We start from the raw sequence: 111,390 nt of genomic DNA on the forward strand, positions 1-111,390 counted from the left end.
CCGAGCATCGCGGTCAGGATCGAGCGTTTCAGCGGGCCTTCCAGCAGATGGCGCGGCACCGCGATCGCCACGCTCCAGCCGGTCGCCGCCGAGCGGCTGTAGAACACCAGTGCCGGCACGCCTTCCAGCGTGGTCAGTTCACTCATGCCCTGCGGCGCGCGCGCCATCGCCTCGATCAGCTGCTCGGGTGGCTTGTGGCCGACGAATTCCTGCTGGCCCAGGCTGCGGGCGACGATGGCCAGTTCGGGATCGAGTATGCCGGCGATCCATTGCGGCGGCAGGTTCTGCGATGCCAGCAGGTCGAGGAAGCGTTCCGGCAGGATGCCGATCGCCAGCACGTAGGCCACCTTGCCCTCGAGCTTCACCGGCACGTAGACGCTCACGACGTGCTTCTTCAGCAAGGGCCCCATGAACAGCCCGGACACCGCCGGCTTGCCAGTGGCGAACACCTGCCGCACCTCCGGCGTCAACTGCCATCCCGGCAGCGGCGCATCGAATTCGATGGCGGTATTGAGCAACTGCTGTCCGCTGCTGTCGCGCAGAACGGCATTGGTGCCCAGTCCGGCCAGCGCCACGGCCTCGCGGGCCTGGCGATGAAAGGTTGCCAGGTCCTTGCGCGCCAGCGCGTTCGAGGTCGACAGCACCTGGGCCACGGCCAGCGCCTGCAGCAGGTGGCTGTCGACCGCCTTCCCCAGCGCCCGCGCGGTCTGGATGGTGGACTTGCGCAGTTCCTCGCGCTGCTGGCGATACTCTGCAACCAGCAGTCCCGCCGCCCCGATGACGCCTGGCAGCAGGCAGGCTACCACCAAACAGTTGAGCAGAGAACGCACCGGCCAGCGGGCAACGCGCTCTGCGAGGCGGTTTTCGGTGGCATCGTCTGGCTTGCCTGTCAGGCTCATCGGTGTGCGCTCATGCTCGCCGCTGCGCATGCGCAGCAGTGAATTGGTGGACTTTTCCCGCCAGGCTTGCCGGGGCAGGAGAGCTTGCGCGCCGTGGCCATGTTGCTTACTTCCGGTTACTGCGGCGCAGTCAGCATTTGACCTGTCCGCGCCTTGTCTGTCCACCGAAAAATGGACTATCGCGCCATCTAGCGCACCAGCCGTCGCAATGCCGCGATTACCTGGCAGGTAATCGACGCGCGGCCGGCATGTACACAGAATGGGCCATCACCACATCGACAAGGAGATCGGCCATGAAAACCATCCATCCCTCGCGCATGCTCAAGGCTGCCCTGCTGACCGATGCGGCGGCCAGCGGCGCGCTGGCGCTGCTGCAGCTGCTGGCCAACCGCATGCTCACGCAATGGCTGGCGCTCGACAGCCGCCTGCTGCTCTACACCGGCATCTTCCTGCTGGGCTATGCCAACCTGCTGCTGGTGCTGGCCTATACCGACCGCATCTGGCCGTGGCTGCTGCGCTTCATCATCGCCGGCAATGGCGCGTGGGCGGTGGCCTGCCTGGCGCTGATGGCGCTGCCCGGCCCGGCGCCGCTGGCGGCGGCCTATTTGGGCCTGCAGGCAGCCTCTGTGCTGGCCTTCGCCGCCTGGCAGCATGCGGGACTGATGGCGTCATCGGGCATGCGGCGCGGGCCGGCCCGCGCCAGCCTCTGAGCCCGGCTGCCGAACGCATTGCCGCATCGATCGTCAACCGAAAGGAAACGTCATGAACAACATTGCCTATGTCGCGCTTGCCTGCGGCATCATCATCGGCCTGGGCGCGGTGGGCGCCTGCATCGGCATCGCGCTGATGGGCGGCCGCTACCTCGAAGCCTCGGCGCGCCAGCCGGAGCTGATCAACACATTGCAGGTGAAGATGTTCCTGCTGGCCGGGCTGATCGATGCGAACTTCCTGATCGGCGTCGGGGTGGCGATGCTGTTCGCCTTCGCCAATCCCTTCGCCTAGGAGCCTGCGCGGCAGAAGGCTTTGCTGCGAAACGTGCGAAAAACGAGGACAGTTTGGTAGTACCAACAAGCCCAGGGTGAACCCCTGGGCGCAGGTGGTGATACCGGACTGGACCGTTTTCTCGCGCGTTGCAGCCGCCGACCGTTCTGCCGCGCAGGCTCCTAGATTGGTTATGCTGCAGCTTCGGGCGACGGCCAACATGGCAGGGCTGCATCTTTGAAGAGGAGCATGAACATGGCAGGATGGCAGGCAGCGCACATGGCGCAGGACACGGGACGGCCCGCCGCCGAAAGCCTGTTCCGCGACTTCGCGCAGTCGCTGCGCTACTGGCGCGCCAGGCGCGGCTACAGCCAGTTGCGGCTGTCGGCCGAAAGCGGCATTTCGCAGCGCCATATCAGCTTCCTGGAGAGCGGCCGCTCCCAGCCGAGCCGCGAACTGATCGTCCGGCTCGGCAACGCGCTCGACATTCCGCTGCGCCAGCGCAATGCGATGCTGCTGTCGGCCGGCTTCGCCCCGGCCTACCGGGAGCGCTCGCTGACGGACCCGGAGCTGGCCGCGGTCAGGCAGGCGCTGGACTTCATGCTGACCCAGCAGGCGCCCTATCCGGCGCTGGTGGTGGACCGCCTGTGGAACCTGGTGATGCTCAACCAGCCGGCGCGGCGGCTGATGGGCTGGCTGCTGGGCCTGGCGCCGGGCCAGCCGCTGCCGGTCGATGGCGTCAATGTGGTCAGGCTGATGCTGGACCCGCACGGCATCCGGCCCTGCCTGGCGAACTGGCAGGAAGTCTGCGCCGACCTGCTGCACTGGGTGCAGCGCGAAGCCATGGCCGACGGTCCCGGCAGCGAGGCGACCCGGCTGCTCGAATCGCTCTTGACCCTGCCCGGCGTGCGCGAGGCGGCGCGCGCCGTCAATCCCGACAGCCACGCCCTGCCCTTCATGACGGTCGCGCTGCGCAAGGGCGATACCGAGCTGCGCCTGTTCACCACCATCGCCACCATGGGCACGCCGCGCGATGTCACGGTGCATGAGCTGCGCATCGAATCCTTCTTCCCGGCCGATGCCGCCACCGCCGCCTGGTTCCACGCGCATGCCCATGCGGACGGCGCAAGCGCCTGACGCAAGCCGCGGCGGGCGCTACCATCGCGCGTTTTCCGGTGAGACAATCGGCCTGACATTTTCGGGAGAACAGGCATGAAGACCATCCGACTGATCATGGCCGGCATCGCCGGCGCCGCGCTGCTGTGCATCGCCGGCCAGGCAGGCGCGCAGCAGTGGCCGGCAAGGCCGCTGCGGGTAATCGTCGCCTTCGGACCCGGCTCGACGCCGGACATCGTGGCCCGCATCGTGTCGGACCGGCTCTCGCATAGCCTGGGCAAGCCGGTGGTGGTGGAAAACAAGCCGGGTGCGGCCGGCAATATCGGCACCGATGCGGTGGCCAAGGCGGCGCCGGACGGCTATACGCTGGGCGTCACCATTTCCGGTCCGCTGGCGGCCAACACGGTGCTGTTCGGGAAGCTGCCCTACGACCCGCAGACCGATATCGCGACTATCAGCATTGCCGCCACCCAGCCCAGCGTGCTGGTGGTGTCGCGCGATACCGGCGCGGCCGACATGCCGGCGCTGCTGGCGCGGCTGCGCGGCAATCCGGGCAAGTTCAACTATGCGTCCATGGGCACCGGCAGCATTTCGCACCTGGCCATGGCGGCGCTGGCGGCGCGCAGCGGCACCGAGATCGTGCATGTGCCCTACCCCGGCTCGGGCCAGGCCGTGGCCTCGATCCTGGCCGGCGATACCCAGATGGCGGTGCTGCCGGCAGCGGCCGTGATGCCGCATGTGCGGGCCGGCAAGCTCACTGCGCTGGCGGTCGCCACCGCCCGCCGTTCCGCGGTGCTGCCCGGGCTGCCGACGCTGGGCGAGGCCGGCCTGCCGGATATCCAGGGCGACGCCTGGATGGGCTTCATCGCACCGGCCGGCACGCCGGCGGCCATCATCGACCGCCTGCAGAAGGAGATTGCGCGCATCCTGCATGAGGATGAAGTGAAAAGCAGGCTGCAGGCCCAGCTGATGGAGCCTGTGGGCGGCACGCCGGCCGAGTTTCGCGCCACGCTGCAGTCCGACCTGGCGCGCTGGCAGCCGGTGATCCGCAAGAACCAGATCAGGCTGGACTGACCGCCTGGCGCCGGAGGCGGTGCGCAGATGGCCGGCCTTGCTAACACTGGCAGCCCCGGAGCGCCGTCCGGGGCCGGAGCGGGGCTCCTATCGGTTGAACGCCGCCTGCAGGTCGGCCTGGCTGCTGATGCCGCTTTGCAGCAGCAGCATCAGCAGGATGCGCGCCTTGGCCGGCTTCAGGTCGTCGGCCAGCACGGCGCCGGCGTCGGCGGTGGTCTTGCCGCCGCCGACGAAGCCGTAGTTGGGCAGCACCCGGCCGTTGTGCACCCGGGTCGACACCACTACCGGCACGTTCTTCGACAACGCGTATTTCACCGCCTCGAACATCGCCATGTTCATGTTGCCCATGCCCAGCGCCTGCACCACGATGCCGCGCACGCCACGGTCCACCGCCTGGCGCAGCGCCATGCCGTCGGCGCCGCCGTACATCGCCACGATCTCTACCTCGGGCATCTTGTCCGCGCGGATCGGGATGTGCTGCCGGCGCACCGGCGCGTTGGCATACATCACGCGGTCGGGATAGACCTCGCCCAGGAAGCCGAACTCGCCGGAATTGAAGGTTTCCACGTTCGCGGTGTGGGTCTTGGTGACGTAGCGGGCCGAGTTGATCTGGTTGTTCATGGCCAGCATCACGCCCTTCTGCTGCGACTGCTGGTCGACCGCGATGCGCACCGCGTTGAGCAGGTTGCGCGGGCCGTCGAAGTCGGAGGACGAGGCATTGCGCTGGGCGCCGATCAGCACCACCGGCTTGGCCGATTTCACCGTCAGGTCGAGCCAGAACGCGGTTTCCTCCAGCGTGTCGGTGCCATGCGAGACGATCACGCCGGCCACTCCGGGCTTGTCGAGCGCGGCCTGCACGGCGCGCGTCAGCTCGATCCAGCGCGCCGGGTCCATGTAGTCGGACGGCACGTTGGACAGGTTGTTGACCTGGATCGACGCATACTTGGCGACGTCGGGCACGGTGGCCAGCAGGTCGTCGCCGGAAATGGCCGGCACCGGCGCATTCTTGACCGGATCGATCTTCATCGCAATGGTGCCGCCGGTGGCGATGAACTGCACCTGCGGCAGGTTTTGCGCGGCCGCGGCGGAAGCGGCGGCCAGCAGGCTGATGCCGAATAATGCTTTTTTGAATGTCACTGTGTTCCTCTTCTTATCGTCGTTATGCACTGAGCCTGGTATAGGCAAGCCGCCTCGCGGCGGCGGCGTCATTGTAGTGGCACGGCTGCGATGCCGTGGACGGTTCCGCCTGCGGTTTGGCCTGGCGCATGCCGGCGGCTGCCGGCGGCATTTCCTATAATGGGGCCCGGAATCGTGAAGAGAGGATCAAACAGTGCAGGGAATCAAACGCAAGGTGGTGTACGTGAGCGTGTTCGAGGCGATTGCGATCGTGGTGTGCAGCCTGGGCTTTGCCGCGCTGTCGGACCGCAGCCTGGGCCATGCGGGCGTGCTGTCGGTGGCGACGTCGGCGGTGGCGGTGCTGTGGAATTTTTTCTTTACGATGATGTTCGAGGCGTGGGAAGCGCGCCAGCAGGTGCGCGGCCGCAGCGTGGCGCGCCGGATCGCGCATGCGGCGATCTTCGAGGCCGGTCTGGTGCTGCTGCTGGTGCCGCTGATTGCCTGGTGGCTGGAAGTGAGCCTGTGGCGCGCGCTGGTGATGGACCTCGGGCTGGCTGCCTTCTTCCTCGCCTACACCTTTGTCTTCAACTGGTGTTTCGACCGCATCTTCGGCCTGCCGGCCTCGGCAGGCCCGGCGCCGTCGCGGCCCTGAAGCAGGGCCGCGACGCGCTCCCGGCTGGCAGTGATCAGCTCTTGGCCTGCAGGCCCAGGCTGTGGATGGTTTCCCGCTCCGCCTCGTAGGTTTCGCGCGCGAATTTCGTATAGGCGGCGCTGTCGAGATAGATCACCGACTGGTCATACTTTTCCAGCACCGACAGCAGGGCCGGATCTTCCAGCGACTTCTTGAAGGCGTCATGCAGCTTCTTGACGATGGCCGGGTCCATGCCGGCCGGGCCGGCCACGCCGAACGGCGAATCCGACACGGTCTGGTAGCCCAGTTCGAGCAGGGTCGGCACATCCGGCCAGCGCTTGGCGCGCTTGCTGCCATACACCGCCAGCAGGCGGCAGCGGCCCGCATCGACGAACGGGCCCCAGCCGGTGGCGTCGCTGTGGGCCATCACATGGTTGCCCAGCAGCGCCTGCATGCCGTCGGCATTGCCCTTGTAGGGAATGTGCTGCAGCTTGATGCCGGCGCGCTTGGCGAACTGTTCCATCACCAGGTGCGGCGTGGTGCCGGCGCCGGTGGAGCCATAGGTGAAGGTGTCGGGATTGGCCTTGGCATACTCGACCAGGTCCTTCATCGACTTGATCGGCGAATCGGCGCGCACCACCAGGCCGAAGGTATAGCCGGTCAGGCAGGCGATATAGCTCAGGTCCTTCAGCGGGTCGAACTGCACTTTCTGCATGTGCGGCACGCGGAACACGCCCAGCGGCGTCTGGGTGATGGTGTAGCCGTCCGGCTTGGCCTTGACCATCTCCACCGCGCCGAGGATGCCGCCGGCGCCCGGCCGGTTTTCCACGATCATCTGCGTGCCCAGCGCCTTGCCGGCGCTTTCGGCGAAGGCGCGCATCACGACGTCGGTGGAGCCGCCCGCCGGCCACGGGCAGAGCAGCCTGATCGGGCGGGATGGGTAGGCCTGCGCCTGGGCCAGGCCGGGCGCTGCGATCGTGGCGGCGCCGGCGGCCGTGGCTTTCAGGAAGTCGCGGCGGGTGAAATGGAATCTGCTATCGGTCATGCGGGTCTCCGGTCGTGTCGGTGGCTGCCATTCAGACACAGTAAGCACGCTTGAATATTCTGCTATGCAAGACGGTACCCGATGGCGGTAATGTGCTCGGCGCGATCCGCTCGGAACTGGCAAAGCGGTCGCGACATATTGTTCTGCATTGCAGTATTTGATTCTGCAATGGAGGGCTAGTGTATCGGGTCATGCCAACGCTGTAAATGTACCGGCGACTCTGCCGTTGCGATTCTCCGGGTTGCGGAAAAGTACGGTACGCACCGGCGCCGGCCCAGCCCTGTGCAGGCGCCACCCGGCCGCGGCTCACGGACCCTGGCCATGCATTGCCGGCAGTGCACGGATGACCGATGATGTCGCCCTGGCCGGAGCGCCTGGCGCCTGCTGCGCGGCCTTGAGGCAGCCGCCAGCCGTTTTCCATCTTGCCGCAAGTTCTGCCGGAGAAGTTTGTTCATGTCGATCAGGTCCGCCGTCGAAGACGACGCATTCGCCATTGCCCGCATCCAGATACTGGCCTGGCGGCAGGCTTATGCCGGCATGATGCCGCAGGATTTTCTGGACCGCATGGACAGCGTACGCCGGGTCACCAGCTGGCGGCGCGCCCTTTCTGCGCCGGCGGCAATGGCGACCGATGTGGTGCTCGGCCCAACCGGGGACATCATCGGCTTTTTCGTCTATGGTCCGTCGCGCGACGCCGATGCCGCCGCCGGCACCGGCGAGCTGGTGGCCATCAACCTGCTGCCTGCGCATTGGCGGCGCGGCCTGGGACGCAGCATGATGGCGCGGCTGCTGGCGGCCGCCGCCGAGCAGGGCTGGCAGGCGCTGACATTGTGGGTGCTGGAGACCAATCTGCAGGCCAGGCAGTTTTACGAGGCGCATGGCTTTGAGGCCGATGGCGCCAGACAGGTCGATCTGAAACTGACCGGCGCGCCGCTGCATCTGGTGCGCTACCGGCGCCTGCTTTCGATGCCGCCGCACGGCGCGCCGGGCTGACGCCGCATCCCGATCCGGCCCGTGCCGCGCCGCCTCAGACCGGTTTGCGGCCCACCAGGTAGCGCACGCCTTCCGGGCCGTAGCTCTCGGAGTGCGGCGCATTCGGCGCCAGGTGGAACAGGTCGCCGCGCCGGCAGACCTGTTCCTGGCCGTCCTGCACCAGGCGCAGTTCACCATCCAGGATCAGCGCCTTGGCTTCGAACGGATGCCGGTGCAGGTCCAGCGCACCGTTCGGTTCGCGCTCCACGGTCACAAGCTGCTCGAAACCCTCCTGCCGCAGCAGTTCGACGAATTGATCTTGCTCCATGTTGTCTCCCGGTGATTGTCCTGTGCAGGCTCAGACGGCGCTGCCGTCCGGTTCGCCGAAACTGACATGGGTCTGGCCCATGCGCGGATGGCCCAGGGTTTCGCCCAGCCGCACCGGCCGCGCCGCTTCCCATTCCTGCTGGAAGCCCAGCGTGTTTTCCGGGAACAGCAGCACCACCGTGGAGCCCAGCAGGAAGCGGCCCATTTCCTCGCCCTTCTTCAGGCTGACCTCGCCCGGCGCATACGTCCATTCCCTTACCTGCTTCGTGCGCGGCGGATTGACCACGCCATGCCAGACCGTGGCCATGCTGCCGACGATGGTGGCGCCGACCAGCGTCAGCACGAAGGGGCCGTTGTCGGAGTCGAACACGCAGACCACCCGCTCGTTGCGGGCGAACAGCCCCGGCACGCCGCGCGCCGTGGTCGGATTGACCGAGAACAGCGTGCCGGGGATATAGATCATCCGGGTCAGCCGGCCGTCGCACGGCATGTGGATGCGATGGTAGTCGCGCGGGCTCAGGTAGATCGTGGCGAAGCTGCCATTCTGGAACTGCGCCGCCAGTTTTGCATCGCCGCCCACAAGCGCGGCGGTCGAATAGTAATGGCCCTTGGCCTGGAAAATCTGGTCCTGTTCGATCGGTCCGAACTGGCTGAGCGCACCGTCGACCGGGCAGATATACGTCGCCTCCGACAGCGGCCGGACGCCCTCGCGCAGCGCGCGGGTGAAGAAGGCATTGAAGCTGTCGTAGCTGGCGATGTCGGGATTGGCCGCCTCGCTCATGTCGACCCGGTACTTGCGCACGAAGCGCCGGATGATGGCCGTGGTGATGCCGCCCCACCGGCCATTGGCCACCAGGCCGGCGAATACCGTCATTGCATGTTTGGGGAAAAGGTACTGCGGCAAGACAGCGGTGCGATCGGACACGGCGGAACCTGTGGCAAAAAGGAATAGAGATTATAGCGGTGCTCGGGCGCCGGCCACTGCGGCCGGCTGCGGGCAGGCAGCAGACAGACAGCAAAGACAGGCGATTGCCTGGTGTCAAATTCTGTATTTTTTACAGGCAAATGGGCTGTAACCGGACATCCAGGCTTGACTGTCCCTGCGGTTTGGGCGACATTTCCCGCTTCGCGAAGGAGGATGGCATGGCTGTGGTATCGATATCGGAAGCGTCCCGGCTGGTTGGCAAGACCCGCCAGACACTTTACAACGACCGCGACAGCGGAAAGTTGTCGTGGACCACGCTCGAGACAGGCAAGCCGGGCATCGATACAGCCGAGTTGCAGCGGGTGTATGGCCAGCTGAAACTCAATCCGGTCGGCCAGGCAGTGAGGAATGTCAATTTCGACACCCAGGATGGCGGCGCGGACAGCACTGTCGACCCGACTGTCCATGCGGTGCTGGAAACCGAACTGAAGGGCGCGCAGCAGCGCATCGAACTGCTGGAGCGCATGCTGTCGCTGGAAGCGGCGGCGCGTCGGCAGCAGCTGGAATCCCAGCGGGCGGAACTGATGGCCAAGGACCAGATCATCGGCGTGCTGCAAAACCAGATGAAGCTTCTGGAGTACATCGCGCCGGTCAAACCCGCCAGCCATGACCAGGCGCGGACGGTCGACATGCAGACAGGCCAGACAGCCGATACACAGGCGCCGGCGTCCGCCCGTCAGGCGTCCAATGGACGCGGCTGGCTGTCCAGGCTCTGGCGACGCGCCGCCTGAAGCTACTGCTGCCTTTCCAACATCGGTACGCGCACCGTTTGTGAAGCCGCAAACAGCCTGATCGTCCGCCGGCCGGCCCGATTGACGATGGCCGGTACGCGCGACTAATCTGGATCACCAGCCATCCGATCCGGTATCCGATCATCATGCCTTCCCTGTTCCTCCGTGCCGCTCCCGCCGCGTCCGCCCTGCTGCTTGCCGCCTGCGCCGGCCTCGGCGGCCCCGCCCTTGCGCCGGGCGCGCCCGAGGCCGAGGTGCTGGCCCGCCTTGGCCAGCCCACCCACGTCTACCAGGACGGCGATGCCCGCCTGCTGGAATACATGCGCGGCCCGATGGGCCAGACCACCGACATGGCGCGCATCGGCGCGGACGGCCGGCTGCAGTCCCTGACCCAGGTGCTGACGACAGAAAGCTTCGCGCGCATCGTTCCCGGCGTGACCCGGCAGGAACAGGTGCTGCGCATCGTCGGCGCGCCAAGCGAAGTCAGGGTCTACCGCCATCCCGGCATGCGGGCCTGGAATTATCCCTACAGGGAAAGCAATGTCTGGGATTCGATGATGACGATCTACATCGACGACACCGGACTGGTGCGGCGCCTGGAAAACGGTCCCGACCCGCGGCGCATGCCCTCGCACTGGGGCAAGGGCTGATCAGCCCTGTTCCGCCAGCGCCATTGCCACCGCCTGCTGCAGGGCCGGCAGCACATCCTCCCCGAACCACGCATGCCGGCTGAACCAGGGCTGGTTGCGCGGCGATGGATGCGGCAGCGGCAGCACGGACGGCGCGTAGTCGCGCCAGGCCATCACGGTCTCGGTCAGCGTGGCTTGGGCGCGGTCCCCGAGGAAATGCCGCTGCGCATACTGGCCCACCAGCAGGGTCAGGCGGATGTCCGGCAGCTGCGCCAGCAGCCGCTCCAGCCATAGGTCGGCGCATTCGCGGCGCGGCGGCAGGTCGCCGCCCTTGCCCCGGCCCGGATAGCAATAGGCCATTGGAATGATGGCGATGCGCTCCGGGTCGTAGAACACCGGCGGCGCAATGCCCATCCACTCCCGCAGCCGCCTGCCGCTGGCGTCATCCCACGGTATGCCGCTCTTGTGCACCTTCAGGCCGGGCGCCTGGCCAACGATCAGGATCCGCGCGCCGGTGCCGAGCTGCACCACCGGCCGCGGCCCCAGCGGCAGATGCGCGGCGCAGGCGGTGCAGGCCCGCACTTCGCGCAGCAGGCCGTCGAGTGCGCCGGCCCCGAGGTTGCCCACCCTTGCAGGCATGTCGCCCGTGCCTTGCGTCGCCGCAGCGTCGCCGCCCGTCGCGCCAAGCCCGCCGGGCAAGGCCACGCGCTGAACTTTGCATCCTGGCATCAGTCCATCCGCCGGGCAATTGTTTCCGAAAGGCGATGTTTGCTTCTGTTCAACAACAACATGGAGTCCTCCTTGAAAATCATCCTGCCACTGCTGCTTGCCGGCGCATCCATCGTCCTGACCGCCTGCGGCGGCGGCGCCGACGAGGCAACCGGCACCCGTCTGCTCTCTTCCTCGGTGGCCGCCAGCGATGCCAGCCTGCCGACCCAGCTGCTGGCCCGCAAGCGCGTTTCCACCAACAACAACACCGGCTCGACCACACCCACAACGACAACGACCACCACGTCGGGCGGCAGCCTCGACGCCCGCCTGACCTGCAACCTGCCCAACTTCCAGCAGGAGATACTGGACCGGGTCAACCAGGCGCGCGCCGCCGGCCGCAGCTGCGGCACCACTTATTACGGCCCGGCGCCGGCGCTGGCCTGGAATACCAACCTGTTCAATGCCGCCAGCGCGCATTCCACCGATATGGCGGCCAACAACTATTTTTCCCATACCAGCCTGGATGGACGTAACGCCGGCCAGCGCATCACCGGCGCCGGCTACGCCTGGAGCGCGTATGGCGAAAACATCGCCGCCGGGCAGACCAGCGTGCAGTCCGTGGTGGACGGCTGGCTGGCCAGTCCCGGCCATTGCGCCAACATCATGAACCCCGTCTATGCCGACATCGGCACCGCCTGCGTCGCCAGCAGCACGTCGAGCTATCCCACCTACTGGACCATGGATCTGGCGCGCCCTTACTAGTTTCTTTTGCAGCCAGGGCTGGAATATTTTCCCGCCACGCTAAAGACGAGTTTGTTTCCTGTCGTTAACAAAAGACCGCTCAACCGGGTGGTCGGGCGACATGCCTGAAGGAGACGCCGGTGGCCAGGCCGCCGGCATGACAACAAATCAGATCGTCGAGCGTGAACTATGTTTCTGGCTAATTTCAAGGTAAGCACCCGCCTGGCAGCGGGGTTTGGCATCGTCATCCTGCTGCTGGTAGGGATCATGGCGCTGGGCATCAACCGTCTTTCGGTGGTCAACGAGGCGTCGGACGTGATTCGCAAGCAGCGCTATCCGGTGATCCGCATGGCGTTCACGGTCAACAGCGACATCAATGCCGTCGCCATATCGATGCGCAATGCAGTGCTGTCGGAAAATGAAGAAGTAATCAAGCGCGAGCTCGACAACATCAGGGCCGGATCCGCCCGCGTCACCGAAAACCTGGAGTGGATAGGCAAGACCCTGACCACCGAAAAAGGCAAGGCGCTCTACAAGACCATCCTCGAGGCCCGTGCGCCCTACCAGAAGCACCAGGTGGAATTCCTGGCGATGCTGGCCGAAGGCCGCGGCGCGATGGCAATCAACCTGCTGATGCAGACCATGCCCAAGGAGCAGGCGGCCTATATGGCGTCGGTGCAGAGCCTGGTGACGCTGGGCGACAAGCTGCTGGAAAAGGCGGGCGAGGACTCGGCGGCGGCCTACGAGAGCGGCCGCGCGCTGATGCTGGGCCTGGCGGCGGCGGCCATCGCCTTTGCCGCCGTCTTCGCCTGGTGGCTGGCGCGCAGCATCACCGCGCCGCTGGCGCAGGCGGTCGAGATCGCCCGCACGATTGCCAACGGCGACCTGTCGCGCCGCATCGAGGTGCGCAGCAAGGACGAGACCGGCCAGCTGATGCAGGCGCTGAGGGAGATGTCGGCCAGCCTGGCCGGCATCGTCGCCGACGTGCGCCGCGGCGCCGACAGCATGACCACCGGCGCGCGTGAAATCGCCTCGGGCAACATGGACCTGTCCTCGCGCACCGAGCAGCAGGCTTCCTCGCTGGAGGAAACCGCCTCGTCGATGGAGGAACTGACCTCCACCGTGAAGCAGAATGCCGACAACGCCCGCCAGGCCAACCAGCTGGCGCTCACCGCATCAAGCGTGGCCACCCAGGGCGGCGAAGTGGTGGCCCAGGTGGTCGACACCATGGCCGCCATCGACAGTTCCTCGAAGAAGATCGTCGACATCATCGGCGTGATCGACGGCATCGCCTTCCAGACCAACATCCTGGCGCTGAACGCGGCGGTGGAAGCGGCCCGCGCCGGCGAGCAGGGCCGCGGCTTCGCGGTGGTGGCCACCGAAGTGCGCAGCCTGGCGCAGAAGAGCGCGGCGGCGGCGCGCGAGATCAAGGGCCTGATCGGCGACTCGGTGGAAAAGGTCGAGGCCGGCGGCCGGCTGGTGGCGCAGGCCGGCGGCACGATCCAGGAAGTGGTGGCCAGCGTGCAGCGGGTGACCGACATCATGGCCGAGATCACCGCAGCCAGTAATGAGCAGAGCGCCGGCATCGAGCAGGTGAATCAGGCCATTGCGCAGATGGACCAGGTGACGCAGCAGAACGCAGCGCTGGTGGAGGAAGCGGCGGCCGCCGCCGGTTCGCTGCAGGAGCAGGCCTCGGCGCTGGTGGGCGTGGTCAGCGCTTTCCGGCTTGACCAGGGTAGCCCGGCCGTGCCGCCAGCCAGGCAGGCAACGCAGGCAACGTCGGCCGCCATCGCGCCGGCGCGGACCGCAGCGCCGGCCGCCCTGCCGGCGAGGCCGCGTCCTTCAGCAGCGCCGGCGGACGGCTGGGAAGAGTTCTGATCGTCTGTCGCAGCGCAACAAACAGCGGGGAACCAAGCGTCTCCCCGCGTTTCTGACCGTCATACGATTCGATCGGGGTGGCGCAATGAAAAATCCCTGGGGCAAGAAAAACCCCTTCATGAGCATGTGGCTTTCCGGCGCAAACGCCGTGGCCGGCGCGGCCCGTGGCCGCGTTGCGGCCGAGGCGAAACGGCAGGCATCGACTGCGGTCAGCAAGAGCGCCCGCCAGATGACCGAAGCCTGGACCAGCGCACTGACCGGGAAGCCGGCGCCCAAACGGCGCCGCAGGAAAAGCACCCGCTGAAGCGGCCGGCCGGCAAGGCCGCCTGCCCTTATTGAAACGCCACTTCCGCGAAGCTGCGCAGCTTCCTGCTGTGCAGGCTGTCCACCCGCCTTTCCCTGAGCAGCTCCACGGCCCGTATGCCGATGCGCAGGTGCTGGTCCACCCGCTGCCGGTAGAACACATTGGCCATGCCGGGCAGCTTGATCTCGCCGTGCAGCGGCTTGTCGGACACGCACAGCAGCGTGCCGTAGGGCACCCGGAAGCGGAAGCCATTGGCGGCGATGGTGGCGCTTTCCATGTCCAGCGCCACCGCCCTGCTCTGGCTGAAGCGGCGCTCCGGCGTGCGCTGCGGCAGCAGTTCCCAGTTGCGGTTGTCGGTGCTGGCCACGGTGCCGGTGCGCATGATGCGCTTGAGCTCGTAGCCGGTCAGGCAGGTGACGTCGGCCACCGCCTGCTCCAGCGCCAGCTGGATCTCGGCCAGCGGCGGAATCGGCACCCACAGCGGCAGGTCTTCATCCAGCACATGGTCTTCCCGCACATAGCCATGGGCCAGCACATAGTCGCCCAGCTGCTGGGTGTTGCGCAGGCCGGCGCAGTGGCCCAGCATCAGCCAGGCATGCGGCCGCAGCACCGCGATATGGTCGGTGATGGTCTTGGCATTGGCCGGGCCGACGCCGATGTTGACCATGGTGATGCCGCTGCCATCGGCTCGCACCAGGTGGTAGCCCGGCATCTGCGGCAGCCGCGGCGGCGCCATGCCGCGCTCGTCGTTCGGACCGGCCGGCTGGCCGGCGCGGCGGGTCACCAGGTTGCCCGGCTCGACGAAGGCGATGTAGTCATCCGCGTCCTTCATCGGGCTGCACATGATCTCCTGGCCGAGCTTGATGAATTCATCGATGTAGAACTGGTAATTGGTGAACAGCACGAAGTTCTGGAAATGCTCGGGCGCGGTGCCGGTGTAATGGCGCAGCCGCTGCAGCGAGTAGTCCACCCGCGGCGCGGTAAACAGCGACAGCGGCTGCGGCCGGCCGGGCGGTATGTCGTCGGTGCCGTTGGCGATGCCGTCGTCCATCGTTGCCAGGTCCGGCAGGTCGAACAGGTCGCGCATGCGCTGCAGCCGGTCGGCCGGCATGTCGGCTTCCACATGGTCGTGCTCGGCAAAGGAAAAATGCACCGGGATGGGCTGGGCGCTGGTGCCGACCTCGATCTGCACGTTCTGGGCGCCATGGTTCTTCAGCAGCAGCCTGAACTGCTCCCGGTAATAATTGCCGAACAGGTCCGGCCGCGTCAGCGTGGTTTCATAGGTGCCGGGCCCGGCCACGAAGCCGTACGACAACCGCGAGTCGGTCGGCATGCGGGTATCGGTATGGATGCGCACGAAGGGATAGCAGGCGCGCACGGCGGTGGAGAGGTTGTCGCCGCGGATGAAGTCCTGCAGATGATGGCGCAGGTGGCGTATGCCGTTGTCGTAGATGGTGCGCACCTGTTCGAGCGCGGCGTCCGGATCGTCGAAGCGGGTAGTGGCAATGAATTGCGGTGTCAGCATGCTGTGCTCCGGTGTCAGGTGAGGCAGGAAACGCTTCATGCTGATGCAAGAAGCATTCCCATGACCGATTGGATCACCGCATTGTATCGGCAGCATGACAGCGGCTGCCAGGCCCGCATCGCGGGTCCTTGCAGCCGCAGTGCGACGGGCTTACTTCACCTTGCCGGCCGCCACGTCCATCACCATGCGCGCAGCCAGGTACAGGCGCGGCTCGATGCTGTCGACCAGGATATATTCGGCATCCTTGGTGTGCGCACCGAAGCCCTGCAGGCCGAAGCGCTCCACCACGGCGCGGCTGTTGCCCTGCGCGGCGAATGCGGCATCGGTGCCGCCGCCTTCGGCCACCGGATCGACCACCAGCTCGCGGCCGATCTCGCGGTAGACCGCCTGCGCATGGGACGCCAGCGCCTTGGACGCGGCCGATGCTTCCAGCGGCGGACGGCGGCGTTCGAAGATGGCCGTGACCTTGGACTCCGGCAGCAGCTTTTGCGCGCTGCGCTCCTGCACCTGGCGCTCGATGCCGTCGTAGTCGGCCGCGCGCAGCACGCGCACGTCGGCCTCGGCCTGCGCCTGGTCCGGGATCACGTTGCGGTTGGTGCCGGCCTTGGCCAGCGTCCAGTTCATCTTCACGCCGGTCTCGGTGTTGGACAGCTTGCTCATCTGCGTGACCTGGTGCGCCATTTCATACAGCGCGTTGACGCCCTTCTCCGGCGCCGAGCCGGCATGCGAGGCGCGTCCCTGCACGTCGAGCGTGACCGCGCCGATGCCGGCGGTGGCCAGCGAGAGCTTGTCCGAGTTGCTGCGCGAGGACTCGAAGGACATCGTCACGTCATGCTCCGCGCCCAGCTTGGCAATCAGCTTGCGCGAGCCCGGCGAGCTGATCTCCTCGTCGGCATTGATCAGGACCGTCAGGGTACCGTAGTCGTCGAACTTCAGTTCCTTCAGCATCGCAACCGTATGGATGATGGTGGCGATGCCCTGCTTGTCGTCGGCGATCGCCAGGCCGTAGGCCTTGTCGCCATCGACGCGGAACGGCTGCTTCTCCAGCATGCCCTTCAGGTACACCGTATCCATGTGGGCCAGCATCATGATGTTCTTCGTGCCGCGGCCCTTGAAGGTGGCGCGCACCACGCGTCCCACCTTTTCCGGCGTGTCCTGCATGCGGTAGATGTCATTGCTCACGTCGACTAGCTGCACCTCGCCGCCCAGCGCCTTGAGGCGGCCGGCGATCAGGTTGGCGACCTTGTCCAGGCCTTCCAGGTCGCGGCTGCCGGATTCGATATTGCACAGTTCCTTCAGGGTCTCGAGCAGCGGCGCCTTGTGCTGCTTGGCCTGCGCCAGCACCGGTTCGAGCGGCTGTGCCTGCGCGGCGAAAGCGGCCGTGCAAAAGGCGGCCGATACAATGAGGGGAAGGATGCGGAGCTTCATGGAGGTTGTCATGGCGGATATTCTTTTTGGAAAGGGTGGAGAGAATGCCATACCACCCCGGCAATTTCCAAGCCCTGCCAGGCTGAATTCCCGAGAATGACCGCATGTATCCGGCGCAGGCCAACCGGCCCTCACAGCGCCGGCTATCAAAGGAGACGGCCCATGCCACATGCAAGCCCCGAACTCGACGCCTACCTGCGCCGCATCGGCTATCGCGGCCCGCGGCCCGGCCCCGACCTGCCGACGCTGCGCGCCATCCACGCGCTGCATGTCGACGCCATTCCCTTCGAAAACCTGTCGCCGCTGCTGGGCATGGAGGTGGCGCTGGACTTGCCGGCGCTGCGGCAGAAGCTGCTTGCCGGCGGCCGCGGCGGCTGGTGCTTCGAGCACAACACCCTGCTGCAGCATGCGCTGTCCGGAATCGGCTTTGCCGTGCGCCCGCTGGCGGCGCGGGTGGCGTGGAATGTGCCGCCGGGCGTGGTCAATCCGCGCACCCACATGCTGCTGCATGTCGAGCTCGACGGCGAGCCATGGATCGCCGATGCCGGCTTCGGCGGCATGACGCTCTCGGCCCCGCTGCGGCTGGCGCCGCACCTGCCGCAGCACACGCCGCACGGCCGCTTTCGCCTGGTGCCGCTCGACGACGGCTACCAGCTCGAGGCCGAACTGCCCGAGGGCTGGCGCGCGCTGTACGCCTTCGACCTGCGCACCCATCTGCCGCCCGATTTCGCGATGGCCAGCTGGTACCTCGCCCACTATCCGCAATCGCCCTTCGTCAGCAGGCTGATGGCGGCGCGGGCCGAGCCGGGCCGCCGCCATTCGCTGCTCAACAACCGTTACACCGTGCATGAAGCCGGCGGCAGCACGGTCAGCATGATTGAACAGCCCGACGCCCTGCGACGCTTGCTCACCGACGCATTCGGCATCCGCCTGCCGCCGCATCCGGCGCTGGACGCGCTGCTGGCGCGCCTGGTCGCCGCAGCCTCCTGACCCGGTTCTGCGGCGCCTTGCCTTGCCATGCGCAGGCACGCTGCCATGAACCGATGCGCACTTTCCATGAACAAATGATCACAGGAAATGGTGGAACTTTCACCAAAAGTAGCAGTCCAGACTGACTGTAGAGCAATGTGCTTTTCGGTATCGTTTTACGGAAAGCCTTGTATTGCTTTCAGGAGCGTACGAGTGCATGACGCGTCGCGATGAGTTCTGCCGCACGCCCGCCTGCACAGCCGTCCGGCGAGCGAGACAAGTACGCCATGAAATGAAGCAGACTGATAACACCAATCATGCGATCTGGCCGTCCGATGGCGGCGAGATGGGGGAACGCATACGCGACCATGACTGGGCCGGCACCCTGCTCGGCCCGGTGGCGACATGGTCGCCCGTATTGCGCGCCACCGTCGATTTGCTGCTGCGCCTGCCGGTGCCGGCGGTGCTGCTGTGGGGCGACCGCCTCGTGCAGTTCCTCAACGATCCCTGCAGCAGCCTGCTCGGCCATGCCGCGCCGGATATGCTGGGCCAGCCGTTTCACGGCCATTGGCCGCAGCGCTGGAAACTGGCCAGCTCCATCCACGACACGCTGACCGGCCGCAGCCAGTCCCGCACCTTCCACCAGCAGTCGCTGCCCGTCTTCCATGGCGACAGCGAGGAGCCTGGCATGTTCAGCATGACCTGCACGCCGGTGCCGGCCGAGGATGGCGGCCTGGGCGGCATGCTGGTCCTGCTGCAGGACACCGGCCAGTCCGACCAGGGCGGCGCGGTGCAGGCCGAACGCGCCCGGCGCAGCGCGGTGCTGCATGCCGACCGCCTGCAGTTGCTGGAGGAAGTATTCCGCCGCTCCCCCTCCTTCGTGCATGTGCTGCGCGGACCGGCCTACGTGGTGGAATTCGCCAACGAGGCCTATACCAGGATGGTGGGTCATCGCGACCTGATCGGCCGGCCGCTGTTCGACAGCGTGCCGGAACTGGGCTCGGCGCGCTACCAGTCGATGCTGGCCCAGGTGCGCGCCAGCGGCGAGCCCTTCGTGGTTCGCGAAATGGCCGTCATGCTGGCATCCGCGCCCGGCGCCGCGCCCGAGGAAACCTATCTCGACCTGGTCTACTCGCCGCTGGTGGACGCCGATGGCCGCAACACCTGGCTCCTCGGCTACGGCGTGAATGTGACGGAAAAGACGCGCGCCCGGCGCCAGGCCGAGCAGGCCCTGCGCGACAGCGAGGCACGGCTCTCGGCGATCTTTTCGCGCGCCGCCGCCGGCCTGTCGGAACTGGCGCTGGACGGCCGCTTCCTGCGCGTCAACGACACCATCTGCCAGATGCTGGGCCGCTCGCGCCAGGAACTGCTGGGAGCCAGCATCGCCGATGTCACCCATCCCGACGACGTGCCGCCCAGCATGGATGCGGTCCGGCGCCTGCTGGCCGGCGGCTCACAGGTCGAGCAGGTTGCGCTGGACAAGCGCTACCTGCGCCGCGACGGCAGCATCATCTTCTGCAACAGCGCGCTGACCCGGCTCGACGACGACCAGGGCCGCCCGCGTTCGCTGCTGGCGGTTACGGTCGACCTGACCCAGCGCAGGCAGGCCGAAGCGGCGCTGCGCGAAAGCGAGGAATTCCATCGTTTCGCCGCCGAGGCCGGCGCCATCGGCAAATGGGAAATCGACCTTGCCAGCGGCAACTGCACGCTGTCGCCGCGCATGGCGGTGCTGCTCGGTTATCCGGCCGAGCAGGCCATGCTGACCAGCGCGCAATGGAGCAGCATGGTGGTGCCGGAAGACCTGGTCATGCTGACCGCGAAACTGGAGGCGGTGGCGCTGGCGGACGCGCAGCTCGACATCGAACTGCGCATCCGCCGCCATGGCAGCGGCGAGCTGCGCTGGATGTACACCCGCGGCGGCGTGGTCAAGGACAGTTCCGGCCGCAGCACCCGCGTCCACGGCGTGTCGCTCGATGTCACCGAGCGCAAGGCGGGCGAAGCGGCCCTGCGCGCCAGCGAGGAGCGCTACCGCCTGCTCATCGAACTCAGCCCGGACGCGATGCTGGTCAATGTCGCCAACCGCATCGTCTATGCCAACCAGGCGGCGGTGGACCTGCTGGGGGCGGGCAGCGTCGACGATATCGTCGGGCATTCGCCCTATGCCTTCATCTCGCCCGAGTTTCATCACAGCGTGAGCGAGCGCATCGAGCATGCCTTGCAGGAGGGCCATCCCCGGCTGCCCCTGATGGAGCAGCGCTGGCGCCGCATCGATGGCGCCGAAGTGCATGTGCAGGTGTCGGCCGGCTTCATCACCTGGGAAGACCAGGCCGCTGTCCAGGTGCTGCTGCGCGACGTCACCGAGCAGCAGGGCATACGGGATGCGCTGCGCATCAGCAACGAGCGCCTGAAGCTGGCCATCGAAGGTTCGGGCGAAGGCATCTGGGACTGGGACATCCGGCGCGATGTCTATACCTTCTCCGACCACCTCAAGCGCATGCTCAACCTGGGCGAGGAAGGCAACGGCGCCGGGGACATCAAGGAAGCGCTGCGCAAGCGCATCCATCCCGACGACCTGGCGCGCATCTGGATGGCCCTGCGCGCCTACATCGAAGGCCGCGAGAGCGCCTATGCCTGCGACTTCCGGGTGCAGCGCCCTGACGGCTCCTGGGTCTGGATGCTGTCGCGCGGCATCATCGTGGCGCGCGACGGCGACGGCCGGCCCTTGCTCATGACCGGCACCATGCAAGACATCTCGGCCAAGAAGGAAGCCGATGAGAAGATCTGGCACCATGCCAACTTCGACGCGCTGACCGGCCTGCCCAACCGCCGCCTGTTCCGCGACCGGCTGGACCAGGAAGTGCGCAAGGCCGCCCGCAGCGGCAAGCAGGTGGCGCTCCTGTTCATCGATCTCGACCGCTTCAAGCAGGTCAACGACCTGCTCGGCCACGACGCCGGCGACACGCTGCTGGCGCAGGCGGCGAACCGCATCAAGGGCTGCGTGCGCGACGCCGACACGGTAGCCCGGCTGGGCGGCGATGAATTCACCGTGATCCTGACCGCGCTCGACAGCCCGGCCCGGGTCGAGCATGTCTGCCAGAAGATCCTGGAGACGCTGGAAAGTCCTTTCCACATCGGCAAGGAAGTGGCCTACATGTCGGGCAGCATTGGCGTGACCATCTATCCGAACGACGCCATTACCCCGGAAGAGCTGATCCGCAAGGCCGACCAGGCCATGTATGCCGCCAAGAACGCCGGCAAGAACCAGTTCAGCTATTTCACCTATGCGATGGATGAAAAGGCGCACCTGCGCCTGCGCCTGGCCAGCGAACTGCGCAGCGCGCTGCCGGCCGGGCAGCTCGAGGTGCATTATCAGCCGGTGCTGGACCTGGGCAGCGGCAGCATCTTCAAGGCCGAGGCTCTGCTGCGCTGGCAGCATCCGCGCTTCGGCCTGGTCGAGCCGACCAGCTTCATTCCGCTGGCCGAGGAGACTGGCCTCATCAACCAGATCGGCAACTGGGTATTCAAGCAGGCGGCTTCCTGCTCCAGGCAATGGAGCGAGCGCATCGGCGAAGGCTTCCAGATCGGCGTCAACAAGTCGCCGATCCAGTTCCTGGCGCATAACGACGATGCCGACTGGCTGCAGTATCTGAAGCGCACCAATGTGCCAGGCAGCAGCATTTCGATAGAAATCACCGAGGGCCTGCTGCTGCATGCCTCGTCGACCGTCACCAACAAGCTGCTGGAATACCGCGATGCCGGCATCCAGGTCGCCATCGACGACTTCGGCACCGGTTATTCCTCGATGGCGTACCTGAAGAAATTCGACATCGACTACCTGAAGATAGACCAGTCCTTCGTCAGCGAGATCGCCACCGATCCCGGCAGCCGCACCATTGCCGAATCCATCATCGTGATGGCGCACAAGCTGGGACTGAAGGTCATTGCCGAGGGCATCGAGACGCCCGAACAGCTCGCGCTGCTGGTGGCGGCCGGTTGCGATTACGGCCAGGGCTTCCTGTTCGCCGGGGCCATGGTGCCGGCGGAATTCGAAACGCTGCTGCTGGAAAACCGCGCCGGCCATTCGCGCTGGCAGGGCCTGTTCAAGCGGCCGGTGCAGGACGATGCCGGCGACGCGGCGTACGGCTCCTAGCCCCTAACGTCGGAAGACGCCCTGCAGCTTGTCCTTACAGCTGCGATAGCAGCGACTGCAGCGCCGCGATATCCACCGGCTTGGTCAGATGATGGTCGAAGCCGCTTTCCTGGGTGCGTTTCCTGTCCTCTTCCTGGCCCCAGCCGGTCAGTGCCACCAGCCGGGTGGCGGCAAAGCGCGGCTGCTCGCGGATGCGGCGCGCCACTTCATTGCCATCCATGCCCGGCATGCCGATATCGAGCAGGACCACGTCCGGCTGGAAGTCCTCCATCGTGGCCAGCGCCGAAGGGCCGTCGTGGGCCACCCTGACGGCCTTGCTGCCCATGAATTCGAGCAGCATCGACAGGGTTTCGGCGGCATCGCGATTGTCGTCCACCACCAGCACCCGCTGGGTGCTGTCCTCGGTCGCGCCGCCCCCGGAGGCGTCATGCTCTTCGGCCTGCGCCATCTTCGGCATCTTCGGCAGCCGGACGATGAATTCGCTGCCCAGCCCAAGGCCGGCGCTGCGGGCTTCGACGCTGCCGCCATGCATGTGGACCAGGTTGGCCACCAGCGTGAGGCCGATGCCCAGGCCGCCCTGGCGCTGGCTGGCCGCCTCCCTCTCCTGCGAAAAGATGTCGAATACCCGCGGCAGCATCTGCGGTGATATGCCGATGCCGTTGTCGCGCACCGAAACGATGGCCATGTTTTCCTCCTCATATGCATGGAGCCAGATCTGGCCGCCCGGGCTGGTGTAGCGGGCGGCATTATTGAGCAGGTTGGCGAAGACCTGGGTCAGGCGGACCGCATCCGCGTCCAGCATGATATCGGCCTCGACCGGCGTGCGGTTGAGGCGGTGGCGCGCGCTCTCCACCAGCGGCATGCTGGTTTCGACCGCGCCCTGCAGCACCTCGGCCAGCGCCGTCGGCGCGCGGCGCAGCGCGATGCGGCCGCGGGTGATGCGCGATATGTCCATCAGGTCGTCCACCAGCCGGACGATGTAGTCGAGCTGGCGCGACATCATCTGCTGCAGCCGGTCCGACAGCCGGGCGCCATTGGGCCGGCCCATCATGGGCATGGCGCTGCACAGCGGCGCCAGCGGATTGCGCAGCTCATGCGCCAGCGTCGCCAGGAACTCGTCCTTGCGCCGGTCGGCGTCGCGCAGCGCCTTCTCGGCCGCCACCGCATCGGAGATGTCGATGGACATGCAGACATGGCCGGCATAGCCCCCATCGCCGGTGAAGAACGGCATGCCATGCGACTCCAGCCAGCACCATGCGCCGTCGCGGCTACGCACCCGGGTGCGGCACTGGAAGCGCTGGCGCAGCCTGCGGGCATCCGACAGCGCGTTCAGGTAGGCTGGCGCATCCTCGGGGTGCAGCAGGCTGCGCCAGCCGGCATGCATCAGCGTGTTCTTCGGGCGGCCGCTCAGTTCGGTGTAGCGGGGATTGAGATAGACCACGTTGCCGGCCGGGTCGAGCTGCCAGATCAGCGCCGGCGACGCTTCGGCCAGCGCGCGGAAGCGGGTTTCGCTGCGATGCAGGACTTCCTCCGCGCACTTGCGGTCGGTGATGTCCATGTTCATGCAGGCCCATTTCTGCACGCTGCCATCGTCATTGAACAGCGGCGCGGTGCGCATGTCGGTCCAGCTCCAGCTGCCGTCGGCGCGGCGCAGCCGGAACGCCAGGTCGGCCGGCGAGCGCTTCTGGCGGATGTCCTGCCATCTCGCGTCGAAGTCGCGCCGGTCCTCCGGATGGATCGCGTCCATCCAGCCGTGGCCCAGCATCTCTTCCACGCTCTGCCCGGTCCAGGCGCGCCAGGTCGGCGAATCGATGGCCGCCGCGCCGTCCGGCGCCGCTTCCCAGATCGCCTGCGCCACGCCTTCCACCAGCACCCGGAAGCGCTGGTCGTTCATGCGGCTGCGGGTTTCAATGTCGAGCTGATCCAGCGCTGCGGCCGTCGTGCGGCACAGCATCTCCAGCAGCACCCGGTTGTCTTCGTCCACCGGACAGGGCCGGTACCAGCACACGCCGATCGTGCGTGAACCCGAGCGGCCGGCCGGCACCAGCAGCAGGCTGCGCAGCGGGTCCGGCAGACGCAGCGCCGCGCTGTCGGGGTGATTGATCATCACGCAGCGGCCATGCTGGGCAGCCTCGGCGCAGATCGCGTCCAGCGCCGGGCAAGGCAGGTCGCCGCCCGCGGTCGGCAGCAGGCGGCATGAGCCGTGGTCGCGCTGCGCAACCGTGATGCCGTGCGCCTGGCCGAGCCGCCAGGCGGCATCGCGCGCGATATCGAGTGCATGGCTTGCGTCTTCGGCCGCGGTCAGGCTGGCCTGGACGGCAGCGAGCCATTGCAGGCGCTCGGCCAGGGGCAGCCGCGCTACGTCGCCGACCGATGCTGCAAGCGCTTCCCGCAATATTTCTGTCTCTTCAGTTCTGTTCATACCTGGCTGCTTCCGTCCATGTTGGTTCGCCGGCGGGGATACGATGGGCGGATCGGGTGTTTCCCAAGGACTGGTAGACGCCAGTGCCGTGGGCTGGTTCCCTCACTATGGGCCAGTACGGCCGCCAGCCAATGTCCTTACGCAAAAAAACTGACAGTCATCGCAGTTTCGGGATTATTATGATAATCGTCATGTAAAAAAGAGGTGTCAGATGAAGGTGTCACGCCAGCAGATGGCAGCCAACCGCGAACGGCTGCTCGACATCGCCTCGCGCCTGTTCCGCGAGCGCGGCTTCGACAGCGTCAGCGTTGCCGAAATCATGCAGGAAGCCGGGCTGACCCACGGCGGCTTCTATGGCCACTTCTCCTCGAAGGAAGCGCTGGCGGCGGAAGCGGCCACCCATGCGCTGCTGCAGACGGCCAACCGCTGGCGCGCCACGCTGGAAAGCAGCGGCACGGCCGGCCTCGAGCGCATCGTCGATGCCTACCTCTCGCAACAGCACCGCGACCGCCCCGGCATCGGCTGCGCCATTGCCGCGCTCGGCCCGGACGTGGCGCGTCAGCCCGACCCGGTACGCCACGCCTTCGCCGCCGAACTCGAAAGCCTGATCGGCGTGCTGTCCGGCTTCCTGCCCGGCGCCGACCCGTCCGAGCGCCGCAAGCGTGCGCTGGCGCTGATGGCGCAACTGGTCGGCGCCATCGTGCTGGCGCGCGCCTTCGGCCGCAGCGCCCTGTCGACGGAAATCCTGGATATCGTGCGCGCAGCCGTGGTGCTGCCGGACGCCGCCTCCGCCGCCTGATCCCCTGCCCCCTGCCCCCTGCCCCCTGCTCTTCCACTTCGGGAAATCCACCATGAGCGCCCTTGCTTCCAACGAAACTTCCGCCACCGCCTCGCGCAGCGCCTGGATGCTGATGCTGGCCGCCGCCGCCATCCTGATGCTGACCATGGGCGCGCGCCAGACCATGGGCCTGTTCCTGTCGCCGCTCAACACCGCGACCGGGCTGGGCATTGCCTCCATCAGCCTGGCGCTGGCGGTGGGCCAGCTGATGTGGGGCGTCGCCCAGCCGGTATTCGGCGCCGTGGCCGACCGTTATGGCTCGATGCGTGTCATCGTCATCGGCGCGCTGATGCTGGCGGCCGGCACCGCGGCCACGCCCTTCATGCACAGCCAGGCCGGACTGCTGCTGAGCATGGGCTTCCTGAGCGCCGCCGGCGCCGGCGCCGGCAGCTTTTCCATCCTGATCGGCGCGGCATCGCAGCGCCTGCCGGCCGAGCGGCGCGCATTCGCCTCCGGCTTCATCAATGCCGGCGGCTCCTTCGGCCAGTTCGTCTTCGCGCCGGCCGTGCAGGCCATCATCAGCAGCGCCGGCTGGGTTGTCGCCATGCTGGCCATGGCGGCCAGTTCCCTGCTCACCATTCCGCTGGCCCGTCCGCTGCGCACGCCGCCGCGGCCAAAAGGCGACGCCGGCGCCGCCAGTACGGACGGCGGCCTGAAAGCGCAACTGCGGCTGGCCCTGCGCGACCGCAGCTACCTGTGCCTGCATGCCGGCTTTTTCACCTGCGGCTTTCATATCGCCTTCCTGGTCACCCATTTGCCGGGCGAGGTGGGACTGTGCGGCCTGCCCGCCAGCGTTTCAGCCGCGGCGCTGGCGCTGATCGGCCTGTTCAATATCGCTGGCAGCCTGTCGGCCGGCATGCTGGCATCGCGCTTCCGGATGAAATACCTGCTGGCCGCCATGTATGGCAGCCGCGCGGTGATCATCCTGATCTACCTCGCCGCGCCCAAGACCGCCTGGACCTTCTATCTGTTTGCCGCCGCCCTCGGCTTCACCTGGCTGGCCACGGTGCCCCCGACCGCCGGCCTGGTCGGCAAGCTGTTCGGCGTGCGCTACCTGGCTACCCTGTTCGGCCTGACCCTGCTGTCGCATCAGATCGGCGGCTTCTTCGGCGCCTGGCTGGGCGGCCTGTCTTTCGTCACCTACGGCAATTACAACTGGATGTGGTACGCCGATATCGCGCTGGCCCTGGCTGCCGCGCTGGTCAATCTGCCGATCCGCGAAGCGCCCGTCCTGCGGCCCGCGACAGCGGCCGCCTGAGCCCAACCATCACAAGGAGCAGACATGGAAGCAAATGACGTGCTGGCCGCCTGGAAACATCAGGAAGAACAACTGCGCGCGGGTCGCACCCGCAGCGATCAGCGCCTGGGCGTTGCCAGCCGCGACCAGGTCGCCGGCAAGACCGGGCTGGAAATCATGCAGTCCCTGCTGCGCGGCGAACTGCCGGCGCCGCCGATCACCGACACCCTGGATTTCACCCTGATCGAAGTGGACTACGGACGGGCGGTATTCCAGGGCCGGCCGCTGGAGCGGCACTACAATCCGCTGGGCACCGTGCATGGCGGCTGGTTCGCCACCCTGCTCGACTCGGCGGTCGGCTGCGCCGTTCATACCGCCATGCCAGTCGGCAAGAGCTACACCACGCTGGAATTGAAGGTCAACATGCTGCGCGCATTGACGAAGAAAGTGGAATTGGTGCGTGCCGAAGGCCGGACCATCCATGTCGGCGGCCAGGTCGCAACGGCCGAGGCACGCCTGGTGGACGCCGCCGGCAAGCTCTATGCGCATGCAACTACGACATGCTTGGTTTTCGATTTGCCACCGAACTAGGCCCGCTTGCTGAACAGCCGCAGCGAAAGCCGGCGGTTGTGGTGAAATTGCAAATCTGCGCTGGACAAATTGATGCCCTGGATGCTGCGCTGTATTAACATACAGCACTTGCCGGGCTGAAACCTCGAGATGGCGGTCCGGCAGGCTCAGGTAATTACCTGGGTTTTCCTAGCCCGACATTCCAGATTACCTTGTTGCCACAGTTCATCATGACAAAATTTATCGGTTTCGCCGCTTTTCTCCTGTTCGCTTCCATGGGTCAGGCGCACGCGCAGTCGGCCGCCGCCGACGCCAAGCCCAAGCATCCGCGTGCCATGCAATACAACGAACGCCAGCTGTACGAAGCCGAGCAGGCCAGAAAGCGCAGGGTGCTGGTCCGCTGCCGTGACGGTTCCAGGCACATCGCCCGGGTATGCCGTCGCCACGGCGGGGTAGCCTGATCACGCATGCTGGCCCATCAGCCGGTCAAGCTGCTGTTCACCTGGCGCACACGTTTCTATAGCGCGGTGCTGGACCGTGACCTGTTCGGTCAATGGAGTGTCACACGCAGTTGGGGCAGCAGCCGCAATGGCCAGGGTGGCGGCCGGGTAACGGTCGTTCCCGACTTCGACAGCGGCCTGCTACTGCTGCGCGCCATTACAGTCAGGCGCGAGAAAATGGGTTACCGCCTCAGTGAATAAGCGCACGGCCCAGGCAGGCGCCAGGCCGGCTCCGCCAACCGTCGTCCAATAAAAAACCCCATCCTGTGCAGGATGGGGTTTTGTTTTTTCAGCCCTTGTTACCAGGGCAATGGCGCAAGACTTATTTTGCAGCGGCAGCCATGTAGTCGACTGCGGCCTTGACTTCGTCGTCCGAAGCGGCGGAGCCACCCTTGGGCGGCATCATGCCGTTCTTGCCCTGGAAGCCCTTGATCGCATGTTCGTAGAGCACATTGGAGCCTTGCTTGATGCGGTCAGCCCAGGCTGCCTTGTCGCCAAACTTCGGTGCGCCTGCCACGCCCGCGCCATGGCATGCGACGCAAGCCGATTCATAAACTTTCTTGCCTGCGTCTACTGATGCAGCAGGAGCAGCGGCAGGAGCAGCGGCAGGTGTAGCTGCTGGTGCGGCAGCGGCAGCCGGCGCTGCGGCAGCCTGCGTGGCGGCAGGTGCAGCTGCCGCTGGCTGTTCTGCGGGCGCCGCAGCATCCGCCGTCTTGGCCGGCGCTGCCTTCGCTTCAGGTTCCTTGAAGTTGGCGCCCGACTGATTGGTCATGAAGACGACCGCGCGTGCCACCTCGATGTCGTCGAGATCCGGATTGCCGCCTTTGGCGGGCATGGCACGTATGCCTTGTATGGCATGCTTCACCAGTGTCTCGTAGCCCTGGCCGATGCGCGCGGCCCAACCGGCGGCATCGCCAGTCTTGGGCGCGCCAGCCGCACCGCTCTGGTGACAGGCGGCGCACACCGATTTATAGACATCGGCGCCAGCCAGCAGCTGCTTTGGTGCATTGACGTCGCGGAAGGTAAATCCATCATCCGCCACCGGCTTGATGCGCGCCGCAATCGCTTCGGAGGTCTGCCCGGCGGACCCAGCGCCAACCTTGTTATGGTTGGTGACGTACTGCACGAGCAGCACGATACAAATAATAGGGACTAGAAAACCTGCAAGGACGGCGGCAATCAGTTGCTTGGGTGTGCGTATTACGGACTGATGTTCGTTATGTGCGTCGCTCATTATTTCCTCAAGTACGATTTGTTCGAAATCTGCGGCGAAGCGCCCCGACGCTGCTACCTTGCATGCCGCAAAGCAATGTCTCGCCAAACCCTTGATTATAGACTTAACATCACCGATTTGGCACGAAAAACCCGGCTATCCATGGACGGCGCACAAGAAAGGCGGTATCCTGCACGCCTGTTTCGGTATCTCAACGCGGCTGTAGCTCAGTGGATAGAGTATTGGCCTCCGAAGCCAAGGGTCGCTGGTTCGATCCCAGCCAGCCGCGCCACACAGACCGAAAAAAATTTGGAACAAAATCGTTGAAGGTGTTGACGACAGGCTCCAAACACCGCATAATCGCTTTCTCTGCTGCTGACGAACACAACGCTTCGCAGCAGCCGGCAAGTCCCTCGGGGCGGCTGGCAGCAGACTGAATTGCCCGGTTCTTTAACAACCAACAACCGATAAGTGTGGGCACTTGATGAAGTGCGCCGGCGGCAACGCCGGATGCTCAAATTATTAAGCAAGTGCTCACAACAAAGAAGTAGAACGATTCGCAAGAATCGATCTGTCAGTATTTTGAGTGAGCGACGGTTCTTCGGAACCTGCCAGCAATGGCACAAAACAGAGATTGAACTGAAGAGTTTGATCCTGGCTCAGATTGAACGCTGGCGGCATGCCTTACACATGCAAGTCGAACGGCAGCACGGACTTCGGTCTGGTGGCGAGTGGCGAACGGGTGAGTAATATATCGGAACGTGCCCTGGAGTGGGGGATAACTAGTCGAAAGATTAGCTAATACCGCATACGATCTATGGATGAAAGTGGGGGATCGCAAGACCTCATGCTCGTGGAGCGGCCGATATCTGATTAGCTAGTTGGTGGGGTAAAAGCCTACCAAGGCATCGATCAGTAGCTGGTCTGAGAGGACGACCAGCCACACTGGGACTGAGACACGGCCCAGACTCCTACGGGAGGCAGCAGTGGGGAATTTTGGACAATGGGGGCAACCCTGATCCAGCAATGCCGCGTGAGTGAAGAAGGCCTTCGGGTTGTAAAGCTCTTTTGTCAGGGAAGAAACGGTTCTGGCTAATATCCGGAGCTAATGACGGTACCTGAAGAATAAGCACCGGCTAACTACGTGCCAGCAGCCGCGGTAATACGTAGGGTGCGAGCGTTAATCGGAATTACTGGGCGTAAAGCGTGCGCAGGCGGTTGTGCAAGACAGATGTGAAATCCCCGGGCTCAACCTGGGAATTGCATTTGTGACTGTACGGCTAGAGTGTGTCAGAGGGGGGTAGAATTCCACGTGTAGCAGTGAAATGCGTAGAGATGTGGAGGAATACCGATGGCGAAGGCAGCCCCCTGGGATAACACTGACGCTCATGCACGAAAGCGTGGGGAGCAAACAGGATTAGATACCCTGGTAGTCCACGCCCTAAACGATGTCAACTAGTTGTCGGGTCTTAATTGACTTGGTAACGCAGCTAACGCGTGAAGTTGACCGCCTGGGGAGTACGGTCGCAAGATTAAAACTCAAAGGAATTGACGGGGACCCGCACAAGCGGTGGATGATGTGGATTAATTCGATGCAACGCGAAAAACCTTACCTACCCTTGACATGGCAGGAATCCTTGAGAGATCAGGGAGTGCTCGAAAGAGAACCTGCACACAGGTGCTGCATGGCTGTCGTCAGCTCGTGTCGTGAGATGTTGGGTTAAGTCCCGCAACGAGCGCAACCCTTGTCATTAGTTGCTACGAAAGGGCACTCTAATGAGACTGCCGGTGACAAACCGGAGGAAGGTGGGGATGACGTCAAGTCCTCATGGCCCTTATGGGTAGGGCTTCACACGTCATACAATGGTACATACAGAGGGCCGCCAACCCGCGAGGGGGAGCTAATCCCAGAAAGTGTATCGTAGTCCGGATTGGAGTCTGCAACTCGACTCCATGAAGTTGGAATCGCTAGTAATCGCGGATCAGCATGTCGCGGTGAATACGTTCCCGGGTCTTGTACACACCGCCCGTCACACCATGGGAGCGGGTTTTACCAGAAGTAGGTAGCTTAACCGCAAGGAGGGCGCTTACCACGGTAGGATTCGTGACTGGGGTGAAGTCGTAACAAGGTAGCCGTATCGGAAGGTGCGGCTGGATCACCTCCTTTCTAGAGATATGCACGCAGTTGGGTGTCCACACTTATCGGTTGTAGGCAAAATGAAGAACAGTCAAAACACACCGTCAGGTCATGAAGTGATCGGTACATGCGGCAGTCGTGCAGCGTGTGCGAGGGTCTGTAGCTCAGCTGGTTAGAGCACCGTGTTGATAACGCGGGGGTCGTTGGTTCGAGCCCAACCAGACCCACCAGTTAAGCAGCAGTAAAGAAGTCATGGCAAGTCCCATGGGGGTTTAGCTCAGCTGGGAGAGCACCTGCTTTGCAAGCAGGGGGTCGTCGGTTCGATCCCGTCAACCTCCACCATTCTCTGACCATGACGGCAGCAAGGTACAAACGTAAGTCAGTGCGGGCCAAAGAGCTAGGCATGCGATTTAGGTTTGATCATTGCGATCAAGAAGGCTGTATTCGTTCTTTAACAAAGTGGAAGAAGTAGTAAAGATCAATGTAATTCGCAATGCGCGTTAATCTGGCGGTAAGCAGATTAGCAAACATTGCTGGGTTGTGATTGTATCGAAACAAACATGCATCAAATGAAACACAGCGCTTGCCTATGACGTCTTTGGAGGCAACTCCAGAGGTCAACGTTATAGGGACAAGTGACTAAGTGCACATGGTGGATGCCTTGGCGATTACAGGCGATGAAGGACGCAGTAGCTTGCGATAAGCTGCGGGGAGCTGGCAAACAAGCTTTGATCCGCAGATGTCCGAATGGGGAAACCCGGCCTTTTAGGTCATCGCATACTGAATACATAGGTATGCGAAGCGAACGCGGCGAACTGAAACATCTAAGTAGCTGCAGGAAAAGAAATCAACCGAGATTCCCAAAGTAGTGGCGAGCGAAATGGGATCAGCCTGCAAGATTTAGCAGTCGTGATAGTGGAATGCTCTGGAAAGTGCGGCCGTAGCGGGTGATAGCCCCGTACACGAAATCATGGTTGTGGAACTAGGCTTGCGACAAGTAGGGCGGGACACGTGAAATCCTGTCTGAACATGGGGGGACCATCCTCCAAGGCTAAATACTCGTAATCGACCGATAGTGAACCAGTACCGTGAGGGAAAGGCGAAAAGAACCCCGGAAGGGGAGTGAAATAGATCCTGAAACCGTGTGCATACAAACAGTCGGAGCGGACTTGTTCCGTGACGGCGTACCTTTTGTATAATGGGTCAGCGACTTACATTCAGTGGCGAGGTTAACCGCATAGGGAAGCCGTAGAGAAATCGAGTCCGAACAGGGCGACAGTCGCTGGGTGTAGACCCGAAACCAAGTGATCTACTCATGGCCAGGATGAAGGTGCCGTAACAGGTACTGGAGGTCCGAACCCACTAATGTTGAAAAATTAGGGGATGAGCTGTGGGTAGGGGTGAAAGGCTAAACAAACTTGGAAATAGCTGGTTCTCTCCGAAAACTATTTAGGTAGTGCCTCAAGTATCACCATCGGGGGTAGAGCACTGTTATGGCTAGGGGGTCATCGCGACTTACCAACCCATTGCAAACTCCGAATACCGATGAGTGCGAGCTTGGGAGACAGACGTCGGGTGCTAACGTCCGGCGTCAAGAGGGAAACAACCCAGACCGCCAGCTAAGGTCCCAAAGATTGGCTAAGTGGAAAACGAAGTGGGAAGGCTAAAACAGTCAGGAGGTTGGCTTAGAAGCAGCCACCCTTTAAAGAAAGCGTAATAGCTCACTGATCGAGTCGTCCTGCGCGGAAGATGTAACGGGGCTAAGCCAGTCACCGAAGCTGCGGATATGTACGTAATTTATTACTGTGCATATGGTAGGAGAGCGTTCTGTAAGCCTGCGAAGGTGTCTTGTAAAGGATGCTGGAGGTATCAGAAGTGCGAATGCTGACATGAGTAGCGATAATGGGGGTGAAAAGCCCCCACGCCGTAAGCCCAAGGTTTCCTGTTCAACGTTCATCGGAGCAGGGTGAGTCGGCCCCTAAGGCGAGGCAGAGATGCGTAGCTGATGGGAAGCAGGTTAATATTCCTGCACCGTCGTGTGATGCGATGGGGGGACGGATCGCGAATGGTTGTCCGGGTGTTGGATGTCCCGGTTCTTGACTTGTAGAAGGTCCTTAGGCAAATCCGGGGACGTAATTCAAGGGGTCGAGACCAGCGGCTTTATGCTGCGAAGCAATCGGAAGTGGTTCCAAGAAAAGCCTCTAAGCTTCAGTCACACGAGACCGTACCGCAAACCGACACAGGTGGGCGAGATGAGTATTCTAAGGCGCTTGAGAGAACTCGGGAGAAGGAACTCGGCAAATTGGTACCGTAACTTCGGGATAAGGTACGCCCTGGTAGCTTGACTGGCCTGCGCCAGAAGGGCGACGGGGTTGCAATAAACTGGTGGCTGCGACTGTTTAATAAAAACACAGCACTCTGCAAACACGAAAGTGGACGTATAGGGTGTGACGCCTGCCCGGTGCTGGAAGATTAAATGATGGGGTGCAAGCTCTTGATTGAAGTCCCAGTAAACGGCGGCCGTAACTATAACGGTCCTAAGGTAGCGAAATTCCTTGTCGGGTAAGTTCCGACCTGCACGAATGGCGTAACGATGGCCACACTGTCTCCTCCCGAGACTCAGCGAAGTTGAAATGTTTGTGATGATGCAATCTACCCGCGGCTAGACGGAAAGACCCCATGAACCTTTACTGTAGCTTTGCATTGGACTTTGAACCAATCTGTGTAGGATAGGTGGGAGGCATTGAAACCGTGACGCCAGTTGCGGTGGAGCCAACCTTGAAATACCACCCTGGTTTGTTTGAGGTTCTAACCTTGGTCCGTTATCCGGATCGGGGACAGTGCATGGTAGGCAGTTTGACTGGGGCGGTCTCCTCCCAAAGTGTAACGGAGGAGTTCGAAGGTACGCTAGGTACGGTCGGACATCGTGCTCATAGTGCAATGGCATAAGCGTGCTTAACTGCGAGACTGACAAGTCGAGCAGGTACGAAAGTAGGACATAGTGATCCGGTGGTTCTGTATGGAAGGGCCATCGCTCAACGGATAAAAGGTACTCTGGGGATAACAGGCTGATTCCTCCCAAGAGTTCATATCGACGGGGGAGTTTGGCACCTCGATGTCGGCTCATCACATCCTGGGGCTGTAGCCGGTCCCAAGGGTATGGCTGTTCGCCATTTAAAGTGGTACGTGAGCTGGGTTTAAAACGTCGTGAGACAGTTTGGTCCCTATCTGCCGTGGGCGTTGGAAGTTTGAAGGGGGCTGCTCCTAGTACGAGAGGACCGGAGTGGACGAACCTCTGGTGTACCGGTTGTCACGCCAGTGGCATTGCCGGGTAGCTAAGTTCGGAAGAGATAACCGCTGAAAGCATCTAAGCGGGAAACTCGCCTTGAGATGAGACTTCCCGGGAGCTTGACTCCCCTAAAGGGTCGTTCGAGACCAGGACGTTGATAGGCTGGGTGTGGAAGCGCAGTAATGCGTTAAGCTAACCAGTACTAATTGCCCGTGCGGCTTGTCCCTATAACCTTGATGGTGCATAGCGGCGCTGTGTGGTGCGTGACGTTCGATACTCACAACCTGCAAGACAAGACATTGATCGTTGCATTGCCCCTGCCAAGTGCGGGAGCAATGTGGCTGCTTCTTCCCTTTGGGTTGGATGTGGCGTGTGCCAGGCGAGAAGCCGGCAGCGCGACAGACAACCGACAAGTCATGCCTGATGACCATAGCGAGTTGGTACCACCCCTTCCCATCCCGAACAGGACCGTGAAACGACTTTGCGCCGATGATAGTGCTGCAACCAGTGTGAAAGTAGGTCATCGTCAGGCTGTTATTAGAAAACCCCCGACGCCAATAGGCGCCGGGGGTTTTTGCTTTGGGGCTGGGGTTTAAGATTTACGGCTTGGGTCTTAGTTTTGGTTTTGCGTGTCGGTCGTTGCGACGGTAGAGCGCTTCAAACTGGCAAAACGCAATGGCAACGGATGTATCGAATAAAGCCGGGTTCCGTGTAACGTCTATAGGCGTCGAAGGTTTTTGACTAGACGGCATTTTCCGAAACTGCCTTCCAGGAAGGAATCGCCTAATTTATACATTTGAGCTTCTAGCTAGCGACGCGCGCGGACTTGCATCCAAAGGAATTTATCGAAATAGGGCGGCCTGTCATTACCTATCACCCACCTTTCGGCGCCTTTTAAAAAAGTTAATTCGTTGGTTGACGTTTTTAGCGTTTGAAAATTTGCCTCGCGAACCAAAAGGGCGATTCCGGGCTGCAACGAAACGCTGGCACGACTTTCCGATACATGTATTGGCTTACTTCGGGGCGTCCAGTCATACAGACGGGTACCGGTTTAGGCGCACTTCTAATATCTATTTCTCGCTTCAACAGCAAGATATTCGAATTACGACTATTCTGTTTGCTAATGCAGATGGTTTGCCTATCTGGCGTCCCGCCTTCGGCAACTCAATATTACAGTTTCATTATTCGATTCCGCATGTCGCTGAACGGGTCTATAACCAATCCGACTTATCATCGAGTTGCGCCTCCATGAGCACGCTGACGAATATCATGATTTTTGAAAAAAGGCAGGTTTGGTTTCGATAAAGATCAGGCTTGTCAATAGTCTATTTATGGGATAGTCTCCACCCACAACAAGTCGTTCCTGCCTTGTTGCCTATCTTTTTGAGGACTTTAGCCAATGGCAACGTTTAAAGAACTGCAAGATCAAATCGCTAAACTCAAGCAAGACGCTGAAGAGGTTCGTTCAAGGGAGATTAGCGGTGCAATTGCCCAAATCAAGAGCCTGATGAACGATTACGGTATCACTATCCAGGATATTGAAAGCTCGGGACGCCGAAAAGGTAACAAAGCTGTTTCCCTCTTTAATGTCCAGTTCAAGGATGAATCTGGAAACACTTGGTCCGGGCGCGGGCGTATGCCGGCTTGGCTAAAAGGGAAAGATAAGGAAAAGTTCAGGGTAAGCTGACTTTCTGGCAAGGCCCAACCGGGTTTCAAGGGATTATTATTTTCCTGCTATCGGTTAGTGTCCGATATAACTTGAGTTCTACGTAAAGTAACGACCTCAGTCCGTTGCCTTGCGGAGCACCTTGTTTTTAGGCTTTTATCGTTACCGTGCCTTTGGCCAAGTGTATTGGGTACAGTGCGCCTTACTCAGGTATTGGCGCATTGGCAACAGCCACCAAGATCAACCGTGGACTGCCATTAGCCTACCTAGTTGCAGCCTCTCCGACTACATGCCTTATGAGAGATTCGTAAATATTGGCTGCAGCAACGCGATCTACTCTTTAAAAACTGCTGCCACAAGACGCGATTCGACGACGTGATGACTCAGCAGTAGGCAGCTTTACCGGACTCTCAAAAAAGAAGACCCGCAACCGGAACGGTTGCGGGCTTCCCTGTCTCATCGCTTCCCACTAGGTATGGATTTTTGTAAAGCAGATATTGAACGCATTAACCGGTTATGTCTACATGCAGTGCAGCATGAGTATCAGTACCTCTCCAATGTTAATTTTAAATTACATACAGAATACAACATGGAATTCTCGCCTGCCGTTGTTGTAGGTCGAACTTCATGCCTGATAACTTATTGAATAAGCCATGTGGGATTTTAAGTACGAAAGCATGTCTCATTTAGCAATTGTTCGGCTTCCTCAGGCAAGGCTCGCCAAGTGTCTTTCAGTCAGGACATGATCTAACGAAATTCTTGATGTGAAGTACCGTGTTCAGACGTCTTTTGCTCGTTATTTTTAAAAACCGTTCATCTAGCGGTAGACAAAACATGCAGTTTATTGCATTATCCACGCACAAAAATCCATATCCAATGGGGTAGCTGAGAAGACAGAAAACCCGCGGTCGCTGAGACCGCGGGTTTTGCTTTTATATGCTGGCGCAAAGCCGAACCACGGATCGCATGCCGGGGCCGAGCTGTCCAAATGGATTTAATCCATTGCCCAAGCTTATGGACCAATCAAGCTATGCAATGTGATGTGAAAAGCGATAGGCGAAAAAAAACCCGCTGACCAGGTCAGCGGGTAAATCCATCCTTTGAGAGGCTGGAGGAGACAAGGAGAACTATAAGCAATTTCCTTCACTAAACGAAATTCCCTGTTTCCATACCAGTTATACCAAAGATGAATAACTGATGGTCAGGCTACTGTCTTTACCTTCAATACGTGCTTTTGCCTGATGAACGTCGCTGGCGAGTGCTGCAAGTTCAGCTCAAAAACAATATTTCTTTACAAGCCGCATGCCGTATCCGATTTTTTGGGTGCCTGCATACACCATGTCCAGGAGCCGGTATCATCGCGGTTTCTACGCTTCGCTTCAGCACTCAGGGCGGCCAGCGCAGTTTTTCAATCCACAAATCCGAAATCATGGTGAAAAGACAAAAGGGGCTGACCATTATCCAATTGATGGTGCTTCTGCTTATTGCAGGCATTGTCGGGTCGCTGCTATTGAAGATCATCATCGAACATCGCTGCCAGAACGATCCGTCCGCATCGCTTTGCATCAGGCATGCAAGCGCCGCAGGGTTGAAAATGCCCGGCCAATTCAGCAGGCAACCAGCTTGATCAGCGTAATTTCGGACGGCGCGCCAAACCGCTTCGGCGGCCCCCAGTAACCAGTGCCGCGACTGGTATACACCCACAGCCTGTCCAGCCTGTGCAGCCCGGCGACAAAGGGCTGCTGCATCCTGACAAAGAAATTCCACGGCATGAATTGGCCGCCATGGGTATGGCCGGATAACTGCACATCAAAGCCCGCGTCCGCCGCCGCCGGCGCGCTGCGGGGTTGGTGTGCCAGCAGCACCCTGACTGCCGCATGGGATGGCGCACCGGCGATGGCTGCATGCGGGTCGCTTCGATGCGCAGAGTCGAAATGGCCGGCACTGTAGTCCGTGACGCCGGCGACGACCGCCGTCGCGCCCTGGTGCTCCAGCACAACGTGGCTGTTGAGAAGGACCTCGATGCCCAGGCGGCGCAATTCGGCAATCCAGGCATGCGCGCCCGAATAATACTCATGGTTGCCGGTCACGAAATAGCTTCCGTGGCGGGACACCAGATCCTCCAGCGGCGCGACGTGCGGCGCCAGTTCCCTTACGCTGCCATCGACCAGATCACCAGTGATCGCCACCATATCGGGCTGCTGGCGGTTGACCGCCGCGACGATACGCTGCAGATAATCGCGGCGTATCGTCGGCCCGACATGGATATCGCTGATCTGCACGATCCGAAACCCCTGCAGCGCAGGCGGCAGGTTCCTGACCGGTATGCTTACCCGGCTTATCGCGGCAGTGCGGCGCGCATTGGAAAAGCCAAGCAGAGTGATCAGAAAGCCGAGCACCGGAACCGCCAGCGCGGATTGGCGGCGCCAGGCAGCCAGGTCCAGCCATCCCGGCCAGACAAGATCGACTGCGAATATGCCCAGAAGGGTCAGCTCCCGAATGGCTGTCAGGATCAGCAGCGTGGAAGAAAAGCCCATGCCTGCCCATGCCAGCCAGGTGACCAGGCGGGTTGTGCGGTGCCCGAGGCCGGCCAGCCGGGAAGCCAGCCCGATACCCATGGGCATAAGGAGCACCGAGTTCAACAGCGCCAAGCCCAGCGCCGCCGACAACACCGGCCACTGGCCGAGTTCGGGCAGCAGGCGCCAGGCAATCAAGCCATGCAGGAACAGCGACAGAAAACGCAGCATCGAACCGGATCGCCCTCATTGAAATCTTGCAGATGGGGCAGATGTGCGCCGCTGCAAGACCGGCGCCGGAACGCATCGGAGGCTATTTTCCGTGCCTGGCACCTGCCAGCGCCTAAGCCAGGCTCAAGCGCTGGCTGCCCTGCCAGATTGCGCCGGCGGGCAATGTAACAGGCGCCGCAGCGCAGGCAGCCTCGACGCACAGCATGTGCTGCCAATCGTGGTCGGGCATGTCCGGCAGAGAGCGGGCCTTGTCCGGACCCGGATTCCAGACCACGGTGTCGGCAAAGCCCTGCTGGCTGATCTGCAGCGGCGCATGACCGTGCTCAAGCAATTGCAGGCTGGCAGGCGGCGCCATGTAGACCCGGTCGACTTCGCCGGGAATGGCCAGCTGCGCTTCCTGCTGCGTCTTGACGACGCAATGGTCGGTCGCATCCTGGTAGGACACGCCCTGCAGCCCAAGCAGGCGGGCGTTGCGGATGTCATCCACCCGCAGATAGGTGTGCAGCGCCGTGCTGAAGGCAAACGGCTGGTCGCCGGTATTGGCAATGGACAGGCGCACTTCCAGGCTGTCCGGCTCCTGGAGCACGGTCAATGTCGCAAGAAAAGGGTACGGCCATTGCGCCAGGCTGGCCTGGTCGTCGCGCAGGGTCAGGACCAGGGTGTCGTCGCTGCACTCGGCAAGCGTCCACGGCAGGTTGCGGGCAAAACCATGCTTGACCAGCGGGCCCCGATCGGAGAACTGCGGCAGGCAGACCGGCATGCCGCCGCGTATGGCGGCCGCTTTCTCTCCGGCGTGCCTGAGGCCACCGGTGGCGGCCGACAGGTAAAGTCGTTCCCGTCCGTCGCCCGGGCGCCAGGACAGCACTTGCGCGCCCTGGGCGGCCACGAATGCCTGGCCTGTGGCATCCGTTGCAAGCCTGATGCCCGGCAAGCCATCCAGCAGGTCGGGAAATGCGGCGAGGTCGGGGAATGGTGGGGTCGGTTCAAGATGCAATCTTTTCTCCTGAAAATCCTGAAAATGAGCGCAAGGAGCACGGTGGCGGGCTCTCCATGCCGGGCGCACAGGATAGCAGCCGGCGGCCCGCAATGGCTCTGCGCCGGGGCAAGCAGCCTGCATGCGGCGTCGCCGCCACACAGCAGCGAGTGCGATACTGAGCGTCATGGTCACGGCGACTTTCCATTTTTACGACGAACTCAATGACTTCCTGCCGGCGACGCGCCGCCATCGGGCCTTCGCCACGCCGTGCGCCCGCGCCGCCACCGCCAAGCACATGATCGAAGCGCTGGGCGTGCCGCATACCGAGGTCGGGCTGGTGCAGATCAACGCGGTCGCCGCCGGGCTCGACCAGATGCTGCAGGAGGGCGACCAGGCGAACGTCTTTCCCGGCAGTCCGCCGCCGCCGTCGCCGGTGCTGTTCGTGGCCGATGCCCATCTCGGCGGCCTGGCCCGTCTGCTGCGCATGGCTGGCTTCGATACGCTGTACGACAATGCCTTTCACGACGCAGAGATCGCGGCGATCTCTGCGCAGCAGCAGCGCATCGTGCTCACGCGCGACCGCGACCTCTTGATCCGCAAGGAAATCATGCATGGCTGCTATGTCCGCGCGCTGAAGGCGGAACCGCAGGCGCAGCAGGTGCTGGCGCGTTATAGTCTGGCGCGGCAGGCCCGACCTTTCACGCTGTGCCTGCATTGCAATGCGCCCCTGCATCCGGTAGACAAGAGCGAGGTGGAAGCAGCGCTGCCGCCGCAGGTGCGCGCGCTGCATCAGACGTTCCGGCGCTGCGATGTGTGCGCCCGCGTCTATTGGAAGGGTAGCCACTGGCAGCGCATGGACAGCCTGCTGCGCCGGATTCTCGAACCGCCTGGCTAAAGGCGTCTCAGCGATACAGCAGCGCGGCGATGCGGCCGGCTTCCAGCACGGTGCGCGTCGTTCCCTGATGCAGCACATCCCTGAACTGCGGATGGACATTCGCGCCCAGCACCAGCAGATCGCTGCCGCGCGCCTCGGCCAGCGCCAGCAGCGCATGCCCGGCATCGACATCCACCGTTTGCTGCACCAGGTCGACGGCGACGGCGTGGTGACGCAGATAGAGCGCAATGGCAGCTCCCGGCGCGCTTTCCTGATCCGGCACGCCGACAGGAGAGTTGACTACCGCCACGGTGGCCTTGCCTGCCTGATGCAATAGCGGCAAGGCGGCATGCACCGCCCTTGCGGCGATGCGGCTGCCGTTCCAGGCAAGCAGAGGCTGGCGCGGCATGCCATGCACATGGGCGCCGAGTGGCGCGATCAGCACCGGGCAGGCGCTGTTTCTGGCAACGAACTCGCAGAAGTCGACATGCATGGCCGCACCCGGATCGTCCGCCGGCCGACGGCCGAGCACGATCAGGTCGCAGTAGCGTCCGCTCTCGCCGAGCGTCGCTGCCAGGTCGCCTTCCAGCACCCTGGTTGCAAACGAGGCCACGCCGGCGCGCCGCATTGCGCTGTCAAATACCTGCAAGGCTTCCGGCGCCTGCGGATCGGCACCCGATGCCGCGCCGATCAGGTGCGCGCCCTGCGCGATGGCGATGTGCGCGGCCAGCGCCACCGTTGCCGCCAGTAGCGGCGAATGGTCGAGATAGACGGTGATCACCTTGTAAGCCATCGCATGCTCCATGCCGGGTCGAGATGCCAGCCTACGCCTGCGCCGCTGCAAAAGGCATTGCGCCGAATCAAGGCCGGCGTTGCTTGCCTTGCGCGCAACGCGCCTGCATGATGACTGCCTCTCATCGTGTGAGCAATGTGATGCAGCCCAAACTGATTTGCGTAGGGAACACCACTCTGGACCGGGTCTGGCTGATCGATCGTCTGCCGTCGGGCGGCGGCAAGTTTCCGGCACATGATTACCTGGAACTCGGCGGCGGCATGGCGGCCAATGCCGCGGTGGCCGTAGCCAGACTGGGCGGCGCATGTGCCTATTGGGGGCGCGCCGGCGACGACAGCGCGGGCAGGGTGATGCTGGCGGAAATGGCCGCCTATGGCGTCGACGTCAGCCAGTTCAGGCTGATACCGGATGCCAGGTCGTCGGTGTCGGGCATCATGGTCGGCGGCGATGGCGAGCGCATGATCGTCAACTTTCGCGGCGAAGGACTCGATACCGATCCCGGCTGGCTGCCGCTGGCGCAGATTGCCGGCTGCGATGCGCTGCATGGCGACGTGCGCTGGCCGGAGGCGGCGGCGCCCTGTTTCGCCGCGGCGCGCGCGCATCGCATACCGACGGTGCTCGATGGCGAGATCGCCAGCGCCGAGGTATTTGGCGCGCTGCTGCCGCTGGTGGACCATGCCATTTTTTCGGAACCGGGATTGCGCGCCTTTGCCGGCGGCGCAACCGACAGCGACGAGGCGCGCCTGACAGCGCTGCAGCGGGTGCGCGGCCTTGGATGCCGGGTCGCGGCCGTGACCAGGGGACGTGAAGGCGTCCTGTGGATCGATGAAGCCGGCGTGCATCGGCAGCCAGCCTTTGCGGTGCAGGTGGTCGACACCACCGGCGCCGGCGATGTATTTCACGGCGCCTATGCGCTGGCCATTGCCGAAGGCGGCATGGTGGATACGGCAATGCGGTTTGCCAGCGCGGTGTCGGCGCTCAAATGCACCGGCAAGGGCGGTCGGGCGGCGATCCCCACCCGGGAACGCACGCTGCAGTTCATCAGGGAACGCGAAGGAGCTGGCCCGGCGCCAGCTCCCTGAGGGCGCCTGTCTTCGTCAACACCGATCAGCTGATCGAAAGCTGTTTGGCGCCGCTGCCGCCGATAAGTTCGGCGATGTCGAAATCAATTGATCTGCATGCGCTCCTGCGGCACTTGGGCGCTTGATCTGGCACAGGCCCTTGCTGCGCCGGCTGGCTATGCTGAAATTTTCAGCATGGAGCTCGGGCTCCCGCAATCGCCATGAAGCAGGGAAAGCAGGGACGACGCTTTCACGACCGCGATGATGCCGCGCACCAGCTCGCGCAATCGCTGCGCCGTTACCGGGACGCGAGGCCGCTGGTGCTGGCCATACCGCGTGGCGCCGTCCCGATGGGACAGCGCATTGCCAGCGAGCTGCAAGGGGAGTTCGATGTGGTCCTGGTGCGCAAGCTGGGCGCGCCGTTCAGCGAGGAATATGCGATTGGCGCGGTGGATGAAAGCGGCTGGGTGTACCGCTCGCCGCTGGCCGCGGCTGCCGGCGCAAACGACGCCTATATCGCGCATGAGACCGCGCGCCAGATGGCGCTGCTGCGCCAGCGGCGCGACCGCTACACGCCATTGCGGCCCAGGGTCGATCCGGCCGGCCGAACCGTGATTGTGGTCGACGATGGTCTCGCGACCGGGGCCACCATGATTGCCGCCCTGCATGCGGTGCGCGCCGGCAAGCCGGCCCGGCTGATCTGCGCGGTGCCGGTGGCCGCGCCCGACAGCCTGGGCCAGGTGCAGGCACTGGCCGACGAGGTCGTGTGCCTGCATGCGCCCGAGGACTTCGCGGCGGTCGGACAGTTCTATGACAACTTCGACGCTGTCGACGATGACGAGGTGGCGGCGATCCTGGCCAGCCAGGGCAGCGCCTGACGCTGCCCGCGCTGTGCCTGCCGGTGCGCTTACTTGCGCAGCCGGCGCTCGTGGGCCATCTGGCCGGACATGGCTTCCGTGATCAGCGACAGCTCCAGCGCCAGCAGCCGCACGATGTCGTCCGCGGTCACCATGCCGTACAGGGCGCCGTTCTCGCTGACCACGGGCATGCGCCGCACGCCGTGGGTGCGCATCAGGCGCAGGGTTTCGACGAAGCCGGCATTTTCCTTCACCGTCACCAGCGGCGTGTTCATGATGTCGCCGGCGGTAAACAAGGTGGCGTCAAGTTGCAGGGCCATGGTCTCCACCACGATGTCGCGGTCGGTGACGATGCCCACCGGCGTCCTTGTCCCCGAGCGCGTTTCCACGACGATCACGTCGCCGATATGGTGCTTGCGCATCAGCGCCGCCGTGTCAGGCAGGGAGAGCTCCGGGTCGCAGCAGACCACGTCGAGCTTGCAGCATTCATTGATGGGCATCTCGTTACTCCCGGCAGCCACCCTTTCGGCCATCTGGCAAGCCCTTGCTTGCGCCTATAATGCAGACGGATCCTGACGCCGATCCGGCTGGCGAAACCTGCCAGCCAGCCTTCGATTCCATGCATTCATCACCCCAACGGGAGGTTTTATGACTGAAGAAAACATGGGCGCAAACAGTGCGTCTACCGGTGCGCAAATGAATCTTGAACGGATTAACCTCCTGGTCTCTGATCTGGAACAAGAGCTGGAGAGGGCGCCCAATCGTGAGGAGGTGCAGCGTCTGCGGCACGAACTGGAGGTGTTGCGTACAACCCTCAATGCTGCCGCCGGACGCGCTGCCACCGACGAGGACATGCATTCGGCACGCTCGTCCTTCCAGCGCATGTCGGCGGCGGTGGAAAATGAAGTGCTCAAGGACAGTCCTTATATCGCGGAGATAGGCCGCATCCTGGGCATGGTCTGAAATGAAGTCCGGGCGCTTTTGCGCCTGAACAACCCAAGCGTAGTGCGTCAGCAAATCCACGAACCCGGGCTTTCCTTGCGCGTCCATATGGCTGTATTTACACCACAGGAGCCATGATGACGCGATTCAATGACAAGGTAGTAATTGTGACGGGCGCCGGTTCCGGCATAGGCGCCGCCACCGCCCGGCGTTTCGCCGGCGATGGCGCCACGGTCGTGCTGGCCGGCCGCACGCAGCACAAGCTGGACCAGGTCGCCGCCAGCCTGCCGGCCGGCAAGGCGGTGGTGCGGGTGACCGATGTGTCGCAGCAGGCCGAGGTCGAGGCGCTGGTGGCGGAGACGGTGCGGCAGTTTGGCCGGCTGGATGTGCTGGTCAACAATGCCGGCGTTGCCGTTGAGGGCAAGATTACCGACTCCAGCGTGGACGACTGGAAAAAGGTGATGTCAACCGACCTCGACGGCGTGTATTACGCCTGCCGCGCCGCCATCCCGCAACTCATCATCACCGGCGGCGCCATCGTCAATGTCGCTTCGGTGTCCGGCCTGGGCGGGGACTGGGCGCTGTCGATCTATAACGCCGCCAAGGGCGCAGTCTGCAATTTCACCCGCGCGCTGGCCCTGGACCATGGCCGCGACGGCATCCGCGTCAACGCGGTCTGCCCCAGCCTGACTCGCACCGACATGACCGAGGACATGTACCAGAAGCCGGAACTGATGGCCAAGTTTGCCGAGCGCATTCCGCTCGGACGCGGCGCCGAACCGGAAGAAGTGGCTGACGTGATTGCCTTTCTCGCCAGCCATGATGCGCGCTTCGTCAATGGCGTGAATCTGCCGGTGGATGGCGGGCTGACCGCGTCGAACGGGCAGCCGCCGATGAGCTGACCGGGCAATCAGTCGGTGGTGCAGCGAAAGCGCTGCCTGGCGCCAAAGCGGCGCCTTCGCCTGTTTTTCATGGATTCATGCATCGGTTTCGCCGGGAGGCCGGGGTTTTTGCGGATCACGCTCGGCCGGCAGCTTGCCCGCGGAGATGTCATCAAGCTGGTTCTGCTTCAGCGTCTTGTCCGGCGACGTGGGCTGGGTAGCGCTTTACTTTTCCGGGCACGGGATGCCCCGCCTGCCTTCGATGCCGATTTATTGGACTGCGTCATATTTTTTCCTCAGGCAGGGATCGAGAATGGCTGGGATCGCAGGCTTGCGTTGCCCACCTCCTATTTCAATTGCAGATCCGGCGCGTGCTATCCGAAAAAGGCCCAGTTTTTTGCAGACCGAGGTGCTTGCGCCGGCCGGTGCCGGCGCCGTACGAGCACGGGCGTCACTAAACCGCTCAGCCCCGAAATGCGCTTTAGCCTCTAGAATGTCGGCTGATTGCCATACCGCATCCATCCGGGCAGCCTGAATTGCTTTGCGGCTGATACCGGACACACCCAGATACCAGGAGCACTCGATGAACTTCAAGCATAGAGCGGGATATGCCGTGCTGATCGCGGCAAGCTGTCTTGCCGGCGCTGCCACGGCAGCCGACGCCATCCGGATAGGCGAGATCAACAGCTACAAGGCGCAGGCCGCTTTCCTCGAACCGTACAAGAAGGGCATGGAGCTGGCGCTGGAACAGGTCAATGCCGGCGGCGGCCTGCTCGGACGCAAGGTCGAGCTGCTCACGCGTGACGACAATGCGAACCCGGGCGATGCGGTCCGGGTAGCGGAAGAGCTGGTCTCGCGCGAGAAGGTCGATGTGCTGATGGGCACCTTCCTTTCCAACACCGGCCTGGCGGTGACCGACTTTGCCAAACAGAAGAAATTCTTCTTCCTGGCCGCCGAGCCGCTGTCGGACAAGATCGTCTGGCAGAACGGCAACCGCTATACCTTCCGCCTGCGGCCCTCGACCTACATGCAGGTGGCGATGCTGGTGCCGGAAGCGGTCAAGCTGAAGAAGAAGCGCTGGGCGCTGGTGTATCCCAACTATGAATACGGCCAGTCTTCGGTGGCGACCTTCAAGAAGCTGATGAAGCAGCAGCAGCCTGATGTTGAATTCGTCGAGGAGCAGGCGCCGGCGCTGGGCAAGATCGATGCCGGCGCGGTGACGCAGGCGCTTGCCGATGCCAAGCCGGATGCCATCTTCAATGTGCTGTTCGCCGCCGACCTCGCCAAGTTCGTGCGGGAAGGCAGCACCCGCGGCCTGTTCAAGGACCGCGCCGTCGTCAGCCTGCTGTCGGGCGAGCCGGAATACCTCGACCCGCTGAAGGATGAGGCGCCGGCGGGCTGGATCGTCACCGGCTATCCCTGGCAGACCATACAGACAGCGGAACACAAGGCATTCTTCGACGCCTATCAAAAGAAGTACGGCACCTATCCGCGCCTGGGTTCCGTGGTCGGCTATTCGGCGGTGATGTCGATGGCTGCCGGCATCAAAAAAGCCGGCAGCACCGATAGCGAGAAGCTGGCGGATGCCTTCAAGGGCCTGCCGGTGGAGACGCCCTTCGGCAACATCACCTACCGCGCGCAGGATCATCAGTCCACCATGGGCGCCTATGTCGGCACGCTGGCGGTCAAGGGCGGCAAGGGCGTGATGGAAAACGCGGCGTACAAGGACGGCGCGAAATTCCTGCCGCCGGACGCCGAAGTCAAGACCTTGCGTGCAGCCGAATAGGCCGGATGATGTTCGGCATGCCCGGCATGGTGCGCTGGATTGCGCCCATGCCGGTTGCGCGTTTCCATCTGGCCTGGCAGGTCGCACGGCCTGTGTGATGCGGCCTCAGGCATGATGCTCTCATGACGCTTTCCAGTTTTCTGATCCAGCTGCTCAATGGCCTGGCCGGCGCCTCCTCCCTGTTCCTGGTGGGGGCAGGGCTGTCGCTGATCTTCGGCATCACCCGCGTGGTGAATTTTGCCCATGGCTCGCTGTACATGCTGGGCCTCTACATCGCTTATTCGCTGACCGAATGGCTGACTGCGCAGCTCGGTCCGGGCCCGCTGGGCTTCTGGGGCGGCGTGCTGTTGGCAGCCGCGGCGGTCGCGGCGATCGGTGCGCTGGTGGAAGTGCTTCTGTTGCGCCGCATCTACCGGGCGCCGGAACTGTTCCAGCTGCTGGCGACCTTCGCGCTGGTGCTGGTGATCAAGGATGCGGCGCTCTATGTCTGGGGTGCCGAGGAGTTGCTGGGTTCGCGCGCGCCTGGCCTGTCAGGCTCGGTTGAACTGCTCGGGCGCCGCTTCCCGCAATACAACCTGCTGCTGATGTGGATAGGCCCGCTGGTGCTGGCCGGGCTCTGGCTGCTGCTCAACAAGACCCGCTGGGGCGCGTTGATCAGGGCTGCGACCCAGGACCGCGACATGGTCGCAGCGCTTGGCGTAAACCAGGCCTGGCTATTCACCAGCGTGTTTGCACTCGGCGCATTCCTGGCCGGCCTGGGCGGCGCCCTGCAGCTGCCGCTGGAGCCGGCCAGCCTGAACCTCGACCTGCAGACCATAGGCGATGCCTTCGTCGTGGTCGTGGTCGGCGGCATGGGCAGCATCCCCGGCGCCTACCTCGCGGCCCTGCTGATTGCCGTGACCAAGGCCTTGTGCGCGGGCATCGGCACCGTGCAGATGTTCGGCATGGACGTATCGTTTTCCAAGCTGACCCTGGTGGTGGAATTCCTGATCATGGCAGTGGTGCTGATATGGCGGCCCTGGGGGCTGCTGGGCCGGCCGCAGGCAGCCAGCCGCAATCCGGCCGACATCGAAGCGCCATTGCGACCGGCACGGCCCGCGCTGCGCCTTGCCGCGTGGCTGCTGGTGGTCCTGCTGCTGGCGCTGCCGCTGGCTGGTCAGAGCTTTCCCTATGCGGTCACGCTGTCGATCGACCTGCTGATTGCAGCGCTGTTTGCCACCAGTCTGCATTTCATCATGGGGCCGGCCGGCATGCATTCCTTCGGCCATGCCGCCTACTTCGGCCTGGGCGCCTACGGCGCGGCGCTGTTCTTCAAGGCGCTGGCCATGCCGATGGAAGTCTCGCTGCTGGCCGCGCCGCTGGTCGCAGGCTTGGGCGCGCTGCTGTTTGGCTGGTTCTGCGTGCGCCTGTCCGGCGTCTACCTGGCGATGCTGACGCTGGCGTTTTCGCAGATCGTCTGGTCCATCGTCTACCAGTCCGATGAGCTCACCGGCGGCAGCAACGGCATCGTCGGCATCTGGCCGTCGGCCTGGCTGGCAGGCCGTGGCGCGTATTTTTACCTGACGCTGGTGCTCTGCGCCGGCTGCATCTGGCTGATGCGGCGCATTTTGTTCTCGCCCTTCGGCTACGCGATGCGCGCCGGCCGCGACTCGCCCTTGCGCAGCGAAGCCATCGGCATCCACGTCAAGCGGGTGCAGTGGATGGCGTTCGTGCTGGCCGGCCTGTTCTGCGGCGTGGCCGGCGCCCTGTTTGCCTTTTCCAAGGGCAGCATCTCGCCCGAAACGATCTCGGTCGGCCGCTCGGTGGATGGCCTGGTGATGGTGCTGCTGGGCGGCGTGCAGACCTTGTCCGGCCCGATCGTCGGCGGCGTGCTGTTTACCTGGCTGCAGGATCTGCTGGCGCGGGAAACCGAATACTGGCGTGCTCTTCTTGGCGGCGTGATGCTGCTGCTGGTGCTGGCTTTCCCGCAGGGCGTGGTCGGCGCCCTGCGCAGCCGCTTCGAGCGCCAGGAGGCCACATCATGAGCCTGCTGCAGGTGCGCAACCTGAAGAAGTCCTATGGCGGCGTGGCGGCTGTCGCCGATGTGTCGTTCGACCTGCCGGCCGGCCAGCTGCTGGCATTGATCGGGCCCAACGGCGCCGGCAAGACGACCTGCTTCAACATGGTCAATGGCCAGTTGCGGCCGGACGCCGGCTCGATCCGCCTCGACGGCCATGAACTGACCACAATGGCGCCGCGCGCGATCTGGCGCCTGGGCGTCGGCCGCACGTTCCAGATCACCGAGACCTTCAGTTCGATGACGGTGGTGGAAAACGTGCAGATGGCGCTGCTGTCGCGCGAGCGCAAGATCTTCCATCTGTGGCGTCCGGCCGCCGGCTTCCACCGCCAGGAGGCATTGCAATTGCTGTCGCAGGTCGGCATGGAAAGCCAGGCCGACCGGCCCTGCAGCGTGCTGGCGTATGGCGACGTGAAGCGGGTCGAGCTGGCGATCGCGCTGGCCAACGCGCCGCGCCTGCTGCTGATGGACGAGCCGACCGCCGGCATGGCGCCGCAGGAGCGCCATGCGCTGATGGCGCTGACCAGGAAGCTGGTGGCGGAGCGCAATATCGCCGTGCTGTTTACCGAGCACAGCATGGATGTGGTGTTTTCCTATGCCGATCGGATCATCGTGCTGGCCCGCGGCAAGCTCATTGCCGAGGGCGACGGTCCATCGATACAGGCAAATGCGAAAGTGCAGGAAGTGTATTTCGGCGCCGGCACCCTGGGCAGGAAACGGAGCCCGGCATGAGCGATCCCATGTTGAAGGTGGAACGCCTCAATGCCTGGTATGGCCGCGCCCAAGTGCTGTTCGACCTCGCACTGGAAGTGCGGCCAGGCGAGGTGGTGGCGCTGATGGGCCGCAATGGCGCCGGCAAGTCCACCACGATGAAGGCGGTGATGGGCCTCTTGGAAAGGCGCCGCGGCGCAATCCGCTTCATGGGCCATGATATCGCCGCAATGCCGTCGTTCCGGATTGCCCGGCTGGGACTGGGCTTCGTGCCGGAAAATCGCCGCATCTTCACCGACCTGACCGTGCTGGAAAACCTGGAGATCGGCCGCCAGCCGCCACGCCCCGGCATTCCGGCATGGACCGTCGACCGGCTGTTCCGGCTGTTCCCCAATCTGGGCGACATGCCCGGCCGGCGTGGCGGACAGATGAGCGGCGGCGAGCAACAGATGCTGACGGTGGCGCGCACGCTGATGGGCAATCCCTACCTGGTGCTGCTGGACGAACCTTCCGAAGGCGTGGCGCCGGTGATCGTCGAGCAGATGGCGGAGATGATTCTCGAACTCAAGGAGGCCGGCGTCTCCATCCTGCTGTCGGAGCAAAACCTGCATTTCGCCGAACTGGTGAGCGACCGCGCCTATGTGCTGGAAAAGGGACAGCTGCGTTTTGAGGGCAGCATGGAAGCGCTGGCTGCCAGCCAGGACGTCAGGAAGGCCTACCTCGAAGTCTGAGCCCGGTTCGACGCCGATGGCGGCGCGCGGTTACACTTGTGCGCCCGCCTGGCGGGACAAGCAGTTCAACATGTTTACCTGACGATCACACTACCGAAAGCCGCCATGATTCACGAAATGCGTATCTACCATTGCGCGCCCGGCCGCCTGCCGGCGCTGAATGCCCGCTTTGAAAACATCACCCTGAAGTTCTGGGAGAAATACGGCATCAAGCCGCTGGGTTTCTGGACCACCCTGGTCGGCCCCAGCAACCAGTCGCTGACCTACCTGCTGCAATGGGACAGCCTGGCCGAACGGGAGCAGAAGTGGAATGCCTTCGCCAGCGATCCGGAATGGCTGGCCAAGCGGGCCGAGACCGAAGCGCAGGCCATCATCGTTGAACGCATCGAAAACAGTTTCCTGGTGCCGACGTCGTATTCGCCGCTGCGCTAAGGGTTCCCAAGGCCAAATGAAAACTCCGCCCGAAAGCGGAGTCGATCCCGCGAGATTGGCGCTTGCCCCTACTTGCGCGAGGACAGCCACCACAGCGTATTGGTATCGGTCGATGGGGTTGAATTGTCCTTCAACACATCGGCGACCACGCCATCGGCATTCAGCGAGGAATTGGGATACACGCTGGAGCGGGTGTTGAGCCGGTAGGTTTCCTGCTGCTGCGGCAGCGCGTCCATATAGCCAACGTAGCGCTGGTAAGTGCCGGCCGGGTCGTTGATGCCGTTGGCTGCGACCGGAAGCTGGCGCCAGCTGTAGAGCACCCGCAGCCTTCCCGCGCAGATCGCGCCGGGATTTGGCGGCATTGGCAGGCCCTGTACATCCCGATCAGGCTTGGTAGGATCATAGCCTGCCAGGAAACATGCCGCGCTCTGGTCGGGCGGCGTACTGATGATGCTGGCGAAGAGATCCGTGTTGCTGTCCTCAAGCCTGCGCAGCGTGGCACTGTGGATCCTTGCCCAGGCCGGCGATATCACGAATTCGGAAATCGGGCTGATCGGCAGCAGGTTGATGCCGATCCGGTTGGCAAGCAGCGGCCCGAAAAAGGTGTTCGTTTCAACGATATTGGCACGCAGGATGTTCATCACCGGTTCATCGCTTGGGCGGATCGTCATCGTTGCATTGCCGTTGGCCCGTTTGACGCTGACATCCACTGCGGGGTAATCCAGGTTCTTCAGGTAAGCCGTCTCCGGAGTGACCTGGTAGAAGGCCTGGGTGGTTCTGATTTCGGCTGCAGTCATGATGGCGGCCATGGCCTGGAACGGCGAATTTTTAATCACGGCTCCCCATGTGGCCAGCGCATAGCTTGCATTGATGGATTCGCTGGATGACTCGGTGTTGCCGCCGTTGGGGTCCGGCCCGGTATCGGCAATGTTCTGCAGCCGGTACCAGTCGAAGGTGCGCATGATGGGGAAGTGCGTGTCGTCCAGGCTGGGATTGGCGATGTCGCGCACCAGCAGATTGACCTTGTCGACATAAGCCGGCAGCCACGGATTTTCCTTGTCGGTATCCAGCGCGGCCACGACCGAAGCCGCATACACGTAATAGCCGTAATGGAACATGTGGTCGACATAGGCACGGTTGTGATAGTCCTTGTCGTAGCTCTGCAGTCCGAGCGACGTGATTGTGCCGCCATTGCTTGCGTCATACACGAAGGTGTCGTTGACGCGGTCTGTCAGGGGATCGACCTGACGGCCGTTTGCATCGACGCCATCCAGCCAGAGCGCAAGCGACTTCTTCAGGTAGGCAACCAGCTGGTCGCGGCTGGCGGTGTCGCCGACGCTCTGGGCAATGAGGGCAAGACGGCTCACATTGTGCAGATACTTTCCGCAGATGTAGGAGTCCGCATTGCAGCTAGCGAGAAAGTCCGTGGTGAGCAGCCTGGTGTCGTCGGCCAGCGATGCCTTGAGTCTCGGCAGGTCGGCCGCCTTGATATCGCCGTTGCCCATCCACAGTTGCCTGGCTTCCGCGCCATTGCGCAGGATGCCGGGAATGCTCAGTTGCTGCGCCCATTCGTCGCCGGCAATGGCGCTCATCGTGCCGAAGTTGGACCGGTATGTCAGGCCATCGACCTTGGCTGGATTGCGCAGCGACGGAATATGCGTGGCATCGAAGCCCATCATCAGGAGGTCGGCACCCTGGGCGGTTGCACCGTCCATGCGTTCCATGGCCCACTTGTACCTGATCAGGCCGGCGGCATTGCCGTCATATTCGAGATAGATCCTGGAACTGGTAGGGAAGGTTGCCGCATACCGGTCCAGGATGGCGCGGCGCGCCTTGAAGCTTGGAATGTCCGAAATGCCGGTGACTTTCGCGCCCCATGCTTCCTGAGCGACATCATCCACCAGCGCGGTGCGTATCGTCCCGGAGTAAGCCTCCCTGGCCACGTAGGAGCGCGAAGGCGTGTCCCATTCCAGGGTGATCGGGCTGGAGGCATAGACCACCAGCTCCTTCAGGGAGTTCAGCGGAGCGATCTCCTTGTTGTCATTGGTGCCAGGTTTTGTCCGGGCCCGGTCCGGGGTCTGATAGACGAAGCGGAACTTGGTGCCGGTTAATGTCGGCGTCACGCGCTGCTGGTTGTTTTCGGTGAAGGCTTGCAGCGGCTCTTCGCCAACGGCAACCGCCTGGATGCCATTATCGCTTTCCTGCTTGTCGTACTCGTATTGCACGGGATTGAGCGGCAGGCCGAATGCATCCTTGAGAGTGCGCGCGTGGCTTCCTTGGCCCACTTGCACCACTGGACGCAAGCCCGCGTAGCGCATGGTCACGTAGGGCGAGCCTTCCGCCGCCAGCAGCTGCATGAATCGGGTGCCGGTGCTGTTGCGCCAGCTGGTGGACACGGTCAGCTCGTCGAAATGATCGACCTGGCGGGACAGTCGCCCTTCGACAGGCTGCACATAGGTCAGGCGCATATCCTGGCTGCCGTTGGGCGCCAAGTGGTAGAGCAGGGTGTCGGCCTTGAAGGGATTGCGGAGATCGTAGACGTCCGCGTTGCCGTCGATACCGTAGGCGATATAGCGGCGTGATGCAAAGCTGACGGACACCATGCCTATCCTGTCGTCGATGCCGAGCTTGTTGGGGAAAGCGAAGATGTTCGACTGCTCGGTCTCGCCGCCCCTGTTCCGCGCATCGTTGTCGTCTTTCGTAGGCGTGAAGTAGGCGTCGAGGTTGAGCGGGCTCTGGTAAAGAACCCCCTTGAACCATTTGCCGGTCGGCATCCGGCTTGCCGTATCGGGAGGCAGGGCAACCAGCTTGCGTTCGATGTTGCCGGGCTGCCAGGGATTGGCAAGGGCCCGGTTGGACCCGAGCACGATCCTGGGGTCGGTGGTCGATATCGGACCCAGCGTGTCATTGGACGATGATTTTGCCGCAGCGAGGATGGTGGCCGATAACGGGGCAGCCGACGCAGGGGATCGTAACGGCACCAGCGGCATACTGCCGACCGCCACGCTGCCCGCAAGCGCCGGTGTCGGCCTGGGCAATTCGACGCTTGCCGAAGCATTGCCGTCGGCCGAATCGGTCGAGCCGTCCGAACAGGCAGCCAGCAGGAAAGCGGCGCTTGCTGATGCAAGCGCCAGAAAAAAAGGCTTTTTCATCCAGTTCTCCATGGGAACCCGCTGATGGACATGCCCGGACAGCGGGGGGAACTGATATGTACCGGCCTCTTGTGGAAAGATCCTGCGGCCTGAAGATTGGAGAAGAGGGGATTACTCCCCGCTGGCCTGATACTCCGCCGCCGCCTTGGCGGCCCACAGCGCCTTGTTATAGCTGTCGTACGGATCTTCATAGCTGTCCGCGCTGCCGTCGTCGGCGATGAAGTGGAGATACCAGCCGTCGCTGCGCTCCTCGATCATGATGTCGCCAGGGCGGCCATGGCGCTCCACGGTGTCGCCGGCTTCCAGTGTGACGATGCGCACGCCTCGGTGCTTGATCAGGCCGGGCATCGCGTCAGGACCCCGGCGCCAGGCGCAGCAACTTGCCCGGGGATGCATCGGTGAGCACGTACAGCAGGCCGTCGGGGCCTTCCCGCACATCGCGGATTCTCTGTCCTACGTCTTGCAGCAATTTTTCCTCCTTCACGACGCGGCCGTCGCGGATCTCGAGCCGGTCCAGGTACTGGAACTTGAGCGAACCGACAAACAGGCTGCCCTGCCAGGCGCGGCCATAGCGGTCGCTCCTCAGGAACGCCATGCCGGACGGCGCAATCGACGGGGTCCAGTAATGCAACGGCTGCTCCATGCCGGCCTTCTCGGTCAGACCGGCGCCAATCGGTCCGCCGCCATAGTTTTCGCCATACGTGATCACAGGCCAGCCGTAATTCTTGCCGGCCTCCGGACGGTTGATTTCGTCGCCGCCTTGCGGCCCGTGCTCGTGCGTCCACAGCCGGCCGTCGGGGCCGATGGTCGCGCCCTGTGAATTGCGATGACCGTAACTCCAGATCTCGGGCAGCGCGCCGGCCTTGCCGACGAAGGGATTGTCGGCCGGCACGGTGCCGTCCTTGTTGATGCGCACCACCTTGCCGTGATGGTTGTCCAGCGTCTGCGCATCCTGCATGCGCCGGAAGCGTTCGCCCAGCGTCAGGAACAGCTTGCCGTCTGGGCTTTCCGCGATGCGGCAGCCGAAGTGGTGGTTGCTGGCGAACTTCGGCTTCTGGCTGAACAGCACCTTCAGGTTTTCCAGGCGGCGATCATCGTCGGACAGGCGCGCCACGGCAAGCGCCGTGGAATTGCCCGCGCCGCTCGCCGCCGGCTCGGAAAAACAGAAATAGACCAGGCGGTTGCGGGTAAAACCGCTGTCGGCCAGCACATCGAGCAGGCCGCCCTGGCCGCCGGCATCGACCCTGGGCAGTCCGGCCAGCGGCGCGCCCATGCTGCCATCGGGCTGGATCAGCCGCATCGCGCCCGCCTTTTCCGTCACCAGCATGCGGCCCTTGTCGATGAAGGCCAGGCCCCAGGGGTGATCGAGCTGCTTGTTGAGGACCTCAACGCGCACCGCCTGGGCATGGGACGCGCCATGCGCCAGCAGGATGGCGGCCGCCAGTGCCGGCCAACGCAGCCGGCGGGCTTTCGGTACGGGGTTGGAATCGCATGCATTCATTGTTTTCGTCTGCCTGATAAGCAAATGCCGTCAGCCCCGGTCAGGGTGACGGCATGATAGCGCACGACAATTGCGGCCAGCGCTGGCCGACGGCACAGGCTCCTAGCTATTGGCCTGCTTGTCGCCTGCCGGCTGCGCCGGTGCTGGCTTGGGCTTGCCTTGGGCGTCGCTCAGCCGGTACTTGGTGCGGCGATCGCCCATCAGGTCACGCAATTCGCGCACGCTCATCGTGCTGACTTCGTGCATCCGGATCAGCATCGAGGCGCCGACCGGCAGACGACGGTGGCGGATCTTGCTGATCACGGGCGGTGCGACTTCCAGCGCGCGGGAGAGTGCAGCATCGTTCTTCAAATTCAGGCGCTCGATCAGGATGTCGAGCAGATGGTTAGGATTGTAAGATTCCTGGGTTACAAGGTTTTCGGACGCCATGGCTAAATCACTTTCAAAATGTCAGGTTGGGAATGGTGCGCTGTGCTGTCTTAAAGACATCGTTTAACGCACAAAATTTCCTTATCGCTAATTTTATTTTTGATTAAAAACAATAACTGCGTGCAATTTTTGAAGGTCGCCAATTCCTGAGCCGGATTAAGTTCACCTGCATTCACTACCAGCGCTTTCTGTGTTGCCTGCCGCTTTCCGGAAATGGTTGCGGCACTGTTGTCGTGCCTTCAATGGTGTTCCGGAACAATGTTAAATTACAATAAATTGCATTAAGACACAATCAAGGCCGTCCTCTCCATTTGATCGTCCGCAACCTTCCTGTAATTCTTTGTCGGGAATCAAGGCGTACCAATACCGGTTCGCTCATGTCGTCCGAATTGATCGCCTGCATAATAGGTTTTCTAGCAAATATTCGATCAGCGACCGTTGGCGTCGCGTTATGGAGGCTGTCATGTGTGGACGCATCACCCAGCACAGAAAACCACTCGACTATGTCAAGGTATTGGACCTGCCTCTCAGGATGAGCGACGAGGCAGCCAGCCGTCAGCCGTCATACAACACGCCGCCGGGCACCACGCCCTGGCTGATTCATGCAATGAGCGAAGGCGAACCCATGGTGGATGCGGTCCGGTGGGGCTACCGGCCCAACTGGGCGGCAGAAAAAGGCATACCGATGGCGATCAACGCACGCATCGAAAAGGCGGCCACCGGCAAGTATTTTCGCCACATGTGGCTGCATGGCCGGGTGCTGGTGCCGGCAGACGGCTGGTACGAGTGGACCGGCAAGGCAGGCCACAAGCAGCCCTGGTACATCCATCGCAAGACCAATGAACCGCTGTTCCTGGCGGCGATCACGAATGTGCGCCCGGACCGCGAGAATCCGGAGGGAAGCGGCTTTGTCATCGTCACGGCCGCCGCCGACGCGGGGATGGTCGATGTGCATGACCGCCGTCCGGTCGTGCTCGGGCCGGAGGATGCACGGCTGTGGATGGACCCCGACCTGCCGGCCGAGCAGGCCGAACAGCTGGCGCGCTCGATGGCGGTGCCGGCGGAGGAATTCGACTGGTATCCGGTGAGCCGGGACGTCAACCGGGTAGGCAACAGCGACCCGCACCTGATCGAGCCGGTGAAACTGGACGGGCAGGAGGCAACGCCCGATCAGGATTTGCGCGACTGATACGCCGGCGCGGCTGCTTTCTGCGCCGCCAGGTCCTCGCCGGCGGTGTCGGCGCGCAGCCGCGGCAGGCAGTCGGGATGGGCGCGCTGCACAAAGTCGAGCAGTCCTTCCCGCACCTTGCAGCGCAGGTCGAAGGTGCGGCCCGCATCCGAGGCGCTGACCAGCACCCGCACCTGCATGGCGCGCTCGTTCGCATCCGTGACCTGCACCACGCAGACCCGGCCGTCCCATTCCTCCAGATTGCTGCACAGGCGCTGCGCCTCCGCGCGCAGCGGCGCCAGCGGCAGGCGGTAATCCACCCAGATCGTGACGGCGCCCAGCAGGTCGGCGCTGCTGCGGGTCCAGTTCTGGAAGGGATGTTCGATGAACCATTGCAGCGGAACGATCAGGCGGCGCTGGTCCCAGATGCGCACCACCACATAGGTGCCGGTGATTTCCTCGATCTGGCCCCATTCGTTTTCGACGATGACCACATCGTCCAGGCGGATCGGCTGGCTGATGGCCAGCTGCATGCCGGCCAGCAGATTGCCCAGCACCGGCTTGGCGGCGAAACCCACCACCAGGCCGGCCACGCCCGCCGATGCCAGGAGGCTGGTGCCAATTTGCCGCAGCAGGGGCAGCGTCATCAGCGCCATGCCGGTGCCGATCAGGATGATCAGCACATTGACCGACCTGGCCAGCACCCGGGTCTGGGTATGGATGCGGCGGGCGGCCAGGTTGTCGACGCGGTCGATTGGATTGAGTTCGACGATGGTGTCGGCAATCGACTGCACCGCCCGGGTGGACAGCCAGGTCAGCGAGGCAATCGTCAGCAGCGCCGAAATGTGCAGCAGCAGCGGCGCAATGCGCAGCGTCGACTCGCTGTCGCGGAAAATGATCTGCAGCAGCAGGAAGAATATGGCCACGCGCAGCGACTGGCGGCATTGCCTGAGCAGGCGGCGCGAAAACGGAAAGTGGCGCGCCAGCCGTTGCAGCACCGGCATGCCGAGCCGGTCGCCGATCATCACGACCAGGAGCACCACGATTACCTGCAGCAACACATCGAGCCAGGCATAGCGTTGGCTGTCGGGCAGCCAGGGCAGGGCAAGCATCAATTGCCGGTGCAGCCAGTCCGGCAGGTAGTCGCTCATCGGTTTCCTTGTTTGCTTTTCATCGCGGTACATCGTTTGCAGGCAGCCAGACAAACAAACTAGTCGAAGGGGACGGTTGCAGTCTGTTCGTTGCCGTACAAAGCTGCCGCAAACGATCCGAACGCCTTTTTCGTTTCGTATTTAACGAACAAATAATCAACTTAACTTCGCTTTTTTAATGCGATTCCGCTCCGTATGATGCAGTGTTCAAAACCGAATCGGCTGGTGTGACCGCCTTCACACTGAATGCTAACGAGAGGAGCAGCAAATGAAAAAGGTAGTCATGGGCGTCATGGTCGCCGTCATGGCGGTCAGCATCGGCTTGTCCAGCGCGGAAGCCAAGCGCATGGGCGGCGGCAGTTCGGTCGGCAAGCAGTCCCAGAGCGTCAACCAGGCCGGCCCGTCGCAGTCGGCGGCGCCAGCCCAGTCTTCTGCGGCGCAATCCGCAGCAGCCCGTCCGGCCACGCCGGCGGCAACGCCTCCCAAGCCGGCAAGCCCGTGGAAAGGCATGCTGGGCGGCGCATTGCTGGGCCTCGGCCTGGGCGCACTGCTGTCGAACCTGGGCATCGGCGGCGCGCTGGCCAGCATGATCAGCACGATCCTGATGGTTGGCTTGCTGGTGATGGCCGGCCTGTTCATCTACCGCATGGTGCGCAGCAAGTCGCAGGGCAGCCAGGGCAACGCCGGTCTGCGTCCGGCCTATGCCGGCGCACAGGGCATGCAGCAGTCGATGACGCCGGAGATCGGCTCGCAGCTTGAGCAGGGGCGTCCGTCCGCACTGCAGTCGCAAGAGCCGGTGTTCGGCGGCGCGGCGGCAGCGGCGGCCGCCACCCAGGCCAGCGCACCGTGGGGCGTGCCGGCCGACTTCGACACGCAGGGTTTCCTGCGCCATGCGAAGACCTACTTCATCCGGCTGCAGGCCGCATGGGACAAGGCTGACACCAACGACATCCGTGAATTCACGACGCCGGAGATGTTTGCCGAACTGCGCATGCAGATCCAGGAGCGCGGCGCGTCGTCCAACCACACCGACGTCGTCACGCTCGATGCGCAGTTGCTGGGCATCGAGAACAGCGGCGCCGACCACCTGGCCAGCGTCAAGTTCAGCGGCATGATCCGCGAGATGGAAAATGCGCCGGCCGAGCCGTTCGCGGAAGTCTGGAACCTGACCAAGCCTGCATCCGGCCAGGGTGGCTGGACACTGGCTGGCATCCAGCAGTTGTCCTGACCTCCAGCAGCCGGCGCCCGCGGCGCCGGCCTGCCGGTCCTGAAAACCGTCCACGCAAAACGTGGGCGGTTTTTTTTGTGAGCGCAAGCACGATTGGTATAAGGTAGGCGCACAACATTCAGGTACAACATCCTCTTTATGACAACACCGCCAAAACGAACCGATCCCGTCGTCGTCGCTTCCTACATCCTGACCGGAATCATGCTTTGGCTGGTGCTGTACAAGGGCCTGCTGGCGGCGCTGTTTTCCGGGCTGCTGGTGTATGCGCTGGTGCACCTACTGGCGCCGGTGCTGGGTCGCCAGATCAGCGACGAGCGGCAGCGCATGATTGCGGTAGCGCTGCTGAGCGGGCTGATCGTGACTGTGCTGGCCGGCGGGGTCTGGGCCATCATCAGCTACGTCTCCGACCCCGAGCAGATCGCGCTGCTGTTGCAGCGGACCGCCGACATCATCCAGGCATCTCGCGCGCAGCTGCCGGAATGGCTGCGCGGCCATCTGCCCACCAATGTGGACGCGCTGCGCGACATGATGACGCGCTGGATGCGCGACCACGCGGTCGAAGCCCGCAGCATGGGCGAGCAGGCAGGCAGGGTGGTGGCGCATATCCTGATCGGCATGGTGGTGGGCGCGATGGCGGCGTTGTATGACACCACCGAGCCGAAGAATTACAAGCCGCTCGCCGCCGCGCTGCATGCGCGCGTGGTCTCGCTGGCCAGGGCCTTCGAGCAGATCGTGTTTGCCCAGGTGCGCATCGCCGCCATCAATGCCGCCTTCACCGCGCTGTTCCTGTTCGTCGCGCTGCCGCTGGCCGGCGTGCGCCTGCCGCTGTCCAAGACCATGGTCGCCATCACCTTCGTGGCCGGGCTGCTTCCCGTGATCGGAAACCTGATTTCCAACACCGTGCTGGTGGTGGTGGGCTTGTCGCATTCGCTCAATGTCGCCATCGCTTCGCTGGTGTTCCTGGTGACGATACACAAGCTCGAATACTTCCTGAACGCCAAGATCATCGGCACCCATATCGATGCCCGCGCCTGGGAACTGCTGGCGGCGATGCTGGTGATGGAAGCGGTATTCGGCGTGCCGGGCGTGATTGCCGCGCCGGTGCTGTATGCCTATCTGAAGCGGGAGCTGGATGAAGCGGGGCTGGTGTGACTGGTATGACTGGTATGACTGATGCCACCGATGTGGCTGGCGCGACGCACCGCGGCGGGCGCGGTGCGAAGGAGCCGCCGCCGGCGGCTCCCTGTTCTGCCGTGATCGCTCAGGGCATGGGCGTGGGATCGCCCAGGGTCTTGATGCTGGTGATGGCGTAGCCCTTGGCGCTGATCTGCTGCAATGGCTCGTCGATCGAGAAGTCGGCCAATGAAGACTGTCCGTCGGCGACCTCGACGCCGCGGTCGGCCTCTTCCCAGTCGACGCTGATCGCTTCCTCCGGAATCGGCTTGCCTTCCGGCACCGCCAGGTAGGAGAAATGACCATTGCTTTCAGGGCGTCTGTAAATGTCCAGCCTCATGATCCTGTCCTTTCAAAAGTGAGCGTCCGGATTTGACGTGGACGCACGGAAAAGGTTGCGCTCGCCGCAACGACTCGCTGCCTGGACTGCTAGCGACGCGAATGACGTTTGCGCATGCGCATGTTGAGCAGTTCCACCAGCAGCGAAAACGCCATGGCTGTGTAAATGTACCCCTTGGGCATGTGATAGCCAAATCCATCGGCGATCAGCACCACGCCGATCACGACCAGGAAAGCCAGCGCCAGCATCTTGATGGTCGGATGGGCCGACACGAAGCGGCCGATCGGGCTGGCGAACAGCATCATCAGGCCCACCGATACGATCACCGCGGCAATCATCACGGCGACTTCATTGACCATGCCCACGGCGGTGATGATGGAGTCCAGCGAGAACACCAGGTCGATCACCATGATCTGCAGGATGATCGCGCCGAAGGTGGCCTTCACCGCCTTGCCGGCGCCATGCTCTTCCTCGCCCTCGATGGTCTGGTGTATCTCGCCCACGCTCTTCCACAGCAGGAACAGTCCGCCCAGTATCAGCACGAGGTCGCGGCCGGAAATGTCCTGGCCGAGAATCGAGAACAGCGGGGCCGTCATGCCGACGATCCAGGCCAGCGTCAGCAGCAGGCCAATGCGCATGAACATGGCGGCAAACAGGCCGATGCGGCGGGCTGCTTCCCGCCTTTCCACCGGCAGCTTATCGACCAGGATGGAAATGAAGATGATGTTGTCAATTCCCAGCACCAGCTCCAGCGCGGTCAGGGTGGCGAAGGCGATCCACATCTGCGGGTCGGTGAGCAGTTCCATCATGGGCGTTCTCCGTTAAACGGGTTCAATAAAAAAAGGCGCCATCCAGATGGACGGCGCCTGCTGGTCCGGGCGCTGGAGGGCGCCCGGCCATATTGCTTATTCCTTGCTGGTAAAGCCCAGCAGGTGCAACAGGCTGGTGAAGAGGTTGAAGATGGACACGAACAGGGACAATGTCGCCAGTACATAGTTGGTCTCGCCGCCGCGCACGATGTTGTTGGTCTCGTACAGGATCATGCCAGACATCAGCAGCACGAACACTGCGGAAACCGCCAGAGACAGCGCCGTCATGTTCAGAAACAGCGCCGCCAGGCCAGCCAGGAAGGCCACCAGTACGCCCACCATCAGGAAGCCGCCCATGAAGGACAGGTCACGCTTGGTTGTCAGCGCGTAGGCCGACAGGGCCAGGAAGATCGCGGCGGTGCCGCCCAGCGCGGTCATCACGACCTGGCTGCCGTTGGGCATCTTCAGGTACATGCTGATGATGGGACCCAGCGTGTAGCCCATGAAGCCGGTCAGGGCAAACAGGAATGCCACGCCCAGGCCGCTGTCGCGGTTTTTCGTCACCAGGAACATCAGGCCGAAATAGCCCAGCAGGGTCAGCAGGATGCCGGGATGCGGCAGGCCGAGCGCGGCGGATGCGCCAGCGGTAACGGCGGCAAATCCGAGACACATGGACAGCAGCATGTAGGTATTGCGCAGCACCCGGTGCGCCGCGCCGTCCATCACGGTGCTTGCGCCGCCATGGCGCAACGCGGTGTAACGATCATTCATGGCCCAGCTCCTTGTCGAGTCGATATGGAAAACCGCCGCCGGAATCGGCGGACAGTCGTTGAAACAGCACGATGTTAGAGTGATCGGGGCAATGTTAAAAGCGAAGATAACGGAACGTTTTATTCGTAAAATACGAATCGTGTAAGCTTGGTGACGTCAGTGGCGTCGCATCTGTGCGCTTACACCCTGGAACCGGTATTGCAGCCTGGCCGGTGACGTCATGCCTGGCTTGCCAGGGCCAGCAGCGCCAGCACGGCGCAGACGAGCAAGCCATTCAGGGCGAGCCGGATCAGGGAGAAGGAGTTCATGGTCGCGGAAATGTTGTCGTAAAACCACCATAGTGCTGCGCCGAGGAAATTGTTTCCGTTCGGCAGCGCACATAGTTTCGCCAACATCCATTGTGATCCGCCAGTTTATCTCTCGTCCGTCCCCAGCCTGTGCATCAGCATCGGCACTTCGGCCGCCAGGTCACGCGTCAGGTAGCCGAGCGGCCCGGAGCGCCGCGCCAGGGCATCGCCAGCGCGCGCGTGCAGGGCCACGCCCCATGCGCCGGCCTGCGCAAGCGTGGCGCCGCGGGCGGCGAGGCCGACGATGATGCCAGCCAGCGTGTCTCCCGAGCCGGAGGCGGCCAGGCCGACGTTGCCGCCCTCGTGCTTCCAGGTCTCGCCCTCGGGCGCGGCGATGATGGTGGTTGGCCCTTTCAGCGCCACGGTGGCCTGCCATTGCCGCGCCATGCGCTGGGCCATGCGCACCGGGTCCGCGCTGACTTCTTCCTTGGAGGCACCCGAAAGATGCGCCATTTCGCCGGCATGCGGCGTCAGCAGCACCTCCGCGCCGCTGTGCCCGAGGAATCCGGCGCCGCAATCCTTGCCCGCATCGCAGACCACGCCCATGGCCGCCGCGTCGAGCACCAGCCGCACGCCGTCCAGCATGGGCAGCAGCGCCCGGACGAATTCGCAGATCGCGGGTTCGTCCTGCATGCCGGGGCCGATCAGCACTGCATCCAGCCGGCCGCGCATGCTGGCCAGCGTCCTTGCGGCGGAAGCGTCTATGCCGCCATCCTCGGTTTCCGGCAGGCCGATCACGCGCGACTCGGGTATCGCCAGCGCCACCAGCTGGGCAACGCTCTCGCCCGTGGCAATCGCGAGCTTGCCGGCGCCGGCGCGCATGGCCGCGGTCGCCGCCAGGATGACGGCGCCAGGCATCTGGCGCGAACCGCCTATCACCAGCAGGCGGCCGCGTTCTTCCTTGTCGCCTCCATCGCTGGGCATGGGCAGCGGCCAGTCGCGCAGCAGCGCATCGTCGATCAGGGTCATGTCTGGTTGGGTCATCGGTGCCTCAGGATTTTGGCGCGGCCGGCACGTCCGGCTCGCTGGTAACGGGGGCGCCGGCTTCCTGCAGGGGCACGACGAAGTTCACCAGGCGCGGGGCCAGCTTGCCCTTGCGTCCCAGCGTGCGGTCGAATGCATAGGAAGTGATGGAGCAATTGGGCACGTCGGCCATGCGGTCGATGTCCAGGATGGTCTGCTCGTCCATCCGTTCCAGCAGATAGCGGAAGCAGTTGACGATCACCTGATGGCCTACCACGACCACGTTTTCGCTGCGGTGTTCGCGCACGATGGTGTCGAGCACGCTGCGCAGCCGCAGGATCACGTCGCACCAGCTTTCGCCGCCGGGCGGCCGGAAGTAGAACTTGCCGACATGGGCGCGCTGCTCGCCCAGTTCCGGGTACTTCTGCACGATGCCGTGCCGGGTCAGCCGGTCAAGGATGCCGAATTCCTTTTCCCGCAGTCGCTCGTCGGCGACAAAGGACACGTCATCCGGGTCGATGCCGCTGTGCTCCAGGATGCGCCGCGCAGTCGCCCTGGCCCGTGAATAGGGCGAGGTCAGGATCACGGTGGGCCGCTGGTCTTGGGGCAGCGAGGCGAACCACAGGCCAACCGCGGTCGCCTGCTGCTCGCCGAGATCGGACAAGGGCACATCGACATCACGCTCGGCGATGTCGATCAGCGGCAGCCCTGCCGCTTCGGCCGCGTCGCGCGCCACGTTGCCGGCGCTCTGGCCATGACGGATGATCCACAGATTGCTCGGCCATTTCTGCTCGTTCTCTGGTGCCATTTCCCTGTTCTCCTCGGTGTTCTTCAATGACTGCGGGCCGGCATGCAAAGTTTCGCGGCAACCAGGGCGACCCACCGTTTGTTATGCAGGCGCAAGCCATCCGGTCAAGGTAAGGGATTGAGTCATGACAGGCTAAAACAATGCAGGAAAAAAGGATGTCATTTATTCACGTTTTCCTACAGTACATAGCGCTTCTGTCCTATATGAGCGCCTCATGGCCGCTGTTAATCTGCGTTCCATGGACATAAGCCCTTATGTCACTAACCACTCAGGAGGAAATCATGAACTTCATTATCTGGCTCGTCGTAGGCGGCATCATCGGTTGGCTCGCAAGCATCGTCATGCGTACCGACGCACAACAAGGCATGTTCCTTAACATCGTCGTCGGCATCATAGGCGCCATGCTGGGTGGCTTCCTGCTTGCTCCGATGTTTGGTACCGGCACCATCAACCAGAATGATTTCAGCCTGTCTTCGCTGTTTATTTCCTTCCTCGGCGCGATCGTCCTGCTGATGATTGTCAATCTGTTCCGCCGCGGTTCGGTGCGTTAAGCACAGCAACAAGCAATACCCTGATTATCCTGACCTGACGCGCCTTCCGGCCGTCAGGTTTTGCTCATGAAGCGCCCGGTGACGGCGTACCGTTAAAACCTGAATGGAGATTGCCATGCCTGCCGCAAAGAAGACCGCTGCCAAGAAAACCGCTGCGAAGAAAACTGCTGCCAAGAAGGTCGCCAAGGTTTCCAGAACCGACGCCATCGCCCTTCTGACGGCGGACCACAAGCGCGTCAAGAAGATGTTTAAGCAATTCGACAAGATGAAAGAGGACGGCACGTCCGCCGACAAGCAGGCGCTGGCGCAGCAGATCTGCGCCGAACTGACGCTGCATGCCGAGGTCGAGGAACAGATCTTCTATCCCGCCACGCGTGAAGCGATCGATGACGACGACATGCTCAACGAAGCCGAGGTGGAACATGCCAGCGCCAAGGACCTGATCGCCCAGATCGAAAGCGGCGACCCGTCCGACCCGCTGTGGGACGCCAGGGTGTCGGTGCTGGGCGAATACATCGACCATCACGTACAGGAAGAGGAAGAGGAAATGTTCAAAAAGGCCCGCAAGGCCAAGATGGACCTGGAAGCGCTGGGCCAGCAAATCGCGGCGATGAAGCAGTCGCGCGACGGCGCCGAAGCGATGGCGCCGGCGCCGGCTCCCGCCCGGACTTCCAAGAAAGCCGGCAAGGCCGCCACCGACGCGCGTCTCTGATCGTCTGCACTTCCCTGCTGGCGCAGCGGCAGCCGCCGTGGCAACGCCAGCCAGGCCGGTCCGGCGCCAGGCAAGGCGCCGGACCGACGCCTCCGCTTTTACTTTCCGCGAATCCAAAAAATATCCCGATTTGAGTTAGGATGTGCGCCTTTCCAGCGGCGCGCTTATCCCGACGCGCCGCCCATTTTCATAACTCAAGTGGAGCGCAGGCGCGCTCGAAGGAATTTCCCATGTCGGAACAGGCATTTACTGAACAGGACTGGCGCCGTTTTCTGGTCAGTCTCGGTGAAGATCCCGATCGCTCCGGTCTGGCGGACACGCCGACGCGTGTCGCCAAGGCCTGGAAACACTGGACCTCCGGCTATGGCCAGGACCCGGCCGAACTGCTCAAGGCATTCGACGACGGCGCCGAGGAATACAACGAGCTGATCGTGGTGCGCAATATCCCGGTCTACAGCCATTGCGAGCATCATCTGGCGCCGTTCTTCGGCAAGGCCATCATCGGCTATGTGCCCAACGGGAAGATCGTCGGCCTGTCCAAGCTGACCCGCCTGGTCGATTGCTTCGCCAAGCGCCTGCAGGTACAGGAACGGCTGACAATACAGATCGCCAACGCGTTGATGACGCACCTGGAACCCAAGGCGGTTGGCGTGGTGCTGCGCTGCCGCCACATGTGCATGGAAAGCCGCGGCATCCGCTCGCCCGGCGAAGAAACCGTCACTTCCTCGATGCTGGGTGAATTGCAGCCCAACCTCGGCATGCGCACCGAATTCCTGGCGCTGGCGCGCGAGGACTGACGCATCGCAAAAAGACCGCCGCGTTGCGAACCAATGCGGTGGCGCTGCATCTGAGTCTCCATTCCTTTCGATGGAGGCTAAATGCAAGCCCTGACTTTCACAATCCAGAGCGCCATGCCCTCGGCGCCCGTGCTGAACCTGGAACTGGGCAGCCTGCCTGAACAGAGGCTGTCCGGCCGCTGCAGCATCCGGGCCGCGGATGGCCAGGACGAAGTACAGGTGGAAGGGCGTTTCCAGCGGTATTCCACGCCCGGGCATGCCGAAATCCTGATCTTCCTGCTCGGTTACCACGAGAACGACCCCGACCATGTTCCGGCGCTGGACATTGCGCTGCGCATGCGCCCGGACTGGGGCGGCGGCAGCGGCAATTTCATCCTTGGCGGCATGGCAGTGGCCAATGCCAGCGTCGAAAACGTGGTGGCGCCGGCATCTGAATTGTAAATTTCCCGCAGGCCCGGGCGTTGCTCGGGTAAGATTTCGCGCTCCGTCCGTACAACCGAATCACCGAACCACCGTCATGACTTCGCGCCGTTCCTTCATCAAGAAAAGCCTGTTCCTCACCGCCGGCGGCCTGTTTGCCGACGCCGGCCTGTCCACTCCCGCATCGGCCATGCAGCCGCCGCCGGATATCTTCGACGCCGAAGTGCTCGACATGGAATTCTGGGTCAAGCCCAGGGTGATCGAGGTGGTGCGCCCGGCCAGCGGCGAGCGCGCCAGACTGCTGTACTGGAAAGATGGCGAGGTGATCGATTCCGCCTACCAGCAGCTGTGCCATCTGCTGCGCGATGTCAACGGCGGCGGCAAGACCACGCCGATGGATCCCAACCTGCTGGAAACCCTGTGGGGCACGCAGGCCTTCGTGGCCCGCTACGGCATCACGGCGCCGCTGGAAATCCTGTCGGGCTACCGTACGCCCGAATCGAATCAGCGGCTGCGCGAGCAGGGCGTGCCGGCGGCGCGCAAATCGCTGCACATGGATGGCAAGGCGGCGGACATCCGGGTGCCGCATCTGGATGCGGTCGTGCTGGGCGGGCTGGTGCGCAGCTTCCGGCAGGGCGGCGTGGGCTTTTATTACCGCAGCGACGCCCGCGGCGGCTGGATCCATGCCGATACCGGCCTGCAGCGCACCTGGAAAGGCTGATCAGCCGCGCTTCGCCGCCCTGTTCTCCAGCGTGATGTCGGCGTCGGGATAAGCCACGCAGGGCAGGATGTAGCCTTCGCGCTTCTCATCAACTGACAGGCCGGGCCATTCGATGCGGTAGTGCACCTGGCCCGCGGTCATCCGGCAGATGCAGGCGCGGCAGGTGCCGTTGCGGCAGGAACTCGGGAGCCTGATGCCGGCCGCCTCGGCCGAGCGCAGCAATGGCTGGCTGTCGGCGGCGTCGAAGCGCCAGCCCTGCGGATTGATGGTCACCGCGAATGTCCTGGCGCCGCCTGCCATCACGACCGCCCTTCACCCATCCAGCGCAGCATGCCCTGCGCCGCGCTCCTGCCGCTGGCCATGCAGGCCGTCAGCAGATAGCCGCCGGTGGGCGCTTCCCAGTCCAGCATTTCCCCAGCACAGAACACGCCCGGCAGGCGGCGCAGCATCAGCCTGTCGTCCAGCGCGTCAAAGCACACCCCGCCGGCGCTGCTGATGGCTTCATCGATGGGCCGCGTCGCCACCAGCCGCAATGGCAGCGACTTGATGGCCGATGCCACCTGGCGCATGTCGTTCATCTGTTCCCGGTCTAGCACTTCACGCAGCAGGCCCGCCTTGACGCCGGTGACGCCGGCCCGGCTTTGCAAGTGGCTGGCCAGCGAGCGCGATCCGCGCGGATGCTGCAGCTCCGCCGTCAGCCGCTCCAGGCTTTTGCCGGGCGCCAGATCCAGGCGCAGCAGCGCGCTGCCGTCCGCGATCAGGGCCTCACGCAGCGGCGCCGACAGGGCATAGACCAGGCTGCCTTCCACGCCGCTTTCGGTGACCACGAATTCGCCGGGCCTTGTCAGCGCGGCGCCATCGGCCAGCAGGCATGTCGCCGTGACCGACTTGACCGGCTGCCCGGCGAAACGCTCGCGGAAATGGCCGCTCCAGCGCACGTCGAAACCGCAGTTGGCAGGCAGCAGCGGCGCCACCTCGACGCCGGCCGCCTGCAGCCAGGGCAGCCAGGCGCCGTCCGACCCCAGCCGCTTCCAGCTGGCCCCGCCCAGCGCAAGCAGCGTCGCGCCGGCACGTACCCGTATCTCGCCATCGGCGGTGGCAAAGCGCAGTGCGCCGTCTTCCCAGCCCAGCCAGCGATGCCGCATATGAAAACGGACGCCGGCCGCACGCAAGCGGTGCAGCCAGGCGCGCAATAAAGGTGCAGCCTTCATTTCCGTGGGGAAGACCCGGCCCGACGTGCCGACGAAGGTGTCGACGCCCAGGCCATGCGACCAGGCGCGCAATGCATCGGCGTCGAAGCCGGCCAGAAGCGGCGCTATGTGCATCTGGCGGCTGCCATAGCGGCCCAGAAAACGTTCCGCCGGCTCGGAGTGGGTCAGGTTCAGCCCGCCGCGGCCGGCCAGCAGGAATTTGCGGCCGACCGATGGCATGGCGTCGTAGAGATCGACCTCGACGCCGGCCGCTGCCAGCGTTTCGGCCGCCATCAGGCCCGCCGGCCCGCCGCCGATGATGACGACCCGCTTGGGCGCGTCGCCGTAATGACTGTCTTGCACGTGCCTGTTCCTTGTTGCGTCAGTAGAGATGGCCGGGACGGCAGTTTAGCAGGCCGCCATGCGCGGGCGGCGGACAAAAAAAAGCCCGCTCTGGGAGCGGGCTGAATCTATATCAAATGAGGAGACATAGAGGAGACAGGGCGAAGTATAGAAAGCCTGCGTCCTGGCCGCCAATTCCGATTTGCGATATCAGTTATGTTGCCGCTGAATACTGCTTGCCTGCTGCATCAGGCTGCAGGGCGCCGGCCGCGCTTGGGCGCGAGCATGGTCTGGCGGCAGTTCGGCTGGCCGCACAGGCACTGGTAGGCGCGCTTCACGGCCGGCGTATGGCGGCCTTCCAGCACCAGGCCGTAGTCGTAGTTCAGTTCCTCGCCGCGCTCGATGTCGCGCAAGGTGTAGATGAAGATGCGGTTGTTGTCCTCGCGCGCCTCGCAGTTCGGCGCGCAGCTGTGATTGATCCAGCGGACATCATTGCCGCCGCTGGCGCCGTCGATCATCTTGCCATTGCCGAGGGCGAAGAAAAACGTGTGGTAAGGATTTTCCGGGTCCAGCCCGGTGCGCTTCTCCGCCTCCTTCTCGGTGATGATTTCGCCGATATATTCCGACACCAGCGTGCCGGCAGGGATCTTGCGTCTGGCGAATACGCCGTTGCCATGGATCTTGGAATGGCGCACGACGATGGAAGGGATCGGTTCCGGGACAGGCACGGCGGCAGGCTTGGATCGGGTCATTGAACTTGGCTTGTTGATAGTGTCAGGGACGGGTTGAAAGGAGGATGACTGCGACAGGAAAAATTGTAAGACAAAGTTTCAGACGGGATGCAACAGATACGGAAATGCCATGATAAATTTTCTGTCCCGGCCTTGTTGTAATACGTCGCGATGATAACCCGGCGTGCCTTCGAGAACAGGCGTGAAAAACGACATGAGCGCATCATGTTTGCGTTCGCCGTAACCGATGATCCGGACGGAGACGAGAGCATCAATGCTTGATGCAATGATTCGGATAATATGCAAATATGAATCCGGTTTTCATCGCGGTGCCAAGGGCGCGCGCGGCACTTCGCAGTGGTGGACTCATGCGCGTCGGATGCACGGCGTGGCTCTGGAAATAGATCAAGTTTTCCGACAGGGCCAATGCTGACAAAAGAAAGAACGCGTATTATTGAATTGCGGGGCAGAAAGCCAGCTTCTGCACAAGCGTTAGCTGACGATAGATTCACTTCAAAGGAACCATGCAAATGAAAATCTTTGAGAACTATGCGGCACGATATGAAAGGACCCGTGAGGAAGAGATGTCGGTCCAGGAGTATCTGGATCTTTGCAAGCGCGACCGCATGGCTTACGCCACCGCGGCTGAAAGGATGCTGGCAGCCATAGGCGAGCCGGAACTCCTGGACACCCGGCATGACCCACGGCTGTCCCGCATCTTCGCCAACAAGGTCATCAAGATTTACCCCGCGTTTCGCGAGTTCTACGGCACCGAGGAAGTCATCGAGCAGGTCGTTTCCTACTTCCGCCATGCGGCGCAAGGCCTGGAAGAACGCAAGCAGATCCTGTATCTGCTGGGCCCGGTTGGCGGCGGCAAGTCGTCGATCGCCGAAAAGCTCAAGTCCCTGATGGAGAGCGTTCCGTTCTACTGCATCAAGGGTTCCCCCGTCAATGAATCGCCGCTCGGCCTGTTCAATGAACAGGAAGACGGCGTGATCCTGGAAGAGGATTACGGCATCCCGCGCCGCTATCTGCGTTCCATCCCCAGTCCCTGGGCCGTCAAGCGCCTGCACGAGTTCAACGGCGACATCAACCGCTTCCGCATCGTGCGCCGCTATCCCTCGGTGCTGCGGCAGGTGGCCGTGGCCAAGACCGAGCCGGGCGACGAGAACAACCAGGACATCTCGTCCCTGGTCGGCAAGGTCGACATCCGCAAGCTGGAAGACTATTCGCAGGATGATCCGGATGCCTACAGCTACTCCGGCGGCCTGTGCCTGGCCAACCAGGGCTTGCTGGAATTCGTCGAGATGTTCAAGGCCCCGATCAAGGTGCTGCATCCGCTGCTGACTGCCACTCAGGAAGGCAACTACAAGGGCACCGAAGGCTTTGGCGCGATACCGTTCGACGGCGTCGTGCTGGCCCACTCCAATGAATCGGAGTGGAAGGCCTTCAAGAACAACAAGAACAATGAAGCGTTCCTGGACCGGATCTATATCGTCAAGGTGCCGTACTGCCTGCGCGTGACAGACGAGATCAAGATCTACGACAAGCTGGTGCGCAACTCCTCGCTGGCCGATGCGCCCTGCGCCCCCGGCACGCTGAAGATGATGGCGCAGTTCGCGGTGCTGTCGCGCCTGAAGGAGCCGGAAAACTCCAGCATCTTCAGCAAGATGCAGGTCTATGACGGCGAGAACCTGAAGGACACCGATCCCAAGGCCAAGTCGCGCACCGAATATGCCGACTATGCCGGCGTGGACGAAGGCATGACCGGCCTGTCGACCCGCTTCGCGTTCAAGATCCTGTCCAAGGTCTTCAACTTCGACAGCACCGAGGTCGCCGCCAACCCGGTGCACCTGCTGTATGTGCTGGAGCAGGCGGTCAGCCGCGAGCAGTTCCCGCCGGAGACGGAGCAGAAATACTATTCCTACATCAAGGAATACCTGGCGCAGCGTTACGTGGAGTTCATCGGCAAGGAGATCCAGACCGCCTACCTCGAAAGTTATTCCGAGTACGGCCAGAACATCTTCGACCGCTACGTGACCTTCGCCGATTTCTGGATACAGGACCAGGAGTTCCGCGACCCCGACACTGGCGAGAGCTTCAACCGCGACTCGCTCAACAGCGAGTTGGAGAAGATCGAAAAACCGGCCGGCATTTCCAATCCCAAGGACTTCCGGAACGAGATCGTCAACTTCGTGTTGCGCACCAGGGCGCAGAACAATGGCAAGAACCCGGCATGGACAGGGTATGAGAAATTCCGCACGGTAATCGAGAAGAAGATGTTCTCCAATACCGAGGAACTCCTGCCAGTGATCTCGTTCAATGCCAAAGCCAGCGCGGACGACGCCCACAAGCACAAGGAGTTTGTCGAGCGCATGGTTGCAAAGGGCTATACGCCCAAGCAGGTGCGGCTGCTGTGCGAGTGGTATTTGCGGGTAAGGAAGTCTTCGTAAGCAGGCAGGCTTTCCTGCTCGCGGGTCTTGCATGACTGGCCCTGCTCTTGCTAGTTTATGGGGTAGGGCCAGACGTATCTTCCGCTGACGCCCGTCGCGCGCCATCGGAACCCGGCAATGCCGGGCGGATGATGTGGTAGACCGGAAGCGACGGTTCCGCGTTTGCCTCGGTAGCATGAGCAGGAGACCATATTGACTTACCTCATCGATCGGCGTACGCAGAGCAAGAACAAGTCAGCAGTCAACCGCGAACGCTTTTTGCGGCGCTACAAAGGTCAGATCAAGCAAGCGGTGGAGCGTGCCATCAAGGGGCGCTCTATTACCGATATCGCCAGCGGCGAGAAAATTTCCATCCCGGCAAAGGACGTGAACGAGCCGAATTTTGGCCATTCCCATGGCGGCATCTGGGAAGTCGTCAATCCGGGCAACGAGGAGTATGTAAAGGGCGACAGAGTGGCGCGTCCGCGCGGCGGCGGTGGCGGCGGCGGTGGCGGGAAATCGGGCAATAGCGAGGAAGTCACGCAAGATGACTTCGTCTTTGAGCTGAGCCGCGAAGAATTCATGAATTACTTCTTCGAGGATCTCGAGCTTCCCAACATGGTCAAGAAGCAGCTGGCTTCCACTACGGAGTTCAAGAGCCACCGCGCCGGCTACACCACCTCCGGCACGCCAGCCAATATCCATGTACTGCGCTCCCTGCGCGGCGCGCTCGGACGGCGCATTGCGATCGGCGGCAAACATGGCAGGCGCCTGGCACGGGCCGAGGAAGAACTCGAGAACCTGTTGCTGATGGCGGAGGAAGACCATCCGGAAGTGATCAGGCTGCGGCACGAGATATCGCACCTGAAAACCCGGATCAATGCGATTCCCTTCATCGATCCATTCGATTTACGCTACAGCAACCGGGTCAAGACACCCAAGCCGTCCAGCCAGGCAGTGATGTTCTGCGTGATGGATGTGTCGGGTTCAATGGATGAGCAGCGCAAGGACACCGCCAAGCGTTTCTTCATCCTGCTGTACCTGTTCCTGACACGTGCCTACGACAAGATCGAGGTGGTCTTCATCCGCCACCATACCGCCGCCACCGAGGTGGATGAGCACGAGTTCTTCAATTCCCGCGAGTCCGGCGGCACGGTAGTGTCGTCCGCATTGCATCTGCTGCAGCGCATCCTGCACGAGCGTTATCCCAGCGGCGACTGGAATGTGTATGTGGCGCAGGCGTCCGACGGCGACAACTGGGACAAGGACTCGGTCAATTGCCGCCAGATACTGAGCAGCGCGATCCTGCCGGCGGTCCAGTACTACGCCTATGTGGAAATCACCGACGGCGCGCCACAGAACCTGTGGCATGAATATGCGCAGGTAGCGACCCAGCATCCGCACTTTGCAATGCAGAAAATCGAGTCGCCGGCAGATATTTACCCGGTGTTCCGCGAGTTGTTCAAGAAGCAGCCGAAATGAGGGCAGCCCCATGAGCCAAGTGATAGACAAGCCCGTCCATGCACGCCGCCTGCCGGAGCAGTCGGAATGGACTATTGAACTGATCGAACAGGCGCATGAGGAAGTGCGCCGCGTCGCCGCCGATTTCGGCCTCGACACTTACCCGAACCAGCTCGAGATCATTACCGCCGAGCAGATGATGGATGCCTACGCCTCCGTCGGCATGCCGGTGTCCTATAACCACTGGTCTTTCGGCAAGCATTTCCTGACGACGGAAAAAGGCTACCGGCGCGGCCAGATGGGCCTGGCCTACGAGATCGTCATCAACTCCAATCCCTGCATCGCCTACCTGATGGAGGAAAACAGCCTGATGATGCAGACGCTGGTGATTGCCCATGCGGCCTATGGCCACAATTCCTTCTTCAAGGGCAATTACCTGTTCCGCACCTGGACCGACGCGGAAGCCATCATCGACTACATGCTGTTCGCCAAGAACTACATTGCCGAGTGCGAGCGGCGCCATGGCGTCGAGGAAGTGGAATTGCTGCTGGACTCCTGCCATGCGCTGCAAAACTATGGCGTGGACCGTTACAAGCGGCCAGCCAAGCTGTCGATGATCGAAGAAAACGCCCGTCAGGCCGAGCGCGAACAATACCTGCAAAGCCAGATCAACGATCTGTGGCGCACCTTGCCGCGGCGTGAAGAGTCGTATTCCTCGATTGCCACGCCAGCCGCGCGCTTTCCGAGCGAACCGCAGGAGAACCTGCTGTATTTCATCGAGAAGTCGGCGCCCCTTCTGGAGCCGTGGCAGCGCGAGATCGTGCGCATCACCCGCAAGATTTCGCAGTATTTCTATCCGCAGCGCCAGACCCAGGTCATGAACGAAGGCTGGGCCACTTTCTGGCATTACACCATCCTGAACCAGCTCTACGACGAAGGCATACTGAGCGACGGCTTCATGATGGAGTTCCTGCAAAGCCATACCAACGTGGTCTATCAGCCGCCGATCAACAGCCCGTACTACAGCGGCATCAATCCCTATGCGCTGGGTTTTGCGATGATGCGCGACATCCGCCGCATCTGCGAAAACCCGGATGACGAGGACCGACACTGGTTCCCGGACATCGCCGGCAGCGACTGGCGCAAGACGCTGGACTTCGCAATGCGCAACTTCAAGGATGAAAGCTTCATTGCGCAATACCTGTCGCCGCGGCTGATCCGGGAATTCCATTTCTTCTCGGTGCTGGACGATGACCATGACGACAAGCTGACCATCTCGGCCATCCACGACGATGCCGGCTACCGCTATGTGCGCCAGCAGCTTGCCGCGCAGTACAACCTGGGCAACCGCGAGCCCAATATCCAGGTGTGGGCTGTCAACACCCGCGACGACCGTTCGCTGACCTTGCGCCATACCCAGTTCCAGCGCCGGCCATTGAGCCAGCAGACCGACGAGGTGCTGAAACACGTGGCGCGTCTCTGGGGTTTCGATGTGCGGCTGGAAACGGTCGATCCCAAGGGCAAGGTGCTGTCCACGCACGAGTGCCGTACCGACAAGCGTTACCGCTGAAGGAAGTTCGGCGAAGTAACGTGTAATTCCTGCCGTTTTGCCGGCACATTCTTCCGGGCGCCTCTGGCGCCCGTTTCTTTTGCCTCTGGCATGACGCTTTTTTTCGTGGCACGGTGTTTGCAAATAGCTAACAGGCTTGCGGCGCGGGCATGAACCACTGTTGCCTGCGCCGGCAACTTCTCCATAACGAAAGGAAGCGACATGAACAACGACGACGTTATCTCGACATTGAACGACCTGATTGAAACCTGCAAGGATGGCGAACAGGGCTTCCGTACCTGCGCCGAGGACATCAAGGATGCGCAGATGAAATCCTTCTTTACGTCCCGCGCCCAGTCCTGCGCCGAAGCGGCCGCCGAACTGCAGCAGGAAGTGCGCACGCTGGGCGGCAATCCGGAAACCAGCAGCAGCATCGCCGGTGCGCTGCACCGCCGCTGGGTCGATATCAAGGGCCTGGTGACCGGCAAGGACGATGAAGCCATCCTGAACGAGTGCGAGCGCGGCGAGGACGTGGCAAAGCGCAGCTACGAGACTGCGCTGGGCAAGGCGCTGCCGGCCAACATCAAGACCATCGTCGAGCGCCAGTACAGCGGCGTGATGAAGAACCATGACCAGGTCAAGGCCATGCGCAACCAGGTACGCGCTGCCAAGGGCAATGCCTGAAGCCTGAGATGTGAAGCATGATCTACCCGGCGGGCGGTCCAGGCGACCGCCCTGCTGCGGTAAAATAGCGGCCTGCCGACCGGTTGCATGTAGCGCAACCGGTGCATTTCCACCGGATTCAAGCGCATGCTGCGACTCATCGATGTACAACTCCCCCTCGACCATCCCGAACCTGCACTAAAGCAAGCGGTGCTTGCGCGCCTGGGCATTCCTGACGACGCACTGCTCGGCCTGCATGTGTTCCGGCGTGGTTATGACGCCCGCCGCAAGAGCGCGATTTCGCTGATCTACACCGTCGATGTCGAGGTGCGCGATGAAGCCGCGCTGCTGCGGCGCCATGCCGGCGACCGTACCGTGCAGCCCACGCCGGACACCAATTATCGCTACGTGGCCAAGGCGCCGCCCGGCCTGGCCAGGCGGCCGGTGGTGATCGGCATGGGGCCGTGCGGCCTGTTTGCCGGCCTGATCCTGGCGCAGATGGGTTTCAGGCCCATCATCCTGGAGCGCGGCAAGTCGGTGCGCGAGCGGACCAAGGACACCTTCGGCCTGTGGCGCAAGCGGGTGCTGCATCCGGAGTCGAACGTGCAGTTCGGCGAAGGCGGCGCCGGCACCTTTTCCGACGGCAAGCTGTGGACCCAGGTGAAGGACCCCAAGCATTACGGCCGCAAGGTGCTGACCGAGTTCGTCAAGGCCGATGCGCCGCCCGAAATCATGTATGTCAGCAAGCCGCACATCGGCACTTTCAGGCTGGTGAAGATGGTGGAGCTGATGCGCGCCACCATCGAGGAGCTAGGCGGCGAGGTCCGTTTCGAGACCCGGGTCACCGACATGGAAATCGACAATGGACAAATGCGCGCGCTGCATCTGTCCAGCGGCGAGCGGCTGGAGGCCGACCATGTCGTGCTGGCGGTCGGGCACAGCGCCCGCGACACCTTCCAGATGCTCTACGACCGCGGCGTGCATGTGGAAGCCAAGCCGTTTTCGATTGGCTTCCGGATCGAGCATCCGCAGTCGCTGATAGACCGCTGCCGCTTCGGCCCGAATGCCGGCAACCCCATCCTCGGCGCGGCCGACTACAAGCTGGTGCATCACAGCGGCAATGGCCGCTCGGTCTACAGCTTCTGCATGTGCCCCGGCGGCACAGTGGTAGCGGCCACCTCCGAGCCGGGCCGCGTGGTGACCAACGGCATGAGCCAGTATTCACGCAACGAGCGCAATGCCAATGCCGGCATCGTGGTCGGCATTACGCCCGACGATTATCCCGGCCATCCGCTGGCCGGCATTGACTTCCAGCGCCACTGGGAGTCGCGCGCCTTCGAGCTTGGCGGCGGCGACTACAGCGCGCCAGGCCAGCTGGTCGGCGACTTTCTGGAGCAAAAGGCGTCCACGCAGTTCGGCGCCGTGCTGCCGTCCTACAAGCCGGGCGTCAAGCTCGGCGACCTGTCGACCGCGCTGCCCGACTACGCGATTGCCGCGATGCGCGAGGCGCTGCCGATGTTTGACCGCCAGATCAAGGGCTTTGCGATGCGCGACGCGGTGCTGACCGGCGTCGAGACCCGCACCTCGTCGCCGATACGCATCCGGCGCCATGACGACAGCCTGCAGAGCATCAATACCCGCGGCCTGTTCCCGGCCGGCGAGGGCGCGGGCTATGCCGGCGGCATCATGTCGGCCGGCATCGACGGCATCCGGGTGGCCGAGGCGGTGGCGCTGTCGATCACGGGCGTGGCGCGCACGGCGTCATAACCAGCCCGACTTGCGAAAGCGCCGGTACAGGTAGAGGCAGATGCCCAACATGGCGGCCAGCGCCGTCGGATAGCCGTATTTCCAGTGCAGCTCGGGCATGTGCTCGAAGTTCATGCCCCAGATGCCGGCGAAGGCGGTGGCGACCGCGAAGATGGCCGCCCATGCCGCAAGCCGCTTGTTGACCTCGCTCTCGTCGATGGCCACCATCGACAGGTTGACCTGGATGGCCGTGTTGATCGTGTCGCGGATCGCGTCGATGGAAATATTGATGCGGTGCAGATGGTCGTAGACGTCGCGGAAGTAGTCGCCGCAATCCTGCACCGCGCGCGGCACCCGGCCGCCATGCAGCTTGCCGGCGGTGGCGGTCAGCGGATTGACCGCATGCCGGAAGCGCAGCACTTCGCGCTTCAATTCATACAGTTGCTCGATGTTGGCGCGCTGCGCATCCTTTTCGAAGATCTGTTCCTCTATCGTTTCCAGGCGGTTTTCCATCGCGTCCATCACCGGGAAATAGCGGTCCACCACCGCGTCCATCAGCGCATACAGCACGAAGCCCGAGCCGTTGCGCAGCAGCTCCGGCTCGCGCTCGCAGCGGGCGCGTACGTCATGGAAGCCGTGGCTGCTGTCGCGGCGCACCGACAGCACATAATTCGGGCCGACGAACACCGCCAGTTCGCCGATCTGCAATTCGCCGTCGACGATTTCCACCGGCCGCATCACCGCAAAGAGCGATTCGCCGTATTCCTCGATCTTTGGCCTCTGCTGCCCGACCAGCGCATCCTCGACCGCCAGCGGATGCAGCTTGAATTCCGCGCGCATGCATTCCAGCTCTTCCACGGTGACATCGGCCATGCCGACCCAGACAAAGCAGTCCGGCCGGGCGAGGGCATCGCTGATTTCCTCGACCGGGATATCTCCGAGCTTCTTGCCGTTCTGATAGGCGACGCAATTGATCAGCATCCCGCAACTCCGCAGTATCGATAAGCCATGAGCTTACATGGACGCTATTGCAGGGAGCAAAGAAAAAAGGACCGCAAGCGGTCCTTGTCAATGCGCGGCGGGCGGATTACTTCTTCGCGCGGCCGGTGGCTTTTTCAGCAGCCTGGGAGAACTGGTTTACCACGTTGGTGGCGTTGGCGTTCATCGTGTCGGCTGCCTGGCGGGTGGTCTTGGTCAGCTGCTCGTAGGCGGCATTGGCGTTGGCGATGGCGGTCTTGAGGATGGCGATCGCGTTTTCCGATCCCGGCGGCGCGTTCTTGGCGATGTCCTCGATCAGCGCGGTGACCTTGCGGGTGGTCTCGGCGATCTGGGCTTCGGCGGCGCGGGTGAACTCGGCCTGTGCATTGGAGGCGATGCTGGCCAGGTTGCGGCTGTAGGCAATCGCGGTCTCCGCGCTCGGCGGGTTCTGGGTGCTGACGGCAAAGAATTCCTGCGGGTCCTTGGCGGCCATGAGGCGCTGCGCGGTGGCGGTGGACTGCTCCAGCGATGCCTTGGCGACATTGACGTTCAATTCCACCAGTTGGGCGATGCTGGCGAAGGCCTTGTTGGTGAGTTCGGTGACGGCAGCGATCTGCTGGTCGAAGTTGGCTTTGGCTGCGTTGGAAATCTGGTCGTTATTGGGAAACATGTGATTCTCCTCGTGTGGATGAAGCGGTTATCAGCGCTGGCACATCGGCGAAAAAGACTTGCTACAACATGAAACCAGTTATTGTGCAGCGCAACATGACCATTCTAACTGTTTGATTTTGCATGTCAAGCATTAAATGTTGCGGTGCACAATAACTGCGATGCTACGGAGTTTGAACAGATGCACAAGTTGTGCCTGCCTTGCCGCGGCGTTCCCCAACGCAGCCGCGGTATGCCTTGATCTTCTGCAGGTAAAGCTGGCGCGCCTCCCGCTCCGGCAATGCGGCCAGCCGTTGCGCTAGTTCGCGGCTGAACTGGAAATGCTGGTAATCGAGTGGCGTGTCCCAGTCGCCGCCCCATACGGTGAAGCCGGCCGCGGCGAACAGGCCGGTCACGTCTTCTGCCATGCCGGGCCGGCCGGCGCGCCGGTTCAGGTAGCTTGTTCCGGCCGGCGGACTGACCCGCACCATGCCGCCATCGCCTGGCTGCAGGAAAGGGTTCTGCACCGGGTTGATATCGATGGCCAGGCCATAGGCATGCAGCGAGGGCGGGCCGCCGCCGGTGACCGCGCGCTGGTTGAAGGCGGAGGTGTTGTTGTCACGCATGGACGCGTCATCGTCACCGCCGTAATGGTCGATCAGCCGCACCCGGGCCAGCGGAAAGCGGCGCCGGTACAGCGCGTGGAACAGCTGGCTGACTTCCGGCGCCACGGCGTCCAGCACCATCATTTCGCCGTCGTCATGCCTGGCGCCGGAAAAATCGATATAGGGAAAGCGCACCACGGCCAGCCGGTCGCAGCCGACTGGCGCCTGGTCGCGCAGCACGCGGCTGGCTTTTAGCCGGTCGCAGGCCGACTGGTCGAGCGCAGCCAGCGCCGGCGTGGCCTGCAACGCAACGGTCGCCAGCATCAGCGAGAAAAGCCGAACGAATGAAGCACGATCCAATGAAAATCCCCGCAAATGTTTCATAAATGAAATTTTGTGAACGAACGTGCGGTTTTGCCAACCCCGTCCTATAATGTTCCGCAGCCTGTTTAAGACAAGAGAGAGCGAGACAATGAACACCACTCACTACAAGCACTGGCCGGCGGGCCTGCCTTACACTCTAACGCCGCCGGAAACCAGTCTCTACGTCAACCTGGAAATTTCGGCGCGCCGCTATCCCGGCAAGACCGCCCTGATCTTCTACGACGCCAAGCTGACCTATGCCGAGTTCGATGCCCAGGTGCGGGCGTTGGCCGGCTACCTGCAGCAGGACTGCGGCGTCCAGCGCGGCGACCGGGTGTTGCTCAACATGCAGAACAGCCCGCAATTCATCATCGCCTATTACGCCATCCTGCGCGCCGACGCGATGGTGGTGCCGGTCAACCCGATGCTGATGACCGACGAGCTGCGTCATTACGTCGAGGACAGCGGCGCGAAGGTTGCCATCACCTCCCAGGAAATCTTTTCCCGGCTGGCGCCGCTGGTCGGCAGCACCGGGCTGAAGCATGCCATCGTGGCCGCCTATTCCGACTACCTGCCCGCGCACACCGAACTGGCGGTGCCGGACTGGGTCAAAGCGCCGCGCGCCGCGCTGCAAGGCGAAGGCGTGGCGTCCTGGCACGATGCGCTGCAGGCTGCGCGCGCGCCGGCGCCACATCAGGCGGGGCCGTCCGACCTCGCCGTGATGCCTTACACCTCGGGCACCACCGGCAAGCCCAAGGGCTGCGTGCATCTGCACCGCTCGGTGATGGCATCGGCCGTGTCCAGCATCGCCTGGTCGATCGCCTCGGTGCCGGACCAGGTCACGCTGGCCGTGCTGCCCTTCTTCCATGTGACCGGCATGCAGGTCAGCATGAATGCGCCGATCTTCAACGGCGGCAGCATCGTGGTGCTGCCGCGCTGGGACCGCGACGTTGCCGGCCAGCTGATCACCCGCTATGGCGTGACCGCCTGGACCAGCATCCCGACCATGATGATCGACTTCCTGTCCAATCCGCGGCTGTCGGAGTACGACATCTCCAGCCTGCGCCGGGTGTCCGGCGGCGGCGCGGCGATGCCGGCGGCGATCGCGCAGAAGTTGCTGGACCTGACCGGCCTGCAGTACATGGAAGGCTATGGGCTGTCTGAAACCATCGCGGCAACCCACACCAATCCGCCGCAAATGCTCAAGCAGCAGTGCCTGGGCATTCCGCTGTTCGGCGTCGATTCCCGCATCGTCGACCCGGCCACGATGGCCACGCTGCCGCCGGGCGAGGTCGGCGAGATCATCATGAACGGGCCGCAGGTGTTCGAGGGCTACTGGAACGACCCGGCCAAGACCGCCGAGGCATTCACCGAGATCGACGGCAAGCGCTTCTTCCGCTCGGGCGACCTGGGCTACATGGACGAGGACGGCTTCTTCTTCTTTACCGACCGCCTGAAGCGCATGATCAATGCGTCCGGCTTCAAGGTCTGGCCGGCGGAGGTGGAGGCGATGATGTACCAGCATCCGGCGGTGCAGGAATGCTGCATCATCGCCGCGCGCGACCCGTACCGCGGCGAAACCGTGAAGGCGGTGATCGTCAAGAAGCCGGCGGCCGAAGCCACCGCGGAAGACATCATGCAATGGGCGCATGCCAAGATGGCGGCCTACAAGGTGCCCAAGCTGGTGGAGTTCGTCGACGCGCTGCCCAAGTCCGCCACCGGCAAGGTGATGTGGCGCTCGCTGCAGGAAAAGGAAATGAGCAAGCAGGCATAGCCGGCCGCCGGCAGGCCACGGGGCAGGCGCGTAAAATGGCGGTTTCGCCGCGCGCCTGCCTTCATGACCATACTGCTTTCCACCCTCAACGCCCGCTACGCCCACGCTTCGCTGGGCCTGCGTTATCTGCTCGCCAACATGGGCGAGCTGCAGTCCGTCACCTCGCTGCAGGAATTCGTGATTGGCGCCCGCACCACCGACCTGGTGGAAAAGCTGCTGGCGCACAAGCCGCGCATCATCGGTTTCGGCGTCTATATCTGGAACGTCGAGGAAACCACGAAGCTGGTGGCCTTGCTCAAGCGGGTCGCGCCGGAAGTGGTGATCATCCTCGGCGGGCCGGAAGTCTCGCATGAGCATGGCGAACAGGAGATCGTGCGGCTGGCCGATTACCTGGTGACCGGCTGGGGCGACATTACCTTTCCACGTCTGTGCCGCGAAGTGCTGCACGGGCCCAAGCCCTTGATGAAGGTGCATGCGGGCGAGCAGCCGCCGATGTCGGACATCGCGCTGCCCTATGAACTCTATACCGACGAGGACATCGCGCACCGCACGCTGTATGTGGAAGCCTCGCGCGGCTGCCCGTTCAAGTGCGAGTTCTGCCTGTCGTCGCTGGACAAGACCGCCTGGCCGTTCGAGCTGGAGCGCTTCCTGGCCGAGCTGGAAAGCCTGCATGCCCGTGGCGCGCGGCTGTTCAAGTTCGTGGACCGCACCTTCAACCTGAATGTGAAGACCAGCCTGCGCATCATGCAGTTCTTCCTCGACAAGCTGGAAGCCCATCCCGATGATCTGGTCTATGCCCACTTCGAAGTGGTGCCCGACCATCTGCCGGATGCGCTGAAGGAAAGCATCCTGCGCTTCCCGGCCGGCACGCTGCAGTTCGAGATTGGCATCCAGTCCTTCAATCCGGAGGTGCAGACGCTGGTAAGCCGGCGCCAGAACAACGAGAAGGCGGCCGAGAACATCCGCTGGCTGTGCCAGCATTCGGAAGCACATCTGCACGTGGACCTGATCGCCGGCCTGCCGGGCGAGGACCTGGAGAGCTTTGCGCGCGGCTTCGACAAGCTGTGGGCGCTCAAGCCCCATGAAATCCAGTTCGGCATCCTGAAGCGGCTGCGCGGCACGCCCATCATCCGCCACACCGAAGCCTTCGGCATGGTGTATGACCCGCATCCGCCGTACACCATCCTGGCCAACGACCGCATCGACTTCGCCACCATGCAGCGCCTGGTGCGCTTTGCCCGCTACTGGGACCTGGTCGCCAATTCGGGCCGCTTCGCCCATACGCTGGACATGGTGCTGGGCGAGGCGCCGTTCGAGCGTTTCATGGCGCTGTCGGACTGGCTGTATGCCAACACCGATGCGACGCACCGCATCGCGCTGGACCGGCTGGCTGGCCTGGTCACGCGCTGGCTGGTGCTGCAGGGATGGCCGGAGCCGGAAGTGCGCATGGCCATGGCGCGCGACTACGCCGGCAAGACGCGGCATGCCGAGCCGGAAGGCAAGAAGGCGGCGCCGCAGCGGCAGGCGCGGCATCTGGAGAAGACGGCGTCGTAGGGGTGGGGGGGCAGCTACGGTTGCAGTTGCAGTTGCTTTTGAAGTGGCCGTTGTCGTTGCCGTTGTTTTTGAAGTTGCAGTGGCTTTTGAAGTGGCCGTTGCAGTGAAGTCCCGTTGAGCGCGCCGTGTCAGCGGTGCCCGGAGCGGGAAAAGGTGCGGCGTCTGTCTGAGCCAAGCGCAGCTTGGCGAGTTTAGCCGCGCCCCGCTCCGGGTACCGCTGACACGGGAACCCCCGCGCAGCGGGGGCGCGATCATCGGGTCGCCTTTTTTGGTTACTTTTTTGGCGAAGCAAAAAAGTAACCCGGCCGCCGGGACGGACTCCCGGCTTGTCTCCACAGCAGTGCAATCGCCTTGCGTCACCCGGCAAGGCACGGGCAGCACTGTCGTAGTTGATGTTGACGTTCGTATTGAAACTTCAAACTTCAAACTTCAAACTTCAAACTTCAAACTTCAAACTTCAAACTTCAAACTTCAAACTTCAAACTTCAAACTTCAAACTTCAAACTTCAAACTTCAAAAGCCAACTGCTGCTTCGCAGTGACGCCTTTACGCCTGGTGAAACAAGCCGACTGCACTGTCGTCATGACCAGGCCGGGTGTTCGCCCCGGCAGGCGACCTACTTCTTTTGCTTCGCCAAAAGAAGTAGGCAAGAAAAGGCGACCCGGTGATCGCGCCCTCGCTGCGCGAGGGTCCCCGTGCCGTCGATGCATGGAGCGGGGCGCGGCTAAACTCGCCAAGCTACGCTTGGCTCAGACAGACGCCGCACCTTTTCCCGCTCCACGCACCGACGGCACGGCGCGCTCAACGGGACTTAAAGGCAACTTCAGAAGCAACTGCAGCAGCAACGGCAACGGCAACGGCAACGGCAACGGCAACGGCAACGGCAGAGAAACTGCGTCCGAATCGACTCCGCCGCCCGCCGTCGGCGTCAGGCCAGGCAGCCCGGCCCCCCCTTACACCCGCTGGCTGCGCCAGGCCTCGATCAGGGCCAGCACGTCGGCACCGATGCGGGCAAGCGGCAGGCTGTGCAGCCGCTCGTAGATCATCAGCGCATAGACCTCGGCCAGCCGGTTGACTTCCGGCGACAGCGAATGTTCCTCGCCGCGCGAAGGTCGCAGGTTGCGCCAGTAATTGATCGCCTGTTCCAGTTCGGCGAGCGGGATGTCGCTTGAGTTGGTGTCCATCGCTGCATTCTAACCGCGCTGCCGCTCTGGACGCTGCGCCCGGTCAGAACAGGCGCGCATCGCGGCGTCGGCCTTATCATCTGAGCTCCCATAAAAAAACGGAGACGACATGACTTTCGTATTGATACACGGCGCCTGGCATGGCGGCTGGTGCTGGCGCGACGTGGCGGCGCAGTTGCGCGCCGCCGGCCACGAGGTGTACACCCCCACCATGACCGGACTGGGCGAGCGCGCCCATCTGCTGGATGAACGCACCGGGCTTTCCACCTTCATCGCCGATGCCTGCGCCGTGATCGAATGCGAGGAGCTGAGCGACATCGTGCTGGTCGGGCACAGCTTCGGCGGACTGGTGATCAGCGGCGTCGCCGAGCGCATGAGGGAGCGCATCGCGCACCTGGTCTACCTCGATGCGCTGGTGGTGGAGAATGGACAGTCGGGCCTGGGCATCCTGCCGGAAGCGGTGCAGCGCGAGCGCAGCAGGACGATCGACCCGGAAGGCCTGCGCATGGCCATCCCGACGCCCGACAAGTTCGGCGTCAGCGAGCCGCAGCAGGTTGCATGGCTGATGCGCCGGCTCACTCCGCATCCGCTGAAGGCCTACACCGAGCCGCTGGCATTGCGGCATCCAGTGGGCAATGGCTTGCCCAGGACCTATATCGCCGTCACCGATCCCTGGTATCCACCGCTGGCGGGCATCCGCGAGCGGCTGCGCGCCCAGCCGGACTGGGGCTGGCGCGAGATCGCCGCCGGGCATGATGCGATGCTGACCTCGCCGCAAGCGCTGACGGACATGCTGCTGGAGATCGCGGCGGCGCGCTGACCCGCCTGCGCTACATGCACAGCAGGATCTGGTTGGCAAGGTCGACGAGAAAGCCTGGCCGCAGGTAGGCCAGGAATACCAGCGCCAGCAGCGCCGCCGCGGCAAGCCATCCGGCCAGGCGCCATCGCATGGCGCGCGCCTTCAGGCAGGCACCGCCTGGGCCCGCGCGATCGGCTTTTCATCGATCGGCAGGTTGATCAGCGCGGCGAAGATGCCCAGCGCAATGGTGATCATCCAGACGGTGTTGTAGTTGCCTTGCCGGGTGAAGAGAAAGCCGCCCAGCCAGACGCCCAGGAAGCTGCCGACCTGGTGCGAGAAGAACACGAAGCCCGACAGCATCGACAGGTAGCGCACGCCGAAGATGCCGGCGATCACGCCATTGGTCAGCGGCACCGTGGACAGCCACAGCACGCCCATCGCCGCGGAAAATACATAGACCGACAGCGGCGTGAGCGGCAGCAGCAGGAACAGCGCAATCGCCGCGGCCCGCGCCAGGTAAATGGACGACAGCAGGTAACGCTTGGGCAGCCAGCCGCCGAGCCGTCCGGCGCCGTAGGAACCGAAGATGTTGAACAGGCCGATCAGGGCCAGCGCCATCACCGCCACGCCGGGATCGGTCAGGCCGCGGTCCTTCAGGTAGGCCGGCATGTGCACGCCGATGAACACCAGCTGGAAGCCGCAGACGAAGTAACCCGCCAGCAGCAGCAGGAAGGGCCGGTAGCCAAAGGCTTCGCGTATCGCCTCCGGCATGCTTTGCTGCGGTCCGGAACGGCTCGGCTTGGGTTCGTGCAGAAAGGTCGCCATCGGGATCATCACCAGCAGCACCAGGGCGGCGAGCGCCAGGAAGGCATGCTGCCAGCCGATGGCGCCAATCAGCTGCTGCTCGATCGGCATCAGCGCGAACTGGCCGAAGGAGCTGGCCGCGCCAGAGATGCCAAAGGCCCAGGAGCGTTTTTCTTCAGGCGCGGTGCGGCCGATGATGCCGCTCATTGCGCCGAATGCGGTGCAGGCCAGCGCGCCGCCGATCAGCAGGCCCGAGCCGGCCACGAACAGCACCGGCTGGGTGACGAAAGCCATCCACAGCAGCCCGGCCGCATACAGCAGCGCACCGAATATCGCGACGCGGGCGGTGCCCCAGCGGTCCACCGCCATGCCGGCGAATGGCCCGAACGCGCCCCACATCAGGTTCTGCAGCGCCATCGCCAGCGAATAGGTTTCGCGGGTCCAGTTATTGGCTTGCGAAATCGGCTGCAGCCAGAAGCCGAAGCCGTGGCGCACGCCCATGGCCAGGGTCAGGATCAGGCCGGTGCAGAGCAGGATGGTTTTCAGACTGGGCGCGCGGGTGGCGGGAGACATGATGTTGTCGTTTTATTTTTGAAAGCAAAGAGTGTAGCGCAGCAGGGCCGTTCGCACAGCGAACGTCGGATTGGCAGGGGGAGCGGCCGTGTTCCGTCTGCCAGCCTTGTCAAACAGGCAAATCCTTGATGCAATCGACTGCGAAACGTCGAACCGCAGCGCCTGTTTTTCCCTCTAATACAGGACCAGACAAGGAGAGCGCGATGGCCGAGCAGCATGCAGCGCAGGCGCAGGAAAACCCGGGCGCGGTTGTCGATGGCGCCATGGCGGCGGAACCCGATGCGACGGCGGTCACGTCGGTGCGACGCATCGCCGGCCCCGACAGCCGGCTCATCGCCGGCGCCGCCGGCGTGGCCAGCTTCCTGTGGGCCGGCTTCGCGGCGGTGGTGTTCGCCCGCCAGACCCACCTGGTGTTCAATCCGGTGCGCGAACCGGAAGTCCAGCGACCGCGCAGCGCCGGCCATCGCACCCGCCGCGTGGTGCTGCGCGCCGCCGACGGCACCCGGCTGTGCGGCTGGCTGATGACCCCGCATGCGCCGGGCCGCCATCCCGGCGTGCTGTACTTTGGCGGACGTTCCGAGGAAGTCAGCTGGGTGGCGCGCGACGCCAGCCGCATGTTTCCCGGTATGACGGTGCTGGCGATGAATTACCGCGGCTACGGCGAATCGAGCGGCGTGCCGGGCGAGGCAGCCATCATGCAGGATGCCTCCATGCTGTGGGACTGGCTGGCCGCGCATCACAGGGTGGATGCGCGGCGGGTGGCAGTGGTCGGACGCAGCCTGGGTTCGGGCGTGGCGGTGCAGGTGGCGGCGCAGCGGCCGGTGGCGTCGCTGGCCCTGATCACGCCCTACGATTCGCTGGTGTCGCTGGCGCGCCGGCGCTTCTTCCGCACGATCCCGGTGGCGTGGATGCTGCGCCATCGCTTCGAGTCGGTGAAATTCGCCGCGCGGCTGCAGACCCGCATCCTGGTGCTGCGCGCCGAGCAGGACGACGTGGTGCCGCCGGCGCATACCGACAGGTTCGTCGCCAGCCTGCCGTCGCAGCCGCTGGACCAGACCATCGCCGGCTCCGACCACTGCACGATTCCTTATCTCGAAGCGGCGCAGCAGGCCATTGCCGGCTTCCTGCATGCCGGCTTCCAGCGCCTGCCCGAATCCTCGCCGGCGGTGGAGGAGGCGACCGCGGTGGCCGCGATATCGGCTGTGGCCAGCGCGTCGGCGGCGGCGGTCGCGGCGGCCGACGGCAGCGCGCCGGCGGTGGCCGGCGCCAGGCTGGTGGCCGAGGCGGCGGCGCTGGCGACCATGGCCGCCGCCCAGGCCGCCGACCGGCCCTGAGCCAGCGCCAGTTCCGCCACGTCACAAGCTGGCGAAACTGACGTCCGAAAACGGCTAGACGCTGGCTGGCGCGGCGCGTATAAATCGGCTGCATGAGCACCACCTTCGATCATCCGCCCGACCCTGACAGCTGCTACCGCGCGCTGCTTGCGCGCGACGCCCGCTTCGACGGCGTCTTCTTCACCGGCGTGAAAACCACCGGCATCTATTGCCGCCCGGTGTGCGCGGTGCGTCCGCCGCGCCGCTCCTCCTGCGAATTCTTTTCCAGCGCCGCGGCCGCCGAGGCGGCGGGCTTTCGTCCCTGCCTGCGCTGCCGGCCCGAGCTGGCGCCCTATGCGCTGCAGCAGAACCTGGCCCATGCGGTATGGCAGCGCATCGCCGCCGGCGCATTGAACGAAGGCGGCGGCGATGACGGCGGCGCGCTCGAGCGGCTGGCGGCCGAGGTGGGACTGTCGTCGCGCCAGGTGCGCCGGGTGCTGCTGCGCCACTTTGGCGTCACGCCGGTGGAACTGGCCCAGACCCAGCGCCTGCTGTTTGCCAAGAAGCTGCTGCAGGAAACCCTGCTGCCCATGCCCGATGTGGCGTTTGCGGCGGGCTTTCGCAGCGTGCGCCGCTTCAATGCGCTGTTCGTCAGCCGCTACCGGATGGCGCCGGGCGCCTTGCGCCGCGCCGGCGGCGAAGGCATCGATGACGGCGCGCTGACGCTGCGGCTGGCCTACCGGCCGCCCTATGCCTGGGACCAGATGCTGCGCTATCTGCAGCGGCGCGCCATACCCGGCGTGGAAGCGGTGCGCGAGCAAGGCGGCGAGCTGCATTACCTGCGCAGCGTGCGGCTGCAGGGCGGGCAGGGCTGGCTGCGCGTGTCGCACCTGCCGCAGCGCGGCCAGCTGCAGCTGCAGACGGCCGCTTCGCTGGCGCCATGGCTCATGCCGTTGGCCGCGCGGATACGCAGCCAGTTCGACCTCGACGCCAACCCGACCGCCATCGAAGCGCACCTGGCCGGTGACAGCCTGCTGGCGGCGAGGATGGCCGCGGCGCCCGGCCTGCGCGTGCCCGGCGCCTTCGACCTCTTCGAACTGGCAGTGCGCGCGGTGCTGGGACAGCAGATCAGCGTGGCCGGCGCCACCACGCTGTCGGGCCGTCTGGCGCAACGTTTCGGCCGGCCCGCCGCGACGCCGTTTCAGGAGGTCGGGTTGCATTTTCCCCTGGCCGAAGAACTGGCGGCGGCTCCGCTGGAGGCCATCGCCGGCTGCGGCCTGCCGCTTGCGCGCGCGCGCACGCTGGCGGCGCTGGCGCACTTTGCCGCGGCGGGTGGACTGGCGTTCGCGCCGGGCACCGGCCTTGCCGATGCGGTGGCACGCCTGAAGACCGTGCCCGGCATCGGCGAATGGACCGCGCAATACATCGCCCTGCGCGGGCTGCGTTTTCCGGATGCGTTCCCGGCCGGCGATCTGGGCCTGCAGAAGGCGGCGTCAGGCATCGAAGGCGGGCGTCTGGAGGAAGCGCAACTGCTGGCGCGCGCCGCCGCCTGGGCGCCCTGGCGCGGCTATGCGGCGCTGCTGCTATGGCATGGACTGCAATGACAAGGAGAAGCGCGATGATTCATTACCGCATGCATGAAAGCCCGCTGGGCAGGCTGCTGCTGGCGGCAAGCGATGCCGGCCTGTGCGGCCTGTATTTCGAGGAGCACCGGCATTTCCGCGGTGTTGAGGGATGGCGTGAAGGAGAACATCCGCACCTGGAGCGTGCGGCAACGCAGCTGGATGCGTATTTCAATGGCAGCCTGCGTCGCTTCGATCTGCCATTGGACTTGCGCGGCACGCCGTTTCAGCAAGCCGTATGGCGCCAGTTGTCGACCGTGGTTTATGGCGCCACGACGAGCTACCTGTCGCATGCCTGCGCCATCGGCGCGGAGCGGGCGGTGCGGGCAGTGGGCAGTGCGATAGGACGCAACCCTCTGTCGATCATCATTCCATGCCACCGCATCGTGGGTAGCGACGGCAAGTTGACGGGATACGCCGGCGGCCTTGAACGCAAGCGCTATCTGCTTGCGTTCGAAGCCGCCGACGCGGCCTAGCGGCCGCAGTGAAGCCGGCTCAGCGGCTCATGCTGCCCGAGCCGGTGCCCATGCCCGTGCCGCCCATGCCGCCGGTGGGCTGCGCTGAGTTCGGATCTGCCGGCGTGCCGGCGGTGCCTTTCGAGCCTGGCATGGTGGACGTGCCGGGAGCCGTGTAGGCGCCGGACGTGGTTTGCGCCCGGTTGGCGCCGGCGGTGCCGCCCTGTCCCATGCTGGAGCTGCCGGTGGAGCCCATGCTGGATGCGCCGGTGCTGGACGAGCCCATGCTGGACGAACCCATGTTCGACGAACCCATGCGCGACGACGAATCCATGCCGCTACAGGCGCTCAGCGCCACCACGCACATGGCGGAAAGTATCAGCTTCTTCATCACTATCTCCTTTGAACGTTTGTCAGATGCGGCGCCATCGGCGGCCGCAATGTTTGTCATAGCTACAATGGATAGAGGGCCCGTTGAAAACCGAAGTTCCTGCCGCACGGCGGCCGGCGTCGGCTTGCGTTGATGGCAATCAACCGGACAAACACAGCGGCAAGGCCGCTTGCGTTGATCGATATCGTTTCCGCGCCAGGCTGGATAAGGTGACGCTTTCATCAGCGAGCGCACCACATGGCCACGCAGGACACATCCAACAAGCCCATCTTCTATGCGCTGGGCGCCAATGGCGGCATCGCCGCGGCCAAGTTCGCCGCCGCGCTCTATACCGGTTCCGGCGCAATGCTGGCCGAAGCCATCCACTCCCTGGCCGACTGCACCAACCAGCTGTTCCTGCTGCGCGGGCTGAAGGAGGCGAAGAAGCCGCCCGATGAGTCCCATCCGATGGGTTACGGCCGGGTCGTCTATTTCTGGGCCATGATGGTCGCGCTCCTGCTGTTCTTCCTCGGCGGCGCGTTTTCGGTGATGCAGGGCATCGAGCACCTGCGCGATCCCGAGCCGCTGAGCAATGTCTATGTCGCGTTGGGCGTGCTGGGCGTGTCGGTGGCGCTGGAGAGCTTCTCGCTGTATGGCGCGATGAAGGAGATACGCAAGACGTCCGGCGACAAGCCCTTCTTCCGCTGGTTCCGGGAGACCCGGCAGTCGGAACTGCTGGTGGTGGCGGGCGAGGACATTGCCGCGCTGTGCGGCCTGTCGCTGGCCTTCATCGCCGTGCTGCTGACGGTCGTGACCGGCAACCCGATATGGGATGCCTGCGGCACCATCGCGGTGGGCGTGCTGCTGATGGTGGTGGCGATCTTCATCACCCATGAGGTCAAGGGCATGATCACCGGCGAATCGGCCGCCCCGGAAGTGCATGCGGCGATCAAGGCGCATATCCTGGCGCGCCCGGAAGTGGACCACGTGATCCACCTGATCACGGTGCAATGGGGTTCGCAGCTGATGGTGGCGGTGCAGGCGCGCATGCATGCGCAGCCGAGCGACCACGCACTGGTGGAAGCCATCAACACGGTGGAGGAAACCATACAGCAGCGCTGGCCGACGGTGAAATGGTGTTTCTTCGAGCCGGACTTCAAGCCCGGGGCGGACTGAGCGCCGGTTCGCCTGTCCGGCAGCAACCGGGCAGCAACGGCTATCATGCGACCTGCCTGTCCAGCCAAAGAGGAAGCAGCGTGAGCGCCCACATCTTTACCTATGGTTCCCTGATGTTTGCCGAAGTGTGGCAGCCGCTGGTCGGCGGCCGCTACCGGTCCGAGCCGGCCGTCCTGCCGGGTTACCGCCGCTTTGCGGTGCCCGGCGTGGCCTATCCCGGCATCGTGGCCGCGCCCGGGCAGGCGGTGGCGGGCCTGCTGTACCGCGATGTCGCGCCAGACGACCTGGCCCGGCTCGATCTCTTCGAGGGCGCCGAGTACCGGCGCGACGCGCTGCCGGTCACGCTGGCGGACGGTTCGGCGCTGGTTGCCGAAACCTATGTCTGGCTGGACCACGGCAGGCTGTCGGACGACGCCTGGCTGCCGGAGGCTTTCCGGCTGCGCGAATTCATCATGACCTACGCCCCCGCATCGGCTCTGCGCGACAGTTAAGGCCGTCCAAGCCAGTATAATCAGGCGTTTTGAGCCATCCGCGGGCATGTGCCCGCGCCAACCGAGTCCCATGCTAGCCTCCCAAAAACACCAGATCATTTCCCTGTTCCAGAACGCCCTGACGCCGCTGGTGGCCGGAACCGGACTGCAACCGAATGTCGTGCTGGAGCGCCCGCGCGACCCGTCGCATGGCGACGTGGCCTGCAATATCGCGCTGCAGCTGGCCAAGCCGATGAAGAAGAATCCGCGCGAACTGGCGCAGGCGCTGGCGGCGGCGGTGCTGGCCGACCCGGCCCGCGCGGGCCTGGTGGACGCGGTCGAGATCGCCGGCCCCGGCTTCATCAACCTGCGGCTGTCGGCTGCCTCGAAGCAGGCGGTGGTGACGGAAATCATGCGCCAGGGCGAGGCCTACGGCCAGGGCGAACAGGGCGCAGGCCAGCGGGTGCTGGTGGAATTCGTGTCCGCCAACCCGACCGGCCCGCTGCATGTGGGACACGGCCGCCAGGGCGCGCTGGGCGACGCGATGTCGGCGCTGCTGGCCTCGCAGGGCTATGACGTGACCCGCGAGTTCTATTACAACGACGCCGGCGTGCAGATCGCCACGCTGGCCAACTCGGTGCAGGCCCGCGCCCGCGGCCACAAGCCCGGCGACGCCGGCTGGCCCGAGAATGCCTACAACGGCGACTACATCGCCGACATTGCGCGCGACTTTCTGAACCGGGACACCATCGGCGACGCAAGCGCCAGCGGCGACGTCGAGGACATCGAATCGATCCGCCGCTATGCGGTGGCCTATCTGCGCCGCGAGCAGGACCTGGACTTGAACGCCTTCGGCGTGGCCTTCGACAACTACTACCTGGAGTCTTCGCTCTACACCGACGGCCGGGTCGAGCGCGCGGTGGCGGCGCTGGTCGCGGCCGGCAAGACCTACGAGCAGGATGGCGCGCTCTGGCTGCGCACCACCGACTACGGCGACGACAAGGACCGGGTGATGAAGAAGTCCGACGGCACCTATACCTATTTCGTGCCGGACGTGGCCTACCACATCACCAAGTGGGAGCGCGGCTTCCACAAGGTCATCAACGTGCAGGGCAGCGACCACCATGGCACCATCGCCCGCGTGCGCGCCGGCCTGCAGGCGGTCGGCATCGGCATCCCGGAGGGGTATCCGGACTACGTGCTGCACAAGATGGTGACCGTGATGCGCAACGGCGAGGAGGTCAAGATCTCCAAGCGCGCCGGTTCCTACGTGACGCTGCGCGACCTGATCGAATGGTCGGCCGGCGAGGCCGTCGACAGCGCGCCGCGCGACCTGACCCGCGGCCGCGATGCGGTGCGCTTCTTCCTGATCTCGCGCAAGGCCGACACCGAGTTCGTGTTCGACGTCGACCTGGCGCTGGCGCAGTCGGACGAGAACCCGGTCTATTACGTGCAGTACGCCCATGCTCGCATCTGCTCGGTGCTGGGCCAGTGGGGCGGCGACGAGGCCAGCCTCGCCAATGTCGACCTGGCGCCGCTGACGGCGCCGCGCGAGGCGGCGCTGCTCTCCAAGCTGGCCGAATACCCGGAAGCGTTGCAGAAAGCCATGGAGGAACTGGGACCGCACCAGGTGGCGTTCTACCTGCGCGACCTGGCTGGCGAACTGCACAGCTACTACAATGCCGAACGGGTGCTGGTGGACGACATGCCCACCCGCATGGCGCGCCTGGCGTTGCTGGTGGCCACCCGTCAGGTGCTGCGCAACGGCCTGGCGCTGATTGGCGTCTCGGCGCCGGCCCGGATGTAAGTCTGAATTTCGAGGAAGCATGATCCATCAACGCAACAGGCAGGCCGGCGGCACGCTGCTGGGCCTGATCATCGGTCTTATCATCGGCCTGGCCATCGCGGTCGGCGTCGCCATCACCATCAAGAACACGCCGCTGCCCTTCGTCAACAAGCTTGGCAAGCAGGACAAGGCGCAGGACAGGGGGCCGGACCGGGTGGCGGCGCCCAACACCAGCAATGCGCCGCCGCCGGCCGCGCCGACCGGGCCGTCGGACCCGAACAAGCCGCTGTACGGCAACCGTGAAGCGGCGCGCCAGGCCGCCAAGGACGTGCCGCGCAAGAGCGACGAGGAAGCCGCGATCGACGCCGAGCTGGAAGCCAAGAAGGCCGAGGCGCAGCGCGAGGAGCAGAAGCGGACCGAGGCGCGGCAACGCGCTGAAGCCAGGGCGGCGCTGGCGCGCGAAGCCGCCAAGCCGCCGGTAGTGGAGCGCTCCACCGAAGGCGGCGGCGCGGTCGACGACAAATTCACCTATTATCTGCAGGCTGGCGCATTCCTGGAGCGTAACGATGCCGAGAACGCCAAGGCAAAGCTGGCGCTGATGGGCCTGTCGGCCAATATCGCCGAGCGCAAGACCGACAACGGCACCCTTTACCGGGTGCGGCTCGGTCCGTTCGGCAATCTGGAAACCATGAACCGGGTACGATCCCGGTTGAGCGACAACGGCGTGGATGTGGCCGTGGTTCGCGTCCCCAAATAAACAGAAGGAGTGGCGATGAAGTTGATGAAACAGATGCTGGCAGCAGTCAGCCTGGCAGTAATAGCGGCAACGGCGCATGCGTCCCCGCAGGCGCCGGTCAACGGCAGCGACTACAAGACCCTGGAAAAGGCGCAGCCCACCGAATCGGCCGGCAAGGTGGAAGTCACCGAGTTCTTCTGGTATTCCTGCCCGCACTGCTTCGCACTTGAGCCATCGCTGGTGGAATGGGTGAAGAAGCAGGGCAACGCGATTTCCTTCAAGCGGGTGCCGGTGGCTTTCCGTCCTTCCTTCGTGCCGCAGCAGAAGCTGTACTACACGCTGGAAGCCATGGGCCGCCTGAACGACCTGCATCCCAAGGTGTTCCACGCGATCCATGCCGAGCGCAAGCCGCTGGAGAGCGACGCCGCGATCGCCGATTACATCGCCGCGCAGGGCGTGGACAAGGCCAAGTTCCTGGAGGTGTACAACTCCTTCGGCGTGCAGACCAAGGCCAAGCGCGCGGCTGCGCTGCAGGAAGCCTACAAGATCGACGGCGTGCCCACGCTGGCCATCGACGGCCGCTACATGACCTCGCCTTCCATCGTGGGCGCGGCCATGGGCGGACGGCAGCCGGAAAACGTGCTGCATGAGTCGGCGCTGCAGGTGGCGAGCTTCCTGGTGGACAAGGCTGCCAAGGAGCAGGCGACGAAGAAGTAATCATCCCGTTGGATGAACAGGCCCGCCGGTCGCGAGATGGCGGGCTTTTTTAATGAAGCTGAGGGAGTGGGGGGGCGGGATCGTCGGGCGTCGAAGGGGTATTGCATCAGGCTGCGGGGCAGGATGGAGGTGGATGCAGCAATATGCCGTTGCTTTTGACGTACGCGCAGCGACAGTTGCCGTTGTCTTTGAAGTGGCAGTTGCAGTTGCAGTTGCAGTGAAATCCCGTTGAGCGCGCCGTGTCAGCGGTGCCCGGAGCGGGAAAAGGTGCGGCGTCTGTCTGAGCCAAGCGCAGCTTGGCGAGTTTAGCCGCGCCCCGCTCCGGGTACCGCTGGCACGGGCACCCCGCGTTAGCGGGGCGCGATCACCGGGTCGCCTTTTTTTGGTTACTTTTTTTGGCGAAGCAAAAAAAGTGACCCGGCCGCCGGGACGGACTCCCGGCTTGTCTCCACGGTAGTGCAATCGCATTGCGTCACCCGGCAACGCACGGGCAGCACTGTCGGTGTTGTTTTTGACGTGTTCGTTGAACATGGCTTAACGTCAAAAGCTAACTGCTGCTTCGCAGTGACGTCTTTACGGCGGGTGAAGCAACACGACCTCACTATCGTCATGACCAAGCCGGGAGTTCGCCCCGGCAGGCGACCTACTTCTTTTGCTTCGCCAAAAGAAGTAGGCAAGAAAAGGCGACCCGGTGATCGCGCCCCGCTGCGCGGGGTCCCCGTGCCGTCGATGCATGGAGCGGGGCGCGGCTAAACTCGCCAAGCTGCGCTTGACTCAGACAGACGCCGCACCTTTTCCCGCTCCACGCACCGACGTCACGGCGCGCTCAACGGGACTTAAAAGCAACTGCAACGGCAACGGCAACGGCAACTTCAAAAGCAACTGCAACTGCAACTGCAACTGCAACTGCAACTGCAACTGCAACTGCAACTGCAACGGCCCCCACCACCGCCACTTCACGCATCCCCAAAAAACCTTTCAACCAAACGATCAGAGGAACAGCATGCAAAGAGTATTCATCACCGGCGCCTCCAGCGGGCTGGGCATGGCGCTGGCGCGGGAATACGCCGCGCGCGGTGCCGTGCTGGGCCTGGTTGCGCGCAGGGCGGACATGCTGCAGGAACTGGCAGCCGCGCTGCCCGGCGGGCCGCATCGGGTGTATGCGCTGGATGTGACCGAGCATGCCGCTCTGGCAGCGGCTGCCGATGACTTCCTGCAGGCCGTTGGCGGCGTCGACATCGTCATTGCCAATGCCGGCGTCTCGGCCGGCACGCTGACCGAGCTGGCCGAAGACCTGCCCGTATTCGAGCGCATCGTGGCCATCAACCTGACCGCGATGGTCGCCACGTTCACGCCCTTCATCCACTCCATGCAGCGCCAGGCGCAGGCGGGCGAACAGGGCTGCCGGCTGGTGGGGGTGGCCAGCGTGGCCGGCATGCGCGGGCTGCCGGGCGCCGCCGCCTACAGCGCTTCCAAGGCCGCGGTCATCAGCTATTGCGAGTCGCTGCGGCTGGAGATGCGGCGCCATGGCATCCGGGTCGTCACGATCGCGCCTGGCTATATCGATACGCCCATGACCCGCTCCAATGCCTATCCCATGCCCTTTCTGATGCCGGCCGACCGCTTCGCAGCCCGGGCCGCGGAGGCGATCGCCGCCGGCGTCAGCTATCGCGTGATTCCCTGGCAGATGGGCGTGGTGGCCAGGCTGCTGCGGCTGCTGCCCAACTGGCTGTACGATCTGGCATTTTCCCGCGCGCCGCGCAAGGCGCGCCAGAAACAGGAGCACACATGAACCTGATAGACGCCATCGGCGCACGCCATGACCCGGTGGCCCCGGGCGCTGCGCCGCGCATCGTGTCGCTGGTGCCATCGGTGACCGAGCTGTTATGCGATCTCGGCCTGGCCGGATGGCTGGTCGGGCGTACCGGCTTCTGCATCCATCCGGGCGACGCCGTCGGCGCGATACCCAAGGTGGGCGGCACCAAGGACGTTAACGTCGAAAAGATACGCCGGCTGGCGCCGACACACCTGGTGGTCAACATCGATGAAAACGAAAAGCCCACCGTGGACGCATTGGCGGCATGCATTCCGCATGTGATCGTCACCCATCCGCTGGGGCCGCGCGACAACCTTGCCTTGTACCGTCTGCTGGGCGGGATTTTCAATGCGAGGGAGGCAGCCGAGCGCCTGTGCGCCGAGTTCGAGAGGGAATATGCCGCGCTGCTGGCATGCCCGGCGGAGCCGGTGCGCCAGGTGCTGTACTGCATCTGGCAGGACCCATGGATGACGGTGTCGCGCGACACCTATATCGCCCGCATGCTGGAGCTGGCCGGTATGCGGCAGTGGCAGGCGCCCGGCAATGACCGGCGTTATCCGGCGTTTGCCTGGTCGGACGCGCTGGTGGACGGCATCGATGAAATACTGCTGTCGTCCGAGCCCTATCGGTTTACCGAGGCGCATGTGGACGCGATCGAGCGCCAGACTGGCAAGCCGGCGAGGCTGGTGGATGGCGAGATGATGTCCTGGTATGGCAGCCGGGCGATTGCGGGATTGCGCTATTTGCGCAGCCTGAAGGACTGAAAACCCGGTCGACAGTGTGATGCAGGGCCGGCAGGCGGTGCGGCCAGACGGCCTTCTCCGCCGTCCGGCCTGCGGAAACTACTTTTGCCGGTTGATCCTGACCAGCATGCGGATCATTTCGCGGGCAATCACCTGGTAATGCTCGTCAAGACGCTGCAGGTCGGCGATGAGCTTGACGTCGGCCGAGTCGAAACGCGATGCCGGGTCGCCGCCGGCCATGGTCTGCGCGTCGTCGCCGCCGCCAAAGCGCAGCCACTCGGCGGGCACGCCCAGCCACTGCGCCAGCGTGCGCAGCTTTTCCTGCGTCGGAATGGCTTCACCAACCAGCCACTTGCGCGCGGCATGCACGGTGATAGGCCTTCCGGCGAATCGGATGTTGAATTCCCGCGCAAGCTGCGTCGGGCTGTCGGGTGAGTAATCCGCGTTCCTCAGGGCCATTTGCAGCCGGCCGCTGAAGTCTTCTCGTTCGATGGATGCTTTCATTAGGGCAAACTATTCCATGTTGGGGCGTGACAGTCAGTCTCTTCGGGGCGATTACTTCATGTCAGTGTGGTCGTGTGACCGTTACCGAAAAAAAAGTCGACGCCGAATGGAAAGGGGGATGTCGGGTTGCATACCCTTTTTACTATAGGTAGATGCGGCCCGGCTGCACAACGGTAACGCTGGGTTGTTTGCGCGAAGTCGTGTTTCCCGTCGGCAGCAAGCGCAAGTCAGCCGTTTCAGGCACGCAGGAAACGCACGATGCCGTCGTCATCCAGCCGGCGGCGCAGGGCGCCGTCGAACCACAGCTTGTGCAGGTGCGCCAGCGCTTCGCCCATGGCGAAGCTGATCTGGTGCGCATCCAGCGGGCGCGGAAACATGATGGGCACGATGTCGCTGGCCGACTGCGGCGCGCTGCAGGCTTCCATGACCTCATCGAGCCGGGCTGCATGGTGGTCGCGCAGCTGGCCGATGCGCACGTGCAGGCCGCGAAACGGCTTGCCGTGCGAGGGCAGCACCAGGGTGTCGTCCGGCAGGTCGGCATAGGCCGACAGCGAGTCGAGGTATTGCTGCACCGGATTGGATTCCGGCTCCACGGCGAATACCGAGACGTTGGTGGAAATGCGCGGCAGCACCATGTCGCCGGCGATCAGGATGTTGCGCTTGGCGCTGTAGAGCGCGATATGCTCCGGCGAATGGCCAAAGCCGGCAATGGCGCGCCACTCGTCGCCGCCGATCTGCAGCAGCTGGCCGTCATGCAGCCGGCGATAGCTCTGCGGCACCGACGGCACCAGCCGGGCATAGTAGGCGCGGCGCGCGCCGAGCTGCTCCAGCAGCCCAGGGTCGGTCAGGCCGTGGCGCGCAAAGTGCGGCACCATGGCCGTGCCTTCCACGCCCGGCAGCGAGGCCGCCATCATGCGGGCGAAGCCGAATTCGCCGGTGCTCATCCACAACGGCGCGTTCCAGCGCTGGCACAGCCAGTCGGCCAGGCCGACATGGTCCGGATGGCAATGGGTGACCAGCACCCGGATGATGGGCAGGCCGCGCAGTTCGGTGGCGAAGATGCGTTCCCACGCCTCGCGGGTGGCGTCGCTGGAAATGCCGCAATCGATCACGGTCCAGCCGCGCACCGGGCCGGTTTCCGTCTCGATCTCGTCTTCCAGCAGCCACAGGTTGATGTGGTTCAGCGCAAAGGGCAGGCCCATGCGCAGCCAGCGCAGGCCGGGTGCGATCTCCAGGGTGGAACCGGTGTCGGGCAGGGTTTCGCCCAGCGGATAATCAAGTTGCGCTTCGAGAGGATTCATGGCGTCGGAAGGAAGGGGCGGGCGGAAGCTGCAGGATTCACATTTGCGGCACGCCCGCCTACAATGGGCGATTAGTTGACGTTTACGTAAACGCACATTCTAGGACACCAGCCCGTTTTCTGCAGAGAACACTTCATGCCCACCTATACCATCACCGAACTTGCCCGGGAATTCGACATCACGCCGCGCGCCATCCGGTTCTATGAGGATCAGGGCTTGCTCACGCCGAAACGGGAGGGCGCTGGCGGCCGCACCCGGGTCTACAGCGCGCGCGAGCGCACCCGGCTGAAGCTGACGCTGCGCGGCAAGCGCCTGGGCCTGACGCTCTCTGAAATCAAGAGCCTGGTCGACATGTACGAGTCGCCCAAGGATTCGGCGGCCCAGTTGAACCGCTTCCTGCTGGTGCTGGCGCGGCACCGGGAAATGCTGGAACAGCAGCGCGAGGACCTGGAAGTCACGCTGGCCGAAATCGCTGCCCACGAGGAACAGTGCCGCAGCATGCTGGCTGGCGAGAAACCCGCCGGCGAAGACAAGCCAGCGAAAAAGAGCGCCGCCAAACGCAGTACCCGGCAAACCGAAAATGCCTGACTGGCGCGGCGATCTGGCTTGACGTTTACGTAAACGTCAACGCGGCGTATCATCCCGACCAACCTTCATTCCCCCTTCAGCGAGGCAGCAATGATCAATCTCCCGGGTTTAACCTTTGACCATGGCGAAGACATCGCCGCGCTGCGCGAGACGGTGCAGCAGTTCGCGCAGGACCAGATCGCGCCGCGCGCCGCCGAGATCGACCGCACCGACCAGTTTCCGATGGACCTGTGGAAAAAGATGGGCGAGCTGGGCCTCCTGGGCATCACGGTGGACGAGGAGTACGGCGGCAGCGCCATGGGCTACCTGGCCCACATCGTGGCCATGGAGGAAATCTCACGCGCCTCGGCCTCGGTCGGCCTGTCCTACGGCGCCCACTCCAACCTGTGCGTGAACCAGATCCGCCGCAACGGCAGCGACGAGCAGAAGGCGAAATACCTGCCCAAACTGATCTCCGGCGAACACGTCGGCGCGCTGGCCATGTCGGAGCCCAATGCCGGCTCGGACGTGGTGTCGATGAAGCTGCGCGCCGACTTCCGTGGCGACCGCTGGGTGCTCAACGGCAGCAAGATGTGGATCACCAACGGCCCGGATGCGGACGTGCTGGTGGTGTATGCCAAGAACGATATCGAGGCCGGCCCGCGCGGCATGACGGCCTTTTTGATCGAGAAGAACTTCAAGGGTTTCTCGGTGGCGCAGAAGCTCGACAAGCTGGGCATGCGCGGCTCGCACACCGGCGAGCTGGTGTTCCAGGACTGCGAGGTGCCGGCGGAAAACGTGCTGGGCGGGCTGGGACGCGGCGTGAACGTGCTGATGTCGGGGCTGGACTACGAGCGCACGGTGCTGTCGGGCGGGCCGCTGGGCATCATGTCGGCCTGCATGGACGCGGTGGTGCCGTATGTGCACGACAGGAAGCAGTTCGGCCAGCCGATCGGCGAATTCCAGCTGATGCAGGGCAAGCTGGCCGACATGTATTCGACGATGATGGCCTGCCGCGCCTATGTGTACGCGGTGGGCCAGGCCTGCGACCGGGCGAAGACGCCGGACGCGGTGCGGGCGTTGAGGAAGGACGCGGCGGGCGCGATTTTGTACTCGGCGGAGAAGGCGACCTGGATGGCGGGCGAGGCGATCCAGGCGCTGGGCGGCAACGGCTACATCAACGAGTACCCGGTGGGCCGGCTGTGGCGCGACGCCAAGCTCTACGAGATCGGCGCCGGCACCAGCGAGATCCGCCGCATGCTGATCGGCCGCGAACTGTTTGCCGAGACCCGGTAAGCGGCGGTGCAGCAAAGTTCGATACACTCCGGGGATATTTTCTTTCAGCAGGCGCGGGCCATGAAGAACACGTTCCCGAAACTCCTGTCGTCGCAGATTGCGTTCGACATCGCGCGCACGGTGCTCGATGGCTTCGACAAGCACTACCGGCTGTTCCGCAAGACCAGCATGGCGGGCAAGCAGCTTTTCGAGCAGGCCGACTGGCTGGCGCTGCAGCAGGGCGCGCGCGACCGCATCGCCTTCTATGACAGGCGGGTGCAGGAATGCGTGCAGGCGCTGGAGGACGAATACGACCCGGAAGACCTGACCGACAGCGTCTGGCGCGAGGTCAAGCTGCACTACATCGGCCTGCTCACCAACCACAAGCAGCCGGAACTGGCCGAAACCTTTTTCACCTCGGTCTGCTGCCACATCCTGCACCGCAGCTACTTTCACAACGACTTCATCTTCGTGCGGCCGGCGGTGTCGACCGACTACATCGAGCCGGACGAGGCCACGCCGGTCTACCGCGTCTACTACCCCGGCACCGATGGCCTGCGCTACACATTAAAGCGCATCATCACCAACTTCCAGTTGGCCTGCCCGTTCGCCGACCTCGACCGCGATGTCGGCCTGATCGAAGCGCGGCTGCAGGACCTGTTCGGCGCCGCGCCGGCCGAGGCCAATCTGCAGATCCAGGTGCTGGCCGGCCTGTTCTACCGCAACAAGGCTGCCTATGCAGTAGGCAAGGTCATCAATGGCAACCGCGAAGATCCTTTCGTGCTACCCATCCTGCACGGCCCTGATGGACTGTATGTCGATACCGTGCTGTACGACCGCTCGCAGGTGATGGTGATGTTCTCCTTTACCCGCGCCTACTTCCTGGTCGACATGGAAGTGCCGTCGGCCTATGTGCATTTCCTGCGCACCCTGATGCCCAGCAAGCCGCGCAGCGAGATCTACACGGTGCTGGGCCTGCAGAAGCAGGGCAAGGCGCTGTTCTACCGCGACTTCCTGCATCACCTGCGCTATTCATCGGACCGCATTGACATCGCGCCCGGCATACGCGGCCTGGTGATGGTGGTGTTCGCGCTGCCGTCCTTTCCCTATGTGTTCAAGGTGATCAAGGACTTTATACCGGCGCCCAAGGACACCACGCGCGCGCTGGTCAAGGAAAAGTACCAGCTGGTGAAGAACCATGACCGCGTAGGCCGCATGGCCGACACGCTGGAATATTCCAACGTCGCCTTCCCGCGCTCGCGCATCACCGACGAGCTGCTGGCTGACCTGAAGAAGGTGGCGCCCTCGGTGGTCGAGGAAGAGGGCAGCCAGGTCATCATCCGCCACCTGTACATCGAGCGTCGCATGACGCCGCTGAACATCTGGCTGTCCAATGCCGACAAGGCCGGCAACGACGAGGCCATCGAGCATGGCGTGGTGGAGTACGGCAATGCGATCAAGGAACTGGTGGCGGCCAACATCTTCCCCGGCGACATGCTGTACAAGAACTTCGGCGTCACCCGCCATGGCCGCGTGGTGTTCTACGACTATGACGAGATCGAGTACATCACCGACTGCAACTTCCGCCGGATTCCGGCGCCGCGCAACGAGGAAGACGAAATGTCGGACGAGCCCTGGTATCCCGTGGCGAAGAACGACGTGTTCCCGGAACAGTTCGGCACCTTCTTGTTGGGCCATCCCAAGGTACGCAACTATTTTCTGAAGCATCATGCAGACCTGTTCAGTCCCGAGTACTGGCAGGCGCGCAAGGAGCGCATTCTTTCCGGCTACATGGAAGATGTGTTCCCGTATCCGCAGTCCTGCCGTTTTCATCAGCAACAGCAGGCGCAATCCTCATTGACTAACCCGGCGGCGCAAGCCGCCTAATGGAGAGAGAAACATGAACGACCCCATCGTTATCGTCGGCGCAGCGCGCACCCCCATGGGCGCATTCCAGGGCGATTTTTCTTCGCTGTCGGCCAGCGACCTGGGCGCAGTGGCCATCCGCGCCGCGGTCGAGCGCGCCGGCGTGCCGGCCGACCAGGTGCAGGATGTCCTGTTCGGCAACTGCCTGATGGCAGGCCAGGGCCAGGCCCCGGCGCGCCAGGCGGCGATCAAGGCCGGCATCCCGGTATCGGCCGGCGCGGTCACGATGTCCAAGATGTGCGGCTCGGCGATGCAGGCGGTGATCTATGGCCATGATTCCATCGTTGCCGGCACCAACGACGTGGTGGTGGCGGGCGGCATGGAGTCGATGACCAATGCCCCTTACCTGATCCCGAAGGCGCGCGGCGGCTACCGCATCGGCCACGGCATGATGTACGACCACATGATGCTGGACGGCCTCGAAGACGCCTATGAGAAGGGCCGCTCGATGGGCACCTTCGCCGAGGAATGCGTGGCCAAGTATCAGTTCTCGCGCGCCGACCAGGACGCCTTCGCGATCGACTCGGTCAAGCGCGCGCAGGCCGCCACCGCCGACGGTTCCTTCCAGTGGGAGATCGCCCCGGTGACGGTGTCGGGCCGCAATGGCGACACCGTGATCGACAAGGACGAAGGCCCGTTGAAGGCCAAGCTGGACAAGATCGGCGCGCTGAAGCCGGCCTTCAAGAAGGACGGCACCATTACCGCCGCCTCGTCTTCCTCGATCAACGACGGCGCCGCCGCGCTGGTGCTGATGCGTGAATCGACCGCGAAGAAGCTGGGCTGCACGCCGCTGGCGAAAATCGTCGCGCACACCCGTCATTCGCAGGAGCCGAACTGGTTCACCACCGCGCCGGTGGGCGCGATTGCCAAGCTGTATGAAAAGACTGGCTGGAACACCAAGGAAGTCGATCTGTTCGAAGTCAACGAGGCATTTGCCGCGGTGGCAATGGCGGCGATGAACGAGCATGGCATCTCGCACGACAAGATCAACATCCACGGCGGCGCCTGTGCGCTGGGCCATCCTATCGGCGCATCGGGCGCGCGCATCATCGTCACGCTGATTGGCGCGCTGAAGAAGACCGGCGGCAAGCGCGGCGTGGCGGCGCTGTGCATCGGCGGCGGCGAAGCCACCGCGATGGCCATCGAGATGATGTAAGCCATGCCAGCCGCACTGGTGATGGGCGCCTCGCGCGGCATCGGCCGGGAACTGGTACGCCAGTTGCTGGCCGCCAGCTGGCAGGTGCATGCCACCGCGCGCGCGGATGCGGCGCTGTCCGAGCTGCAGGCGGCCGGCGCGATGCCCCTGAAGCTGGACGTGACGCGGCCGGAGTCGCTGGCTGGGCTGGGCTGGCAGCTTGACGACGTCAAGCTGGACCTGGCGATCTACGTCGCCGGCGTCTATGGCCCGCCGCACCAGGGCGCGACTGCGCCGCCGACCCAGGCCGACTTCGATGCCGTGATGCATGCCAATGTGCTGGGGGCGATGCAGGCGTTGCCGCTGGTGGCGCCGATGGTGGAGCAGGCGGGTGGACGGTTCGTGGTCATCAGCAGCGAGATGGGCAGCATAGGCGGGACCGAAAGCAGCCATGGCTGGATCTATCGCGCGTCCAAGGCTGCGCTGAACATGGCGGTGAAGAGTGCCTCCTTCGATTATCCGAAGGCGACCTTGCTGGCGATGTCGCCGGGGTGGGTGAGGACGGACATGGGGGGCGAGGATGCGTCGCTGTCGGTGGAGGACAGCGTGGCGGGGATGCTGAAGGTGATTTTGGCGCGGCGGCGCGAAGAGAGCGGTAGCTTCTGGAATCATGCCGGGAGGCAGGTGGCGTGGTGACGGGAGGGGCTCTGCCGGGCGGGGCTTTGTAGCGTGCAATGTCCTTTCGGGGTGGAGCCTATGAGCTGCGACACCTTAGCGAAGTTGCAGTTGCAGTTGCTTTTGACGTACGCGCAGCGACAGTTGCAGTTGCAGTTGCAGTTGCAGTTGCAGTTGCTTTTGAAGTTGCTTTTGAAGTTGCCGTTGCTTTTAAATCCCGTTGAGCGCGCCGTGACGTCGGTGCGTGGAGCGGGAAAAGGTGCGGCGTCTGTCTGAGCCAAGCGCAGCTTGGCGAGTTTAGCCGCGCCCCGCTCCATGCATCGACGGCACGGGAACCCTCGCGCAGCGAGGGCGCGATCACCGGGTCGCCTTTTCTTGCCTACTTCTTTTGGCGAAGCAAAAGAAGTAGGTCGCCCGCCGGGGCGAACTCCCGGCCTGGTCATGACGATAGTGCAGTCGCGTTGCTTCACCCGCCGTAAAGACGTCACTGCAAAGCAGCAGTTGCTTTTGAAGTTGATGTTTGAAGTTTGAAGTTTCAATACGAACATCAACATCAACATCAACATCAACATCGACAGTGCTGCCCAGGCGTTGCCAGGTGACGCAAGGCGGCTGCACTGCCGTGGAGACAAGCCGGGAGTCCGTCCCGGCAGCCGGGTCACTTTTTTTGCTTCGCCAAAAAAAGTAACCAAAAAAAGGCGACCCGGTGATCGCGCCCCGCTAACGCGGGGTTCCCGTGTCAGCGGTACCCGGAGCGGGGCGCGGCTAAACTCGCCAAGCTGCGCTTGGCTCAGACAGACGCCGCACCTTTTCCCGCTCCGGGCACCGCTGACACGGCGCGCTCAACGGGACTTCACTGCAACGGCAACTGCAACTGCAACTGCAACTGCAACTGCAACTGTCGCTGCGCGTACGTCAAAAGCAACGGCAACTGTCGCTGCGCGTACGTCAAAAGCAACGGCAACTGTCGCTGCGCGTACGTCAAAAGCAACGGCAACTGTCGCTGCGCGTAACTGCATCAATGATGTCGCCATCGCGACCAACCAGAAAGGAGACCTTCTCATGGTCCTATCAGAACAGCACCAGATGATCCGCGATGCCCTCCGTACCTTCTCCCGCGAGCGGCTCGCCCCGAACGCCGCCCGGTGGGACCGCGAGCATCATTTCCCAAAGGAGGAACTGAAGGAACTCGCCGCCCTCGGCGCCTTCGGGGTCGCGGTGCCCGAGGAGCTGGGCGGTGCGGGACTGGACTATGTCGCGCTGGCGCTGGTGCTGGAAGAAATCGCCGCCGGCGACGGCGGAACCTCGACCGTGATTTCAGTGAATAACTGCCCGGTGTGCAGCATCGCGATGATGTATGCCAACCCCGCCCAGCAGCAGCAGTGGCTGCGCCCGCTGGCACAGGGCGAGATGCTGGGCGCGTTCTGCCTGACCGAGCCGCATGCCGGCAGCGATGCCTCGTCGCTGAAGACGACAGCCGTGCGCGACGGCGACCATTACGTGCTCAACGGCGTCAAGCAATTCATCACCAGCGGCAAGCATGCCGATGTCGCCATCGTGATGGCCGTGACCGATAGGGAGGCGGGCAAGAAGGGCATCAGCGCCTTCTGGGTGCCCACCGCCACCCCCGGTTATATCGTGGCGCGGCTGGAAGAGAAGATGGGCCAGCATTCCTCGGACACCGCGCAGATCATCTTCGAGAACTGCCGGGTGCCGGCGCGGAACCTGATCGGCGAGGAAGGCATGGGCTATCGCATCGCGCTGTCGGGACTGGAAGGCGGCCGCATCGGTATTGCCTCCCAGGCGGTCGGCATGGCACGCGCGGCGTTCGAGGCGGCGCTGGCATATGCGAAGGAGCGCACCAGCTTCGGCCAGACGCTGTTCGAGCACCAGGCCGTGCAGTTCCGGCTGGCCGACATGGCCACGCAGATCGAGGCGGCGCGGCAGATGATCCTGCATGCGGCCAGCATGAAGGACGCCGGGCTGCCCTGCCTGAAGGAAGCGGCGATGGCCAAGCTGTTTGCCACCGAGATGGCCGAGCGGGTCTGCTCGGATGCGATCCAGGTGCATGGCGGCTATGGCTACGTCAGCGACTTTCCGGTCGAGCGCATCTACCGCGATGTGCGCGTCTGCCAGATCTACGAGGGAACCAGCGACATCCAGAAAATACTGATTGCCCGCGCGCTGGGCTAAAAAGCGCGAACCAAAACGACAAGGAGACTCCCATGGCCGGACCGATCGACTTCTACTTCGACTTTTCCTCGCCCTATGCCTATTTCGCCGCCAGCCGCATCGAGCAGCTGGCGGTCGACAATGGCCGGCTGGTGCAATGGCATCCGGTGCTGCTCGGCGTGGTGTTTCGCACCGTCGGCACCGCGGCGCTGACCAGCTACCCGCTCAAGGGCGAGTATTCCTTCCATGATTTCGAGCGCACTGCGCGCTTTCACGGCATACCGTACAATCGGCCGCCGCGTTTTCCGCTGCCGACCCAGGTCGCCGCCCGCGCCATGCTGTGGACCGCCGAGCACGTCGGCGAGGCGCGCGCCATCGAACTGGCGCAGGCGCTGTTTCGCGCCATGTTCGTCGATGGCGTGGCGATCGACGAGGAGAAGGAAGTGACCAGGATCGGGGCCGCGCTCGGCCTGGACCCGGATGCGCTGGCGGCGGGGCAGGACAGCGCGCCGGTGCGCGAGCGGCTGCGCGCCGAAACCCAGGATGCGCTGGCGCGCGGCGTGTTCGGCGCGCCCTTCATGATCGTGGATGGGGAATCCTTCTGGGGATTCGATCGTTTCAACCAGCTCGACGCCTTTCTCAAGGGCGTCCTGCAACGCACAGGAGAATAAGGCTATGACACTGACGACAGGCTACAAGACCATGGTGGAGCAGGCCGAATCGCGCATCAAGGCCTATACCGTGCAGGAAGTGCAGCAGAAGCTGGCCGACCCGCGTGTGCAGCTGGTGGACCTGCGCGACGTGCGCGAGCTGGAACGGGAAGGCGTGATACCGGGCGCCTTCCATGCGCCGCGCGGCATGATTGAATTCTGGATCGACCCCGAGTCGCCGTATTTCAAGCCGCTCTTCGGCGAAGACCGCGAGTTCATCTTCTTCTGCGCCGCCGGCTGGCGCAGCGCGCTCACCACCGACACCGTGCAGACCATGGGCCTGAAGCCGGTGGCGCATATCGCCGGCGGCTTCTCCGCCTGGAAGGCGGCCGGCGCGCCGGTCGAGCAGAAGCCGGCAAAGGCCGCCAAGGCATGAAGCAGCGCGGCGCATCCACGGCATGCCCGTGCGGCGGCGGGCAGTATGACAGCTGCTGCGGCCGCTGGCATCGCGGCGCGCCCGCGCCAACGGCGGCCGAACTGATGCGCTCGCGCTACAGCGCCTATGCGATGGGCCTCCATGACTACCTGGCGGCAACCTGGCATCCGCGCACCCGGCGGCCGCTGTCCGAGCTGCAGGAAGATGGCGCGGCCCGCTGGCTGGGGCTGGAACTGCGTGCGGCCGAGGAACGCGGGGACGAGGCGACGGTCGAATTCGTCGCCCGCTACAAGACCGGCGGGCGCGCCCACCGCCTGCATGAAGTCAGCCGCTTTCTGCGCGAACAAGGGCGCTGGTTTTACCTTGACGGCACTTTTCCAGAAAGACAGGCATGACGACAACACCGAACAGCAGCGCCAGCGATGAATGGATGGCGCGCAGCCTCAAAAGCGTGTGGCACCCCTGCACGCAGATGCAGCACCATGAAACCATGCCGCTGGTGGCCCTGTCCCATGGCCGCGGCGCATGGCTGTACGACCACGAGGGGCAGCGCTATCTCGACGCCATCAGTTCCTGGTGGGTCAACCTGTTCGGCCATGCGAATGCCCGCATCAATGCCGCGCTGAAGGACCAGCTCGACCTCCTGGAGCATGCGATGCTGGCCGGCTTCACCCATGAGCCGGTGGTGATGCTGTCCGAGCAGCTGTCGGCCCGCACCGGCGGCGCGCTCGGGCATTGCTTCTATGCGTCCGACGGCGCGTCGGCGGTGGAGATCGCGCTGAAGATGAGCTTTCATTCCTGGCGCAACCAGGGTTACACCGACAAGCTGGAATTCGTCTGCCTGCAGGGCAGCTACCACGGCGAGACCATCGGCGCGCTGTCGGTAACCGACGTGAAGCTGTTCCGCGACGCCTACGGGCCGCTGCTGCGCGGCGTGCATGTGGTGCCGACGCCGGATGCGCGCAATGCGCTGGATGGCGAGACGCCGGTGGACGTGGCCATGCGCGCCGCCGCGGCGCTGGAAACCCTGCTGCAGCAGCGCGCCGGCCGCATTGCCGCCATCATCGTCGAGCCGCTGGTGCAGTGCGCGGCCGGCATGGCCATGCATGACCCGGCCTACCTGCGTGAGGTGCGCAAGCTGTGCGACCGTTACGGCGTGCACCTGATCGCCGACGAGATCGCGGTCGGCTGCGGCCGCACCGGCAGCTTCTTCGCCTGCGAGCAGGCCGGCATCTGGCCCGACTTCCTGTGCCTGTCCAAGGGCATATCCGGCGGCTACCTGCCGCTGTCGCTGGTGATGAGCAGCGATGCGGTCTACCAGTCGTTCTACGACAACGACATTGCACGCGGCTTCCTGCATTCCCATTCCTATACCGGCAATCCGCTGGCCTGCCGGGCCGCGCTGGCGACGCTGGCCATTTTCGACGAGGACGATGTGATCAACCGCAACCGCCAGCGCGCCGCCGAACTGTCGGCCGCGCTGGCGCCGCTGGCGGAGGATGCGCGCATCGCCAACTTCCGCAACCGCGGCATGATCTGGGCCTTCGATGTGAAGGTCGAGCCGAGCGGCTTCGCACGCCGCTTCTTCACCGCCGCGCTGAAGCATGAGCTGCTGCTGCGGCCGATCGGCCGCACGGTCTACCTGATGCCGCCCTACGTGCTGGACGAGGCAGAAACCGCGCTGCTGGCCGAGCGCACGATGGCCGTACTGGACGAGGTGATGCCCGCATGAACGAACTGTTGAACCGCCTGCAGGCCGGCCTGGACGCGCTGGATGCGCAATCGCTGCGCCGCCGCCGGCGCACCGTGCATACCCGCTGCGCGCCCGATACCGACGCCGACGGCCAGCCGCTTTTGGCCTTCTGCAGCAACGACTATCTCGGCCTGGCCTCGCATCCGGCCATCGTCGCCGCCTTGCAGGAAGGCGCAGCGCGCTATGGCGCCGGCAGCGGCGCCTCGCACCTGATCAGCGGCCACAGCCTGGCCCATGCCAAGGTGGAGGACGAGCTGGCGGCATTCATGGCGCCGCACCTGGAAGCGCCGCGCGCGCTGCTGTTTTCCACCGGCTACATGGCCAACCTGGCGGTGCTGTCGGCGCTGGGCGGGAAGGACGCCGAGCTGTTTTCCGAAGAACTCAACCATGCCTCGCTGATCGATGGCGCCAGGCTGTCGCGCTC

107 protein-coding genes, 3 tRNA genes and 3 rRNA genes (2 of these 113 only partly in view) are annotated in these 111,390 nt (G+C 63.7%); 75 read left to right on the forward strand and 38 right to left on the reverse strand.

All coding sequences use genetic code 11. From position 1 onward, the window contains the following. On the reverse strand, window positions 1-899 hold the 5' end (the start) of the coding sequence (locus ABC383_RS14610) for a bifunctional diguanylate cyclase/phosphodiesterase (protein WP_413014827.1). The gene continues 1,888 nt to the left of window position 1, outside the view; the window shows 899 of its 2,787 coding nt (coding positions 1-899); the start codon lies at window positions 897-899; its stop codon lies beyond the left edge, outside the window. 293 nt (window positions 900-1,192) lie between these two features. Between ABC383_RS14610 and ABC383_RS14615 the strand changes: the two genes are divergently transcribed. The 4 genes from ABC383_RS14615 (at window position 1,193) to ABC383_RS14630 (ending at window position 4,070) form a co-directional block, all read left to right on the forward strand. Beyond that, on the forward strand, window positions 1,193-1,609 hold the full coding sequence (locus ABC383_RS14615) for a hypothetical protein (RefSeq protein WP_413014828.1): 417 nt from the start codon (window positions 1,193-1,195) through the stop codon (window positions 1,607-1,609). A gap of 52 nt (window positions 1,610-1,661) precedes the next feature. Further along, window positions 1,662-1,901, forward strand: a complete 240-nt coding sequence (atpE, locus tag ABC383_RS14620) for a F0F1 ATP synthase subunit C (RefSeq protein WP_413014829.1) — start codon at window positions 1,662-1,664, stop codon at window positions 1,899-1,901. Window positions 1,902-2,135: 234 nt separating this feature from the next. After that, window positions 2,136-3,017, forward strand: coding sequence for a helix-turn-helix domain-containing protein (locus ABC383_RS14625; RefSeq protein WP_413014830.1), 882 nt, complete (start codon window positions 2,136-2,138; stop codon window positions 3,015-3,017). Between the two features lie 75 nt (window positions 3,018-3,092). Further along, on the forward strand, window positions 3,093-4,070 hold the full coding sequence (locus ABC383_RS14630) for a Bug family tripartite tricarboxylate transporter substrate binding protein (protein WP_413014831.1): 978 nt from the start codon (window positions 3,093-3,095) through the stop codon (window positions 4,068-4,070). Window positions 4,071-4,157: 87 nt separating this feature from the next. On the opposite strand, the gene ABC383_RS14635 is transcribed toward ABC383_RS14630, so the two are convergent. After that, window positions 4,158-5,207, reverse strand: a complete 1,050-nt coding sequence (locus tag ABC383_RS14635; protein WP_413014832.1) for an asparaginase — start codon at window positions 5,205-5,207, stop codon at window positions 4,158-4,160. A 193-nt stretch (window positions 5,208-5,400) separates the two neighbouring features. On the opposite strand from ABC383_RS14635, the gene ABC383_RS14640 reads away from it, so the two are divergent. Further along, window positions 5,401-5,838, forward strand: coding sequence for a PACE efflux transporter (locus tag ABC383_RS14640; RefSeq protein WP_413014833.1), 438 nt, complete (start codon window positions 5,401-5,403; stop codon window positions 5,836-5,838). Between the two features lie 34 nt (window positions 5,839-5,872). On the opposite strand, the gene ABC383_RS14645 is transcribed toward ABC383_RS14640, so the two are convergent. After that, window positions 5,873-6,862, reverse strand: a complete 990-nt coding sequence (locus tag ABC383_RS14645) for a tripartite tricarboxylate transporter substrate binding protein (RefSeq protein ID WP_413014834.1) — start codon at window positions 6,860-6,862, stop codon at window positions 5,873-5,875. Window positions 6,863-7,315: 453 nt separating this feature from the next. Between ABC383_RS14645 and ABC383_RS14650 the strand changes: the two genes are divergently transcribed. Next, window positions 7,316-7,855, forward strand: coding sequence for a GNAT family N-acetyltransferase (locus ABC383_RS14650; protein WP_413014835.1), 540 nt, complete (start codon window positions 7,316-7,318; stop codon window positions 7,853-7,855). A 34-nt stretch (window positions 7,856-7,889) separates the two neighbouring features. Here the strand turns inward: ABC383_RS14650 and ABC383_RS14655 are convergent, their stop codons facing one another. Continuing rightward, window positions 7,890-8,162 (reverse strand): cupin domain-containing protein, encoded by a 273-nt coding sequence (locus ABC383_RS14655; protein ID WP_413014836.1) that lies wholly within the window; start codon window positions 8,160-8,162, stop codon window positions 7,890-7,892. A gap of 30 nt (window positions 8,163-8,192) precedes the next feature. Then, on the reverse strand, window positions 8,193-9,086 hold the full coding sequence (asd, locus tag ABC383_RS14660; RefSeq protein ID WP_413014837.1) for an archaetidylserine decarboxylase: 894 nt from the start codon (window positions 9,084-9,086) through the stop codon (window positions 8,193-8,195). A gap of 218 nt (window positions 9,087-9,304) precedes the next feature. Between asd and ABC383_RS14665 the strand changes: the two genes are divergently transcribed. Beyond that, window positions 9,305-9,877: a hypothetical protein gene (locus ABC383_RS14665; RefSeq protein ID WP_413014838.1), complete on the forward strand. Its 573-nt coding sequence runs from the start codon at window positions 9,305-9,307 to the stop codon at window positions 9,875-9,877. A 146-nt stretch (window positions 9,878-10,023) separates the two neighbouring features. Then, window positions 10,024-10,527: a hypothetical protein gene (locus tag ABC383_RS14670; protein ID WP_413014839.1), complete on the forward strand. Its 504-nt coding sequence runs from the start codon at window positions 10,024-10,026 to the stop codon at window positions 10,525-10,527. On the opposite strand, the gene ABC383_RS14675 is transcribed toward ABC383_RS14670, so the two are convergent. Beyond that, window positions 10,528-11,145, reverse strand: coding sequence for a uracil-DNA glycosylase family protein (locus tag ABC383_RS14675; protein WP_413016377.1), 618 nt, complete (start codon window positions 11,143-11,145; stop codon window positions 10,528-10,530). A 162-nt stretch (window positions 11,146-11,307) separates the two neighbouring features. Here ABC383_RS14675 and ABC383_RS14680 point away from each other — a divergent pair, with 162 nt between their 5' ends. From ABC383_RS14680 to ABC383_RS14690, 3 genes are all read left to right on the forward strand, one after another. After that, window positions 11,308-11,979, forward strand: a complete 672-nt coding sequence (locus tag ABC383_RS14680; RefSeq protein WP_413014840.1) for a CAP domain-containing protein — start codon at window positions 11,308-11,310, stop codon at window positions 11,977-11,979. A 168-nt stretch (window positions 11,980-12,147) separates the two neighbouring features. Beyond that, the gene (locus ABC383_RS14685) at window positions 12,148-13,836 is read left to right on the forward strand and encodes a methyl-accepting chemotaxis protein (RefSeq protein ID WP_413014841.1); all 1,689 of its coding nucleotides are present in this window, start codon (window positions 12,148-12,150) and stop codon (window positions 13,834-13,836) included. Between the two features lie 85 nt (window positions 13,837-13,921). Further along, the gene (locus ABC383_RS14690) at window positions 13,922-14,140 is read left to right on the forward strand and encodes a hypothetical protein (RefSeq protein ID WP_413014842.1); all 219 of its coding nucleotides are present in this window, start codon (window positions 13,922-13,924) and stop codon (window positions 14,138-14,140) included. A 28-nt stretch (window positions 14,141-14,168) separates the two neighbouring features. On the opposite strand, the gene ABC383_RS14695 is transcribed toward ABC383_RS14690, so the two are convergent. Continuing rightward, a complete protein-coding gene (locus ABC383_RS14695; protein WP_413014843.1) occupies window positions 14,169-15,665 on the reverse strand; it encodes an AMP nucleosidase in 1,497 nt (498 codons plus the stop codon). Window positions 15,666-15,815: 150 nt separating this feature from the next. Next, complete coding sequence (locus tag ABC383_RS14700) at window positions 15,816-17,093, reverse strand: glutamate carboxypeptidase (RefSeq protein ID WP_413014844.1); 1,278 nt, start codon at window positions 17,091-17,093, stop codon at window positions 15,816-15,818. Window positions 17,094-17,255: 162 nt separating this feature from the next. Here ABC383_RS14700 and ABC383_RS14705 point away from each other — a divergent pair, with 162 nt between their 5' ends. Together ABC383_RS14705 and ABC383_RS14710 are read left to right on the forward strand one after the other, a co-directional pair. After that, window positions 17,256-18,083 carry an arylamine N-acetyltransferase family protein gene (locus ABC383_RS14705; RefSeq protein WP_413014845.1) on the forward strand — a complete coding sequence of 276 codons (828 nt, stop codon included), beginning with the start codon at window positions 17,256-17,258 and terminating at the stop codon, window positions 18,081-18,083. A 271-nt stretch (window positions 18,084-18,354) separates the two neighbouring features. Beyond that, complete coding sequence (locus ABC383_RS14710; RefSeq protein ID WP_413014846.1) at window positions 18,355-22,212, forward strand: EAL domain-containing protein; 3,858 nt, start codon at window positions 18,355-18,357, stop codon at window positions 22,210-22,212. Between the two features lie 34 nt (window positions 22,213-22,246). Here the strand turns inward: ABC383_RS14710 and ABC383_RS14715 are convergent, their stop codons facing one another. After that, complete coding sequence (locus ABC383_RS14715) at window positions 22,247-24,634, reverse strand: PAS domain S-box protein (protein ID WP_413014847.1); 2,388 nt, start codon at window positions 24,632-24,634, stop codon at window positions 22,247-22,249. Window positions 24,635-24,845: 211 nt separating this feature from the next. Here ABC383_RS14715 and ABC383_RS14720 point away from each other — a divergent pair, with 211 nt between their 5' ends. The 5 genes from ABC383_RS14720 (at window position 24,846) to ABC383_RS14740 (ending at window position 27,980) form a co-directional block, all read left to right on the forward strand. After that, entirely contained in the window at window positions 24,846-25,433 is a 588-nt protein-coding gene (locus ABC383_RS14720) for a TetR/AcrR family transcriptional regulator (RefSeq protein WP_413014848.1), read from the forward strand. A gap of 52 nt (window positions 25,434-25,485) precedes the next feature. Continuing rightward, a complete protein-coding gene (locus ABC383_RS14725; RefSeq protein ID WP_413014849.1) occupies window positions 25,486-26,730 on the forward strand; it encodes an MFS transporter in 1,245 nt (414 codons plus the stop codon). A 24-nt stretch (window positions 26,731-26,754) separates the two neighbouring features. Beyond that, the gene (locus tag ABC383_RS14730; RefSeq protein ID WP_413014850.1) at window positions 26,755-27,300 is read left to right on the forward strand and encodes a PaaI family thioesterase; all 546 of its coding nucleotides are present in this window, start codon (window positions 26,755-26,757) and stop codon (window positions 27,298-27,300) included. Window positions 27,301-27,509: 209 nt separating this feature from the next. After that, a complete protein-coding gene (locus ABC383_RS14735) occupies window positions 27,510-27,740 on the forward strand; it encodes a hypothetical protein (RefSeq protein ID WP_413014851.1) in 231 nt (76 codons plus the stop codon). A gap of 6 nt (window positions 27,741-27,746) precedes the next feature. Continuing rightward, on the forward strand, window positions 27,747-27,980 hold the full coding sequence (locus tag ABC383_RS14740) for a hypothetical protein (RefSeq protein WP_413014852.1): 234 nt from the start codon (window positions 27,747-27,749) through the stop codon (window positions 27,978-27,980). Window positions 27,981-28,101: 121 nt separating this feature from the next. On the opposite strand, the gene ABC383_RS14745 is transcribed toward ABC383_RS14740, so the two are convergent. Then, window positions 28,102-29,013, reverse strand: coding sequence for a c-type cytochrome (locus ABC383_RS14745; RefSeq protein ID WP_413014853.1), 912 nt, complete (start codon window positions 29,011-29,013; stop codon window positions 28,102-28,104). Window positions 29,014-29,208: 195 nt separating this feature from the next. Between ABC383_RS14745 and ABC383_RS14750 the strand changes: the two genes are divergently transcribed. The 8 genes from ABC383_RS14750 to ABC383_RS14785 all read left to right on the forward strand — a co-directional run bounded on the left by ABC383_RS14750 (window position 29,209) and on the right by ABC383_RS14785 (window position 37,711). Beyond that, window positions 29,209-29,284, forward strand: a tRNA-Arg gene (locus tag ABC383_RS14750). A gap of 344 nt (window positions 29,285-29,628) precedes the next feature. Next, a 16S ribosomal RNA gene (locus tag ABC383_RS14755) occupies window positions 29,629-31,159 on the forward strand. A 123-nt stretch (window positions 31,160-31,282) separates the two neighbouring features. Beyond that, a tRNA-Ile gene (locus tag ABC383_RS14760) sits at window positions 31,283-31,359 on the forward strand. Between the two features lie 36 nt (window positions 31,360-31,395). Further along, window positions 31,396-31,471: transfer RNA gene (locus ABC383_RS14765), tRNA-Ala, on the forward strand. Between the two features lie 287 nt (window positions 31,472-31,758). Further along, window positions 31,759-34,645: ribosomal RNA gene (locus ABC383_RS14770) — 23S ribosomal RNA — on the forward strand. A 192-nt stretch (window positions 34,646-34,837) separates the two neighbouring features. Continuing rightward, window positions 34,838-34,950 (forward strand): 5S ribosomal RNA (gene rrf, locus ABC383_RS14775). Together the 16S, 23S and 5S rRNA genes with 3 tRNA genes alongside form the textbook arrangement of a ribosomal RNA operon. 867 nt (window positions 34,951-35,817) lie before the next feature. Next, window positions 35,818-36,105 (forward strand): H-NS histone family protein, encoded by a 288-nt coding sequence (locus tag ABC383_RS14780; protein WP_413014854.1) that lies wholly within the window; start codon window positions 35,818-35,820, stop codon window positions 36,103-36,105. Between the two features lie 1,213 nt (window positions 36,106-37,318). Then, the gene (locus ABC383_RS14785; RefSeq protein ID WP_413014855.1) at window positions 37,319-37,711 is read left to right on the forward strand and encodes a hypothetical protein; all 393 of its coding nucleotides are present in this window, start codon (window positions 37,319-37,321) and stop codon (window positions 37,709-37,711) included. Here ABC383_RS14785 and ABC383_RS14790 read toward each other — a convergent pair. Both ABC383_RS14790 and ABC383_RS14795 read right to left on the reverse strand, forming a co-directional pair. Next, window positions 37,692-38,831, reverse strand: coding sequence for a metallophosphoesterase (locus ABC383_RS14790; RefSeq protein ID WP_413014856.1), 1,140 nt, complete (start codon window positions 38,829-38,831; stop codon window positions 37,692-37,694). The two genes, ABC383_RS14785 and ABC383_RS14790, sit on opposite strands and share 20 nt — an antisense overlap. Window positions 38,832-38,943: 112 nt before the next feature. Beyond that, window positions 38,944-39,825 (reverse strand): D-hexose-6-phosphate mutarotase, encoded by an 882-nt coding sequence (locus ABC383_RS14795; protein WP_413014857.1) that lies wholly within the window; start codon window positions 39,823-39,825, stop codon window positions 38,944-38,946. A gap of 166 nt (window positions 39,826-39,991) precedes the next feature. Between ABC383_RS14795 and ABC383_RS14800 the strand changes: the two genes are divergently transcribed. Continuing rightward, entirely contained in the window at window positions 39,992-40,702 is a 711-nt protein-coding gene (locus ABC383_RS14800; RefSeq protein ID WP_413014858.1) for a Mut7-C RNAse domain-containing protein, read from the forward strand. A gap of 7 nt (window positions 40,703-40,709) precedes the next feature. Here ABC383_RS14800 and ABC383_RS14805 read toward each other — a convergent pair whose 3' ends face one another. Further along, on the reverse strand, window positions 40,710-41,474 hold the full coding sequence (locus tag ABC383_RS14805; protein ID WP_413014859.1) for a hypothetical protein: 765 nt from the start codon (window positions 41,472-41,474) through the stop codon (window positions 40,710-40,712). A 107-nt stretch (window positions 41,475-41,581) separates the two neighbouring features. Here ABC383_RS14805 and ABC383_RS14810 point away from each other — a divergent pair, with 107 nt between their 5' ends. Both ABC383_RS14810 and ABC383_RS14815 read left to right on the forward strand, forming a co-directional pair. Further along, window positions 41,582-42,556 carry a sugar kinase gene (locus ABC383_RS14810; RefSeq protein WP_413014860.1) on the forward strand — a complete coding sequence of 325 codons (975 nt, stop codon included), beginning with the start codon at window positions 41,582-41,584 and terminating at the stop codon, window positions 42,554-42,556. Between the two features lie 200 nt (window positions 42,557-42,756). Continuing rightward, window positions 42,757-43,413 (forward strand): phosphoribosyltransferase, encoded by a 657-nt coding sequence (locus tag ABC383_RS14815; protein WP_413014861.1) that lies wholly within the window; start codon window positions 42,757-42,759, stop codon window positions 43,411-43,413. A 29-nt stretch (window positions 43,414-43,442) separates the two neighbouring features. Here the strand turns inward: ABC383_RS14815 and ABC383_RS14820 are convergent, their stop codons facing one another. Then, window positions 43,443-43,892 (reverse strand): CBS domain-containing protein, encoded by a 450-nt coding sequence (locus ABC383_RS14820; RefSeq protein WP_413014862.1) that lies wholly within the window; start codon window positions 43,890-43,892, stop codon window positions 43,443-43,445. A 148-nt stretch (window positions 43,893-44,040) separates the two neighbouring features. Here ABC383_RS14820 and ABC383_RS14825 point away from each other — a divergent pair, with 148 nt between their 5' ends. After that, a complete protein-coding gene (locus tag ABC383_RS14825; protein WP_413014863.1) occupies window positions 44,041-44,355 on the forward strand; it encodes a hypothetical protein in 315 nt (104 codons plus the stop codon). Window positions 44,356-44,471: 116 nt separating this feature from the next. Further along, window positions 44,472-45,236, forward strand: coding sequence for a meso-2,3-butanediol dehydrogenase (gene budC / locus ABC383_RS14830; protein WP_413014864.1), 765 nt, complete (start codon window positions 44,472-44,474; stop codon window positions 45,234-45,236). 249 nt (window positions 45,237-45,485) lie between these two features. On the opposite strand, the gene ABC383_RS14835 is transcribed toward budC, so the two are convergent. Next, window positions 45,486-45,809, reverse strand: a complete 324-nt coding sequence (locus tag ABC383_RS14835; RefSeq protein ID WP_413014865.1) for a hypothetical protein — start codon at window positions 45,807-45,809, stop codon at window positions 45,486-45,488. On the opposite strand from ABC383_RS14835, the gene ABC383_RS14840 reads away from it, so the two are divergent. The 5 genes from ABC383_RS14840 to ABC383_RS14860 all read left to right on the forward strand — a co-directional run bounded on the left by ABC383_RS14840 (window position 45,799) and on the right by ABC383_RS14860 (window position 50,931). Then, window positions 45,799-47,001, forward strand: coding sequence for an ABC transporter substrate-binding protein (locus ABC383_RS14840; protein WP_413014866.1), 1,203 nt, complete (start codon window positions 45,799-45,801; stop codon window positions 46,999-47,001). The genes ABC383_RS14835 and ABC383_RS14840 overlap by 11 nt on opposite strands. Before the next feature lie 122 nt (window positions 47,002-47,123). After that, window positions 47,124-49,025: an ABC transporter permease gene (locus ABC383_RS14845; RefSeq protein WP_413014867.1), complete on the forward strand. Its 1,902-nt coding sequence runs from the start codon at window positions 47,124-47,126 to the stop codon at window positions 49,023-49,025. Then, a complete protein-coding gene (locus ABC383_RS14850; protein ID WP_413014868.1) occupies window positions 49,022-49,789 on the forward strand; it encodes an ABC transporter ATP-binding protein in 768 nt (255 codons plus the stop codon). Before ABC383_RS14845 ends, ABC383_RS14850 begins: the two co-directional genes overlap by 4 nt. Further along, the gene (locus ABC383_RS14855; RefSeq protein ID WP_413014869.1) at window positions 49,786-50,499 is read left to right on the forward strand and encodes an ABC transporter ATP-binding protein; all 714 of its coding nucleotides are present in this window, start codon (window positions 49,786-49,788) and stop codon (window positions 50,497-50,499) included. The genes ABC383_RS14850 and ABC383_RS14855 overlap by 4 nt, the downstream gene beginning before the upstream one ends. Window positions 50,500-50,604: 105 nt before the next feature. Beyond that, entirely contained in the window at window positions 50,605-50,931 is a 327-nt protein-coding gene (locus tag ABC383_RS14860; RefSeq protein ID WP_194715137.1) for an NIPSNAP family protein, read from the forward strand. Window positions 50,932-50,999: 68 nt separating this feature from the next. Here ABC383_RS14860 and ABC383_RS14865 read toward each other — a convergent pair whose 3' ends face one another. The 4 genes from ABC383_RS14865 to ABC383_RS14880 form a co-directional block, all read right to left on the reverse strand. Continuing rightward, the gene (locus ABC383_RS14865; RefSeq protein ID WP_413014870.1) at window positions 51,000-54,083 is read right to left on the reverse strand and encodes a glycosyl hydrolase; all 3,084 of its coding nucleotides are present in this window, start codon (window positions 54,081-54,083) and stop codon (window positions 51,000-51,002) included. Between the two features lie 111 nt (window positions 54,084-54,194). After that, window positions 54,195-54,431 (reverse strand): hypothetical protein, encoded by a 237-nt coding sequence (locus ABC383_RS14870; RefSeq protein WP_413014871.1) that lies wholly within the window; start codon window positions 54,429-54,431, stop codon window positions 54,195-54,197. Between the two features lie 4 nt (window positions 54,432-54,435). Further along, complete coding sequence (locus tag ABC383_RS14875) at window positions 54,436-55,584, reverse strand: PQQ-dependent sugar dehydrogenase (RefSeq protein WP_413014872.1); 1,149 nt, start codon at window positions 55,582-55,584, stop codon at window positions 54,436-54,438. Between the two features lie 102 nt (window positions 55,585-55,686). After that, window positions 55,687-56,013: a hypothetical protein gene (locus ABC383_RS14880; RefSeq protein WP_194715139.1), complete on the reverse strand. Its 327-nt coding sequence runs from the start codon at window positions 56,011-56,013 to the stop codon at window positions 55,687-55,689. A 463-nt stretch (window positions 56,014-56,476) separates the two neighbouring features. On the opposite strand from ABC383_RS14880, the gene ABC383_RS14885 reads away from it, so the two are divergent. Continuing rightward, window positions 56,477-57,202 (forward strand): SOS response-associated peptidase, encoded by a 726-nt coding sequence (locus ABC383_RS14885; protein ID WP_413014873.1) that lies wholly within the window; start codon window positions 56,477-56,479, stop codon window positions 57,200-57,202. Here the strand turns inward: ABC383_RS14885 and ABC383_RS14890 are convergent. Then, window positions 57,184-58,332: a mechanosensitive ion channel family protein gene (locus ABC383_RS14890; RefSeq protein ID WP_413014874.1), complete on the reverse strand. Its 1,149-nt coding sequence runs from the start codon at window positions 58,330-58,332 to the stop codon at window positions 57,184-57,186. The genes ABC383_RS14885 and ABC383_RS14890 overlap by 19 nt on opposite strands. A 268-nt stretch (window positions 58,333-58,600) precedes the next feature. On the opposite strand from ABC383_RS14890, the gene ABC383_RS14895 reads away from it, so the two are divergent. Next, on the forward strand, window positions 58,601-59,560 hold the full coding sequence (locus ABC383_RS14895; RefSeq protein WP_413014875.1) for a Tim44 domain-containing protein: 960 nt from the start codon (window positions 58,601-58,603) through the stop codon (window positions 59,558-59,560). Between the two features lie 138 nt (window positions 59,561-59,698). Next, the gene (locus tag ABC383_RS14900; protein WP_413014876.1) at window positions 59,699-60,712 is read left to right on the forward strand and encodes an AI-2E family transporter; all 1,014 of its coding nucleotides are present in this window, start codon (window positions 59,699-59,701) and stop codon (window positions 60,710-60,712) included. 109 nt (window positions 60,713-60,821) lie between these two features. Here the strand turns inward: ABC383_RS14900 and ABC383_RS14905 are convergent, their stop codons facing one another. The 5 genes from ABC383_RS14905 to ABC383_RS14925 all read right to left on the reverse strand — a co-directional run bounded on the left by ABC383_RS14905 (window position 60,822) and on the right by ABC383_RS14925 (window position 64,771). Continuing rightward, entirely contained in the window at window positions 60,822-61,073 is a 252-nt protein-coding gene (locus ABC383_RS14905; protein ID WP_217346375.1) for a DUF6139 family protein, read from the reverse strand. Between the two features lie 89 nt (window positions 61,074-61,162). Further along, on the reverse strand, window positions 61,163-61,882 hold the full coding sequence (locus tag ABC383_RS14910; RefSeq protein ID WP_413014877.1) for a TerC family protein: 720 nt from the start codon (window positions 61,880-61,882) through the stop codon (window positions 61,163-61,165). Between the two features lie 96 nt (window positions 61,883-61,978). Next, window positions 61,979-62,653 (reverse strand): Bax inhibitor-1/YccA family protein, encoded by a 675-nt coding sequence (locus ABC383_RS14915; protein WP_413014878.1) that lies wholly within the window; start codon window positions 62,651-62,653, stop codon window positions 61,979-61,981. Window positions 62,654-63,066: 413 nt separating this feature from the next. Then, window positions 63,067-63,984, reverse strand: a complete 918-nt coding sequence (locus ABC383_RS14920; protein ID WP_413014879.1) for an NAD(P)H-hydrate dehydratase — start codon at window positions 63,982-63,984, stop codon at window positions 63,067-63,069. Window positions 63,985-63,991: 7 nt separating this feature from the next. Further along, window positions 63,992-64,771 carry a histidine phosphatase family protein gene (locus ABC383_RS14925; RefSeq protein WP_413014880.1) on the reverse strand — a complete coding sequence of 260 codons (780 nt, stop codon included), beginning with the start codon at window positions 64,769-64,771 and terminating at the stop codon, window positions 63,992-63,994. Between the two features lie 281 nt (window positions 64,772-65,052). On the opposite strand from ABC383_RS14925, the gene ABC383_RS14930 reads away from it, so the two are divergent. The 5 genes from ABC383_RS14930 to ABC383_RS14950 all read left to right on the forward strand — a co-directional run bounded on the left by ABC383_RS14930 (window position 65,053) and on the right by ABC383_RS14950 (window position 67,972). Continuing rightward, on the forward strand, window positions 65,053-65,322 hold the full coding sequence (locus ABC383_RS14930) for a GlsB/YeaQ/YmgE family stress response membrane protein (protein ID WP_194715149.1): 270 nt from the start codon (window positions 65,053-65,055) through the stop codon (window positions 65,320-65,322). A gap of 115 nt (window positions 65,323-65,437) precedes the next feature. After that, entirely contained in the window at window positions 65,438-66,034 is a 597-nt protein-coding gene (locus ABC383_RS14935; RefSeq protein WP_413014881.1) for a hemerythrin domain-containing protein, read from the forward strand. Window positions 66,035-66,264: 230 nt separating this feature from the next. Then, complete coding sequence (gene folE / locus ABC383_RS14940; RefSeq protein ID WP_413014882.1) at window positions 66,265-66,831, forward strand: GTP cyclohydrolase I FolE; 567 nt, start codon at window positions 66,265-66,267, stop codon at window positions 66,829-66,831. An 81-nt stretch (window positions 66,832-66,912) separates the two neighbouring features. Next, window positions 66,913-67,272, forward strand: coding sequence for a DUF1842 domain-containing protein (locus ABC383_RS14945; protein WP_413014883.1), 360 nt, complete (start codon window positions 66,913-66,915; stop codon window positions 67,270-67,272). Window positions 67,273-67,348: 76 nt separating this feature from the next. Then, entirely contained in the window at window positions 67,349-67,972 is a 624-nt protein-coding gene (locus tag ABC383_RS14950) for a YcbK family protein (protein WP_413014884.1), read from the forward strand. Here the strand turns inward: ABC383_RS14950 and ABC383_RS14955 are convergent, their stop codons facing one another. From ABC383_RS14955 to ABC383_RS14970, 4 genes are all read right to left on the reverse strand, one after another. After that, entirely contained in the window at window positions 67,973-68,272 is a 300-nt protein-coding gene (locus tag ABC383_RS14955; RefSeq protein WP_413016378.1) for a 2Fe-2S iron-sulfur cluster-binding protein, read from the reverse strand. Continuing rightward, window positions 68,272-69,525 (reverse strand): TIGR03862 family flavoprotein, encoded by a 1,254-nt coding sequence (locus tag ABC383_RS14960; RefSeq protein ID WP_413014885.1) that lies wholly within the window; start codon window positions 69,523-69,525, stop codon window positions 68,272-68,274. Before ABC383_RS14960 ends, ABC383_RS14955 begins: the two co-directional genes overlap by 1 nt. A gap of 227 nt (window positions 69,526-69,752) precedes the next feature. Beyond that, the gene (locus tag ABC383_RS14965) at window positions 69,753-70,256 is read right to left on the reverse strand and encodes an SET domain-containing protein (protein ID WP_413014886.1); all 504 of its coding nucleotides are present in this window, start codon (window positions 70,254-70,256) and stop codon (window positions 69,753-69,755) included. A gap of 78 nt (window positions 70,257-70,334) precedes the next feature. After that, window positions 70,335-70,541, reverse strand: a complete 207-nt coding sequence (locus ABC383_RS14970) for a hypothetical protein (protein ID WP_413014887.1) — start codon at window positions 70,539-70,541, stop codon at window positions 70,335-70,337. Window positions 70,542-70,765: 224 nt separating this feature from the next. On the opposite strand from ABC383_RS14970, the gene ABC383_RS14975 reads away from it, so the two are divergent. The 5 genes from ABC383_RS14975 to ABC383_RS14995 all read left to right on the forward strand — a co-directional run bounded on the left by ABC383_RS14975 (window position 70,766) and on the right by ABC383_RS14995 (window position 78,107). After that, a complete protein-coding gene (locus ABC383_RS14975; protein ID WP_194715157.1) occupies window positions 70,766-72,688 on the forward strand; it encodes a PrkA family serine protein kinase in 1,923 nt (640 codons plus the stop codon). Window positions 72,689-72,880: 192 nt separating this feature from the next. Next, on the forward strand, window positions 72,881-74,149 hold the full coding sequence (locus ABC383_RS14980) for a YeaH/YhbH family protein (protein WP_413014888.1): 1,269 nt from the start codon (window positions 72,881-72,883) through the stop codon (window positions 74,147-74,149). A 10-nt stretch (window positions 74,150-74,159) separates the two neighbouring features. Then, window positions 74,160-75,698, forward strand: coding sequence for a SpoVR family protein (locus ABC383_RS14985; protein ID WP_413014889.1), 1,539 nt, complete (start codon window positions 74,160-74,162; stop codon window positions 75,696-75,698). A 201-nt stretch (window positions 75,699-75,899) separates the two neighbouring features. Next, window positions 75,900-76,361 carry a PA2169 family four-helix-bundle protein gene (locus ABC383_RS14990; protein ID WP_413014890.1) on the forward strand — a complete coding sequence of 154 codons (462 nt, stop codon included), beginning with the start codon at window positions 75,900-75,902 and terminating at the stop codon, window positions 76,359-76,361. A 126-nt stretch (window positions 76,362-76,487) separates the two neighbouring features. Continuing rightward, window positions 76,488-78,107 carry an NAD(P)/FAD-dependent oxidoreductase gene (locus ABC383_RS14995; protein WP_413014891.1) on the forward strand — a complete coding sequence of 540 codons (1,620 nt, stop codon included), beginning with the start codon at window positions 76,488-76,490 and terminating at the stop codon, window positions 78,105-78,107. Here the strand turns inward: ABC383_RS14995 and corA are convergent. The 3 genes from corA to ABC383_RS15010 all read right to left on the reverse strand — a co-directional run bounded on the left by corA (window position 78,102) and on the right by ABC383_RS15010 (window position 80,641). Beyond that, a complete protein-coding gene (corA, locus tag ABC383_RS15000; RefSeq protein ID WP_413014892.1) occupies window positions 78,102-79,067 on the reverse strand; it encodes a magnesium/cobalt transporter CorA in 966 nt (321 codons plus the stop codon). The genes ABC383_RS14995 and corA overlap by 6 nt on opposite strands. A gap of 106 nt (window positions 79,068-79,173) precedes the next feature. Beyond that, complete coding sequence (phaP, locus tag ABC383_RS15005; protein WP_413014893.1) at window positions 79,174-79,734, reverse strand: TIGR01841 family phasin; 561 nt, start codon at window positions 79,732-79,734, stop codon at window positions 79,174-79,176. Window positions 79,735-79,897: 163 nt separating this feature from the next. Continuing rightward, the gene (locus ABC383_RS15010) at window positions 79,898-80,641 is read right to left on the reverse strand and encodes a M15 family metallopeptidase (RefSeq protein WP_413014894.1); all 744 of its coding nucleotides are present in this window, start codon (window positions 80,639-80,641) and stop codon (window positions 79,898-79,900) included. A 148-nt stretch (window positions 80,642-80,789) separates the two neighbouring features. Here ABC383_RS15010 and ABC383_RS15015 point away from each other — a divergent pair, with 148 nt between their 5' ends. From ABC383_RS15015 to ABC383_RS15025, 3 genes are all read left to right on the forward strand, one after another. Further along, complete coding sequence (locus ABC383_RS15015; protein WP_413014895.1) at window positions 80,790-82,454, forward strand: long-chain fatty acid--CoA ligase; 1,665 nt, start codon at window positions 80,790-80,792, stop codon at window positions 82,452-82,454. A 63-nt stretch (window positions 82,455-82,517) separates the two neighbouring features. Beyond that, complete coding sequence (locus tag ABC383_RS15020) at window positions 82,518-84,008, forward strand: B12-binding domain-containing radical SAM protein (protein WP_413014896.1); 1,491 nt, start codon at window positions 82,518-82,520, stop codon at window positions 84,006-84,008. Between the two features lie 280 nt (window positions 84,009-84,288). Next, entirely contained in the window at window positions 84,289-84,549 is a 261-nt protein-coding gene (locus ABC383_RS15025; protein WP_413014897.1) for a hypothetical protein, read from the forward strand. 412 nt (window positions 84,550-84,961) lie between these two features. On the opposite strand, the gene ABC383_RS15030 is transcribed toward ABC383_RS15025, so the two are convergent. Beyond that, window positions 84,962-85,192: a DUF3717 domain-containing protein gene (locus ABC383_RS15030; protein WP_413014898.1), complete on the reverse strand. Its 231-nt coding sequence runs from the start codon at window positions 85,190-85,192 to the stop codon at window positions 84,962-84,964. Between the two features lie 109 nt (window positions 85,193-85,301). Here ABC383_RS15030 and ABC383_RS15035 point away from each other — a divergent pair, with 109 nt between their 5' ends. Continuing rightward, window positions 85,302-86,012: an alpha/beta fold hydrolase gene (locus tag ABC383_RS15035; protein WP_413014899.1), complete on the forward strand. Its 711-nt coding sequence runs from the start codon at window positions 85,302-85,304 to the stop codon at window positions 86,010-86,012. A 141-nt stretch (window positions 86,013-86,153) separates the two neighbouring features. Here ABC383_RS15035 and ABC383_RS15040 read toward each other — a convergent pair whose 3' ends face one another. Next, window positions 86,154-87,368 (reverse strand): MFS transporter, encoded by a 1,215-nt coding sequence (locus ABC383_RS15040; protein ID WP_413014900.1) that lies wholly within the window; start codon window positions 87,366-87,368, stop codon window positions 86,154-86,156. 203 nt (window positions 87,369-87,571) lie between these two features. Here ABC383_RS15040 and ABC383_RS15045 point away from each other — a divergent pair, with 203 nt between their 5' ends. From ABC383_RS15045 to ABC383_RS15055, 3 genes are all read left to right on the forward strand, one after another. Next, window positions 87,572-88,702 (forward strand): alpha/beta hydrolase, encoded by a 1,131-nt coding sequence (locus ABC383_RS15045; protein ID WP_413014901.1) that lies wholly within the window; start codon window positions 87,572-87,574, stop codon window positions 88,700-88,702. 92 nt (window positions 88,703-88,794) lie between these two features. Continuing rightward, window positions 88,795-90,285 carry an AlkA N-terminal domain-containing protein gene (locus tag ABC383_RS15050; protein WP_413014902.1) on the forward strand — a complete coding sequence of 497 codons (1,491 nt, stop codon included), beginning with the start codon at window positions 88,795-88,797 and terminating at the stop codon, window positions 90,283-90,285. Window positions 90,286-90,299: 14 nt separating this feature from the next. After that, window positions 90,300-90,779, forward strand: coding sequence for a methylated-DNA--[protein]-cysteine S-methyltransferase (locus tag ABC383_RS15055; protein WP_413014903.1), 480 nt, complete (start codon window positions 90,300-90,302; stop codon window positions 90,777-90,779). Between the two features lie 19 nt (window positions 90,780-90,798). Here ABC383_RS15055 and ABC383_RS15060 read toward each other — a convergent pair whose 3' ends face one another. Beyond that, entirely contained in the window at window positions 90,799-91,149 is a 351-nt protein-coding gene (locus ABC383_RS15060; protein ID WP_413014904.1) for a hypothetical protein, read from the reverse strand. A 237-nt stretch (window positions 91,150-91,386) separates the two neighbouring features. Between ABC383_RS15060 and ABC383_RS15065 the strand changes: the two genes are divergently transcribed. The 5 genes from ABC383_RS15065 (at window position 91,387) to ABC383_RS15085 (ending at window position 96,013) form a co-directional block, all read left to right on the forward strand. Then, complete coding sequence (locus tag ABC383_RS15065) at window positions 91,387-92,304, forward strand: cation diffusion facilitator family transporter (RefSeq protein WP_413014905.1); 918 nt, start codon at window positions 91,387-91,389, stop codon at window positions 92,302-92,304. Between the two features lie 80 nt (window positions 92,305-92,384). Next, a complete protein-coding gene (locus ABC383_RS15070) occupies window positions 92,385-92,795 on the forward strand; it encodes a gamma-glutamylcyclotransferase family protein (RefSeq protein WP_413014906.1) in 411 nt (136 codons plus the stop codon). A gap of 70 nt (window positions 92,796-92,865) precedes the next feature. Continuing rightward, entirely contained in the window at window positions 92,866-94,581 is a 1,716-nt protein-coding gene (argS, locus tag ABC383_RS15075) for an arginine--tRNA ligase (protein WP_413014907.1), read from the forward strand. Window positions 94,582-94,600: 19 nt separating this feature from the next. After that, window positions 94,601-95,317 (forward strand): SPOR domain-containing protein, encoded by a 717-nt coding sequence (locus ABC383_RS15080; RefSeq protein ID WP_413014908.1) that lies wholly within the window; start codon window positions 94,601-94,603, stop codon window positions 95,315-95,317. 15 nt (window positions 95,318-95,332) lie between these two features. After that, complete coding sequence (locus tag ABC383_RS15085) at window positions 95,333-96,013, forward strand: thiol:disulfide interchange protein DsbA/DsbL (protein ID WP_413014909.1); 681 nt, start codon at window positions 95,333-95,335, stop codon at window positions 96,011-96,013. Between the two features lie 826 nt (window positions 96,014-96,839). On the opposite strand, the gene ABC383_RS15090 is transcribed toward ABC383_RS15085, so the two are convergent. Then, window positions 96,840-97,022 carry a hypothetical protein gene (locus ABC383_RS15090; RefSeq protein WP_413014910.1) on the reverse strand — a complete coding sequence of 61 codons (183 nt, stop codon included), beginning with the start codon at window positions 97,020-97,022 and terminating at the stop codon, window positions 96,840-96,842. Here ABC383_RS15090 and ABC383_RS15095 point away from each other — a divergent pair. After that, window positions 97,017-97,805 carry an SDR family oxidoreductase gene (locus ABC383_RS15095; protein ID WP_413014911.1) on the forward strand — a complete coding sequence of 263 codons (789 nt, stop codon included), beginning with the start codon at window positions 97,017-97,019 and terminating at the stop codon, window positions 97,803-97,805. The two genes, ABC383_RS15090 and ABC383_RS15095, sit on opposite strands and share 6 nt — an antisense overlap. Beyond that, window positions 97,802-98,593: a helical backbone metal receptor gene (locus ABC383_RS15100; RefSeq protein ID WP_413014912.1), complete on the forward strand. Its 792-nt coding sequence runs from the start codon at window positions 97,802-97,804 to the stop codon at window positions 98,591-98,593. Before ABC383_RS15095 ends, ABC383_RS15100 begins: the two co-directional genes overlap by 4 nt. Before the next feature lie 78 nt (window positions 98,594-98,671). Here ABC383_RS15100 and ABC383_RS15105 read toward each other — a convergent pair whose 3' ends face one another. Next, window positions 98,672-99,076 (reverse strand): hypothetical protein, encoded by a 405-nt coding sequence (locus tag ABC383_RS15105; RefSeq protein ID WP_194715457.1) that lies wholly within the window; start codon window positions 99,074-99,076, stop codon window positions 98,672-98,674. Between the two features lie 236 nt (window positions 99,077-99,312). Further along, the gene (locus tag ABC383_RS15110) at window positions 99,313-100,377 is read right to left on the reverse strand and encodes an MBL fold metallo-hydrolase (protein ID WP_413014913.1); all 1,065 of its coding nucleotides are present in this window, start codon (window positions 100,375-100,377) and stop codon (window positions 99,313-99,315) included. Between the two features lie 135 nt (window positions 100,378-100,512). Between ABC383_RS15110 and ABC383_RS15115 the strand changes: the two genes are divergently transcribed. The 12 genes from ABC383_RS15115 to bioF form a co-directional block, all read left to right on the forward strand. Beyond that, entirely contained in the window at window positions 100,513-100,965 is a 453-nt protein-coding gene (locus tag ABC383_RS15115; RefSeq protein ID WP_413014914.1) for a MerR family transcriptional regulator, read from the forward strand. A gap of 90 nt (window positions 100,966-101,055) precedes the next feature. After that, on the forward strand, window positions 101,056-102,240 hold the full coding sequence (locus ABC383_RS15120; protein WP_413014915.1) for an isovaleryl-CoA dehydrogenase: 1,185 nt from the start codon (window positions 101,056-101,058) through the stop codon (window positions 102,238-102,240). Between the two features lie 60 nt (window positions 102,241-102,300). Continuing rightward, on the forward strand, window positions 102,301-104,106 hold the full coding sequence (aceK, locus tag ABC383_RS15125; protein WP_413014916.1) for a bifunctional isocitrate dehydrogenase kinase/phosphatase: 1,806 nt from the start codon (window positions 102,301-102,303) through the stop codon (window positions 104,104-104,106). A 13-nt stretch (window positions 104,107-104,119) separates the two neighbouring features. Next, window positions 104,120-105,301, forward strand: coding sequence for an acetyl-CoA C-acetyltransferase (locus ABC383_RS15130; RefSeq protein ID WP_413014917.1), 1,182 nt, complete (start codon window positions 104,120-104,122; stop codon window positions 105,299-105,301). A gap of 3 nt (window positions 105,302-105,304) precedes the next feature. Next, window positions 105,305-105,976 (forward strand): SDR family oxidoreductase, encoded by a 672-nt coding sequence (locus tag ABC383_RS15135; RefSeq protein ID WP_413014918.1) that lies wholly within the window; start codon window positions 105,305-105,307, stop codon window positions 105,974-105,976. A gap of 60 nt (window positions 105,977-106,036) precedes the next feature. Next, window positions 106,037-106,231 carry a hypothetical protein gene (locus ABC383_RS15140; protein WP_413014919.1) on the forward strand — a complete coding sequence of 65 codons (195 nt, stop codon included), beginning with the start codon at window positions 106,037-106,039 and terminating at the stop codon, window positions 106,229-106,231. Window positions 106,232-107,017: 786 nt separating this feature from the next. Next, entirely contained in the window at window positions 107,018-108,148 is a 1,131-nt protein-coding gene (locus ABC383_RS15145; protein WP_413014920.1) for an acyl-CoA dehydrogenase family protein, read from the forward strand. Window positions 108,149-108,180: 32 nt separating this feature from the next. After that, entirely contained in the window at window positions 108,181-108,798 is a 618-nt protein-coding gene (locus ABC383_RS15150; protein WP_413014921.1) for a 2-hydroxychromene-2-carboxylate isomerase, read from the forward strand. Between the two features lie 4 nt (window positions 108,799-108,802). After that, on the forward strand, window positions 108,803-109,213 hold the full coding sequence (locus tag ABC383_RS15155; RefSeq protein WP_413014922.1) for a rhodanese-like domain-containing protein: 411 nt from the start codon (window positions 108,803-108,805) through the stop codon (window positions 109,211-109,213). After that, entirely contained in the window at window positions 109,210-109,608 is a 399-nt protein-coding gene (locus ABC383_RS15160; RefSeq protein ID WP_413014923.1) for a YchJ family protein, read from the forward strand. The genes ABC383_RS15155 and ABC383_RS15160 overlap by 4 nt, the downstream gene beginning before the upstream one ends. Then, a complete protein-coding gene (locus tag ABC383_RS15165) occupies window positions 109,605-110,945 on the forward strand; it encodes an adenosylmethionine--8-amino-7-oxononanoate transaminase (protein ID WP_413014924.1) in 1,341 nt (446 codons plus the stop codon). The genes ABC383_RS15160 and ABC383_RS15165 overlap by 4 nt, the downstream gene beginning before the upstream one ends. Then, window positions 110,942-111,390, forward strand: partial view of an 8-amino-7-oxononanoate synthase gene (bioF, locus tag ABC383_RS15170; protein ID WP_413014925.1) — the beginning only. It continues 745 nt past the right edge of the window; only the first 449 of its 1,194 coding nucleotides appear in the window; the start codon lies at window positions 110,942-110,944; the stop codon falls past the right edge of the window. The genes ABC383_RS15165 and bioF overlap by 4 nt, the downstream gene beginning before the upstream one ends.

The sequence above is a fragment of the Noviherbaspirillum phoenicis genome, assembly GCF_047237965.1.
GTDB lineage: Bacteria > Pseudomonadota > Gammaproteobacteria > Burkholderiales > Burkholderiaceae_D > Noviherbaspirillum_A.

What these genes read in the sequence shown, in the direction of transcription:
- ABC383_RS14840 (WP_413014866.1), top strand. Translation starts at nt 45,799, where the DNA reads ATGAACTTCAAGCATAGAGCGGGATATGCCGTGCTGATCGCGGCAAGC.
- ABC383_RS14950 (WP_413014884.1), top strand. Translation starts at nt 67,349, where the DNA reads ATGACTTCGCGCCGTTCCTTCATCAAGAAAAGCCTGTTCCTCACCGCC.
- ABC383_RS15145 (WP_413014920.1), top strand. Translation starts at nt 107,018, where the DNA reads ATGGTCCTATCAGAACAGCACCAGATGATCCGCGATGCCCTCCGTACC.
- aceK (WP_413014916.1), top strand. Translation starts at nt 102,301, where the DNA reads ATGAAGAACACGTTCCCGAAACTCCTGTCGTCGCAGATTGCGTTCGAC.
- ABC383_RS14810 (WP_413014860.1), top strand. Translation starts at nt 41,582, where the DNA reads ATGATGACTGCCTCTCATCGTGTGAGCAATGTGATGCAGCCCAAACTG.
- ABC383_RS14745 (WP_413014853.1), bottom strand. Translation starts at nt 29,013, where the DNA reads ATGAGCGACGCACATAACGAACATCAGTCCGTAATACGCACACCCAAG.
- ABC383_RS14965 (WP_413014886.1), bottom strand. Translation starts at nt 70,256, where the DNA reads ATGACCCGATCCAAGCCTGCCGCCGTGCCTGTCCCGGAACCGATCCCT.
- ABC383_RS14945 (WP_413014883.1), top strand. Translation starts at nt 66,913, where the DNA reads ATGCAAGCCCTGACTTTCACAATCCAGAGCGCCATGCCCTCGGCGCCC.
- ABC383_RS15030 (WP_413014898.1), bottom strand. Translation starts at nt 85,192, where the DNA reads ATGGACACCAACTCAAGCGACATCCCGCTCGCCGAACTGGAACAGGCG.
- ABC383_RS15120 (WP_413014915.1), top strand. Translation starts at nt 101,056, where the DNA reads ATGATCAATCTCCCGGGTTTAACCTTTGACCATGGCGAAGACATCGCC.
- ABC383_RS14910 (WP_413014877.1), bottom strand. Translation starts at nt 61,882, where the DNA reads ATGATGGAACTGCTCACCGACCCGCAGATGTGGATCGCCTTCGCCACC.
- ABC383_RS14990 (WP_413014890.1), top strand. Translation starts at nt 75,900, where the DNA reads ATGAACAACGACGACGTTATCTCGACATTGAACGACCTGATTGAAACC.
- ABC383_RS14805 (WP_413014859.1), bottom strand. Translation starts at nt 41,474, where the DNA reads ATGGCTTACAAGGTGATCACCGTCTATCTCGACCATTCGCCGCTACTG.
- ABC383_RS14645 (WP_413014834.1), bottom strand. Translation starts at nt 6,862, where the DNA reads ATGACCGATAGCAGATTCCATTTCACCCGCCGCGACTTCCTGAAAGCC.
- ABC383_RS15050 (WP_413014902.1), top strand. Translation starts at nt 88,795, where the DNA reads ATGAGCACCACCTTCGATCATCCGCCCGACCCTGACAGCTGCTACCGC.
- ABC383_RS14935 (WP_413014881.1), top strand. Translation starts at nt 65,438, where the DNA reads ATGCCTGCCGCAAAGAAGACCGCTGCCAAGAAAACCGCTGCGAAGAAA.
- ABC383_RS14675 (WP_413016377.1), bottom strand. Translation starts at nt 11,145, where the DNA reads ATGCCTGCAAGGGTGGGCAACCTCGGGGCCGGCGCACTCGACGGCCTG.
- ABC383_RS14715 (WP_413014847.1), bottom strand. Translation starts at nt 24,634, where the DNA reads ATGAACAGAACTGAAGAGACAGAAATATTGCGGGAAGCGCTTGCAGCA.
- ABC383_RS15015 (WP_413014895.1), top strand. Translation starts at nt 80,790, where the DNA reads ATGAACACCACTCACTACAAGCACTGGCCGGCGGGCCTGCCTTACACT.
- ABC383_RS14705 (WP_413014845.1), top strand. Translation starts at nt 17,256, where the DNA reads ATGCCACATGCAAGCCCCGAACTCGACGCCTACCTGCGCCGCATCGGC.
- ABC383_RS15130 (WP_413014917.1), top strand. Translation starts at nt 104,120, where the DNA reads ATGAACGACCCCATCGTTATCGTCGGCGCAGCGCGCACCCCCATGGGC.
- ABC383_RS14850 (WP_413014868.1), top strand. Translation starts at nt 49,022, where the DNA reads ATGAGCCTGCTGCAGGTGCGCAACCTGAAGAAGTCCTATGGCGGCGTG.
- ABC383_RS14695 (WP_413014843.1), bottom strand. Translation starts at nt 15,665, where the DNA reads ATGCTGACACCGCAATTCATTGCCACTACCCGCTTCGACGATCCGGAC.
- ABC383_RS14685 (WP_413014841.1), top strand. Translation starts at nt 12,148, where the DNA reads ATGTTTCTGGCTAATTTCAAGGTAAGCACCCGCCTGGCAGCGGGGTTT.
- ABC383_RS15010 (WP_413014894.1), bottom strand. Translation starts at nt 80,641, where the DNA reads ATGCTGGCGACCGTTGCGTTGCAGGCCACGCCGGCGCTGGCTGCGCTC.
- ABC383_RS14815 (WP_413014861.1), top strand. Translation starts at nt 42,757, where the DNA reads ATGAAGCAGGGAAAGCAGGGACGACGCTTTCACGACCGCGATGATGCC.
- ABC383_RS14665 (WP_413014838.1), top strand. Translation starts at nt 9,305, where the DNA reads ATGGCTGTGGTATCGATATCGGAAGCGTCCCGGCTGGTTGGCAAGACC.
- ABC383_RS15065 (WP_413014905.1), top strand. Translation starts at nt 91,387, where the DNA reads ATGGCCACGCAGGACACATCCAACAAGCCCATCTTCTATGCGCTGGGC.
- ABC383_RS14790 (WP_413014856.1), bottom strand. Translation starts at nt 38,831, where the DNA reads ATGCTGCGTTTTCTGTCGCTGTTCCTGCATGGCTTGATTGCCTGGCGC.
- ABC383_RS15160 (WP_413014923.1), top strand. Translation starts at nt 109,210, where the DNA reads ATGAAGCAGCGCGGCGCATCCACGGCATGCCCGTGCGGCGGCGGGCAG.
- budC (WP_413014864.1), top strand. Translation starts at nt 44,472, where the DNA reads ATGACGCGATTCAATGACAAGGTAGTAATTGTGACGGGCGCCGGTTCC.
- ABC383_RS14710 (WP_413014846.1), top strand. Translation starts at nt 18,355, where the DNA reads ATGAAGCAGACTGATAACACCAATCATGCGATCTGGCCGTCCGATGGC.
- phaP (WP_413014893.1), bottom strand. Translation starts at nt 79,734, where the DNA reads ATGTTTCCCAATAACGACCAGATTTCCAACGCAGCCAAAGCCAACTTC.
- ABC383_RS15045 (WP_413014901.1), top strand. Translation starts at nt 87,572, where the DNA reads ATGGCCGAGCAGCATGCAGCGCAGGCGCAGGAAAACCCGGGCGCGGTT.
- ABC383_RS14855 (WP_413014869.1), top strand. Translation starts at nt 49,786, where the DNA reads ATGAGCGATCCCATGTTGAAGGTGGAACGCCTCAATGCCTGGTATGGC.
- ABC383_RS14975 (WP_194715157.1), top strand. Translation starts at nt 70,766, where the DNA reads ATGAAAATCTTTGAGAACTATGCGGCACGATATGAAAGGACCCGTGAG.
- ABC383_RS14915 (WP_413014878.1), bottom strand. Translation starts at nt 62,653, where the DNA reads ATGAATGATCGTTACACCGCGTTGCGCCATGGCGGCGCAAGCACCGTG.
- ABC383_RS14955 (WP_413016378.1), bottom strand. Translation starts at nt 68,272, where the DNA reads ATGGCAGGCGGCGCCAGGACATTCGCGGTGACCATCAATCCGCAGGGC.
- ABC383_RS14895 (WP_413014875.1), top strand. Translation starts at nt 58,601, where the DNA reads ATGAAAAAGGTAGTCATGGGCGTCATGGTCGCCGTCATGGCGGTCAGC.
- ABC383_RS15165 (WP_413014924.1), top strand. Translation starts at nt 109,605, where the DNA reads ATGACGACAACACCGAACAGCAGCGCCAGCGATGAATGGATGGCGCGC.
- ABC383_RS14845 (WP_413014867.1), top strand. Translation starts at nt 47,124, where the DNA reads ATGACGCTTTCCAGTTTTCTGATCCAGCTGCTCAATGGCCTGGCCGGC.
- ABC383_RS14625 (WP_413014830.1), top strand. Translation starts at nt 2,136, where the DNA reads ATGGCAGGATGGCAGGCAGCGCACATGGCGCAGGACACGGGACGGCCC.
- ABC383_RS14800 (WP_413014858.1), top strand. Translation starts at nt 39,992, where the DNA reads ATGGTCACGGCGACTTTCCATTTTTACGACGAACTCAATGACTTCCTG.
- ABC383_RS15105 (WP_194715457.1), bottom strand. Translation starts at nt 99,076, where the DNA reads ATGAAAGCATCCATCGAACGAGAAGACTTCAGCGGCCGGCTGCAAATG.
- ABC383_RS14630 (WP_413014831.1), top strand. Translation starts at nt 3,093, where the DNA reads ATGAAGACCATCCGACTGATCATGGCCGGCATCGCCGGCGCCGCGCTG.
- ABC383_RS15040 (WP_413014900.1), bottom strand. Translation starts at nt 87,368, where the DNA reads ATGTCTCCCGCCACCCGCGCGCCCAGTCTGAAAACCATCCTGCTCTGC.
- corA (WP_413014892.1), bottom strand. Translation starts at nt 79,067, where the DNA reads ATGCTGATCAATTGCGTCGCCTATCAGAACGGCAAGAAGCTCGGAGAT.
- ABC383_RS14900 (WP_413014876.1), top strand. Translation starts at nt 59,699, where the DNA reads ATGACAACACCGCCAAAACGAACCGATCCCGTCGTCGTCGCTTCCTAC.
- ABC383_RS15095 (WP_413014911.1), top strand. Translation starts at nt 97,017, where the DNA reads ATGCAAAGAGTATTCATCACCGGCGCCTCCAGCGGGCTGGGCATGGCG.
- ABC383_RS14650 (WP_413014835.1), top strand. Translation starts at nt 7,316, where the DNA reads ATGTCGATCAGGTCCGCCGTCGAAGACGACGCATTCGCCATTGCCCGC.
- ABC383_RS15150 (WP_413014921.1), top strand. Translation starts at nt 108,181, where the DNA reads ATGGCCGGACCGATCGACTTCTACTTCGACTTTTCCTCGCCCTATGCC.
- ABC383_RS14735 (WP_413014851.1), top strand. Translation starts at nt 27,510, where the DNA reads ATGACAAAATTTATCGGTTTCGCCGCTTTTCTCCTGTTCGCTTCCATG.
- ABC383_RS15080 (WP_413014908.1), top strand. Translation starts at nt 94,601, where the DNA reads ATGATCCATCAACGCAACAGGCAGGCCGGCGGCACGCTGCTGGGCCTG.
- folE (WP_413014882.1), top strand. Translation starts at nt 66,265, where the DNA reads ATGTCGGAACAGGCATTTACTGAACAGGACTGGCGCCGTTTTCTGGTC.
- ABC383_RS15085 (WP_413014909.1), top strand. Translation starts at nt 95,333, where the DNA reads ATGAAGTTGATGAAACAGATGCTGGCAGCAGTCAGCCTGGCAGTAATA.
- ABC383_RS14670 (WP_413014839.1), top strand. Translation starts at nt 10,024, where the DNA reads ATGCCTTCCCTGTTCCTCCGTGCCGCTCCCGCCGCGTCCGCCCTGCTG.
- ABC383_RS14920 (WP_413014879.1), bottom strand. Translation starts at nt 63,984, where the DNA reads ATGACCCAACCAGACATGACCCTGATCGACGATGCGCTGCTGCGCGAC.
- ABC383_RS14655 (WP_413014836.1), bottom strand. Translation starts at nt 8,162, where the DNA reads ATGGAGCAAGATCAATTCGTCGAACTGCTGCGGCAGGAGGGTTTCGAG.
- ABC383_RS15060 (WP_413014904.1), bottom strand. Translation starts at nt 91,149, where the DNA reads ATGAAGAAGCTGATACTTTCCGCCATGTGCGTGGTGGCGCTGAGCGCC.
- ABC383_RS14825 (WP_413014863.1), top strand. Translation starts at nt 44,041, where the DNA reads ATGACTGAAGAAAACATGGGCGCAAACAGTGCGTCTACCGGTGCGCAA.
- ABC383_RS14700 (WP_413014844.1), bottom strand. Translation starts at nt 17,093, where the DNA reads ATGAAGCTCCGCATCCTTCCCCTCATTGTATCGGCCGCCTTTTGCACG.
- ABC383_RS14930 (WP_194715149.1), top strand. Translation starts at nt 65,053, where the DNA reads ATGAACTTCATTATCTGGCTCGTCGTAGGCGGCATCATCGGTTGGCTC.
- ABC383_RS14985 (WP_413014889.1), top strand. Translation starts at nt 74,160, where the DNA reads ATGAGCCAAGTGATAGACAAGCCCGTCCATGCACGCCGCCTGCCGGAG.
- ABC383_RS15110 (WP_413014913.1), bottom strand. Translation starts at nt 100,377, where the DNA reads ATGAATCCTCTCGAAGCGCAACTTGATTATCCGCTGGGCGAAACCCTG.
- ABC383_RS14885 (WP_413014873.1), top strand. Translation starts at nt 56,477, where the DNA reads ATGTGTGGACGCATCACCCAGCACAGAAAACCACTCGACTATGTCAAG.
- ABC383_RS14740 (WP_413014852.1), top strand. Translation starts at nt 27,747, where the DNA reads ATGCTGGCCCATCAGCCGGTCAAGCTGCTGTTCACCTGGCGCACACGT.
- ABC383_RS15115 (WP_413014914.1), top strand. Translation starts at nt 100,513, where the DNA reads ATGCCCACCTATACCATCACCGAACTTGCCCGGGAATTCGACATCACG.
- ABC383_RS14875 (WP_413014872.1), bottom strand. Translation starts at nt 55,584, where the DNA reads ATGAATGCATGCGATTCCAACCCCGTACCGAAAGCCCGCCGGCTGCGT.
- ABC383_RS14725 (WP_413014849.1), top strand. Translation starts at nt 25,486, where the DNA reads ATGAGCGCCCTTGCTTCCAACGAAACTTCCGCCACCGCCTCGCGCAGC.
- ABC383_RS14865 (WP_413014870.1), bottom strand. Translation starts at nt 54,083, where the DNA reads ATGAAAAAGCCTTTTTTTCTGGCGCTTGCATCAGCAAGCGCCGCTTTC.
- ABC383_RS14880 (WP_194715139.1), bottom strand. Translation starts at nt 56,013, where the DNA reads ATGGCGTCCGAAAACCTTGTAACCCAGGAATCTTACAATCCTAACCAT.
- ABC383_RS15020 (WP_413014896.1), top strand. Translation starts at nt 82,518, where the DNA reads ATGACCATACTGCTTTCCACCCTCAACGCCCGCTACGCCCACGCTTCG.
- ABC383_RS15140 (WP_413014919.1), top strand. Translation starts at nt 106,037, where the DNA reads ATGAGCTGCGACACCTTAGCGAAGTTGCAGTTGCAGTTGCTTTTGACG.
- ABC383_RS14860 (WP_194715137.1), top strand. Translation starts at nt 50,605, where the DNA reads ATGATTCACGAAATGCGTATCTACCATTGCGCGCCCGGCCGCCTGCCG.
- ABC383_RS14780 (WP_413014854.1), top strand. Translation starts at nt 35,818, where the DNA reads ATGGCAACGTTTAAAGAACTGCAAGATCAAATCGCTAAACTCAAGCAA.
- ABC383_RS14690 (WP_413014842.1), top strand. Translation starts at nt 13,922, where the DNA reads ATGAAAAATCCCTGGGGCAAGAAAAACCCCTTCATGAGCATGTGGCTT.
- ABC383_RS14615 (WP_413014828.1), top strand. Translation starts at nt 1,193, where the DNA reads ATGAAAACCATCCATCCCTCGCGCATGCTCAAGGCTGCCCTGCTGACC.
- ABC383_RS14890 (WP_413014874.1), bottom strand. Translation starts at nt 58,332, where the DNA reads ATGAGCGACTACCTGCCGGACTGGCTGCACCGGCAATTGATGCTTGCC.
- ABC383_RS14730 (WP_413014850.1), top strand. Translation starts at nt 26,755, where the DNA reads ATGGAAGCAAATGACGTGCTGGCCGCCTGGAAACATCAGGAAGAACAA.
- ABC383_RS15135 (WP_413014918.1), top strand. Translation starts at nt 105,305, where the DNA reads ATGCCAGCCGCACTGGTGATGGGCGCCTCGCGCGGCATCGGCCGGGAA.
- ABC383_RS15035 (WP_413014899.1), top strand. Translation starts at nt 85,302, where the DNA reads ATGACTTTCGTATTGATACACGGCGCCTGGCATGGCGGCTGGTGCTGG.
- ABC383_RS15055 (WP_413014903.1), top strand. Translation starts at nt 90,300, where the DNA reads ATGATTCATTACCGCATGCATGAAAGCCCGCTGGGCAGGCTGCTGCTG.
- ABC383_RS14870 (WP_413014871.1), bottom strand. Translation starts at nt 54,431, where the DNA reads ATGCCCGGCCTGATCAAGCACCGAGGCGTGCGCATCGTCACACTGGAA.
- ABC383_RS15100 (WP_413014912.1), top strand. Translation starts at nt 97,802, where the DNA reads ATGAACCTGATAGACGCCATCGGCGCACGCCATGACCCGGTGGCCCCG.
- ABC383_RS14720 (WP_413014848.1), top strand. Translation starts at nt 24,846, where the DNA reads ATGAAGGTGTCACGCCAGCAGATGGCAGCCAACCGCGAACGGCTGCTC.
- ABC383_RS15155 (WP_413014922.1), top strand. Translation starts at nt 108,803, where the DNA reads ATGACACTGACGACAGGCTACAAGACCATGGTGGAGCAGGCCGAATCG.
- ABC383_RS14925 (WP_413014880.1), bottom strand. Translation starts at nt 64,771, where the DNA reads ATGGCACCAGAGAACGAGCAGAAATGGCCGAGCAATCTGTGGATCATC.
- ABC383_RS14995 (WP_413014891.1), top strand. Translation starts at nt 76,488, where the DNA reads ATGCTGCGACTCATCGATGTACAACTCCCCCTCGACCATCCCGAACCT.
- ABC383_RS14820 (WP_413014862.1), bottom strand. Translation starts at nt 43,892, where the DNA reads ATGCCCATCAATGAATGCTGCAAGCTCGACGTGGTCTGCTGCGACCCG.
- atpE (WP_413014829.1), top strand. Translation starts at nt 1,662, where the DNA reads ATGAACAACATTGCCTATGTCGCGCTTGCCTGCGGCATCATCATCGGC.
- ABC383_RS14905 (WP_217346375.1), bottom strand. Translation starts at nt 61,073, where the DNA reads ATGAGGCTGGACATTTACAGACGCCCTGAAAGCAATGGTCATTTCTCC.
- argS (WP_413014907.1), top strand. Translation starts at nt 92,866, where the DNA reads ATGCTAGCCTCCCAAAAACACCAGATCATTTCCCTGTTCCAGAACGCC.